Source organism: Azospirillum baldaniorum, from assembly GCF_003119195.2.
Classification (GTDB): domain Bacteria; phylum Pseudomonadota; class Alphaproteobacteria; order Azospirillales; family Azospirillaceae; genus Azospirillum; species Azospirillum baldaniorum.
In genome coordinates, this window is record NZ_CP022254.1 from 779,273 (window position 1) to 892,296 (window position 113,024).

Annotated in this window: 102 protein-coding genes, 1 tRNA gene and 1 riboswitch (2 of these 104 running past the window's edge); of the genes, 53 read left to right on the top strand and 50 right to left on the bottom strand. The window is 69.8% G+C overall.

Translation table 11 applies throughout. The features are described 5' to 3' along the window. The 7 genes from Sp245p_RS17955 to Sp245p_RS17985 form a co-directional block, all read right to left on the bottom strand. On the bottom strand, positions 1-283 hold the beginning of the coding sequence (locus Sp245p_RS17955) for a 3-hydroxybutyrate dehydrogenase (protein ID WP_014197551.1). 503 nt of this gene lie to the left of the window's left edge; the window shows 283 of its 786 coding nt (coding positions 1-283); the start codon lies at positions 281-283; its stop codon lies off the left edge, out of view. A gap of 68 nt (positions 284-351) precedes the next feature. After that, positions 352-2,331, bottom strand: a complete 1,980-nt coding sequence (locus tag Sp245p_RS17960) for an acetoacetate--CoA ligase (RefSeq protein ID WP_109138722.1) — start codon at positions 2,329-2,331, stop codon at positions 352-354. A gap of 47 nt (positions 2,332-2,378) precedes the next feature. Beyond that, positions 2,379-3,365: a branched-chain amino acid ABC transporter permease gene (locus tag Sp245p_RS17965; RefSeq protein ID WP_014197553.1), complete on the bottom strand. Its 987-nt coding sequence runs from the start codon at positions 3,363-3,365 to the stop codon at positions 2,379-2,381. 3 nt (positions 3,366-3,368) lie between these two features. Next, positions 3,369-4,256: a branched-chain amino acid ABC transporter permease gene (locus Sp245p_RS17970; protein ID WP_014197554.1), complete on the bottom strand. Its 888-nt coding sequence runs from the start codon at positions 4,254-4,256 to the stop codon at positions 3,369-3,371. A gap of 127 nt (positions 4,257-4,383) precedes the next feature. Next, positions 4,384-5,586, bottom strand: a complete 1,203-nt coding sequence (locus tag Sp245p_RS17975; RefSeq protein ID WP_014197555.1) for an ABC transporter substrate-binding protein — start codon at positions 5,584-5,586, stop codon at positions 4,384-4,386. 58 nt (positions 5,587-5,644) lie between these two features. Further along, positions 5,645-6,367, bottom strand: coding sequence for an ABC transporter ATP-binding protein (locus Sp245p_RS17980; RefSeq protein ID WP_041812306.1), 723 nt, complete (start codon positions 6,365-6,367; stop codon positions 5,645-5,647). Further along, on the bottom strand, positions 6,360-7,136 hold the full coding sequence (locus Sp245p_RS17985; protein WP_014197557.1) for an ABC transporter ATP-binding protein: 777 nt from the start codon (positions 7,134-7,136) through the stop codon (positions 6,360-6,362). Before Sp245p_RS17985 ends, Sp245p_RS17980 begins: the two co-directional genes overlap by 8 nt. A 289-nt stretch (positions 7,137-7,425) precedes the next feature. Then, positions 7,426-7,641, top strand: a riboswitch (cobalamin riboswitch). Between the two features lie 39 nt (positions 7,642-7,680). Between Sp245p_RS17985 and cobW the strand changes: the two genes are divergently transcribed. From cobW to cobJ, 6 genes are all read left to right on the top strand, one after another. Beyond that, on the top strand, positions 7,681-8,748 hold the full coding sequence (cobW, locus tag Sp245p_RS17990; RefSeq protein ID WP_014197558.1) for a cobalamin biosynthesis protein CobW: 1,068 nt from the start codon (positions 7,681-7,683) through the stop codon (positions 8,746-8,748). Positions 8,749-8,904: 156 nt separating this feature from the next. Beyond that, the gene (cobN, locus tag Sp245p_RS17995) at positions 8,905-12,318 is read left to right on the top strand and encodes a cobaltochelatase subunit CobN (RefSeq protein ID WP_014197559.1); all 3,414 of its coding nucleotides are present in this window, start codon (positions 8,905-8,907) and stop codon (positions 12,316-12,318) included. Beyond that, on the top strand, positions 12,315-13,721 hold the full coding sequence (gene cobG, locus Sp245p_RS18000) for a precorrin-3B synthase (protein ID WP_014197560.1): 1,407 nt from the start codon (positions 12,315-12,317) through the stop codon (positions 13,719-13,721). Before cobN ends, cobG begins: the two co-directional genes overlap by 4 nt. After that, the gene (locus Sp245p_RS18005) at positions 13,711-14,352 is read left to right on the top strand and encodes a precorrin-8X methylmutase (protein WP_014197561.1); all 642 of its coding nucleotides are present in this window, start codon (positions 13,711-13,713) and stop codon (positions 14,350-14,352) included. Before cobG ends, Sp245p_RS18005 begins: the two co-directional genes overlap by 11 nt. Then, the gene (locus tag Sp245p_RS18010; protein WP_109138723.1) at positions 14,352-15,092 is read left to right on the top strand and encodes a precorrin-2 C(20)-methyltransferase; all 741 of its coding nucleotides are present in this window, start codon (positions 14,352-14,354) and stop codon (positions 15,090-15,092) included. Before Sp245p_RS18005 ends, Sp245p_RS18010 begins: the two co-directional genes overlap by 1 nt. Beyond that, entirely contained in the window at positions 15,089-15,868 is a 780-nt protein-coding gene (gene cobJ, locus Sp245p_RS18015; protein ID WP_014197562.1) for a precorrin-3B C(17)-methyltransferase, read from the top strand. The genes Sp245p_RS18010 and cobJ overlap by 4 nt, the downstream gene beginning before the upstream one ends. A 107-nt stretch (positions 15,869-15,975) precedes the next feature. Here cobJ and Sp245p_RS18020 read toward each other — a convergent pair whose 3' ends face one another. Continuing rightward, positions 15,976-16,710: a cobalt-precorrin-6A reductase gene (locus tag Sp245p_RS18020; RefSeq protein ID WP_014197563.1), complete on the bottom strand. Its 735-nt coding sequence runs from the start codon at positions 16,708-16,710 to the stop codon at positions 15,976-15,978. 23 nt (positions 16,711-16,733) lie between these two features. Between Sp245p_RS18020 and Sp245p_RS18025 the strand changes: the two genes are divergently transcribed. The 3 genes from Sp245p_RS18025 to cobM are packed head-to-tail and all read left to right on the top strand — an operon-like array spanning position 16,734 to position 19,125. Further along, entirely contained in the window at positions 16,734-17,960 is a 1,227-nt protein-coding gene (locus Sp245p_RS18025) for a bifunctional cobalt-precorrin-7 (C(5))-methyltransferase/cobalt-precorrin-6B (C(15))-methyltransferase (protein ID WP_052584375.1), read from the top strand. Beyond that, positions 17,957-18,367, top strand: a complete 411-nt coding sequence (locus tag Sp245p_RS18030) for a cobalamin biosynthesis protein (protein ID WP_244439461.1) — start codon at positions 17,957-17,959, stop codon at positions 18,365-18,367. Before Sp245p_RS18025 ends, Sp245p_RS18030 begins: the two co-directional genes overlap by 4 nt. After that, complete coding sequence (cobM, locus tag Sp245p_RS18035) at positions 18,364-19,125, top strand: precorrin-4 C(11)-methyltransferase (RefSeq protein WP_109138724.1); 762 nt, start codon at positions 18,364-18,366, stop codon at positions 19,123-19,125. The genes Sp245p_RS18030 and cobM overlap by 4 nt, the downstream gene beginning before the upstream one ends. 125 nt (positions 19,126-19,250) lie before the next feature. Here cobM and Sp245p_RS18040 read toward each other — a convergent pair whose 3' ends face one another. Then, the gene (locus Sp245p_RS18040) at positions 19,251-20,390 is read right to left on the bottom strand and encodes a cobalt-precorrin-5B (C(1))-methyltransferase (RefSeq protein ID WP_082188224.1); all 1,140 of its coding nucleotides are present in this window, start codon (positions 20,388-20,390) and stop codon (positions 19,251-19,253) included. On the opposite strand from Sp245p_RS18040, the gene cobA reads away from it, so the two are divergent. From cobA to bluB, 3 genes are read left to right on the top strand one after another with little or no spacing between them, the layout of a single operon-like run. After that, the gene (gene cobA / locus Sp245p_RS18045; protein WP_014197568.1) at positions 20,389-21,195 is read left to right on the top strand and encodes a uroporphyrinogen-III C-methyltransferase; all 807 of its coding nucleotides are present in this window, start codon (positions 20,389-20,391) and stop codon (positions 21,193-21,195) included. The genes Sp245p_RS18040 and cobA overlap by 2 nt on opposite strands. Then, a complete protein-coding gene (locus Sp245p_RS18050; protein ID WP_109138725.1) occupies positions 21,188-22,534 on the top strand; it encodes a cobyrinic acid a,c-diamide synthase CobB in 1,347 nt (448 codons plus the stop codon). The genes cobA and Sp245p_RS18050 overlap by 8 nt, the downstream gene beginning before the upstream one ends. Then, complete coding sequence (bluB, locus tag Sp245p_RS18055) at positions 22,531-23,190, top strand: 5,6-dimethylbenzimidazole synthase (protein WP_014197570.1); 660 nt, start codon at positions 22,531-22,533, stop codon at positions 23,188-23,190. The genes Sp245p_RS18050 and bluB overlap by 4 nt, the downstream gene beginning before the upstream one ends. 10 nt (positions 23,191-23,200) lie before the next feature. On the opposite strand, the gene bdcA is transcribed toward bluB, so the two are convergent. Continuing rightward, a complete protein-coding gene (bdcA, locus tag Sp245p_RS18060) occupies positions 23,201-23,914 on the bottom strand; it encodes an SDR family oxidoreductase (protein ID WP_014197571.1) in 714 nt (237 codons plus the stop codon). A gap of 73 nt (positions 23,915-23,987) precedes the next feature. Here bdcA and Sp245p_RS18065 point away from each other — a divergent pair, with 73 nt between their 5' ends. Both Sp245p_RS18065 and Sp245p_RS18070 read left to right on the top strand, forming a co-directional pair. Next, complete coding sequence (locus Sp245p_RS18065; RefSeq protein ID WP_041812310.1) at positions 23,988-24,587, top strand: TetR/AcrR family transcriptional regulator; 600 nt, start codon at positions 23,988-23,990, stop codon at positions 24,585-24,587. A 126-nt stretch (positions 24,588-24,713) separates the two neighbouring features. Next, on the top strand, positions 24,714-25,163 hold the full coding sequence (locus Sp245p_RS18070; protein ID WP_014197573.1) for a carboxymuconolactone decarboxylase family protein: 450 nt from the start codon (positions 24,714-24,716) through the stop codon (positions 25,161-25,163). Positions 25,164-25,192: 29 nt separating this feature from the next. Here the strand turns inward: Sp245p_RS18070 and pdxR are convergent, their stop codons facing one another. After that, complete coding sequence (gene pdxR, locus Sp245p_RS18075; protein ID WP_014197574.1) at positions 25,193-26,638, bottom strand: MocR-like pyridoxine biosynthesis transcription factor PdxR; 1,446 nt, start codon at positions 26,636-26,638, stop codon at positions 25,193-25,195. A gap of 417 nt (positions 26,639-27,055) precedes the next feature. Here pdxR and Sp245p_RS18080 point away from each other — a divergent pair, with 417 nt between their 5' ends. Further along, complete coding sequence (locus Sp245p_RS18080; protein WP_014197575.1) at positions 27,056-28,591, top strand: bifunctional metallophosphatase/5'-nucleotidase; 1,536 nt, start codon at positions 27,056-27,058, stop codon at positions 28,589-28,591. Positions 28,592-28,598: 7 nt separating this feature from the next. Further along, complete coding sequence (locus Sp245p_RS18085; RefSeq protein WP_014197576.1) at positions 28,599-31,070, top strand: sensor histidine kinase; 2,472 nt, start codon at positions 28,599-28,601, stop codon at positions 31,068-31,070. Positions 31,071-31,095: 25 nt separating this feature from the next. Here Sp245p_RS18085 and Sp245p_RS18090 read toward each other — a convergent pair whose 3' ends face one another. Beyond that, complete coding sequence (locus Sp245p_RS18090; RefSeq protein WP_014197577.1) at positions 31,096-31,428, bottom strand: DUF1491 family protein; 333 nt, start codon at positions 31,426-31,428, stop codon at positions 31,096-31,098. A 66-nt stretch (positions 31,429-31,494) separates the two neighbouring features. On the opposite strand from Sp245p_RS18090, the gene Sp245p_RS18095 reads away from it, so the two are divergent. After that, positions 31,495-32,949 carry a tetratricopeptide repeat protein gene (locus Sp245p_RS18095; RefSeq protein WP_109138727.1) on the top strand — a complete coding sequence of 485 codons (1,455 nt, stop codon included), beginning with the start codon at positions 31,495-31,497 and terminating at the stop codon, positions 32,947-32,949. Here Sp245p_RS18095 and Sp245p_RS18100 read toward each other — a convergent pair. Continuing rightward, positions 32,922-33,152, bottom strand: coding sequence for a hypothetical protein (locus Sp245p_RS18100; protein WP_129557193.1), 231 nt, complete (start codon positions 33,150-33,152; stop codon positions 32,922-32,924). The genes Sp245p_RS18095 and Sp245p_RS18100 overlap by 28 nt on opposite strands. Before the next feature lie 326 nt (positions 33,153-33,478). Between Sp245p_RS18100 and Sp245p_RS18105 the strand changes: the two genes are divergently transcribed. The 3 genes from Sp245p_RS18105 (at position 33,479) to Sp245p_RS18115 (ending at position 40,473) form a co-directional block, all read left to right on the top strand. Further along, positions 33,479-36,913: a flagellar hook-basal body complex protein gene (locus Sp245p_RS18105; protein WP_014197581.1), complete on the top strand. Its 3,435-nt coding sequence runs from the start codon at positions 33,479-33,481 to the stop codon at positions 36,911-36,913. A gap of 78 nt (positions 36,914-36,991) precedes the next feature. Beyond that, on the top strand, positions 36,992-38,398 hold the full coding sequence (gene flgK, locus Sp245p_RS18110; RefSeq protein ID WP_014197582.1) for a flagellar hook-associated protein FlgK: 1,407 nt from the start codon (positions 36,992-36,994) through the stop codon (positions 38,396-38,398). Further along, positions 38,395-40,473, top strand: coding sequence for a flagellin N-terminal helical domain-containing protein (locus tag Sp245p_RS18115; RefSeq protein ID WP_014197583.1), 2,079 nt, complete (start codon positions 38,395-38,397; stop codon positions 40,471-40,473). The genes flgK and Sp245p_RS18115 overlap by 4 nt, the downstream gene beginning before the upstream one ends. A gap of 106 nt (positions 40,474-40,579) precedes the next feature. Here the strand turns inward: Sp245p_RS18115 and Sp245p_RS18120 are convergent, their stop codons facing one another. From Sp245p_RS18120 to Sp245p_RS18155, 8 genes are all read right to left on the bottom strand, one after another. Continuing rightward, entirely contained in the window at positions 40,580-41,053 is a 474-nt protein-coding gene (locus Sp245p_RS18120) for a flagellar biosynthesis regulator FlaF (RefSeq protein WP_014197584.1), read from the bottom strand. A 92-nt stretch (positions 41,054-41,145) separates the two neighbouring features. After that, positions 41,146-42,189, bottom strand: coding sequence for a glycosyltransferase family 9 protein (locus Sp245p_RS18125; protein ID WP_109138728.1), 1,044 nt, complete (start codon positions 42,187-42,189; stop codon positions 41,146-41,148). A 16-nt stretch (positions 42,190-42,205) separates the two neighbouring features. Continuing rightward, entirely contained in the window at positions 42,206-43,327 is a 1,122-nt protein-coding gene (gene lptF / locus Sp245p_RS18130; protein WP_109138870.1) for an LPS export ABC transporter permease LptF, read from the bottom strand. A 141-nt stretch (positions 43,328-43,468) separates the two neighbouring features. Beyond that, positions 43,469-45,181 carry a methyl-accepting chemotaxis protein gene (locus Sp245p_RS18135; protein WP_014197586.1) on the bottom strand — a complete coding sequence of 571 codons (1,713 nt, stop codon included), beginning with the start codon at positions 45,179-45,181 and terminating at the stop codon, positions 43,469-43,471. A gap of 152 nt (positions 45,182-45,333) precedes the next feature. Next, positions 45,334-46,059, bottom strand: coding sequence for an ABC transporter ATP-binding protein (locus Sp245p_RS18140; RefSeq protein WP_041812312.1), 726 nt, complete (start codon positions 46,057-46,059; stop codon positions 45,334-45,336). Continuing rightward, positions 46,059-47,048 carry a branched-chain amino acid ABC transporter permease gene (locus Sp245p_RS18145; RefSeq protein ID WP_014197588.1) on the bottom strand — a complete coding sequence of 330 codons (990 nt, stop codon included), beginning with the start codon at positions 47,046-47,048 and terminating at the stop codon, positions 46,059-46,061. The genes Sp245p_RS18140 and Sp245p_RS18145 overlap by 1 nt, the downstream gene beginning before the upstream one ends. After that, positions 47,045-47,914, bottom strand: a complete 870-nt coding sequence (locus tag Sp245p_RS18150) for a branched-chain amino acid ABC transporter permease (RefSeq protein WP_109138729.1) — start codon at positions 47,912-47,914, stop codon at positions 47,045-47,047. The genes Sp245p_RS18145 and Sp245p_RS18150 overlap by 4 nt, the downstream gene beginning before the upstream one ends. Positions 47,915-48,012: 98 nt before the next feature. Then, positions 48,013-48,966: a L,D-transpeptidase gene (locus Sp245p_RS18155; protein ID WP_109138730.1), complete on the bottom strand. Its 954-nt coding sequence runs from the start codon at positions 48,964-48,966 to the stop codon at positions 48,013-48,015. Between the two features lie 74 nt (positions 48,967-49,040). Between Sp245p_RS18155 and Sp245p_RS18160 the strand changes: the two genes are divergently transcribed. Further along, positions 49,041-50,846 (top strand): tetratricopeptide repeat protein, encoded by a 1,806-nt coding sequence (locus Sp245p_RS18160; protein WP_014197592.1) that lies wholly within the window; start codon positions 49,041-49,043, stop codon positions 50,844-50,846. A gap of 62 nt (positions 50,847-50,908) precedes the next feature. Here Sp245p_RS18160 and Sp245p_RS18165 read toward each other — a convergent pair whose 3' ends face one another. Beyond that, positions 50,909-52,183, bottom strand: coding sequence for an ABC transporter substrate-binding protein (locus Sp245p_RS18165; RefSeq protein WP_014197593.1), 1,275 nt, complete (start codon positions 52,181-52,183; stop codon positions 50,909-50,911). A gap of 114 nt (positions 52,184-52,297) precedes the next feature. Here Sp245p_RS18165 and Sp245p_RS18170 point away from each other — a divergent pair, with 114 nt between their 5' ends. From Sp245p_RS18170 to Sp245p_RS18185, 4 genes are all read left to right on the top strand, one after another. After that, entirely contained in the window at positions 52,298-53,704 is a 1,407-nt protein-coding gene (locus tag Sp245p_RS18170; RefSeq protein ID WP_014197594.1) for a tetratricopeptide repeat protein, read from the top strand. 222 nt (positions 53,705-53,926) lie between these two features. After that, positions 53,927-54,619, top strand: a complete 693-nt coding sequence (locus tag Sp245p_RS18175; RefSeq protein ID WP_014197596.1) for an endonuclease III domain-containing protein — start codon at positions 53,927-53,929, stop codon at positions 54,617-54,619. A gap of 142 nt (positions 54,620-54,761) precedes the next feature. Further along, positions 54,762-55,217 (top strand): cupin domain-containing protein, encoded by a 456-nt coding sequence (locus Sp245p_RS18180; protein ID WP_014197597.1) that lies wholly within the window; start codon positions 54,762-54,764, stop codon positions 55,215-55,217. 112 nt (positions 55,218-55,329) lie between these two features. After that, positions 55,330-55,572, top strand: a complete 243-nt coding sequence (locus Sp245p_RS18185) for a DUF1178 family protein (protein WP_014197598.1) — start codon at positions 55,330-55,332, stop codon at positions 55,570-55,572. Between the two features lie 26 nt (positions 55,573-55,598). Here Sp245p_RS18185 and Sp245p_RS18190 read toward each other — a convergent pair whose 3' ends face one another. Continuing rightward, complete coding sequence (locus Sp245p_RS18190) at positions 55,599-56,510, bottom strand: peptidoglycan-binding domain-containing protein (RefSeq protein WP_014197600.1); 912 nt, start codon at positions 56,508-56,510, stop codon at positions 55,599-55,601. A gap of 240 nt (positions 56,511-56,750) precedes the next feature. Here Sp245p_RS18190 and Sp245p_RS18195 point away from each other — a divergent pair, with 240 nt between their 5' ends. Further along, positions 56,751-57,011 carry a hypothetical protein gene (locus tag Sp245p_RS18195; protein ID WP_014197602.1) on the top strand — a complete coding sequence of 87 codons (261 nt, stop codon included), beginning with the start codon at positions 56,751-56,753 and terminating at the stop codon, positions 57,009-57,011. A 7-nt stretch (positions 57,012-57,018) separates the two neighbouring features. On the opposite strand, the gene Sp245p_RS18200 is transcribed toward Sp245p_RS18195, so the two are convergent. Then, on the bottom strand, positions 57,019-57,456 hold the full coding sequence (locus Sp245p_RS18200; protein WP_014197603.1) for a hypothetical protein: 438 nt from the start codon (positions 57,454-57,456) through the stop codon (positions 57,019-57,021). 48 nt (positions 57,457-57,504) lie between these two features. Then, on the bottom strand, positions 57,505-58,953 hold the full coding sequence (locus Sp245p_RS18205) for a GH1 family beta-glucosidase (protein ID WP_014197604.1): 1,449 nt from the start codon (positions 58,951-58,953) through the stop codon (positions 57,505-57,507). Positions 58,954-59,096: 143 nt separating this feature from the next. Here Sp245p_RS18205 and Sp245p_RS18210 point away from each other — a divergent pair, with 143 nt between their 5' ends. The 6 genes from Sp245p_RS18210 to Sp245p_RS18235 all read left to right on the top strand — a co-directional run bounded on the left by Sp245p_RS18210 (position 59,097) and on the right by Sp245p_RS18235 (position 63,420). Continuing rightward, positions 59,097-59,291 (top strand): twin transmembrane helix small protein, encoded by a 195-nt coding sequence (locus Sp245p_RS18210; protein WP_014197605.1) that lies wholly within the window; start codon positions 59,097-59,099, stop codon positions 59,289-59,291. 21 nt (positions 59,292-59,312) lie between these two features. Beyond that, complete coding sequence (locus tag Sp245p_RS18215; protein WP_014197606.1) at positions 59,313-59,882, top strand: cob(I)yrinic acid a,c-diamide adenosyltransferase; 570 nt, start codon at positions 59,313-59,315, stop codon at positions 59,880-59,882. Positions 59,883-60,027: 145 nt separating this feature from the next. Further along, a complete protein-coding gene (locus tag Sp245p_RS18220; protein ID WP_014197607.1) occupies positions 60,028-60,777 on the top strand; it encodes an electron transfer flavoprotein subunit beta/FixA family protein in 750 nt (249 codons plus the stop codon). Positions 60,778-60,812: 35 nt separating this feature from the next. Continuing rightward, positions 60,813-61,751 (top strand): electron transfer flavoprotein subunit alpha/FixB family protein, encoded by a 939-nt coding sequence (locus tag Sp245p_RS18225; protein WP_014197608.1) that lies wholly within the window; start codon positions 60,813-60,815, stop codon positions 61,749-61,751. Between the two features lie 54 nt (positions 61,752-61,805). Beyond that, positions 61,806-62,684, top strand: coding sequence for a 3-hydroxybutyryl-CoA dehydrogenase (locus Sp245p_RS18230; RefSeq protein WP_109138731.1), 879 nt, complete (start codon positions 61,806-61,808; stop codon positions 62,682-62,684). A gap of 139 nt (positions 62,685-62,823) precedes the next feature. After that, on the top strand, positions 62,824-63,420 hold the full coding sequence (locus Sp245p_RS18235) for a DUF4142 domain-containing protein (protein ID WP_014197610.1): 597 nt from the start codon (positions 62,824-62,826) through the stop codon (positions 63,418-63,420). 43 nt (positions 63,421-63,463) lie between these two features. On the opposite strand, the gene Sp245p_RS18240 is transcribed toward Sp245p_RS18235, so the two are convergent. Next, complete coding sequence (locus Sp245p_RS18240; RefSeq protein WP_014197611.1) at positions 63,464-64,111, bottom strand: TlpA family protein disulfide reductase; 648 nt, start codon at positions 64,109-64,111, stop codon at positions 63,464-63,466. Between the two features lie 39 nt (positions 64,112-64,150). Between Sp245p_RS18240 and argH the strand changes: the two genes are divergently transcribed. From argH to Sp245p_RS18260, 4 genes are all read left to right on the top strand, one after another. Beyond that, positions 64,151-65,593, top strand: coding sequence for an argininosuccinate lyase (argH, locus tag Sp245p_RS18245; RefSeq protein WP_014197612.1), 1,443 nt, complete (start codon positions 64,151-64,153; stop codon positions 65,591-65,593). Continuing rightward, positions 65,590-65,775: a hypothetical protein gene (locus tag Sp245p_RS18250; RefSeq protein WP_014197613.1), complete on the top strand. Its 186-nt coding sequence runs from the start codon at positions 65,590-65,592 to the stop codon at positions 65,773-65,775. Before argH ends, Sp245p_RS18250 begins: the two co-directional genes overlap by 4 nt. Next, on the top strand, positions 65,772-67,037 hold the full coding sequence (gene lysA / locus Sp245p_RS18255; RefSeq protein WP_014197614.1) for a diaminopimelate decarboxylase: 1,266 nt from the start codon (positions 65,772-65,774) through the stop codon (positions 67,035-67,037). The genes Sp245p_RS18250 and lysA overlap by 4 nt, the downstream gene beginning before the upstream one ends. 90 nt (positions 67,038-67,127) lie before the next feature. Then, complete coding sequence (locus Sp245p_RS18260) at positions 67,128-67,547, top strand: bacteriohemerythrin (protein WP_014197615.1); 420 nt, start codon at positions 67,128-67,130, stop codon at positions 67,545-67,547. Positions 67,548-67,597: 50 nt separating this feature from the next. Here the strand turns inward: Sp245p_RS18260 and Sp245p_RS18265 are convergent, their stop codons facing one another. After that, positions 67,598-68,080 carry a hypothetical protein gene (locus Sp245p_RS18265; RefSeq protein ID WP_014197616.1) on the bottom strand — a complete coding sequence of 161 codons (483 nt, stop codon included), beginning with the start codon at positions 68,078-68,080 and terminating at the stop codon, positions 67,598-67,600. Positions 68,081-68,428: 348 nt separating this feature from the next. Here Sp245p_RS18265 and Sp245p_RS18270 point away from each other — a divergent pair, with 348 nt between their 5' ends. Together Sp245p_RS18270 and rodA are read left to right on the top strand one after the other, a co-directional pair. Then, positions 68,429-70,948, top strand: a complete 2,520-nt coding sequence (locus Sp245p_RS18270; RefSeq protein ID WP_246119791.1) for a TIGR02302 family protein — start codon at positions 68,429-68,431, stop codon at positions 70,946-70,948. A gap of 138 nt (positions 70,949-71,086) precedes the next feature. Next, on the top strand, positions 71,087-72,259 hold the full coding sequence (gene rodA / locus Sp245p_RS18275; protein ID WP_014197618.1) for a rod shape-determining protein RodA: 1,173 nt from the start codon (positions 71,087-71,089) through the stop codon (positions 72,257-72,259). Between the two features lie 22 nt (positions 72,260-72,281). Here rodA and Sp245p_RS18280 read toward each other — a convergent pair whose 3' ends face one another. From Sp245p_RS18280 to Sp245p_RS18300, 5 genes are all read right to left on the bottom strand, one after another. Further along, positions 72,282-73,586 (bottom strand): hemolysin family protein, encoded by a 1,305-nt coding sequence (locus tag Sp245p_RS18280; RefSeq protein WP_014197619.1) that lies wholly within the window; start codon positions 73,584-73,586, stop codon positions 72,282-72,284. Positions 73,587-73,612: 26 nt separating this feature from the next. Further along, positions 73,613-74,305, bottom strand: a complete 693-nt coding sequence (locus Sp245p_RS18285; RefSeq protein ID WP_014197620.1) for an exopolysaccharide biosynthesis protein — start codon at positions 74,303-74,305, stop codon at positions 73,613-73,615. Between the two features lie 133 nt (positions 74,306-74,438). Further along, on the bottom strand, positions 74,439-75,647 hold the full coding sequence (locus Sp245p_RS18290) for a sensor histidine kinase (RefSeq protein WP_014197621.1): 1,209 nt from the start codon (positions 75,645-75,647) through the stop codon (positions 74,439-74,441). A 38-nt stretch (positions 75,648-75,685) separates the two neighbouring features. Next, positions 75,686-76,795 carry a cobalamin B12-binding domain-containing protein gene (locus tag Sp245p_RS18295; RefSeq protein ID WP_014197622.1) on the bottom strand — a complete coding sequence of 370 codons (1,110 nt, stop codon included), beginning with the start codon at positions 76,793-76,795 and terminating at the stop codon, positions 75,686-75,688. Positions 76,796-76,935: 140 nt separating this feature from the next. Continuing rightward, a complete protein-coding gene (locus Sp245p_RS18300; protein ID WP_014197623.1) occupies positions 76,936-77,370 on the bottom strand; it encodes a response regulator in 435 nt (144 codons plus the stop codon). 279 nt (positions 77,371-77,649) lie between these two features. Between Sp245p_RS18300 and Sp245p_RS18305 the strand changes: the two genes are divergently transcribed. Continuing rightward, positions 77,650-78,261 carry a hydrolases of HD superfamily gene (locus Sp245p_RS18305; protein WP_014197625.1) on the top strand — a complete coding sequence of 204 codons (612 nt, stop codon included), beginning with the start codon at positions 77,650-77,652 and terminating at the stop codon, positions 78,259-78,261. 5 nt (positions 78,262-78,266) lie between these two features. Here Sp245p_RS18305 and dxs read toward each other — a convergent pair whose 3' ends face one another. Further along, positions 78,267-80,198: a 1-deoxy-D-xylulose-5-phosphate synthase gene (gene dxs, locus Sp245p_RS18310; RefSeq protein WP_014197626.1), complete on the bottom strand. Its 1,932-nt coding sequence runs from the start codon at positions 80,196-80,198 to the stop codon at positions 78,267-78,269. A 298-nt stretch (positions 80,199-80,496) separates the two neighbouring features. Here dxs and hpnH point away from each other — a divergent pair, with 298 nt between their 5' ends. After that, positions 80,497-81,624 (top strand): adenosyl-hopene transferase HpnH, encoded by a 1,128-nt coding sequence (gene hpnH / locus Sp245p_RS18315; protein WP_014197627.1) that lies wholly within the window; start codon positions 80,497-80,499, stop codon positions 81,622-81,624. Here hpnH and Sp245p_RS18320 read toward each other — a convergent pair. The 3 genes from Sp245p_RS18320 to shc are packed head-to-tail and all read right to left on the bottom strand — an operon-like array spanning position 81,565 to position 84,627. After that, entirely contained in the window at positions 81,565-82,266 is a 702-nt protein-coding gene (locus Sp245p_RS18320) for a phosphorylase family protein (protein WP_174452195.1), read from the bottom strand. The two genes, hpnH and Sp245p_RS18320, sit on opposite strands and share 60 nt — an antisense overlap. Positions 82,267-82,275: 9 nt before the next feature. Continuing rightward, entirely contained in the window at positions 82,276-82,650 is a 375-nt protein-coding gene (locus tag Sp245p_RS18325; protein WP_014197630.1) for a DUF2141 domain-containing protein, read from the bottom strand. A gap of 45 nt (positions 82,651-82,695) precedes the next feature. Next, a complete protein-coding gene (shc, locus tag Sp245p_RS18330) occupies positions 82,696-84,627 on the bottom strand; it encodes a squalene--hopene cyclase (RefSeq protein WP_014197631.1) in 1,932 nt (643 codons plus the stop codon). A 159-nt stretch (positions 84,628-84,786) separates the two neighbouring features. Here shc and Sp245p_RS18335 point away from each other — a divergent pair, with 159 nt between their 5' ends. Then, entirely contained in the window at positions 84,787-87,474 is a 2,688-nt protein-coding gene (locus Sp245p_RS18335; protein WP_014197632.1) for an MMPL family transporter, read from the top strand. Here Sp245p_RS18335 and Sp245p_RS18340 read toward each other — a convergent pair. Both Sp245p_RS18340 and Sp245p_RS18345 read right to left on the bottom strand, forming a co-directional pair. Beyond that, a complete protein-coding gene (locus tag Sp245p_RS18340; protein ID WP_109138734.1) occupies positions 87,386-88,402 on the bottom strand; it encodes an SMP-30/gluconolactonase/LRE family protein in 1,017 nt (338 codons plus the stop codon). The two genes, Sp245p_RS18335 and Sp245p_RS18340, sit on opposite strands and share 89 nt — an antisense overlap. Positions 88,403-88,464: 62 nt before the next feature. Beyond that, positions 88,465-89,559: a sulfotransferase family protein gene (locus Sp245p_RS18345; protein ID WP_014197634.1), complete on the bottom strand. Its 1,095-nt coding sequence runs from the start codon at positions 89,557-89,559 to the stop codon at positions 88,465-88,467. 206 nt (positions 89,560-89,765) lie between these two features. On the opposite strand from Sp245p_RS18345, the gene Sp245p_RS18350 reads away from it, so the two are divergent. Together Sp245p_RS18350 and Sp245p_RS18355 are read left to right on the top strand one after the other, a co-directional pair. Next, positions 89,766-90,386, top strand: a complete 621-nt coding sequence (locus Sp245p_RS18350) for an ABC transporter substrate-binding protein (protein ID WP_014197635.1) — start codon at positions 89,766-89,768, stop codon at positions 90,384-90,386. An 18-nt stretch (positions 90,387-90,404) separates the two neighbouring features. Further along, a complete protein-coding gene (locus Sp245p_RS18355; protein ID WP_014197636.1) occupies positions 90,405-91,382 on the top strand; it encodes an NAD-dependent epimerase/dehydratase family protein in 978 nt (325 codons plus the stop codon). A 7-nt stretch (positions 91,383-91,389) separates the two neighbouring features. Here the strand turns inward: Sp245p_RS18355 and Sp245p_RS18360 are convergent, their stop codons facing one another. Continuing rightward, on the bottom strand, positions 91,390-92,028 hold the full coding sequence (locus tag Sp245p_RS18360) for a gamma-glutamylcyclotransferase (RefSeq protein WP_014197637.1): 639 nt from the start codon (positions 92,026-92,028) through the stop codon (positions 91,390-91,392). A gap of 108 nt (positions 92,029-92,136) precedes the next feature. Between Sp245p_RS18360 and Sp245p_RS18365 the strand changes: the two genes are divergently transcribed. Further along, complete coding sequence (locus Sp245p_RS18365) at positions 92,137-93,150, top strand: DUF2125 domain-containing protein (RefSeq protein ID WP_014197638.1); 1,014 nt, start codon at positions 92,137-92,139, stop codon at positions 93,148-93,150. 85 nt (positions 93,151-93,235) lie between these two features. On the opposite strand, the gene Sp245p_RS18370 is transcribed toward Sp245p_RS18365, so the two are convergent. The 5 genes from Sp245p_RS18370 to Sp245p_RS18385 form a co-directional block, all read right to left on the bottom strand. Continuing rightward, positions 93,236-94,495 carry a M16 family metallopeptidase gene (locus Sp245p_RS18370; RefSeq protein WP_014197639.1) on the bottom strand — a complete coding sequence of 420 codons (1,260 nt, stop codon included), beginning with the start codon at positions 94,493-94,495 and terminating at the stop codon, positions 93,236-93,238. Positions 94,496-94,607: 112 nt separating this feature from the next. Further along, positions 94,608-94,775 carry a hypothetical protein gene (locus Sp245p_RS34990; RefSeq protein WP_014197640.1) on the bottom strand — a complete coding sequence of 56 codons (168 nt, stop codon included), beginning with the start codon at positions 94,773-94,775 and terminating at the stop codon, positions 94,608-94,610. Between the two features lie 108 nt (positions 94,776-94,883). Then, positions 94,884-95,654: a hypothetical protein gene (locus Sp245p_RS18375; protein WP_014197641.1), complete on the bottom strand. Its 771-nt coding sequence runs from the start codon at positions 95,652-95,654 to the stop codon at positions 94,884-94,886. A gap of 45 nt (positions 95,655-95,699) precedes the next feature. Then, on the bottom strand, positions 95,700-96,125 hold the full coding sequence (locus Sp245p_RS18380; protein ID WP_014197642.1) for a DUF350 domain-containing protein: 426 nt from the start codon (positions 96,123-96,125) through the stop codon (positions 95,700-95,702). 39 nt (positions 96,126-96,164) lie between these two features. After that, positions 96,165-97,772, bottom strand: a complete 1,608-nt coding sequence (locus tag Sp245p_RS18385; protein WP_246119792.1) for a DUF2491 family protein — start codon at positions 97,770-97,772, stop codon at positions 96,165-96,167. A gap of 576 nt (positions 97,773-98,348) precedes the next feature. Between Sp245p_RS18385 and acnB the strand changes: the two genes are divergently transcribed. Beyond that, positions 98,349-100,934 carry a bifunctional aconitate hydratase 2/2-methylisocitrate dehydratase gene (gene acnB, locus Sp245p_RS18390; RefSeq protein ID WP_014197645.1) on the top strand — a complete coding sequence of 862 codons (2,586 nt, stop codon included), beginning with the start codon at positions 98,349-98,351 and terminating at the stop codon, positions 100,932-100,934. 295 nt (positions 100,935-101,229) lie between these two features. Here acnB and Sp245p_RS18395 read toward each other — a convergent pair whose 3' ends face one another. Continuing rightward, the gene (locus Sp245p_RS18395) at positions 101,230-101,553 is read right to left on the bottom strand and encodes a helix-turn-helix domain-containing protein (RefSeq protein ID WP_103041408.1); all 324 of its coding nucleotides are present in this window, start codon (positions 101,551-101,553) and stop codon (positions 101,230-101,232) included. A gap of 106 nt (positions 101,554-101,659) precedes the next feature. Between Sp245p_RS18395 and Sp245p_RS18400 the strand changes: the two genes are divergently transcribed. Beyond that, the gene (locus Sp245p_RS18400) at positions 101,660-102,079 is read left to right on the top strand and encodes a hypothetical protein (RefSeq protein ID WP_014197648.1); all 420 of its coding nucleotides are present in this window, start codon (positions 101,660-101,662) and stop codon (positions 102,077-102,079) included. Here Sp245p_RS18400 and Sp245p_RS18405 read toward each other — a convergent pair. Next, complete coding sequence (locus tag Sp245p_RS18405; protein WP_014197649.1) at positions 102,068-102,853, bottom strand: AraC family transcriptional regulator; 786 nt, start codon at positions 102,851-102,853, stop codon at positions 102,068-102,070. The two genes, Sp245p_RS18400 and Sp245p_RS18405, sit on opposite strands and share 12 nt — an antisense overlap. 140 nt (positions 102,854-102,993) lie before the next feature. On the opposite strand from Sp245p_RS18405, the gene Sp245p_RS18410 reads away from it, so the two are divergent. The 4 genes from Sp245p_RS18410 to Sp245p_RS18425 all read left to right on the top strand — a co-directional run bounded on the left by Sp245p_RS18410 (position 102,994) and on the right by Sp245p_RS18425 (position 105,731). Then, a complete protein-coding gene (locus Sp245p_RS18410; protein WP_014197650.1) occupies positions 102,994-104,199 on the top strand; it encodes an MFS transporter in 1,206 nt (401 codons plus the stop codon). Positions 104,200-104,381: 182 nt separating this feature from the next. Then, positions 104,382-104,864, top strand: coding sequence for a flavodoxin FldA (fldA, locus tag Sp245p_RS18415; RefSeq protein WP_014197651.1), 483 nt, complete (start codon positions 104,382-104,384; stop codon positions 104,862-104,864). Beyond that, complete coding sequence (locus Sp245p_RS18420; protein ID WP_109138739.1) at positions 104,843-105,319, top strand: DUF2023 family protein; 477 nt, start codon at positions 104,843-104,845, stop codon at positions 105,317-105,319. The genes fldA and Sp245p_RS18420 overlap by 22 nt, the downstream gene beginning before the upstream one ends. Before the next feature lie 121 nt (positions 105,320-105,440). Then, positions 105,441-105,731 (top strand): hypothetical protein, encoded by a 291-nt coding sequence (locus Sp245p_RS18425; RefSeq protein ID WP_014197653.1) that lies wholly within the window; start codon positions 105,441-105,443, stop codon positions 105,729-105,731. 7 nt (positions 105,732-105,738) lie between these two features. On the opposite strand, the gene Sp245p_RS18430 is transcribed toward Sp245p_RS18425, so the two are convergent. The 3 genes from Sp245p_RS18430 to Sp245p_RS18440 are packed head-to-tail and all read right to left on the bottom strand — an operon-like array spanning position 105,739 to position 107,913. Further along, positions 105,739-106,272, bottom strand: a complete 534-nt coding sequence (locus Sp245p_RS18430; protein WP_014197654.1) for a P-loop nucleotide/nucleoside kinase family protein — start codon at positions 106,270-106,272, stop codon at positions 105,739-105,741. Between the two features lie 44 nt (positions 106,273-106,316). After that, the gene (rraA, locus tag Sp245p_RS18435; RefSeq protein ID WP_014197655.1) at positions 106,317-106,814 is read right to left on the bottom strand and encodes a ribonuclease E activity regulator RraA; all 498 of its coding nucleotides are present in this window, start codon (positions 106,812-106,814) and stop codon (positions 106,317-106,319) included. 58 nt (positions 106,815-106,872) lie between these two features. Next, positions 106,873-107,913 (bottom strand): NUDIX hydrolase, encoded by a 1,041-nt coding sequence (locus Sp245p_RS18440; protein WP_109138740.1) that lies wholly within the window; start codon positions 107,911-107,913, stop codon positions 106,873-106,875. Between the two features lie 254 nt (positions 107,914-108,167). On the opposite strand from Sp245p_RS18440, the gene Sp245p_RS18445 reads away from it, so the two are divergent. Continuing rightward, positions 108,168-108,821 carry a DUF47 domain-containing protein gene (locus tag Sp245p_RS18445; RefSeq protein WP_014197657.1) on the top strand — a complete coding sequence of 218 codons (654 nt, stop codon included), beginning with the start codon at positions 108,168-108,170 and terminating at the stop codon, positions 108,819-108,821. A gap of 4 nt (positions 108,822-108,825) precedes the next feature. Then, positions 108,826-109,833 (top strand): inorganic phosphate transporter, encoded by a 1,008-nt coding sequence (locus tag Sp245p_RS18450; protein ID WP_014197658.1) that lies wholly within the window; start codon positions 108,826-108,828, stop codon positions 109,831-109,833. A gap of 245 nt (positions 109,834-110,078) precedes the next feature. Here the strand turns inward: Sp245p_RS18450 and Sp245p_RS18460 are convergent. Continuing rightward, positions 110,079-110,153 (bottom strand) — tRNA-Gly (locus Sp245p_RS18460). Positions 110,154-110,504: 351 nt separating this feature from the next. On the opposite strand from Sp245p_RS18460, the gene Sp245p_RS18465 reads away from it, so the two are divergent. After that, on the top strand, positions 110,505-113,024 hold the 5' portion of the coding sequence (locus Sp245p_RS18465; RefSeq protein ID WP_165359984.1) for a cyclic nucleotide-binding domain-containing protein. Its footprint extends 993 nt past the window's final position; 2,520 of the gene's 3,513 nt are visible here — the first part of the coding sequence; the start codon lies at positions 110,505-110,507; its stop codon lies beyond the right edge, outside the window.

Genomic DNA, 113,024 nt, shown 5'->3' on the forward strand with positions numbered 1-113,024 from the left:
GGATGCCGGCGTTGTTCACCAGCACATCGACGGAGCCGAACGTCTCCTCCGCGTGGCCGATCAGCGCGGCGATCTCCGCCGGCTTGGACAGGTCGGCGCCGTGATAGCCGACGCGCACGCCGAACTCCGCCGCCAGACCGGCGCGCAGTTCCTCGATGGCGGCCGCCTCGCCGAACCCGTTCAGCACCACGTCCGCCCCGGCTCCGGCCAGCGCCCGCGCGATGCCCAAGCCGATCCCGCTGGTCGAGCCGGTGACCACCGCGACCTTCTGAGTCAAGGTCATGGCTTATCCTCTGTTGTCTTGTTGGTTCGGGTGCCCTCCCCCCGCCCGGGGAGAGGGCTGGACGCCGGTCAGCCTTCCAGTTCCGGGCGCTCGCGGAACTCGTCGAGCGCCATGGGATTGGCCAGCGCCTCGGTGTTCTTGATCGGGCGGCCGTGCACCGCGTCGCGCACCGCCAGTTCGGTGATCTTGCCCGAGCGCGTGCGCGGGATGTCCTTGACCGCCACGATGCGCGCCGGGACGTGCCGCGGCGAGCAGTTCTCCTTGATGCGCTTGCGGATCGTGTCCTCAAGCGCCTTGTCGAGGGTCAGCCCCTCGCGCAGCACCACGAACAGGATGACGCGCACGTCGCCGTCCCATTCCTGGCCGATGCACACCGCCTCCAGGATCTCCGGAAGCTGCTCGACCTGCCGGTAGATCTCCGCCGTGCCGATGCGCACCCCGCCGGGATTCAGCACCGCGTCCGAGCGCCCGTAGATCACCCAGCCGCCGTGGACGGTGCGCTCGATGAAGTCGCCGTGCGTCCACACGTTGGGGAAACGCTCGAAATAGGCCGCGCGGTACTTCGCCCCGTCCGGGTCGGCCCAGAAGCCCACCGGCATGCAGGGGAAGGGCCGCGTGCAGACCAGCTCGCCCTTCTCGCCGCTGACCGCGTGGCCGGAGTCGTCGAAGGCCGCCACCGCCATGCCGAGCCCCGCCGTCTGCAGCTCGCCCGCCCACACCGGGGCCGTCGGGTTGCCCAGCACGAAGCAGGACACGATGTCCGTGCCGCCGCTGATCGAGGCCAGATGGATGTCCGTCTTGATCGCCCGATAAACGTACGCGAAGTTCTCCGGCATCAGCGGCGAGCCGGTCGAGGCCAGCGCCCGCAGCGTGTCGAGCCGGTGCGTGCGGATCGGTTCCAGCCCCGACTTCTCGGCCTGCTGGATGAATTTGGCCGAGGTGCCGAACAGGGTCATGCCCTCGGCGTCGGCGTAGTCGAACAGGATGTTGCCGTCCGGTGCGAAGGGCGAGCCGTCGTAAAGCAGCAGCGTCGCCCCGGCCGCAAGCCCGGAGACCAGCCAGTTCCACATCATCCAGCCGCAGGTGGTGTAGTAGAACACCCGGTCGCCCGGCTTCACGTCGCTGTGCAGCCGGTGCTCCTTGACGTGCTGGAGCAGCGTGCCGCCGGTGCCGTGGACGATGCACTTGGGCTTGCCGGTGGTTCCCGACGAATAGAGGATGAACAGCGGATGGTTGAAGGCCACCCGCTCGAAGCTCGGTTCCGCCGCCGCGAAGGGGGCGATGAAGTCGCCCCAGGTGACGCCGCCGCGGATGGCCGAGACATCCGGCGTCTCGTTGACGTAGGGGATGATGACCGCGGCCTTGACGGTGGGCAGCTCGGTCAGCACCTGGGCGATCTTCGCACGGATGTCGTGGCTCTTGCCGTTGTACCAGTAGGCATCGGGAGCAAAGAGGACGGTCGGCTCAATCTGGCCGAAACGGTCGGTGATGCCCTGGGCGCCGAAGTCGGGGGAGCAGGAGGACCAGATGGCCCCCAGGCTGGCCGTGGCGAGCATGGCGGCCAGCGTCTCGGGCATGTTGGGCACGACGGCGGCGACGCGGTCGCCCTTGCCAACGCCGGCGGCTTTGAGCGCCTGCTGGAGGCGGGACACCTCGGCCTTCAGCTCGCCGCCGGACCAGCGGCGCTTGACCTTGTCCTCGGCCCAGAAGACGACCGCCTCGCCGTCCGGCGCGTTGGCGAGCATGTTCTCGGCGTAGTTCAGGCTGGCCTCGGGAAACCAGCGGGCGCCGGGCATCTTGTCGCCGTCGGCCAGGGCCACGCCGCCGAGATCGCCCTTGAGTCCGGCCCACTCCCACAGGAAGCGCCAGAAATCCTCCTTGCCGGCGACCGACCAGTCGTAAAGCGCATCGTAATCGTCCAGCCGCAGCCCAAAGCGGGCGCTCGCGGCCTGCCGGAAAGCCGTCAGGTTGGAGGCGGCCACGCGCGCCTCCGACGGGGTCCACAACGGCTGATCAGAAAGCAATTGACCAGGGGACGGTTGATCCATCTTGCGGTTCCTGATGTTGGCTTTTTATGCCGTTCGGTTCTTGAGGTTCAGCGGCGGCCGAAGCGGGCCTGGAGCTCACCCACGATGCCACGGCGGAAGACCAGCACGCAGACCACGAAGATGGCGCCGATCACCACCGGAACCGGCATGCTGGTGGCCGCCAGATAGCTTTCCAGCGTGACGACGATGGCCGCCCCCACCACCGGGCCGAGCAGCGTGCCCATGCCGCCGAGAAGCGTCATCAGCACCACCTCGCCGGACATCTGCCACGTCACGTCGGTCAGCGAGGCGAGCTGGAAGACCAGCGCCTTGGTTCCGCCGGCCAGCCCGGCGAGGCTCGCCGACAGCACGAAGGCCAGCAGCTTGTAGCGCTCCGTCCGGTAGCCGAGCGACACGGCGCGCGGCTCGTTCTCGCGGATCGCCTTCAGCACCTGACCGAAGGGCGAATGCACGGCGCGCCAGACCACCGCGAAGCCGACCAGGAACACCGCCAGCACGAAGTAGTACATGGACAGCGAGTTGTTCAGGTCGATCACCCCGAACAGATGCCCGCGCGGCACCGCCTGGATGCCGTCCTCGCCACCGGTGAACTTGAGCTGCAGCGCCATGAAGAAGACCATCTGCGACAGCGCCAACGTGATCATGGCGAAGTAGATGCCCTGCCGGCGGATCGCCAGCGCGCCGAAGGCGAGGCCGAGCAGCGCGGAGAAGCCCATGCCGAGCAGGATGCTGACCTCCGGCCCCAGCCCCCAGACCTTGGCGGAATGGGCGGTGATGTAGGCCGCCCCGCCGAAGAAGGCGGCGTGGCCGAAGCTCAGCAGGCCGGCGAAGCCGATCAGCAGGTTGAAGGCGCAGGCGAACAGCGCGAAGCACAGCACCTTCATCACGAAGACGGGGTACAGCACGAAGGGCGCCGCCAGCGCGATCAGCAGGCCGATGCCGAGGATGATGGCGTTCCGGGCGGTGTCCTGCCCCGGACGGCGCAGCGCGATGGTCGTCGTCTGGGTGTCGGTCGTCTTGATTTGGGCGGCCATGGCTCAGCGCTCCCGTCCGAAGAGGCCCGCGGGCTTGATGAGAAGGACGATCGCCATCACGACGAACACCACGATGTTGGAGGCTTCGGGGTAGAAGACCTTGGTCAGGCCCTCCAGCAGTCCCAGCCCCAGGCCGGTGACGATGGCGCCGAGGATGGAGCCCATGCCGCCGATCACCACCACCGCGAAGACGACGATGATCAGGTTGGAGCCCATCAGCGGCGACACCTGATAAATGGGTGCCGCGAGCACGCCGGCCAGCCCGGCCAGAGCCACGCCGAAGCCGTAGGTGGCGGTGATCATCACCGGCACGTTGATGCCGAAGGCCTGGACCAGCACCGGGTTCTCGGTGGCGGCGCGCAGGTAGGCGCCGAGCCGCGTCCGCTCGATGGCGAACCACGTCCCGAAGCAGACGATCAGCGAGGCGACGACGACCCAGCCGCGGTAGTTGGGCAGGAACATGAAGCCCAGGTTCTGGCCGCCCTTGAGCGCGTCCGGGATGGGATAGGGCTGGCCCGACACGCCGTAGAAGTGGCGGAAGGCGCCTTCCATGATCAGGGCGAGGCCGAAGGTCAGCAGCAGGCCGTAGAGATGGTCGAGCTTGTAGAGCCGCGACAGCATGGTTTTTTCAAGAACCACGCCGAGCAGCCCGACGATCAGCGGCGACAGGCCCAACGCCCACCAGTAGCCGAGGCCGAGCTTCGTCAGCAGCAGCCACGCCACGAAGGCGCCAATCATGTAGAGCGCGCCGTGGGCGAAGTTGATGACGTTCAGCATGCCGAAGATGACCGCCAGCCCAAGGCTGAGCAGCGCGTAAAAGGACCCGTTGATGAGGCCGAGCAGAAGCTGGCCGAACAGGACCTGGGGCGGCACCCCCAGCAAGTCGAACATGACCGTCCCTCCCTGTGTATCGGACTTGTGTTTTTTTGATTGGGTGCTTGGGGTGGGCCCCCACCCAACCCTCCCCCTGCAAAGCGGGGGGAGGCCGGGAGGGGGGCCCGTCTCGAAACTCAGACCCTTACTTCACCAGCGCGCAGCCGCTCTTGGCCGGGTCGAGGAACGCCTGCTCGGCCGGGATCGTCTTCACGATCTTGTAGTAGTCCCAGGGGGCCTTGGACTCGCCCGGGGTCTTCACCTGGGCCAGATACATGTCGTGGAACATGCGCCCGTTCGCGGCGATCTTGCCGTTCTTGGTGAACATGTCGGCGACCGGGGTCTCGCGCATCTTGGCGGCGACCTTGTCCGGATCGTCGGAGCCGACCGCCTCGACCGCCTTCAGGTAGTGGCGGACGGCGGAGTAGACGCCGGCCTGGACCATGGTCGGCTTGCGGCCGGCCTTGGCCTCGAACTTCTTCGTCCACTCGCGGGTCTGCTCGTCGGCGTCCCAGTAGAAGCCGGTGGTCAGCAGCAGGCCCTGGGAGGCCTGGAGGCCCAGCGCGTGGATGTCGCTGATGAACAGCAACAGGCCGGCGAGGCTCTGGCCCGACTGGGTGATGCCGAATTCCGACGCCTGCTTGACGGCGTTGGTGGCGTCGCCGCCCGCGTTGGCGAGGCCGATCACGTCGGCCTTGGAGGCCTGGGCCTGGAGCAGGTAGGACGAGAAGTCGGCGTTGCCCAGCGGATGGCGGACGTTGCCCGCGACCTTGCCGTCGAGCTGCTTGACCATCTTCGAGGTCTCATCCTCCAGCGAGTGGCCGAAGGCGTAGTCCGCGGTGATGAAGTACCAGTTCTTCTTGCCCTGCTCGACCAGCGCGCGGGCGGTGCCGGCGGCCATGGCGTAGTTGTCGTAGGTCCACTGGAAGCCATAGGGGCTGCAGGACTTGCCGCTGAGGTCGGTCGAGCCCGGACCGGACATCAGGAAGATGCGCTTCTTGTCCTTGGTGATGCCCTGGACGGCCAGCGCGGCGGCGGAGTTCGGCACGTCGGCGATGACGTCCACGTTGCCGGCGTCGATCCACTCGCGCGCCGTGTTGGCGGCGATGTCGGCCTTGTTCTGGTGATCGGCGACGACGATCTCGATCGGCGCGCCGGCGATCTTGCCACCGAACTCCTCAGCCGCCAGACGGGCGGCGATGGCCGAGCCTTCGCCGGCGAGGTCGGCGTAGATGCCGGACCGGTCGTTCATCACGCCGATCTTGATCACGTTGTTGGAGACCTGGGCGTGCGCGGCCCCGGCGGTCAGCGCCAGCAATGCGGTCCCGCAAAGCAACGTCTTGAGCATTTCGAACTCCCTTCGATTGGCTTTGTTTTGAGTGTTTTCGGCAGAGGGGGTGACTTGGTCAGACACCCAGATAGGTGTGGAGCTTGTCCATGTTCTGGGCGAGCTGGTCGTTGGGGATCATGTCCACGACATGGCCTTCCTCCATCACGTAATGGCGGTCGGCGATGGTCGCGGCGAAGCGGAAATTCTGCTCCACCAAGACGATGGTGAAGCCGCGCTGCTTCAGCTTGCGCACCGCCACCCCGATCTGCTCGATGATGACGGGGGCCAGCCCCTCGGTCGGCTCATCGAGCAGGATCAGGTCGGCGCCGGTGCGCAGGATGCGGGCGATGGCCAGCATCTGCTGCTCGCCGCCCGACAGACGCGTGCCCTGGGTGGTGCCGCGGCCCTGCAGGTTCGGGAACAGCTCGTAGATCTGCGGCACCGTCATGCCGCCCGACTTCACCACCGGCGGCAGCATCAGGTTCTCGTCCACGCTGAGCGAGGAGAAGATGCCGCGCTCCTCCGGCACGTAGCCGATGCCGAGGCGGGGGATCCTGTGCTGCGCCATGCCGATCAGCTCCCGGCCCTGGAAGCGGATCGAGCCGTTGCGCTTGCCGACGATGCCCATGATCGAGCGCATGGTCGTCGTCTTGCCGGCGCCGTTGCGGCCCAGCAGGGTCACCACCTCGCCCTGGCGCACGTCGATGTTGACGCCGTGCAGCACGTGGCTCTCGCCGTAGAAGGCCTGGAGGTCGCGGATCTCCAGCATCACGGTCTTCACGGTCGCACCGTCAGGCATGGCCCACCTCACCCGTGCCGGCCCCCGTGCCCATGTAGGCTTCCATGACCTGCGGGTTGCGCGATACGACGTCGTATGCGCCCTCGGCCAGGATCTCGCCGCGGCGGAGCACCGTGATGGTGTCCGACAGGTGGGCGACGACCGACAGGTTGTGCTCGACCATCAGGATGGTGCGGTCGGCGGAGACGCGCTTGATCAGCGCGGCGGTGCCTTCGATGTCCTCGTGGCCCATGCCGGCCAGCGGCTCGTCGAGCAGCATCACCTCCGGATCGAGCGCCAGCGTGGTGGCGATCTCCAGGGCGCGCTTGCGGCCGTAGGGCAGCTCGGCGGCGGTGTGGCCGGCCCAGGGGGTGAGGTTCACCGCCTCGATCAGCTCCTCGGCGCGGTCGTGCAGGTCGTGCAGGCTGGCTTCCGGCTTCCAGAAATGGAAGCTGGTGCCGCGCGGGCGCTGCAACGCGACGCGGACATTCTCCAGCACGCTGAGGTGCGGGAAGACCGCGGAGATCTGGAAGGAGCGGACCATGCCGAGCAGCGCCACGTCGGCGGGCTTCATGGCGGTGATGTCGCGCCCCTTGTAGAGGATCTGGCCGCGCGTCGGCGTCAGGAACTTTGTCAGCAGGTTGAAGACCGTGCTCTTGCCGGCGCCGTTCGGGCCGATCAGCGCGTGGATGGTGCCGCGGCGGACCTGGAGGTTCACCTCCTTCACCGCGATGAAGCCCTTGAACTCCTTCGAGAGTCCGCGCGCTTCCAGAATGATGTCGTCGGCCATGGGTGCCGCTTTTCCCTCCCTGTTCGTCCGCGTCGTCTGCCGGTCCGCGTTTTTGGTTAGGCTGATATAAGCACAGGGCATGCCAATTGCGGGAAAATTCGTTAATTCATTGAAACTGTTGAATTCATCAAAGGCGGCGACAGCATCGCACGCGGTCCGGAGTGTCAGCTTTCCAGACAGACTGTACCGATCTTCCGACACACCAACGGCAGGATGGACGGAGCGTTCCGGGTTCGATGGCACGCTTTCCGGGCGCCAAATGGCCGCTTGCAAATCGGGGGTCCGCCTGCAATTCTGCGCCTCCGACGGTGCCCCGTCCGCCGTGAAGGCCCGGGGATAATAGGGAATGCGGTGCGGACCCGGATGGGGTCCAAGGCCGCGGCTGCCCCCGCAACTGTATGCGGCGAGTCCGCCTCCGGAAATGCCACGGGCCGTCAGGCCGGGAAGGCGGGAGGCGCGGCGACGACCCGCGAGCCAGGAAACCTGCCGCCAGACCGAAACTCATCCAATCCGCCGGGTGTGGCGGAGACAGGGAAACCAGATCATGACGCATCGTGCCGTCCTCCGTCCGTCCGCCGGGAAGACCCCGGCCACCGTCATCACCGGCTTTCTCGGCGCCGGCAAGACGACGCTGATCCGCAGCCTGCTGGAGCAGGCCGGCGGGCGCCGTCTGGCGCTGATCATCAACGAGTTCGGCGATGTCGGCATCGACGGCGAGATCCTGCGCGCCTGCGGCGATCCGACCTGCACCGAGGACGACGTGATCGAGCTGGCGAACGGCTGCCTGTGCTGCACCGTCGCCGACGACTTCGTCCCGGCCATCGAGAAGCTGCTGTCCCGCCCGCAGCCGCCGGAGCACATCATCATCGAGACGAGCGGCCTCGCCCTGCCGAAGCCGCTCGTCCAGGCCTTCCATTGGCCGGCGATCAAGACGCGGGTGACGGTGGACGGGGTGGTCGCGGTGGTCGACGCCGCCGCCGCCGCGGAGGGCCGCTTCGCCCCCGATCCGACGGCGTTGGCCGCCCAGGCCGCCGAGGCCGGGCAGCTTGACCACGAGACCCCGGTGGAGGAGGTGTTCGAGGACCAGCTCCTCTGCGCCGACCTGATCGTGGTGAACAAGACCGATCTGGTGGACGCCGCCGATCTGGCGAAGGTCGAGGACCTGATCCGCGCCGCCATGGCGGAGGGCGGGACCGGGCGCGAGGCCAAGATCCTGCGCGCCAGCAACGGCAAGGTCGATCCGGTGGTGCTTCTCGGCGTCGGCGCCGGGGCCGAGGACGACCTCGCCAACCGCCCCAGCCACCATGACGAGGAGGAGGGTCACGACCACGACGACTTCACCAGCTTCGTCGTGGAACTCGGCCCGCAACCCGACCCGGCGGCGCTGGCGAAGACGCTGGAGCGGGTCGCCGCCGCCCATGGCGTGCTGCGCCTGAAAGGTTTCATCGACGTGCCGGGCAAGCCGATGCGCCTTCTGGTGCAGGGTGTGGGGACACGCATCCAGACCCATTTCGACCGCTTCTGGAAGCCCGACGAGCCGCGCCGCAGCCGTCTGGTGGTGATCGGCGAGACGGGCCTGGACCGCGACGCCGTGACCGCGGCGCTGGGGTAATCCTTTGCCTTCATAGCCCTCTCCCCTCTGGGGAGAGGGTGGCCCGCAGGGCCGGTGAGGGGGGTGCGCTTGTGCCGGACGTTCCGCCACGCGCAACCCCCTCACCCTAACCCTCTCCCCAGAGGGGAGAGGGGATTTTCGTAAAGCACCGTCACCATGCACCTACTCGCCGCCCGCCAGGAAGACCTCGACGCCGGACCCCAGGCCGTGGATCTGGGGCAGAGCCCGGCGGACCTCGTCGTCCTGTCCTTCTCCGACAGCGACCTGACGGCGCTCGCCGCCTGCTGGAAGCGCCACCGCGACGCCCTGCCCTCCGATCCGTTGCCGACGCTGCGGCTGGCGAATCTCGCGCGGCTGGGGCACCCGCTGTCGGTGGACCTCTACGTCGAGTCCGTGATCCGCAAGGCGAAGCTGGTCATTCTGCGCCTGCTCGGCGGGGCGGGCTACTGGCGCTACGGGCTGGACCATGTCGCCGCCGCCTGCAGGGAGTCCGGGGTGGCGCTGGCCGTGCTGCCCGGCTGCGCCCAGCCGAACCCCGCCCTGGAGGGCTACGGCACCGTTCCGGCCGAGGCCGCGCAACGGCTGTGGCGTGGATTCACCGAGGGCGGGCCGGACAACATGGCCAACCTGCTGGCCTACGCCGCCACTCTGAGCGGGCAGGAGCGCCCTTGGCGCGAGCCGGCGCCGGTCCCCCGCTTCGGCGTCTATGAGGGCTGGTCCAGCCAAGTTGCCGGGCCATGCGCGCCGGCCGTCTTCTACCGCTCCCACCTGCTGGCCGGCGACCTGGAGCCGGTGCACGCGCTGTGCGACGCGCTGGCCGCGCGCGGCCTCGCCCCGCTGCCGCTGTTCGTGGCGAGCCTGAAGGAACCGGACTGCGCCGCCTGGATGCGCGCCACCCTGACCGCCCGCAACGCCGCCGTCGTGATGAACCTGACCGGCTTCTCGGCGGCGCGCGAGGACGGGTCGCCACTGGAAGCCAACGGCACGCCGGTGCTTCAGGCCGTGCTGTCCACCACGCCCGAGGAGGGCTGGCGCGGCTCCGCCCGCGGCATGGGGCCATCCGACCTCGCCATGAACGTCGTGCTGCCGGAAATGGACGGGCGCATCCTGACCCGCGCCGTCGCCTTCAAGGCCGAAGGGGCGCTCGACCCCGACCTGGAGTTCGCCCCGACGCTGATCCGCCCGGTGCCCGACCGCGTGGCCTTCGCCGCCGATCTGGCCGCCGCCTGGGTGCGGCTGGGCGCCACGCCGCGGGCCGAGCGCAAGCTGGCGCTGGTGCTGTCCGACTATCCGGGGCCGGGCGGCGGCATCGGCCATGCGGTCGGCCTCGACACCCCGGCGAGCGTCGTCGGCATCCTGGAGCGGCTGCGCGCCGAGGGCTACGCGCTGGACGGGCTTCCCGCCGGCCCCGCCGCCCTGATGGAGGCGCTGACCGGCGGCACCACCGCCCTGCTGAGCCTGGAGGACTACCGCCGCCTCGCCCCCGCCGAGGCCCGCGCCCGCATCGCGGAATGCTGGGGCGACGAGGAGGCCGACCCGCGTTCCGCCCAATTGGAAAGCGGCGCGGCCTTCCGCTTCACGGTGCTGACCTGCGGCAACGTCGCCGTCGCCGTGCAGCCGAGCCGTGGCCACGGCCCGCTGACCACCACCCAGCACCACGACCCGGAGACGCCGCCCAGCCACGGCTACTACGCCTTCCACCTCTGGCTCCGCCATGTCCTGGGCGTCCACGCGCTGGTGCAGGTGGGCGCGCACGGGACGCTGGAATGGCTGCCGGGCAAGGCCGTCGCCCTGTCCGCCGACTGCTGGCCGGAGATCGTCGCCGGCCCCCTGCCCTGCCTTTACCCCTTCATCGTCAACAACCCCGGAGAGGGGGTGCAGGCGCGCCGCCGGTTGGGCGCGGTCCTGATCGGCCACCTGACCCCACCGCCGGTCGAGGCCGGGCTGCACGGCGACCTCGCAGACCTTGAAACGGCCATCGACGAATATTCGATGGCGACCGGGCTGGACCCGCGGCGGCTGGGCACGCTGCGGCAGACCATCCTGGATCTCGCCTGGAGGTCCGGCGTCGCCGCCGACTGCAACCTGCGGCCCGACGACGACCCCGACGCCATCCTCAGCCGCCTCGACGCCCATCTCTGCGACATCAAGGAGATGCAGATCCGCGACGGGCTGCACGTCTTCGGCACCACGCCGGAACCGGAGCGCCGCGCCCGCCTGCTCGCCGCCGTCGCCCGCTTCGCCACGGCGGAGGAGGTCGCCCCGGCGCTGGACGCTTGCGGCGAGGCCGAGATAGCCGCCCTGCTGGCCGGGCTGGACGGGCGCTTCGTGAAGCCCGGCCCCGGCGGCTCCCCGGCGCGGGGGCGGGCCGACACGCTGCCCACCGGGCGGAACCTCTACGCGCTCGACCCGCGCGGCGTGCCGACGCCGACCGCCTGGACGCTGGGCTGGCAGGCGGCGGACGCGCTGATCACCCGCTACCTTCAGGACCACGGCGACTGGCCGAAGCGGCTGGTTGTGGATTGCTGGGGCACCCCGGCCATGCGCACCGGCGGCGACGAACTGGCCCAGGCCATGGCGCTGCTCGGCGTGCGCCCGCTGTGGGAGAACGGCTCCGGCCGGGTCACCGGTTTCGAGGTGATGCCGGCCTCCGTCCTCGGCCGGCCGCGGGTGGACGTGACGCTGCGCATCTCCGGCCTGTTCCGCGACGTCTTTCCGCAGCAGATCGCTCTGTTCGATCAGGCCGTCCGCGCCGTGATGGCGGAGGACGAACCGGAGGACGTGAACCCTGTCGCCGCCGCGCTCCGCACCGACCGCGCCGAACTGGAAGCCGGCGGCGCCCCGGCGGCGGAGGCCGAGCGCTGGGCCAGCGCGCGGGTCTTCGGCGCGGCCCCCGGCGCCTATGGCACGGCGCTGCCCGGCATGATCGCGCGCGGCGACTGGAGCGCGCGGGCCGATTTCGGCGCCGCCTATCTGGAGGGAAGCTGCCACGCCTACGGCAAGGGGCTGGAGGGCGTTCGGCTGCCCAGCCTGTTCCGCCGCCGCATCGGCGGGGCCGACGCGCTGGTCCACCACCAGGACCAGCGGGAGCATGACGTCCTCTCCACCGACGGCTTCATGCAGTATGAGGGCGGCTTCTCCGCCGCCGCCGCCTTGGTCGACAACGACCCGGCGCTCTACCATCTCGACAGCTCCGAGCCGGAGAGCCTGACCGTCCGTACGCTGGGGGAGGAGATCGCCCGCGTGCTGCGCGGCCGGGCGGCCAACCCGCGCTGGATCGACGGCATGATGCGCCACGGCTACCGCGGCGCCGGGGAGCTGGCGGCGAGCGTGGACACGCTGTTCGCCTTCGCCGCAACCACCACGGCGGTGCGGCCCCATCATTTCGACCAGTTGTACGACGCCTATGTGGACGACCAGCGGGTGTGGGACTTCCTGGCGCAGTCCAATCCGGCCGCCGCCCGTCATATCCTGGACCGGTTGACCGAAGCCCTGGAGCGCGGTCTCTGGCACCCACGCCGCAATTCGACGGGCGACGATCTGCGCCGCCGCAAGGAGATGTCCGCATGAGCGCGATCACCCAACTCCGCAATCCACCCCGCCGGCGCGGCATGTGCCCCGGCGTTCTCGCCCCTATGGAGGTCGGCGACGGGCTGCTGGTCCGCGTGCGCGTCCCCGCCGGGGTGCTTCCCGCCGCCTCGGCGAAGCGGATCGCGGAGCTGGGGCGACGTTACGGCAACGGTCTGGTCGACCTCAGTCACCGCGGCAACCTGCAACTGCGCGGCGTCGCCGCGGCGGACATGGCGGCGCTGATCGCGGAGCTTCGCGCGCTCGGCTACGTCTCGGAGGATGCGGAGAGCGAGGCGGTGCGCAACGTGCTGACCTCCCCCACCGCCGGGCTGGACGGGACGGCGGTGCTGGACGTGCGCCCCTACGCCCTGGCGCTCGACGCCCGGCTGGCGGCGGACCGGGATCTCCACCGGCTGCCGCCGAAGTTCGGCTGGCTGGTCGATGGCGGTGGGCAGGCCAGCCTGTTCGACAGCAGCACCGACGTGCGCTTCGACGCGGTGGCGGTAGCGGTGGCAGGGGCGGTGGACGGGCCGCTGTTCCGCGTCGGGCTGGGCGGGACGGTCGAGGGGGCGGCGGTGCTGGGCCACTGCCGCCCCGACGATCTGGTCGAGCTTGCGGCGGCGCTGGCGCGGGCTTTTCTGGAGCTTCGCCATACCCTGGCCGAGCCGCCGCGGCGCATGGCCGGGCTGGTCAAGGCGCTGGGGGTGGAGGCGCTGCGGGAGCGGGTGGCGGAGCTGCTGTCTTGCCCCCACCCTTCCCATGCTGCGCATGGGCCCCTTCCCTCCCCCGCTGGGCAGGGGAGGGAGCTTTCTCCCCCACAAACCTCATTCCCTCCCCCGCCCAGCGGGGGAGGGTCAGGGTGGGGGCAAACGCCGCCCACCCGACTCTTCCTCGGCCCCCAACCCTCTTGGCTGGGCGTCGCCTTCCCCTTCGGCCGCCTCGACTGCGACCGGCTGGAGGCGCTGGCCGCCCTCACCCACGAGATCCGCATCACCCCCTGGCGCGCCCTGCTGCTGGCCGCCCCGCAGGACGGCGCCGCGAACACAGCAAAAGCCCTTGGCGGCATCCTCGACCACGGCGACATCCGTCTGAAGCTCACCGCCTGCAGCGGGGTCACCGGCTGCGACGTCGGCACCACCGACACCCACGCGGACGGCCTCGCCATCGCGGAGCGCGCGGGGGGCTTGCTGGAGGCGGTGCGGATGGTGCATGTCTCCGGCTGCGCGAAGGGCTGCGCCCATCCCGGCGCGGCGGATGTCACGCTCACCGCGCGGGACGGCGTCTATGACGTCGCACTGAACACCACCCCCGGCGGCACGCCCTGGCGGTCCGGCCTGACGCCGGAAGCCGCCGTCACCGCCGTGGCCGATTTGTCTGTTGAGGAGTTGTCCTGTGTCCGCTGAGCCGCTTTACGACTACATCCGCGATGGAGCGGCCATCTACCGCCAGTCCTTCGCCACCATCCGGGCGGAGGCCGACCTGTCGGCCATCCCCGACGACCTGAAGGCGGTGGCGGTGCGCGTCATCCACGCCTGCGGCATGGTGGACGCGGCGCGGGACCTGATGTTCTCCCCGGACGTGGGAACGGCGGCGCGGGCGGCTCTGCGCGGCGGCGCGGCGATCCTCTGCGACAGCGAGATGGTGGCCCATGGCATCACGCGGGCGCGTCTGCCGGCGGACAACCCCGTCGTCTGCACGCTGCGCGACCCCACCGTGCCGGAACTCGCCAAACAGGTCGAAAACACCCGATCCGCCGCCGCGCTGGAGCTGTGGGTGCCCCGGCTCGCCGGTTCCGTCGTCGCCATCGGCAACGCGCCGACCGCCCTGTTCAAGCTGCTGGAGATGATCCGCGACGGCGCGCCGAAGCCGGCGGCGGTGCTGGGCTTCCCGGTGGGCTTCGTCGGTGCGGCGGAAAGCAAGGACGCGCTGGCCGAGGCGCCCTTCGGCCTGCCCTTCCTGGCGATCAAGGGCCGGCGCGGCGGCAGCGCCATGGCGGCGGCGGCGGTCAACGCCATGGCGAGCGACGTGGAATAATGAGCAACGACACCTCTCCCACCGGCACCCTCTACGGCGTCAGCGTCGGCCCCGGCGACCCGGATCTGATGACCGTCCGCGCCATGCGCACCATCGGCGCCTGCCCGGTGGTCGCCTATTTCTGCAAGCGCGGCACCTCCGGACAGGCCCGGCGCATCGCCGACGGCTGCATCACGGCGGAGCACATCGAGCTGCCGATGGTCTATCCGGTGACGGTCGAGCTGCCGCCCAGCCATCCCGACTACGGCCGCCAGATCGAGGCCTTCTTCGACGAGTCCGCCGAGCGGCTGGCCGAGCATCTCGCCGCCGGGCGCTCCATCGCCGCGCTGAACGAGGGCGACGCCTTCTTCTACGGCAGCTTCATGCATCTGTTCCTGCGGCTGGCCTCGCGCTTCCCGACGGAGGTGGTGCCGGGCGTGACGTCGATGATGTGCAGCGCCTCGCTGCTGCCGCGCCCGCTGACCCTGCGCGACGACGTGCTGTCGGTCATCCCCGGCACCCTGGGGGAGGAGGCGCTGCTGCGCGCGCTGCGCAACGCCGACGCCGCGGTCATCATGAAGCTGGGCCAGAACCTGCCGAAGGTCCGCCGCGCCGTGGAGGCCGCCGGGCTGGCCGATCGCGCCTGGTACATCGAGCGGGCGAGCATGGCGGACCAGCGCGTCATGCCCTTCCGCGAGGCGCCGGAAACGGCCCCCTATTTCTCGCAGATCGTCATCCCCGGCGAAGGGCTGCGGCGATGACCGCCGATCCTCTCGCCGGATGGTTGAAGGTGGTGGGTCTCGGCCCCGGCACCGAGGACTGGCTGACGCCGGAGGCCCGGCGCGATCTGGCGGAGGCGACGGACCTCGTCGGCTATTTCCCCTATGTGGACCGTGTGCCGCCGGGGCCGCAGGTGCGCCACGCCTCCGACAACCGGGTCGAGCTGGACCGCGCCCGCCACGCCCTACAACTGGCGGCGGAGGGCCGCCGGGTGGCGGTGGTGTCGGGCGGCGACCCCGGTGTCTTCGCCATGGCCGCCGCCGTGTTCGAGGCGCTGGACGATCCCGCCGCCCCCGCGGCGTGGCACCGCGTGCCGCTGTCGGTCGATCCCGGCATTTCCGCGATGCAGGCGGCGGCGGCGCGGGCCGGCGCGCCGCTCGGCCATGATTTCTGCGCCATCTCGCTGTCCGACAATCTGAAGCCGTGGGAGGTGGTGCTGAGGCGCCTGCGTCTGGCGGCGGAGGCGGATTTCGTCATCGCGCTCTACAACCCGATCAGCCGCGCCCGCCCCTGGCAACTCGGCGCCGCCTTCGACGCGCTGCGCGACCTCCGTTCGACGGAGACGCCGGTGATCCTCGCCCAGGCGGTCGGACGCCCCGACGAGGCGCTGACCGTTACAACGCTGGGCGCGGTGGACGCGGCGCAGGCCGACATGCGGACCTGCGTTATCATCGGCGCCTCGCACACCCGGCTGGTGCCCCGCGAGGGTGCGCAGCCGTGGGTCTACACGCCGCGCAGCTATGGGGTGCGGGGGTGAAGGCGTTGCCGAAACGGGCCCCCACCCTAACCCTCCCCCGCTTCGCAGGGGAGGGAATCATCTCCTCCCCCTGCGCAGCGGGGGGAGGTCGGGAGGGGGGCCCGACTCTACAGCTCCTCCAACCACCCGAGTGCCGCCCCAGCACCGTGCACTTCGGCCACGCCATTGCCCTGTGGGCGTTCGATCATCACCACGGGAATGCCCCGGCGACGCGCCGCCTCCAGCTTCGCTTCCGTGGCGCTCCCGCCGCTGTTCTTGCTGATGACGACATCCACCCGATGCTCCTCCAGCAGGGCGCATTCCCCCTCCAGGGTGAAGGGGCCGCGGTCGAGGATCAGGTGGTAATCGGGCAGGTTCGGCGCCGGTTCCGGCGGATCGACGGCACGGATCAGGTAGCGCTTGTCCGGCACCGCCTCGAAGGCCGCGACCTCCTGCCGGCCGATGGTCAGGAAGACGGCCTCGCCGAGCAGGCGCAGAGCCTCGGCGGCGGCGGCCATGTCCGGCACGCCGATCCAGCGGTCGCCCTCGCCCGGTTCCCACGGCTTGCGGGTCAGCACCAGCAGCGGCACGCCCACCCGCGCGCAGGCCGCCGCGGCGTTGGTGGAGATCTGGTCGGCGAAGGGATGCGTGGCGTCCACGACCGCACCGACGCCGTTCTCCACGATATGCGCCGCCAGCCCATCCACACCGCCGAAGCCGCCGATGCGGGTCGGCAGGGGCGGCAGGACCGGCTGTTTGGTGCGCCCGGCCAGCGACACCGTCGCGTCGATGCGCGGGTGGTCGCGGAGAAGGCGAGCCAGCGCCGTGGCCTCGGTGGTGCCGCCCAGAATCAGCGCCTTCATGCTTGTCCTCCTTGGGGTGCGCCATGACTAGCACAGCGCATGAGCGTTGGTTGAGTATCGTCGGCATCGGCGAGGACGGGTGGGACGGTCTGTCGCCCGCCGCCCACGCGCTGGTCGAAGGCGCGGAGCTGTTGGCCGGCGGCGCCCGCCATCTGGCGCTGGTGCCTGAGTTGAGCGGACAGGAACGGCTGCCCTGGCCCTCCCCCCTGTCGGACGCCTACCCCGCCCTGCTGGCGCGGCGCGGCCAACGAGTCTGCGTTCTGGCGAGCGGCGATCCGTCCTGGTACGGCATCGGCGCCACCCTGTCGAAACTCGTTCCGGTTGAGGAACTGTCGATCGTTCCGGCTCCGTCATCCTTCAGCCTCGCCGCCGCCCGCCTGGGCTGGCCCTTGCAGGACTGCGGCGCCCTGACCGTGCATGGGCGCCCTCTGGAGCTGGTCATTCCGCGTCTGCAACCGGGGGCGCGACTGCTCATCCTTTCCTGGGACGGAACGACCCCGGCCAAGCTGGCGGCGCTGCTGACGGCGCGCGGCTTCGGCCCGTCGCGCCTGACGGCTCTGGAATCCATGGGCGGACCGCGCGAGCGCCGCATCGTTGCGACGGCTCAAGAGTGGTCGGCGGAGCGGGTGGCCGACCTCAACACGCTGGCGGTGGAGTGCGTCGCCGCGCCCGGCGCCCGCGCCCTGCCCCGCACGCCGGGCCTGCCTGATGACTGGTTCGAGCATGACGGCCAGATCACCAAGCGGGAGATCCGCGCCGTCACCCTGTCCTGGCTGGCGCCGCGCCGCGGCGAGCTGCTGTGGGACATCGGCGCCGGCTCCGGCTCCATCGGCGTCGAATGGATGCTGAGCGATCCGACGAACCGCGCCATCGCCGTGGAGCACAAGGCCGACCGCGCCGCCCGCATCCCGGCCAACGCCGCCGCCTTCGGCGTGCCGGGGCTGGAGCTGGTGCGCGGCAAGGCGCCCGACGCGCTGGACGGATTGCCGGCTCCGGACGCCGTGTTCATTGGCGGCGGGCTGACCAACGACGGCGTGCTGGACGCCTGCTGGTCGGCGCTGAAGCCCGGCGGGCGGATTGTCGCCAACGCCGTGACGCTGGAAAGCGAGGCGCTGCTGATCGCCACCCACAAACGGCTGGGCGGGCAACTGTCGCAGATCGCCGTCAGCCGTGCCGCGCCCATCGGCGGCTTCACCGGCTGGCGCCCGCTGATGCCGGTCACGCTGTGGCTGGCGGAGAAGCCGCTGTGACGGTGGATCGAATCATCGCGGCGGGCATCGGCTGCCGGGCGGGTTGCCCCGGCGACGAGATCGCCGGGCTGCTCCGCGCCGCCTTCGCGGAGGCCGCTCTGGACGAGGCGGCGCGCCGCGCCGTGCAACTGGCGGCACCGATGCGCAAACGCAACGAAGCCGGGGTGGCCGAGGCGGCGCGTCTGCTCGCCCTGCCGCTCCGGTTCGTTGACGATTCAGCGTTGGCGGCGGTTCAGGACCGGGTGCAGACCCGCTCCGCCCGCGTCGAGGCCGCCGTGGGCATTGCCTCGGTCGCGGAGGCCGCGGCGCTGGCCGCCGCCGGGCCGGGCTCCACCCTTCTGCTGCCGCGCCGTTCCACTCCGAGCGCCACCTGCGCGCTGGCGATTTCTGGGGAAGTTTCCGCATGACCGTGCATTTCATCGGCGCCGGACCGGGCGCGCCCGACCTGTTGACCCTGCGCGGGCGCGACCTGATCGCGTCCTGCCCGGTCTGCCTCTACGCCGGATCGCTGGTGCCCAAGGAGATCATCGCCCACGCCCCGCCGGGCGCCCGGATCGTCGACACCGCCCCGCTGACGCTCGACCAGATCGTTGCCGAGTTCACGGCGGCGCACGCGGCCGGGCAGGACGTGGCGCGTCTGCATTCCGGCGACCTGTCGGTCTACAGCGCGCTCGGCGAGCAGACACGGGCGCTGCGCGAGTTGGGCATCCCCTACGACATCACGCCGGGCGTGCCGGCCTTCGCTGCGGCGTCGGCCGCGCTGGGGCGGGAGCTGACCCTGCCGGAGGTCAGCCAGACGCTGATTTTGACACGGACGGAGGGCCGGGCCTCGGCCATGCCGGCGAACGAGACTCTGGAGGTGCTGGGGCGGTCGGGCGCCACGCTGGCCATCCACCTGTCGATCCACGTCATCGACCGGGTGGTGGAGCGGCTGACCCCGCTCTACGGTGCCGATTGCCCGGCGGCCGTGGTCTACCGCGCGACCTGGCCGGACGAGCGCGTGCTGCGCGGCACGCTGGCCGACATCGCCACCCAGGTGGCGGACTCGCCGATGGAGCGCACCGCCCTGATCCTGGTCGGCCCGGCGCTGGGGGTGGAGGATTTCCGGTGCAGTGCGCTCTACGACGGGTCGCACGTGCGCCGCTATCGGGGGCTGGGGGAGTGAGGGAGGTTTTCACTCCCTCTCCCCTCTGGGGAGAGGGTCGGGGTGAGGGGGATATCGGGGGACCGGTGCGTTCGGCAACGGCCGGCCCCCCTCACCCTAACCCTCTCCCCAGAGGGGAGAGGGGACTAAAGGGCGCTCCAGCCGGAACCGCCGACGATGTTGCCCTGGCGGTCGGTGACCAGCACCTCGACCGCCACGGGGGCGCCGTCGAGCGTGTCCAGCGCCGTGCGTTGCGCCAGCGCCGCCACGCGGTCGGCGAGCGGCAGGCCGGCTTCCCTGGCGATGCTCAGGACCTGCGCGGCGGTGTTGGCGGCGCGGGCCTCGGCCACGGTGTCGGGGACGGCCCCCAGCTCGGCCATGCGGTCGGCCAGCCAGTCGAGATCGACGCTGCCGCGCTTGGAGTGCAGGTCGAGCAGGCCGCGCGCCAGCTTGCCGAACTTGGCGAAGCCGCCGCACAGGGTCAGCCGCGGGATCGGGTGGCGGCGCAGGTACTTCAGCGTGCCCCCGGCGAAGTCCCCCATGTCGAGCAGCGCGTGCTCGGGCAGGCCGTAGCGCGCGACGACCGCCTTTTCCGAGGTGTCGCCGGTGCAGGCCGCGACGTGGCCCAGCCCCGCCGCCCGCGCCACATCGACGCCACGCTGGATCGAGGCGATCCAGGCCGCGCAGGAATAGGGCACGACGATCCCCGTCGTCCCCAGGATCGACAGGCCGCCAAGGATGCCCAGACGCGGGTTCATGGTGCGGCGGGCCAGCGCCTCCCCATTCTCCACCGAGACCTCGACGACGACGTCGGGAGCCTCGCCGGCCAGCGCCGCGGCCTCCGCGACCGCTTGGCGGATCATCGCGCGGGGCACCGGGTTGATGGCCGGTTCGCCGACCGGGACCGGCAGGCCGGGGCGGGTCACCGTGCCCACCCCCTCCCCCGCGCGGAAGACCACGCCCTGGCCCGGCTCGGCGCAGCTGACGCGGGCGCGGATCAGAGCGCCGTGGGTGACGTCCGGGTCGTCGCCGGCGTCCTTGACCACCCCCGCCGCCGCCCAGCCGTCGCCGCGCGCCGTCCAGGCGAGCGCGAAGGCTGGCGTCTGACCGCCGGGCAGGGTTACCGTCACCGGATCGGGGAAGTCGCCGGAGAACAGCGCCCCGCAGGCCGCGCGCGCGGCGGCGGTGGCGCAGGCGCCCGTCGTCCAGCCCCGCCGCAGCGCCTTGCCGTTGCCGTTCCCCTCTCCGCCGTCCACACCGTTTTCCGTCGCTGAGTGCTCGTCCATGACCGCAGAGCCGTCGTCCGACTCCCTTTCTCTTCCTCTGGACCTGGCCGACTTCCGGCCCGGCAGCGTGTGGCTGGCGGGGGCCGGTCCCGGCGATCCCGGCCTGCTGACCCTGCTGGCCCTGCAAGGTCTAAGGCAAGCCGACGTGATCGTCCACGACGCGCTGGTCGGTGAACGGATCATGGCGCTGGCGACGCCCTCGGCAAGGCTGGAGTTCGCGGGCAAACGCGGCGGCAAGCCCTCCGCCCACCAGGACGACATCACCAACCGCCTGATCGAGCTGGCGCGCGAGGGGCACCGCGTGCTGCGGCTGAAGGGCGGCGACCCCTTCGTGTTCGGGCGCGGCGGCGAGGAGGCGCAGGCGCTGGCCGAGCGGGGCATCCCCTTCCGCATCATCCCCGGCATCACGGCGGGCCTCGCCGGCCCGGCCTACGCCGGCATCCCGGCCACCCACCGCACGGCCAACCAGGCGGTGATCCTGGCGACTGGCCATTCCTGCGCGGGCGGGCCGGACTGGAAGGCGCTGGCCGCGACGGGCGCGCCGCTGATCCTCTACATGGCCTGGAAGGGCCTGCCCAGCATCGCGGCGGCATTGATGGAGGGCGGACGGTCCGCCGACACGCCGGTCGGCGTGGTGACCGACGCGACGACCGAGCGGCAACGCGTGCTGGTCACCTCGCTCGGCGCCTGCGTCGCCGATCTGGAGGCCAGCGGGATGGAGCCGCCGGCCATCATCGTGATCGGCGAGGTGGTGCGGCTGCGCCCCGTGCTCAACTGGCTGCCCAAGGAGCTTCCCCATGGCTGAGCCCCCCATGTCTGAGGCTGCACCGCGCGGGCTGATCGTCGGGGCGCCGGCGTCGGGCACCGGCAAGACCACCGTCACGCTGGGGCTGTTGGTCGCCTTGAAGGCGCGCGGCCTGCGCGTCGGCGCGGTGAAGGCGGGGCCGGACTACATCGACCCGGCCTTCCATCAGGCGGCGACCGGGCGGCCCAGCGTCAACCTCGACAACTGGGCGATGGGGCCGGACCTGCTGGATTCCCTGGCCCGCCGCGCCGGGGACGGCACCGACCTGCTGGTCTGCGAGGCGCTGATGGGCCTGTTCGACGGGGTGGCGGGCGTCGGGGCGACCGGCACCGGAGCCACATCGGAACTGGCGGCGCGCACCGGCTGGCCGGTGATCCTGGTGATCAACGCCAAGGGCCAGTCTCAGTCCGCCGCCGCCCTGGTCAAGGGCTTCGCCACCTACCGCGACAATGTGCGGATCGGCGGGGTGATCCTGAACAACATCGCCAGCCCGCGCCACCTCGCCTTGGCCGGCGGCGCCATCGAGGCGCTGGGCATCCCCGTCCTCGGCTCCCTGCCCCGCACCCCCGACGTGATCCTGCCCGAACGCCACCTCGGCCTGATCCAGGCGGAGGAGACGGCGGACCTTCAGGAACGTCTGACGGCGCTCGGCCGCTTCATCGCGCAGCATGTCGATCTCGACCGGGTGGCCGCGCTCGCCACCCCTTCCCGCGCGCCGGAAGGGAGCTTCGCACCCGCCCTGCCGCCGCTGGGCCAGCGCATCGCCATCGCGCGCGACGCCGCCTTCACCTTCGTCTACCCGCATCTGCTGGAGGGCTGGCGCGCGGCGGGCGCCGAGGTGACGCATTTCTCTCCGCTGGCCGACGAGGCGCCGCCCGCCGACGCGGACGCCGTCTATCTGCCCGGCGGCTATCCGGAACTGCACGCCGGACGGCTCGCCGCCGCCGATAGCTTCCGCGCGGGCATGCACCGCGTCGCCGCGCTCGGGCGCCCGATCTACGGCGAATGCGGCGGCTACATGACGCTGGGCGAATCGCTGGAGGACGCGGCGGGCACCACCCACCCGATGCTTGGACTGCTCGGTGTGCGGACCTCCTTCGCCAAGCGCAAGCTGCATCTGGGATACCGGCGCGCCGTCCTGCTCGGCGACACGCCGCTGGGCCGGGCGGGCACCGCGCTGCGCGGGCACGAGTTCCACTACGCCTCGATCCTCGACCGCGGCGCCGACGAACCGCTGGTCACCGCCACGGCGGCGGACGGGTCCGACCTCGGGCCGCTCGGCGGGCGGCGCGGCAGCGTCTTCGCCTCGTTCTTCCACGTCATCGCGGCAGACCAATGAGCGACCATGCCTTCGCACCGGAGGAGCGGGACGCGCTCTACAAGGCGATCTTCTCGCGCCGCGACGTGCGCGGGCAGTTCGCCCCCGACCCGGTGCCGGAGGAGGTGCTGACCCGCGTGCTGACCGCTGCGCACCACGCGCCGTCGGTCGGCTTCATGCAGCCCTGGAACTTCATCGTCGTCCAGGACCCGGCGGTGAAGGCGCAGATCCACGCCGACTTCTCCCAGGCCAACGAGGAGGAGGCCGCCCTCTTCACCGGGGAGCGCAAGGCACTCTACAGCCGTCTGAAGCTGGAAGGCATCCGCGAGGCGCCGGTCAACCTGTGCATCACCTGCGACCGCGAGCGCTCCGGCCCGGTGGTGCTGGGGCGCACGCACATCCCGACCATGGACCTCTACTCCTGCGTCTGCGCGGTGCAAAATCTCTGGCTGGCCGCGCGGGCGGAGGGGCTGGGCGTCGGCTGGGTCAGCATCCTGCACGAGGACAGGCTGCGCGAGGCGCTGGGCATCCCGGAGCGGATCGTCCCGGTGGCCTATCTCTGCCTCGGCTACGTCTCCCACTTCCACGAGACGCCGGAGCTGGAGAAAGCCGGCTGGCGCAACCGGCTTCCCCTGGAGGACCTCGTCTTCCGCGACCGCTGGGGCGGGACGACGTAACCGGCGGCCGTCAGGCCCCGAAGCCGCCGTCGATGGTCTGGAACGAGCCGGTGATCATCGCGCCGTGCGGACCGGCGACGAAGGCGGTCAGTTCGGCGACCTCGCTGGCGTGGGCGTGGCGCTTGATCGCCATGAAGCCGTGCATGGCCTCGGCCATCGGGCCGTCGGCCGGGTTCATGTCGCTGTCGGTCGGCCCCGGCTGGATGGCGTTGACAGTGATCCCGCGGTCCCCGAAGTCGCGCGCCAGACCGCGCACCATGCCCTGGACCGCCGATTTGGTGAGCGCGTAGGCGGCACCGCCCGCGAAGGGCATGCGATCGCCGTTGACCGACCCGATGACAATGATGCGCCCCGGCCCGGTCATGTGGCGCGCCGCCTCGACCGCGGCGTGGTAAGGCCCGCGCACGTTGATGTCGATCATGCGGTCCACCGCGTCGGGGTCGAAGGTCAGCGGATCGCCGATCATCGCGACCCCGGCGTTGACGACCAGCACGTCCAGCGGCCCCCGCCCGGCCACCGTAGCGATCACCGCGTCGCGATCGGCGCTGTCGGTGCGGATCGCCTCGGACCCGGTCTCGGCGGCCAGCGCCGCGGCGGCTTCGGCAGAACCGGCGTAGGTGAAGGCGACCTGCCCGCCACCCGCCGCGAAACGCTGGACGATGGCCTTGCCGATGCCCCGGCTGCCGCCCAGGACCAGGATGTTCTTGCCCGCGAAGTCGCTCATGATCGGTTCCTTGAATTAATGTAGTGATCGCTATATAAAATCACCGAGGGGCATCGCGCAAGGACTTTTTATAGTGGTCGCTACAAAAAAATCGGAGCCGCGCGGACGGCGGCGTTCCTTCGACGTGGACGAGGCGGTGGAGACGGCGATGCGGCTGTTCCACGCCCGCGGTTACGACGCGGTCGGCGTGGCCGAGCTGGGAGCCGAGCTGGGCATCAAGCCGCCGAGCTTCTACGCCGCCTTCGGCAGCAAGGCCGGGCTGTTCGAGCGGGCGCTGCGGCGCTACGCGGCGGGCGAGGCGAACATCTTTGCGCGGGCTCTGGCAGAGGGCGGCGACGTGGCGACGGTGATCGGGCGGACGCTGGCGCTCGCCGCCGAGCTTTATCCCAGCCAAGGCGGAACGGCTGGCTGCCTCGTGCTCGACGGCGCGCGCAACAGCGCCGACCCCGAGGCTCAGGCCCTGGCCGACGCGGCCAAACGGGAAGGCCGCGCCGCGGTTCGCGACTTCATCGCCACCGAAGCGCCGGACCGCGCCGACGCGCTGGCCGACCTGGTGGTGGTCGCGATGATGGGGATGTCGGCCGCCGCCCGCGACGGCGCGGACCGGGACAGGCTGGAGCGGGTGGCCGCCATGATGGACCGCGCCTTCCGCCGCGAGTTGGCGGGCGCCTGACCAGTCCCCCCTGCGGAGGATGGTACAGGATTTCCGTCACGTCTTGGTCCTTACGGCTGACCGGCGGGCGATGCAGGATCAGCGGCAGCCGGGAACTTCCCGCATCCCCATTGAGGACCAACCGCCATGTCCCCGCGTCTCGACTACCACGCCACCACCCCCGCCGGCATGAAGGCCCTCGCCGGCGCGCATGGCTACATCGGCCAGTGCGGGCTTCCGGTCACGCTGATCGACCTCGTGTATTTGCGCGTTTCGCAAATCAACGGCTGCGCCTATTGCATCGACCTGCACAGCCGCGATCTGCTGAAGAACGGCGTCACCATCGACAAGCTGGTGCTGGTGCCGGTCTGGCACGAGGCCGAAGCGCTGTTCACCGACCGCGAGCGCGCCGCGCTGCGCTGGGCGGAGACGGTGACGCGGGTGGCCGAGACCGCCGTCCCGGATGCGGAGTTCCAGGCGGTGTCGGCCCAGTTCTCCGAGAAGGAGGTGGCCGACCTGACGATCGCCATCGGCCTGATGAACCTCTACAACCGCCTCGCCATCAGCTTCCGCACGGTTCCCGCCGCGGCCCGTTGAGCCTGGCCCCGCAGGTCAGCCGTGCCGGGTCAGCCGTGCCGCTTCACCAAGTCGATCAACCGGCGGCAGTCGTCGGACAGGCGCCGCTCCTGCAGATTGGTGATGCCCAGCAGCAGACCGCGGGGGCGAGCGGCCTCCGGGCCATCGGCGTACCAGGGCGACAGCGGCACCGGAGCGAGGCCGTCCGCCTGCGCCGCCGCGGCGATGGCGATGTCGCGGCTGCCCGGTGGCAGGACCAGCCGGACCGACAGGCTTCCCGACGCCTCCACCGCCATCGGCGACTCCGCTCCCGCGGCGTCGCGCATGGCCGCCAGAAGCGCCTGCTGGCGGACGGCGTAGAGCCGCTTCATCCGGCGCAGGTGTCGGAAATAATGCCCGCCCGCCATGAAGTCGGCGACCGCCCGCTGCATCGCCGCCGCCGGGGCCGGGGACAGGCAGGTGGCGACCTCGCCGAACAGGCCGGCCAGCCCCGGCGGCACCATCAGGAAGCCGAGTCGCAGCGCCGGGGTGATCGTCTTGCTGAAGGTGCCGGCGTGCAGCACCCGCCCATCCCGGTCGAGGGAGGCCAGCGCCGGAGCGGCCCGGCCCTTCAACTGCAGTTCGCTGAGATAGTCGTCCTCGATGATCCATGCCCCGGCCCGCGACGCCCAGTCCAGCAGGGCGAGGCGGCGCTGCAACGTCATGGTCACGCCGAGCGGCGCCTGCTGGCCGGGCGTCACCACGGCCAAGCCCGCCGACGGCGCCCGTGCGAGTCCCGCATCCACGTCGATCCCGGCGGCGTCCGCCGGCACGGGCACCACGGTCAGGCCGGCGAGGTGAAGGGCGCGGCGGGTCAGGGGAAATCCGGGCTCCTCCATCCAGGCGGTGGCGCCGTCCAGCCGCAAGGCCCGGATCACCAGACCGAGCGCGCCGGAATAGCCCGCCGTGATGACAATCTGCTCCGGCGTGCAGCGGATGCCGCGGGCGATGGCCAGCACGGCAGCAATCTCGCGCCGCAGATCCGGATGGCCGCGAGGATCGGGATAGCCGACCGGGGCCGCCGCCGCGGCCCGCGCCGCCCGCCCGACGATCCGGGACCACAGCGTGAAGGGAAAGGCGTCCTGCGCCGGCACGCCCATCTGGAAGGGCAGCGGCGCGCGCTCGACACTGGAGAACAGCTCCAGCACCGAGGGGGCCTTGACCGGCCCGTCGGGGGACGGCCCCGCTATGGCCCCCTCGGCCACCCGCGTCCCCGCGGCGCCCAGGCCGACCGCAAGCTGTTCGTCAATCAGCCGCTCATAGGCGTCGCGCACCGTGCCGCGGGACACCCCGAGCTGCACGGCCAGATCGCGCCAGGACGGCAACCGCGCCCCTCCTGCCAGCCGGCCATCGCGGATGGCGTCGCGCAAGGCGGCGTGGATCTGTGCGGACAGCGGAACCTTCGCGGTCCGGCTGAGGGCGATGTCCAGAGTTTCCGGAGGCGGCAGGGCGGGCATGGGCCGCAGAATAGCGCACCCTCGTCCGTCCGCAATCCATGGGACGCCCTCACGATCGCGAGGCGTCGCGGACGAAAAAAAGGCCGGAGCAATCGCTCCGGCCTTGAGTCTAGGGAGGAAACGCCCCGAGAATGGGCTGGCGGAGAATAGGGGCACCCCTTTCGAACTGGTATTACCAATCCGGAATGGGTGCGGTGCAGCACCCGCATAGGCCGGCAATTCCCTGTAAATACTATGGCCTTTTGGCATTTCCATCCCACCGCGGCGTCCAGGTGCCGTCCCGTCGTGGAACGGGGCGATTTGTCATCCTCGGTACAGCTTCACCACCGACGCGCGAACGCGCATAATCCGGCGCGGAACTGGGGGTGCGGCCCGCAGCGGAAACGGCCGTGCGGGCGCTGGATGGGGAACGACGGCATGGGATTCGGCAGGGGCGTCTGGCTACGCCCGGTGGTCGCGCTGGTTCTCGGAATTCTAACCAGCGGGATTTCGGCCGGCGGACCCGCGTGGGCGGACCCCACCCGCTTCACCATCCTCTACGCCCACAGCACGACCGAGTTGGAGGACGTGCAGGGACGCGGCGGCATCGCCCGGCTCGCCACGCTGGTCCGCCAGGAACGGGCGGCGGGCGGCACCGTGCTGGTCCTGCACGGCGGGCAGGCGCTCGCCCCCTCCGTCCTGTCCTTCTACGACCAGGGCGCGCACGTCATCGACCTGCTGAACGGGGTCGGCATCGACGCCATGGCGGCGCTGAACCGGGAATTCCATCACGGTGACGACGTGCTGATGACCCGCGCCTTCGAAGCGAACTTCCCCATGGTCGTCTCCAACGCGGTGGACCGCCAGACGGGCAAGCCGCTGGACGGGCTGGAGGACCGGGCGATGCTCAACGCCGGGCCGGTGCGCGTCGGGGTGCTGGCCGCGACGCCGGCGCGGACGGGGGAAATCACCCGCTCGCCGCGCACCGACTTCCTGCCGCCGGGTCCGGTGCTGGCCCAGAAGGCGAAGGACCTCCGCAACGCCGGCGCCGATCTGGTGGTGGCGCTGACCGGCGATTCCGGCGGCACCCACCGCGAGGTGATCGCCTCCGGCGCCGCTGACATCGTGCTCTACCAGGACCGCGGGCGGGTGGTCGCCGTGGAATACGACGGCAAGACCCTGAACGCGACGGTCGAGCCGCAGGCCGCCTGGGTGCTGGCCCTGGACATCAGCGCCGAGAAGGTGACCAAGGGCGACGCCACGCACACGGTGTGGAGCACTGGCGTGCGCGCCATCGACACCGCCACCGTGGCGCCGGACCCGGCACTGGACACCCAGGCCAAAGCCTATCGCGCGCGGCTGGACAGCATGCTGGGCATGCAGGTGGGCCGGCTGGACGCCGCCATCGACACGCGGCGCGAGGCGGTGCGCGCCAGCGAGAACGCCTTCGCCAACACCGTCGCCGATTCGCTGCGCGAGGCGATGGAGGCCGATGTGGCGCTGGTCAACGGCGGCTCCTTCCGCGGCGACCGCGCCTATGCGGCGGGCACGGTGTGGACGCGCCGGGATATCCAGAGCGAATTCCCCTTTCACGACACCGCCGTGCTGATCGAGGTCACCGGGCAGCAGCTCCGCGACGCGCTGGAGTTCGGCTTCTCCGGAATCGAGCAGTTGCAGGGCCGCTTCCCGCACCTGTCCAACGCCCGCGTCACCGTCGACGCCTCGCGCCCGCCCGGCCAGCGGGTGGTGGCCCTGGCGGTGGGCGGCAAGCCGGTGGAACCGATGGCCCGCTTCCGGCTCGCCACCGGAAGCTACCTCGCCAACGGCGGCGACGGTTATGCGATGCTGTCCACCGCCCCGCGGCTGGTGGACGACCGGGACGCCGATTTCGTCTCGACCATCCTGGCCAGCCGGATCGCCCGCACGGGCAGCTTCGCGCCGCGGCTCGACGGCCGCCTGACGGTCCAGCGGTAGCCGCGGAATGGACGCCGCGCCGCCCTCCACCAACCGCGCCGATGCCGCCGTGCCCCTGCGCCGGCGCCGTGGGGCGCGCGCCGGCATCGTGCTGCGCATCTCCATCGGCCTGAGCATCATGACGATGCTGGTCCTGCTGGTCGGCGTCGTGTCGCTGTCCTCCTTCCAGCTGTTCCGGGGGGAGGTGTCGGTGCTGTCCACCACCACTCTGCCGAAGGTCATCACCAGCGCGGAGCTGCGCGGCTCGCTCCAGAAGCTGGTCGCCCGCCTGCCCGTCCTGGCCGGCGCGGCCACCACCCCGCAGCGCCGGGCCATCTACGACGAACTCATCAGCGAACTGGAATTCCTGAGGAAGCTGGTGGAGCGCATGCGCGACCTCCACCAGCAGGGGGAGCCGGGCGGAGACGGCGAAAGCGACGAGCTTCGGCTTCTGGAACAGGCCCAATCCACCCTGCTGATCCTGGCGGCGACGGTGGCCGACCTGAACGCCGAAGTCGGGCGGCAGATCGAGGCCGGCGCCCGTCAGGCGGAGTCAATCCGCGCCCTGGCCCAGCTCGCCGACGCGCTGGAGCGGTTGCCGGGCGCGGAACCCGGAACCGGCCCGGCCACGGCGGCGCCCGGCGGGGGCGGGACGCTGGGGGCCTGGGCGGTGCGGGCGGGCGCGCTGATGGCGCGGGCTGCCGGAGCGATGCAGACCGACCACCTCAACCGGCTGCGGGTGGAGCGCCGCAACGCGGAGCACACGCTGGCCGAGCTGGGCCGGCTGGCCGCCGCCACGCCCGAGCCGGAGGGGTCCGCCATGGAGCGCATCCGGGCCGACCTCGCCGCGATCCTCGTGGCGCCGGAGGGACTGTTCGACAGCTCCGCCGAACGGCTGCAGGCGCGCAACCGCGCCCAGGCGCTGTCCGGCCAGTCGCGCGTCCTGGTGGAGACGGTCGACCGCTTCACGCTGGCCCTGTTCGATGCCATCCACGACCAGTCCACCGACCGCACCGGCGATCTGGCGGCGATGATCCAGGAGCGCTCGCGCACGGTGATGGTGCTGGGCGGCGCCTCCATCCTGCTGGCCATCCTCGTCCATCTCTTCTTCCGGCGCTTCCTGACCTCGCGGCTGGTCGCGCTGAACGGCGCGGTGCTGGCCCGCCTGTCCGGCAGCGACGCGACGGTGCCGGTCGAAGGCAACGACGAGATCACCGACATCGCCGCCTCCGTCCGCTACTTCATCGACGAGATCGACCGGCGCCAGATGGACTTGGCCGACAACGAGCGGCGCTTCCGCGACCTCGTCGAAGGCTCCATCCAGGGCATCATCATCCACCGCGATTTCCGTCCGCTCTACGCCAACGAGGCCTTCCTGCAGATGCTGGGCAGCAGTCTGGACCGGGCGCTGCGCGTGCGGTCGGTGCTCGACTTCATCGCGGAGGACAGCCGGCCGCTGGTCGAGGACAACTACCGGCACATCGTCGCCACCGGCCTGCCCAGCGAGCGGCGGCGGCTGCGCGCCCGCCGGCTCGACGGGGCGGAGCGCTGGATCGAGCTGACCAGCCGCCGCATCGACTGGAAGGGGGAGACCGCCGTCCAGTCCATCGTCGTGGACGTGACCCGCGAGGTCGAGGCGGAAGCGGCGCTCCGCCGGTCCCGCGATTCGGCGGAACAGGCGCTGCGTGAGCTGAAGGAGACCCAGGCCAGCCTGATCCAGGCGGAGAAGATGGCGTCGCTCGGCCAGCTCGTCGCCGGGGTGGCGCACGAGGTGAACACGCCCATCGGCATCACCATCACCGGCGCCTCGCAGCTTGCCCTGCAGTTCGAGGATCTGACCCGCCAGCTCGCCGCCGGGGCCATCAAGAAGTCGGAGTTCCAGCGCTTCCTGGCCGACGGCGGAGAGATGGCCCGCCTGATCCTGTCCAACAGCACGCGCGCCGCCGATCTGGTGCAGAGCTTCAAGATGGTCGCGGTGGACCAGTCCAGCGATGAGCGGCGGCGCTTCGAGCTGAAGACCTACATCGGCGAGTTGCTGCGCAGCCTGCGTCCGACCTACAAGGATGTCGGCGGGCTGGACATCGTCGTGGACAGCCCCGACGAGCTGGAACTGGACGGCTATCCTGGCGCCCTGTCGCAGATCCTGACCAACCTCGTCCTCAACGCGCTGGCTCACGCCTTCACGCCGCACCATCCGGGCCGGCTGACCATTGCCGCCCGCCTGCTGCCGCAGGATCAGGTGGAGCTGACGGTGGCCGACGACGGGCTGGGCATCCCGTCGGACATCCTGCCGAAGGTCTTCGACCCCTTCTTCACCACCCGCCGCGGCAACGGGGGCAGCGGGCTGGGGCTGCACATCGTCTACAACCTCGTCACCGGCACCTTGCGCGGCACCATCACCGTGCACAGCATCCCCGGCGAGGGGGCCCGCTTCACCCTGCGCTTCCCGCGTGTCACCCCGACGGCGGGGACAAGCGTGGGAAAGGCGGAACTGGTGTGATCCGGCGCCGCTCCGCAGAGGGGGATCAGCGCACCTCGCCCTCGAACCAATGACGGCCCTTGCGGTCCTCGACCTCGATCACCCAGACGTCGGGGTCGTAGCGGGTCTGGCGGGCGATGTAGGCGTCGGCGGTGGCCTCGTCCACCGGCTCGGCGCCGGTGCCGCGCGACCAGCGCAGCCGTTCCTCGTCGCGCACCTGGACCAGCACGCTGAAGGTCCGGTCCAGCCGGTTCAGTTTCAGGATGACCGTGCCGCGGCTGGGGTCCCCCTTGCGCAGAACCATCATCGTGACGCCCTCGGCATCGGCGGCGCGGATGTGCGCCATCACCCAGAGGTGCGTCGGCAGACGGTCGTCCATGGAAATCCTCGTTCCGGGAAGGTCCGGGGGCTCGCCTTCGGCATGGCCCCGGTGTAGACAACGGGCATGGCGACACTCCTGGACGTTCTCGACGCCGCCGTCAACCACCACATGGCCGGGCGCCTCGCCGAGGCGGCGCAGGACTATCGCGTCGTGCTGGCGGTGGAGCCGGCGCAGCCGGACGCCCTGCATCTGCTTGGCGTGGCGGAGGCCCAGCGCGGCGTCCACGCCGCCGCTGCGGCGCTGATCACCCGCTCGTTGCGGCTCCGCCCCGATACGGCGTCGCCCTGGGCCAACCTCGGCGGCGCCCTGCGTGCGCTCGGCGCGGCGGAGCGGGCCGACGCCGCGCTGACCCGCGCCCTGACCCTCGACCCGGCTTTGGCCGATGCCTTGACGAACGTGGGTTCGGTACGCCACGCCCTGGCCGATTATCCCGCCGCGCTGACGTGGCTGGAGCGTGCCGAACGGCTGCGCCCCGGCCATCCGGACACCGCGCTCAACCGCGGCGTCGTGCTGCGCGACGCGCGACGCTTCGCGGAGTCCGACGCCTGCCTGGATGCCCTGCTGGCCTCCCGGCCCGACCACGCCGACGCGCATCTGGCGCGCGCGGTCAGCCGGCTGGTCCGGGGCGACCTGCGCGCCGGATGGGAGGAATTCGAGTGGCGCCCGCGCCGCCTGCCCGCCCCGCCCTGGGCCGGGGAGCCGCTGGACGGCCGGCGCATCCTGCTGCACGCCGAGCAGGGATTCGGCGACACCATCCAGTTCGCCCGCTACGCCCCGCTGGTGACGCGCGCCGGCGGCCGGGTGATCCTGGACATGCATCCGTTGCAGTTCCGTCTGCTGCGCTCGTTGGGTCCGGAGATCCAGGTGCTGGTGCGCGGCCCCGCCCCGGCGCCGCACGATCTCCATTGCCCGCTGATGAGCCTGCCGCGCGCCTTCGGCACCGATCTGACGAGCATCCCGGCTCCACCCGCCTACCTCGCCGCCGAGGCGGACGAGGTGGCGCGCTGGGGCCGCCGGATCGCTGAGATTGAAACGGGGAAAGGTTCGGGACCGCGCGTCGGCCTCGTCTGGGCGGGCAACCCGAACCACCGCAACGACCGCAACCGCTCCATCCCCGTCGAGCGGCTGGCCCCGCTGCTCGACACGCCGGGGCTCCGTCTGTTCAGCCTGCAGACCGGCGATGCCAAAGCGGCCCGCCCGGCCGCCCTGCCCGACCTGACCGCGGGCATCCGCGACTTCGCCGACAGCGCGGCCATCCTGGCGAATCTGGACCTCGTCATCGCGGTCGACACGGCGACCATCCATCTGGCGGGGGCGCTCGGCATGCCGGCGTGGCTGCTGCTGCCCTACGCGCCGGATTGGCGCTGGCTGCTCGACCGCGCGGACAGCCCCTGGTACCCGTCGTTGCGCCTGTTCCGCCAGCCCCACCCCGGCGACTGGGACAGTGTCCTGCGCGCAGTCGCCACGGACCTGGAACGGTTCGCCGCCGCTCAGTTCGCGCCGCAGAAGCAGTCGTAGGGATCGTCCCCGCTCCAAGCCGGGCGGGTGGACGAGAGAGAGCGTGCAGCAGGGAGCGCTGGCATCTCCGCCGCCAGCAGGGTGGCGTTGAAGGCGGCCACGTCGAAGGACTGCGGGTCCGGACGATCGAAGCGGAGCGGCGCGTTGCTCAGCGCATGCCCCAGAAGGGCAGCCCCCAGCAACGGTATCAGAAGTTGCTCCACACGGTCCAAGCCGCCCTCCCCTGGCGGCCTCACCGCCGGCGTGTGTCCCCGTTTCCTCTCCCCCTTCTACCGCAGCCCCGGTCCGGCCACGCCCTGTCCTTAGGTCATATCGGTCTGACGGACCAATCGGACGGGAGCTTTCTTCCCTCCCCCGCACAGGCTGCTAGGCCAATTTTTCCCAGCGCGCGGCAAAAAGGGGGCCGGCGCGACCGCTCCAGAGGCTTGTTCATACAAATCAGTGCGTTAGGGAAGAGCCGGAAGTTGGCATCGTCCTTGCTTACCCGAATGGCAACGATTTTTGCCCTTCCGTTTGGAGATCCCTGGCCATGAGCATCTTCGGTTCGATGACCACCGCCGTCCTCGGCCTGAGCGCGCAGTCGAAGGCCCTCGGTCACATCTCTGACAACATCGCCAACGCCTCGACGGTCGGCTACAAGCGGGTCAACACGGCGTTCGAGACGCTGGTGCTGCAATCCAACGAGCGGTTGCACGCGCCGGGCGGCGTGACGGCGGCACCGGTCTTCATGAACAACATCCAGGGCAACCTGACCCAGGTGCAAAGCCCGACCAACGCCGCCATCCAGGGCCAGGGCTTCTTCAGCGTGTCCAAGCTCAGCCGCGGCCTGACCGGCCCCGGCCAGCAGGGCGAGACGGTGCAGACCCAGACCGGCACGCTGAACGCCGACAACGTCTATTACACCCGCGTCGGCGACTTCGAGCTGGACAAGAACCGCTATCTGGTGAACAGCGCCGGCTTCGCGCTGAACGGCTGGATCGTTGACGACGTGACCGGCCAGTTGAAGAAGGACGTGGTGCAGCCGCTCCAGGTCAACACCCTGACCGACAAGCCGCAGTCGACCAACAGCATCACGCTGGGTGCCAACCTGCCGGCCACCCCGACGCCGGGCGTGCCGATCCCGTCCTCCAGCATCCAGGTCTACGACACCCAGGGCAACGCCCGGACCATCCAGTTCAACTGGCGCCAGGACGCCGCCAACGCGTGGCGCCTGGGCATCGACGCGCCGGGAAGCTCGATGCAGCCGGTCGCCGGCTCCTTCGCCGGCGGCGCCGCCAACATGGCGGCGGGCAGCCCAGTCACCGGAGTGACCCCGGTGGCCCAGGTCAGCCAAGTGCGGGTCGACGGAACGACTTCCGTCCCCCCCTCGTCGGTCACCATCGGTGGCCGCACCAATTACTATCCGGACGGCACGTCGCAGGACAACATCAGGGTCGGCGACACGTACACCCTGAACATCAACGGCAGCGCCCCAATCACGGTCGCGGTGACCGCCGCGAACATCGGAAACTTTTCGAGCTACCAAGATGTCGCAGCCGCCTTGATGAACCAGATCAATGCGATGTCTCCGGCCCTTTACCAAGCCAAGCTGGACGAAAAAGACAACCGTAAAATCATCGTCGAAACGTCGGGAGCCAACCCCACGCAGGTTGAGATTTCCGGAACCTTCAGCAACACCACGCCACAAACCAGCACGATCAGCGGCCCCTCGACCAACTCGACCGGTTCGGCTAGCGGCGACCAGCGCAGCACCTTCACCTTCTCCACCGCTGCCATCGATGTGGGCGACGAGTTCCGCATCACCGTGGCGGGGACGGAGTTCAAGACGCGAGTCACTTCGGCCAACATTGGCACGCTACAAGCGGCGGGCGGTATTAACGGCGTGGTCGCCGATCTGGCCAGCCAGATCAACGCCGCCGTGCCGCCGCTGGGCATCAATGCCCTGATCGGCACGGCTACGGTTCCCCCCGGCACGGCTAACCAGCTCGTGCTGGATGGTACGGCTGTAACGCAGAGCTTCACGACCACTTACGGCGTGACCAACGCCGACAGCCGCAAGAACAGCATCACCGCCTCCACCCCCGTAGACTACTCGGTAATGGTGGCGACCCCCACCCAGCCCGCCACCGCCGCCCTGCCCGAGATTACCCAGGTCACCATCCCGACGACAGCAACCTTGAAGGTGCCGGACCAATATGTCGTCAACGTGCTGGGCCAGGAGTTCAAGACCACCATCTCCTACGCGAACATCAATACGCTGAAGGATATGGATGGCGTCGTGGATGATCTGGTTGCGAAGATCAACCTCGCCGGATTGGCGGTAAACGCTTCGAAAAACGCTGCGGGTCATCTGGTGCTGACCGGCACCATGAACGGCACGGCGCTGAACGTCAGCGCCAGCAGTCTGGACATCACCGGCACCGACAACGTGCGGGTGGGCGACAGCTACACCGTGCGGGTGGACGGCGTGCCCTACGCAGTCTCGGTCACCGCCGACAACATCCTGACCATGGGGACCTACGGTGGCATCGCCAACGCGCTGGCGGCCCAGATCAACTCGGCCCGGCCGCAGGCGCCGGTCATCGCGTCGGTTGTGAATTCCGAATTGAAGGTCACCGCCCGCAATCCCGGCACGGCCTTCAAGATCGACCAGGAATTCAGTTCCGGCACAGCCACTAACAACCAAGTGAACGGCCCCACGATCAGCGCCCCGACGGACTCCCGCGGCCAGCGCCAGGAATTCTCCTATCCGCAGACGCAGATCGACATCGGCGACGTCTATTCGGTGTCGATCGACGGTACGCCGATCTCGGTGAAAGTGGACAAATCGAACTACGGGAACTTCGAGGACATCAACGGCGTCCTGCAGGAACTGGCGAACCGCGTCAACGCCGCCAACCTGAACGTCGTGGCCACGGCGACCGGCGGCCGGCTGACCCTCACCCACAACACCTCCACCACCGGCAAGTTCGAGGCGAAGGCCAGCATCCAGAACGCCACCGGCAGCCCCGGCACGCTGACCGCCTCTACGACCACCTCCAACGTGGGGGGAGTGCCGCAGTCGGAATCGGTGACGCTGACCGGCACGCCCGGCGACAAAGGCGCCGAATACACGGTGACCATCAACGATACACCCATCACTTACAAGACGACGGGTGAGGAGACCTCGATGGAGACCATCGCGGCCAGCCTCGCCAATATGGTGAACAAGAACACCTCCCTGCCGGTGACGGCCAGCGCCGAGGGCAGCGTGCTGAAGCTCGTCGCCAAAACCGCGACCAGCGACCCGGACAAGCAGTTTAGGCTGGACCCCTCCGCCCAGGCCGGCACCACCCCGGCGCACGTCCTGCTGAATTTCGGCACCGATCCCGACAATGTCGGCACCATCACCAGCGTCAGCACGGCCAAGGTCGGCACGGGGACGGCGGTGACCTCCGCCAACCAGGGGCTGGGGGCGGACGCCAACGTGACCTTCACCGTCGACTACGGCTTCGGCCCGCAGCAGATCACGCTGAACCTCGGCCAGATCGGCAAGTCGGGCGGCGTCACCCAGTTCGCCGGCAACGAGATCAACGTGCGCGAGCTGGTGCAGGACGGCGCCTCGCGCGGCCAGTACAAGGAGGTGGTCTACGGCGACAACGGCGACGTGATCGTGAACTACGACAACGGCCGCAGCCGCGTCATCGGGCGCATTCCGGTGGTCACCTTCAACAACCCCAACGCCCTGCAGCGCGAGGCGGGCGGCGTTTACATCGAGACGGACGACGGTGGCCGGCCGAACTTCAACGATCCCGACACCAACGGGGCCGGCGCGGTGGTCGCGAACAGCGTGGAATCCTCCAACGTGGACATCGCGGACGAGTTCACCAAGCTGATCGTCACCCAGCGCACCTACTCCGCCAACACCAAGATCGTCACGACCTCCGACGAGATGCTCCAGGAAGTCCTCGGCCTGAAGCGCTAAGCGCGGTCCTGACCACGCGGGCGGGCGCCCGATCCGCGCCCAGCCCGGCCTATCCCGCAGACGAAAGGTCCAACGACCATGTCCCTCTTCGGCGCCCTCGGCAGCGCGACGGCCAGCCTCCGTGCGGTCCAGGCCCAGGTGAAGCTGGTCTCGGACAACGTCGCCCGCGCCGACGACCCCACCCGCACCCGGCACACCGTGTCGAACGTGCTGGATTCCAACGGGTTCGTCCTCACCTCCCAATACCGCCGCGAGGTCGATTCCGCCCTGCTCAGCCAGGTGCAGGACCTGACCGCGCGCGAGGGCTCGTCGGCCACCAAATCGTCCTACATGCAGCAGCTGGGCGACCTGCTGCGCACGACCAGCGGCAAGCCGCAGCTGAACCAGTACGCCGAGGCCTTCCAGACCGCCTGGAAGGCGGTGGAGACCTCCCCGGAAAGCGAGGTCGCGCAGTACCAGCTGGTCCAGGCCGCCGACACCTTCGCGCGCGAGATCAATCGCGTGTCCCAGGGCGTCGAGGACATGGACCGCGAGATCCAGGGCGACCTCAGCCAGTCGGTCGGCGAGGTGAACCGGCTGCTGAAGGAAATCGAGAGCATCAACAACAACATCGTTTCGCTGCAGGGCTACGGCTCGGCCGGCAACGAGGTGGCCGACAAGCGCGACGGGCTGATCCGCGAGCTGAGCACCTATGTCGGCGTGCGCACGATGGCCCGCCCGGACGGCCGCATTGCCGTCTTCACCCCCACGGGGCTGGCGCTGGTCGACAGCCAGGCGGCAAATCTTTCCTACGAGGGCGGCAATATCAACCTGACGGTGGGCAATCAAGTCACCAACGTCAACCAGCACCTGAAGGAAGGCAAGGTCGCCGCCCTGATGAACCTGCGCGCCGACGGCTCGACCGCCAACCCGCCGCAGGCGGCCAGCGCCGACCCGACCACCGAGGTGATCCGCAAGCTGCGCTCGCAGCTCGACGCCTACGCGCAGATGTTCACCGGCTCCACCAAGCCCGGCGAGCCCACCAGCTTCCGCGACGCCTACGATCAGGCCAAGACGGTGCCGGGCGAGGAAGGCACGCAGTTCTTCATGGGCAACGACCGCTTCACCATCCACGTGAACGAGAACCTGCTGAACAACACCAAGAAGCTGAAGAGCGCGGCCGTCAAGGACGTGGTCACGGCGCTCAGCGCCACTGGCCGCAGCTTCCAGTCCGACGGGCTGAAGCTGGAGGGCGCGTCCTTCAGCTCCATCACCAGCAACATCACCGGCGGCTGGATGTCCGCGGCCAAGACCGCGATGGACAAATCCTCGCTGGACAAGGACTCCCGCCAGATCCTGGAGGAGCGCTACCACGCGACGACCGGCGTCAACATCGACGAGGAAATCGCGAATCTGCAGCAGCTCCAGACCTCCTACGCCGCGTCGGCACGGGTCATGCAAGTGGCCAACACGATGTTTGACGCGCTGGAGGCGATCGTCCGATGAGCTCCGTCACTCAAGTCAGCAGCTACGCCAAGTATCTTGGCCTGGTTCGCAACCTGACCAACGGCCAGAACAAGGTGGACACGCTCTCGGAGCAGTTGACCACCGGCAAGAAGTCCACCGATCTGAACGCCTACGGGGCCGAGACGCAGAAGCTGCTTGCCCTGCGCGCCGAGCTGACCCAGCGCGAGTCCTATGTCCAGAACATCAACACCGCGTCGCCGCGCGTGAAGGCGACCGACACGGTGCTGAACAGCCTGGAAAAGCTGGCCACGGACTGGCAGAGCAGCAACCTGATGCCGTTCCAGCCGGGACCGGCCACCGTCACCTCCCCCTTCAACAGCAATCCCGACGCGCTGAAGCTGACGGTCAACGGCGACAAGTCCACCTTCACCCAGAACGCCCGCTACACCGTGACCTCCACCCCCTCGAAGGATGGCGTCAACGGATCGTTCGACGTGACGGTGACCGACGGGCTGGGCGGCAAGACCACCCGCACCATCAATCTGAAGACCGTGCCCCCCAGCGACGGCGGCGGCTACAACTTCAAGATCGACGGCGGGCCCGGCGGGGGCGCGGTGCTGAACCTCAGCTTCGACCAGCTCACCGCGGCGTCGAGCAGCACCTTCAACGTGAGCTGGCCCCAGGCCAACGACATGCGCGACCGGGTCGAGGGCGCGCTGCGCGACATCCAGCAGCTTCTGAACGAGCAGTTCGGCGACCGCTACCTGTTCGCCGGATCGCGCTACGGCACCGAGCCGGTCGGCGACCTGCTGGCCCAGCCGCAATCCACCCGCGTGACGCTGAACGGGTCGATGGTCAACGCCGACGATTACTTCGAGGTGTCGATCGACGGCAAGCCCTTCGGCTATCAGGTCCAGCCGGGCGATCCGAAGACCGTCACCTTCGTCGCCAGCACGCTGAACAGCCTGATCCAGTCGGCCAATCCGAAGCTGCCGATCATCGCATCCGCCGCCAACGGGGTCATCTCGTTGATCAGCGAGGACCCGAGCCAGAAGTTCGACGTGCAGGCGCGCGTCCAGAACTCGATGAGCATCGACAATTCGATGACGGCGCCGACCACCACCCAGGCGGCCACCCTGCCGGCGCCCGCCGGCACCGGGCTGAAGCAGATCGACAGCTTCGCGCTGACCGGCGACGGCGTGGACATCGGCGACACCTACGAGATCAACGTCACCGTCGGCGACCCGGACGACCCCTTCAACCGGAAATACTATTCGGAACACCCGGACGAGCCGGAGGATCTGCCGCCCTACCAGCAATACACGGTCCGCTACACGGTCACGGAGAAGGACTACAACAACGGCGTCACCGACGTGTCGAAGGTGGCCGACATGCTGCGCACCGAGCTCACGAAGACCAGCCCCGTGCCGCCGCTGGACATGAGCGCGGTCCTCGGCGACCTCGGCAAAGGGCCGACCATCACGTTGACCGGCAACAGCACGATGGACCCGAACCATCCGTCGCGCGTGCAGCAGTTCACCACCTCGGTGCGGGCGGTCAACGGCCAGATCGACAACACCATCTCGGTCGCGACCTTGCCGTCGCAGGCCGACGCGCTGACCGACCTGCCCTATGTGGACCCGCCGGACCTGCCCTTCTACGATTCGGAATACATGTCGAACCGGAAGAACAGCAAGGCGTGGGACAAGGCCGCGGTCACCATCGACGACGGCCAGACGCTGACCTACGGCGTCACCAGCGACGACCGCGCCTTCCAGAAGCTGGTCGCCGCCTTCCGCATGGCCCACGTCGCCGCGTCCAACCCCGGCAAGTACGAGGAGTACATCACCAAGTCGCGGGAGCTGATGGCCCAGGCCAAGGACGAGGTGCGCTCGGTCCACTCCAAGGTGGCGTCCGACCTCGCGACGCTGGAGGAGAAGAAGACCGCCCACACCACCGCCTCGGCCACGGTGGTCGAGCGCATCGCCGGCATCGAAGGCATCGACGAGACCGAGGTGGCGGCCCGCCTGCGCACTTCCATGAACGCCCTGGAGGCCGCCTACACGGTCGCCGGGCAGCGCCAGAAGCTGTCGCTGCTGAATTACATCGCCTGAAGCGGCGATGGTTCCCTCCCCTTCGACGAGGGGAGGGAACAGCCACCACATAAAAAAACCGGCGCCCCGAAGGGCGCCGGTTTTTTTCATTTGAAGCGCGTGGATCTCAGATCGAGATCCGCAGCGACTGGCGCGGCGGCTGGCCGTCCGGAGCGGAAACCGGCGGAGCCATCGGGGCGCGCGCCGCCTGCGGAGCCGGTGCCGGCTGGCCCTGGACGGGCGCATCGGGGCGGGCGGTCAGGCCGCTGGCCACCGAGCGGTTGATGCTGATGAGAGTCTCCAGCTTCGACACGTCAAGGTCGATCAGCCGGGCCATGGTCTCGCGGTCGACCAGCAGCGACAGGGCGGCGATGTTGGTCCGCACCTCCGGCGGGTGGCCGCAATCGTCCTCGGTCATCGCGGCCTGGAAGATCGTCCACAGGCGCTGGTTCAATTGCAGGGCGCCGCGGAGCGTCTCTTCGTTCACGGGGCTGCGCCCGGCATCGATCAGGCGCCGCGACGCCTCCGCCAAAGCCCAGGCCTCGACATCACGGGGATTGTCGGAGGTCGGCTTGTTCGCGTATGTCGGTGTCGGCTTCATTCCAAACCCTCGGGACAGGCCGCCGGACAGAGCAATGCTGAATCAGGTCCGGACGAAATGGATTGTCAGCGATCCTTCAATCCTTGTCAACTTTAGGGACCTGTCTCCGGTGATTTGCAAGGATTTGTCACGACTTCACGGCAGTCCGGCATTAGAGGGGCCGGCATTAGAGGGGCCGGCATTGTCGAGTCCGGCGTCGCCGCCTCCAGCAGTTCTCCCGCCGCCTGTTCGACCGCTTCCACGGAAATGCCGTCCATCAGGCCGGCGGCCTGCGGATCGGCCTTCTGACGGGCCAGAAGCTCGGACCGCTGAACCCGGCTGATCACCGTGCGCGCCGCCACGCCCCAAGGGCCGTAGGTCTCGGGAAAACCCGGCCCGAACAGCCCGACGGTCGGCGTGCCGGCGGCGGCGGCGATGTGCATCAGGCCGGAATCGTTGCCGACGTAGAGCGCCGCCCGGCGCACGCAGGCCGCCGCGGCCATCGGGTCGGTGCGCCCGGTCAGGTCGATGGCCCGTTCGCCCAGCGCATCCAGAACCGGCCGGGCGCGTTCGCGTTCCGGCCCGGCGGCGAGGACGGCGACGCGCCGGCCGGACAGCCGCCCGCCGGGACCGGTCAGCCGCGCGGCAAGCTCGGCGAAGCGGTCCGCCGGCCACTCCTTGCCGGTCCAGTTCGCGGTCGGACCGATCGCCAGGAACGGCTCCCCGCCGCCCGGCAGCAGCCGGTCGGCCTCCGCCTCCGCCGCCGCGTCGATCCACAGGCGGGGCGACGGCGGCGGCGACAGGCCAAGCACCCGTCCGATCTCCTCCACCTTGTGGAGATGCGGGGCGCGGGCGTGGAAGAAACGGCGCTTCGCCAGCACCAGACGGCCGACCGCGGAGTTGCGCAGATCGACCACCAGATCCCAGCGCGTGCCGACGCAGGCCCGCCACAGGTCGACCCAATGCCGCGCCCAGGCCCGCTTCGGCATGGGAATCAGCCGCTCCAGCCCCGGAACGGAACGGAACAACGGCGCCGGCAGGGGGCCGCAGGCGATGGTGAGCGCGGCGTCGGGGTGAAGCGCCGTCAGATGGGCCAGCAGGCCGGTGGACAGGACCCCGTCGCCCAGACGGTTGGAGGTGATGAACAGGATGCGCAAGAGCCGGCCCGCCTCCTCAGCCCGCCGCCGCTTCGCCGCCGGGCGGCACGCGCCGCCGCAGGTTGCGCGACAGTATCCAGGCCGCCGGCGCCAGAGCGGCCACCGGCAGCACATACATCAGCGGCACCAGCACGGTCACCTTGGCGGCGAGGCTGGACAGGCCGAGGACGGCGGACTGGATCGCCATCACGACCAGCACCGCGGTGGTCACGCGCACCGACTGGCCGCGCCGGTTGAACTCGCCCGACAGCAGGCAGGCCAGCGCCACCATGGTGTAGGCCAGCGCCAGCAACGGCGAGGACAGGCGGTGATGCAGCTCCGCCAGAAGATCGCGCATCATCTTCGTATCGCTGGCCAACTCGGGCGACGGGTGCAGCAACTCGTCGGTGGAGCGCTCGCGGGCGTCCGGATAGCGCTCGCCGCTGGCGCTGCTCAGCACCTTCAGGTCCACCGCGTAGCGTTCGAAGAAGAGTTGGGACAGGCGGTTGGTCTTGCGGTCCAGCTCCTGCCGGTTGCCGTTGTAGACGACGAAGCGCGCACCCTCCGACCCGGTCAGCATCACCGCCCGCTCACCCATGATGGTCACCGGCTTCTCCGGAACGCGCCCGTCATGGATGATCACGTTGTGCAGGTTGGCGTCGCTGTCGCGCTCGCGCACGAAGACGCTGAAGCGGTCGCCGACCTCGTTGAACACGCCTTCGCGCAGGAACAGCTGCGAATAGTCGCTGCGCACGGCGTATTCCATGCGCACCAGTTCCTGATGGGCGGCGGGCGTCAGCCAGAGGTTCAGCACATAGACCACCACCGTCACGCCGAAGGCCAGCAGCATCGCCGGCGCGGCCAGCGCGAAGGGGCCGACGCCGGCGGCGCGCATCACCACCAGCTCGCTGTCGGTCGCCAACCGGTTGTAGGTGAACAGCACCGCCCCGACCAGCGCCAGCGGCAGCACGATGCCGAGGAAGGTCGGCACCGTCAGGATGAGAAGCCACAGGAACACCCGCATCGGCGCCCCGGCCTCCACCACCATCTCGATCAGCCGCAGAGACTGGCTCAGCCAGATCGTCAAGGTCAGGCCGGCCGTGGAATACAGGAGGGCGATCAGAAGATTGCGGAAGAGATAGCGTTGCAGTCGGTTCATGTGCATGCGTCACGGGGGAGTCCGGCGAGAAGCTGACGGGCTCGGGCGTCCGGGTCAAGTGCTGATCTGGAAAGAGACCCGGCGCACCGAACTTTTGCGTCGCCCCGTTGCGTCGCCCCTCTGCTCACCCGGACCACCGCATCAGGCGGTGCGCACCGCCGACAGGAACACCTCCACCTTGCTGCGCAGGCCGTCCGCCTGATCGGACAGCGATCCCGCGGCCTCCAGCACGTTGCGGGCGGCGCTGCCGGTCTCGCTGGCCGCCCGGTTCACGTCGGCGATGTTGGAGGTCACGTCCTGCGTGCCGACGGCCGCCTGCTGGATGTTGCGGGCGATCTCCCGCGTCGCTGCCTGCTGCTGCTCCACCGCCGCGGCGATGGTCGAAGCGACCTCGCTGATTCGCCCGATGGTGCCCATCACGTCGCCGATCGAGGCCACCGCCCCCTCGGTCTCGCTGCGGACGGAGACGATCTTCGCGGCGATCTCGTCGGTGGCGCGGGTGGTCTGGTCGGCCAGCGCCTTCACCTCCGCCGCCACGACGGCGAAGCCCTTGCCCATCTCGCCGGCCCGCGCCGCCTCGATGGTGGCGTTCAGCGCCAGCAGCCGGGTCTGGGAGGCCACCTGGGTGATCAGGTCGATCACCGCGACGATCTCCGCCGAGGCGGTGGCAAGGCTGCGCATCGCCTGGTCGGCCCGCTCGGCCTTGTGCACCGCCTCGTCGGCGATGGCCGTGCTGCTGGCGACCTGCCGGCCGATTTCCTGGACCGAGGCGGCCAGCTCCTCGGTCGCGGTGGCGACGGTCTGCACGTTGGCGCTGGCCTGCTCCGACGCGCCGGCCACGGTCACCGACTGGCGGGTGGTCTGCTCCGCCGTCGCGGCGAGCTGGCTGGCCGTCGCCTTCATCTGCACCGCGGCGGCGGACACCGAGCCGAGCACGGCCGCCGCCTCGCGGTCGAAGCGGCCGGTCAGTTCCTCGATGGCGCGGGCGCGGCGAGCGCGGACATCCTGCTCCGCGTGCTCGCGCTCCGCGGCCTGTCGCGCGGCGATCATGTTGTCCTTGAAGACCAGCACGGCCTTGGCCATCTGCCCGATCTCGTCGCCCCGCCCTGTGGCCGGAACAGGAGTCGCGGAGTCGCCGTCGGCCAGCCGCCGCATCGCCTCGGTCATGGCGCCCAGCGGCCGCACGATGGAGCGCGAGGTCAGCAGGATCGCCGCCGCCGCGGTCAGCAGCCCCAGGGTCAGCAGAACCGCCTGGATCATCACCAGACGGTCGGCCCCCTGGATCATTCCCGCCGTGTCGGCCTGCAGCAGGGCGCGCTGGCGCGGGATCAGGCCGCTGGCGTCGTTGGAGCGGGCGTCGCCGACCAGCAGGCTCATCACCTGGTTGGCGCGCGGGATCGCGTCATCGTTCAGGGAGTTCAGCGCCCCCATCTGGTCGCCGATGGTGCCCAGCGATTCCGCCATGTCCTGATCGCGGCGCAGATGGTCGAGCAGCGGCTTCACCGCTTCCCAGGTGGCCCGCACCTGCGGATCGGTCCAGCGCGGCGACAGGCCGTCCATCTCCTGGCGGAGGGCGTCGATGCGGTCCCAGGCGACGTTGCGCTCCTGCTTCAGGTCCTCGCGGTTGGTCAGCAGATAGCCCTGCATGGCCGCGTTGGTGGCGGTGACGGACGCGACGATGCCCTGCCCGGCCAGCGCCGTCGGCATGCGGACATCGGCCACCAGACGGCTGAGCGTCTTCCCGTTGTCGGTCAGCAGCAGGCCGGTGCCGACCGTCACCACCAGCACCGCGATCACCGCCGCGAAGCCGATGGACAGCCGCTGGCCAATCCGCAGATTGCCGAGTGCCTTCATTCGTTCCTCCCATGCAGCACCCTTATCGGACGCTTGTTTTCTCGACCGGACGTTGCTGTGTCGGTCGTTGCCCTTATCTGGGAACGAATGATGGGCCAACAAACATTAAAGGAGTGTTTCCAGCACCAAGGCCGCCTGATGCGAACGGCCGGTCAGATATCCTCGGCGCCCAGGTAGGACTCGATCACCTTGGGGTTCGCCACAACTTCCGAGGGCAACCCGTCGGCAATTTTCTCTCCGTGGTCCAGAACGACCACTTGGTCGGACAGGGCCATCACGGCGCGCATCACGTGCTCGATCATCAGGATCGTCATGCCCTCGCGCCGGTTCAGGTCGCGCAGCACCTCGACCATGCGGTCGACCTCGGTCGGGCGCAGGCCGGCCAGCACCTCGTCCAGCAGCAGCAGGATCGGACGGGTGGCGAGCGCGCGGGCGACCTCCAGCCGCTTGCGGTCCGGCAGGGTCAGGCTGCGCGCCGGGCGGTTGGCCTGATCGGCCAGCCCCAGCCGGTCCAGCACCCGCCGGGCCTGATCGCGCGCCGCCGCGACCGACCGTTCGCGGGCCAGCGCGCCGACGATCACGTTCTCCTCGACCGACAGCTGCCCGAAGGGCTTGACGATCTGGAAGGTCCGGCCGATGCCCGCCGTGCAGATGTGGTTGGGCTTCAGCCCGGTGATCGGTGCGCCCTTCAGATGCACCCGCCCCTCGTCGGGCGGGAAGACCCCGGCGATCAGGTTGAAGGTGGTCGTCTTGCCGGCGCCGTTCGGCCCGATCAGCGCGACGATCCGGCCTTCCGGCACGGAGAAGCTGACGTTGGAAACGGCCTTCAGCCCGCGGAACCGCTTGGACAGGCCCTCGACCTCCAGAAGCCCCGCCATCACGCGTCCTCCCCGGGACGGCGGACGAGACCCAGCCGGGCGGCCAGCCACGGCCACACCCCGTCCGGGCGGTAGACGACGATCACCACCAGCGCAACCCCGTAGAACAGCTGCTTCAGGCCCGGCAGGTCGAAGCCGGTCACCTCGATCAGGAAGGTCAGCAGCTCGCCCAGCGGGGTCAGGATGAAGGCCCCGAGGATCGGCCCGATCAGCGTGCCGATGCCGCCGACGATGGCCGGCAAGATGATCTCGATGGAGCGGCCCATGGAGAAGACCTGCTCGGGGAACAGGTTGTTGAAGTAGAAGGCCTGGAACACCCCGCCCAGCGCCGTCAGGGCGGAGGACACGGCGACCGCCGCGATGCGGGCGCGGAACAGGTCGACGCCCACCGCCTCCGCCGCTTCCGGCTCCTCGCGCACGGCCAGCCACTGGTAGCCGAGGCGGCTGTGCAGCAGGACCCGCGACAGGGCCAGAGCGGCCAGCACCAGCGCCAGGATCACGTAGTAGAACAGCTCCGGCGAGCCGCGCAGGTTCAGCACGTCGTTGCCGGCGTCGCCCGCCACCGGGATGAAGAAGCCGCCCGAGCCGCCGAACCATTGCAGATGGTCGAAGCCGATGCGCGCGACCTCGGCGAAGGCGATGGTCAGCAGCGCGAAATGCACGCCGCGCACGCCGAAGCGGAAACCCAGGAAGCCGATGAAGCAGCCCGCCGCCGTCGCCGCCAGCATGGCCACCCACATGCCCGCCCAGGGGCCGATCCCGAAATGCACGAACAGCGCCGCGCTGGCGTAGGCCCCCAGCCCGACATAGAGCGCGTGGCCCAGCGACAGCAGGCCGGAAAAGCCCATCATCACGTTCCACGCCTGCCCGACATAGGCGAACCACAGCACCGTCGTCAGCACCGACAGGACGTAGCGGTCGGCGATCATCGGCGCGGCCAGCAGCAGCGCGCCGGCCAGCACCAGCAGGACGATCCCGCGCCCCGTCACGACCGTTTCCCCAGCAGGCCCTGCGGGCGCAGCAGCAACACCACGATCAGCACACCATAGCTGAAGAGGGATTTGAGCGAGGGGTCCAGCAGGAAGCCGGCCATCGCCTCCGAAAAGCCGATCAGCATGCCGCCGAGCAAAGCGCCCGGCAGGCTGCCCAGCCCACCGACGATGACGATGATGAAGCTCAGCAGCGTGTATTCCGGCGCGAGCTGGGGCCGGGAGTCGACCAGCAGCGTCATCAGCGCCCCGGCGATGCCCACCACCCCGGCGCCGATGCCGAAGGTCAGCGCGTAGAGCCCGTCGATGTTCAGCCCGACGACGCGGGCGCCCAGCGGGTTGTCGGCGCAGGCGCGGATGGCCTTGCCGGTGCGGCTGAAGCGGAAGAAGGCGAACAGCGCCACCGTCACCACGATCGCCCCGGCCCCGGCGCGCAGCCGCACCGCGTCGAGCAGCAGCGGCCCGATCTCCACCGTGTCGAAGCTGTAGGGCACCATGACGTTGCGCGAATCCGGCCCGAACAGCATCAGCATGGCGTTCAGGATGATCGTCGCGATGCCCAGCAGCAGGATGAACTGCATGTGCTCGGGCCGCTCCACGAAGCGGTTGACCAGCCCGCGCTGCAGCACCCAGCCGAAGGCGAACAGGACCGCCGCCACGACCGGCGCCGCCAGGATCGGGTCGAGCCCGAGAACGCCGGCCAGCAGCACGGCGCCGTACATGCCGGCGACCATCATCTCGCCATGCGCGAAATTGACCACGCGCACGACGCCGAAGATGACCGACAGGCCGAGCGCCGCCAGCCCGTAGACCAGTCCGGTCAACAGGCCCGACGCGGCGATGTTCAGGTAATAGTCAAACGGCATGCACGATTCGCCCTTGGGAGAGCCCCGGATGGCCAAGCCTGAGCGGCGTAGCAGTCCTTCGTAGTCGTGACAAGTTTCCTGTGCGGATCGGGCGGCGATCAGCGGCGCTTTGCCTCCTCCAGCCGCACGGCCAGGGCGTCGCGCAGGCAGGCCTCCGCCGCGGCGGCGACCGCCGGGTCCTCCTCCATGCCGCGGCGGACCCAGCAGCGGGCGGTGATGCGGTCGTCGAAGCGGCGCTCCTCCTGAAGCAGCGCGTAGGCCGCGGCGTCGCGGCGCTCCGCCGGCAGGGCGGCGAGGTGACGCTGGTGCAGCCCGCGCGCCCTCCCGTCCAGCGCGGCAAGGTCCGGCACCGTGCAGATCATCCGGCGGAGCGGCGCGCCGGCCGTGGCGCAGCGCGGGTCGGGCAGGATGGGAAGCGGCGGAGGAGCAACCGTTGGAAGCGGGGACGGCGGCGGGGTGGGAGTTGGGAGAGCCGCCGGAACGGCGACCGCAATGGCGGGTTGCGGTGCCGGGACGATGGCTGACCCTGAGACGACTCGGACGGGGGTACCGACCGGCACCATCTCGAACAGGGCGGCGATGTCGGCGGGCAACATGCGGAAGCAGCCGCCGCTGGCCCGGCGGCCCACCGAATCCGGCTCGTTGGTGCCGTGGATGGCGATGGCCGTCCAGCCGAGGTCGAGCGCGAACTTGCCCAGCGGGTTGGACGGCCCCGGCGGCACCGACGCCGGCAACGCCGGATTCTCCCGGCGCTGGTTGGCGGTGGGGCGCCAGGTCGGGTTGCGCCGCTTGCGCAGGACTTGGCTGTCCCCCAGCGGAATCGCCACGCCGGGCCGCCCGATGGCGACCGGGAAGGAGCGCGGCGGGCGCCCCTCCTCCAGCAGATGAAGCCGGCGCTCCGTCAGGCTGATGACGATTTGCCGCGCCGAAGTGGTTCCGGCGGTGGCGTTGGCATCCTGCGCGCGGACGCCGCCGGGCGAAACGAGCGCGAGGGCAATCGCCAGGGTTGCCGTCGGGACAAGATGCCACAAGAATGTCGCGGTGCGCTGCATGGGAAAAGTTCAGCGCATCCGCCCTAAAAGCGCGTAAACATGCCGTCAGGGACCAAGCAGCAGGAACGCCGACCATGGACACCATCGAACAGACGCTGGCCGTTGCGACCGAACACCACCGCGCCGGCCGCACCACGGAGGCGGAACGCCTGTACCGGGAGGTGCTGGCGGCGTCGCCCGGCCATCCGGACGCGCTGCACCTGCTCGGCGTCGTGGCTCTGCAAGGCGGTCGTCCGGCGGAGGCGGTGGACCTGATCGGACAGGCGGTGGCCGGCGACCCGACCTCGCCCCTGCTGCACGCCAACCTGGGCCACGCCCTGCACGCCACTGGCCAGACCCGCGACGCGGCGTTGAGCTTCGCCCGCGCCCTGACCCTGCTGACCAACGAGGGCGAAGGCTGGGGCAACGTCAGCGCGCTGGCCGGGCTGATCCGCCGCTACGACGACGAGACCCGCCGCGCCGCGGCCGCCGAGGTCGACGCGGCCTACGCCATGGGCGACGTGATGCGCCGCCATTCGCTGCTGTTCCTGCTCGACGGCGATGTCGCCCATTACGAGGCGCTGACGGACGCCGTCCTGGAAGACCCGATGCGCTTCACCGTGCCGTCGATCCATTACGCCTTCTGGGGCATGGCGATGCAGCTGTTCCAGGGCGCGGCGCGGTCCGGCGATGCCGGCGCCTTCCACACCGGAAACCTGACCGACTACTACCGCCTGATGGTGGACGAGACGGCGCTGCGTTTCCATCTGCGCCGCCGCATGAAGCGCGCCACGCCGCGCGGAGAGGTCAGGCGGATCGCCCTGATCACCAACCAGATGCTCGGCGCCGGGCACCAGCCCACCGCGGACGCCTTCGACTTCGCCCGCCGCCTGCAGGACGAGTTCGGGCGCGAGGTGGTCATCATCAACCCCAACGCCATGGCGATCACCGGCGAAAACGGCTTCGTCCCCGAATATTCCTACAACATCACCGAGGAGTATGAGGGGGAGCAGGTCATCGCCGCCTTCGGCGCGCGGGTCCGCATGATGTCCTTCCCGCAGAAGCGCTTCGACGAGGAGAAGGTGAACGCCATCGTCGACTATGTGGACGGCTTCGATCCCGACGTCATCGTCGCCTTCGGCGGGTCCAACGTGGTGGCCGATCTGTTCTCCGGCGCGCGCCCGGTGATCTGCCTGCCGACCTCCTCCGGCCTGCCGCTGTCGATGGCCCGGCTGGTGCTGGGCTATGGCGAGGCGGACACCACCCAGGGCTGGCCGGCGGACATGGCGGAGCGTTTCCGCCCCTTCTCCTTCGGCTGGACCCTGCCGCCCACGGGGCCGGAGCGCAGCCGCGCCGATTTCGGCCTTCCCGAAGCCGGGCCGGATGGTGGACCGCTGTTCCTCGTGGTCGGCAACCGCCTGGACCAGGAAGCCGGGCCGGAGTTCCTGGCGCTGGCCGATTCGCTGCTCGACCGCCTGCCGGACGCCCGCATCGCCATCGCCGGCGGCGTGGAGTCGCTGCCGCAGCGGATCGCCGCCCTGCGCAACGCCGACCGCGTCCACACGCTGGGCGACGTCGAGGATGTGCGGGCGCTGCACCGCCTCGCCACCGCCTATCTGAACCCGCGCCGCCAGGGCGGCGGCGGCAGCGCCGCCTTCGCGCTGGCCGACGGGGTTCCGGTGGTGACCGTCGCGGCGGGCGACGTGGCGGCCGTGGCCGGACCGGCCTTCACGGTGGCCGACGACGCGGCGTTCCTGGAGCGCGCCGCCGCCCTGGCGAACGATGTGGCCTTCCGCGACCGGCAGTCCGCCGAAGCCCGCGCCCGCTTCGCCGCGGCCGGCGACCGCCGCGCGTCGGTGGAACGGCTGCTGGCCTACGGGCTCGAAGCCCAGACGGCATAAAGGAAAAGGGAGGAGACGCGGCCCCTTGTGACCGCGCCCCCTCCCGCCTCACGCTCTCTCGATCAGGCGCGCTTGCCCCAGCCCGGCATCGGGAACACCGGGTCCATCTCCGCCGAGCCCTTGGGCAGGACCACGGTCGGGCGCAGGTTGCGGTTCTGCAGGCAGGCGGAGATGAGCTGCGTGTTCTGCCCCTTCTCGTCGAAGGTGATGGCCGGACCGACCATCATCTTGTCCTTCAGGTTGGTCTGGCGCAGCGCCTCCAGCAAGGTGGCCGGCTCCGCGGTGCCGGCGCGCTTGAAGGCGTCGGCGGCGACCAGGATCGCCTCCAGCGTGAAGGCGACGTTGAAGGCGTAGCCCTCGAAGCGGTCGTTCGGATACTGCTTCTTGAAGGCCGCCTCGACGCGCTTGGTCAGCTCCGCCTTGGGGTCGTACCAGGGCAGGTTGGTGATGGCGTAGTCGGCGTACTTGCCCAGCACCTTGTAGAACTGCTCGTCATACAGGCCGGGCGAGCCGGGGGAAACGATGCCCTTGGGCTCCCAGCGCTGCTTGACCATCTCGCGCACCAGCATGATGGCGTCGTTGGCGCGGGTGGTGACGATGGCGAGTTCGGCGCCGGTCGCCTTGGCCTTGGCCACCTCGACCGCGAGGTCCTGGGCCTTGGGGTCGTAGGAGATGCTGTCGACGATGCCGAAGGGCATGTCCAGCTTCGGGAACAGGGCGTCCATCGCCTGCTTGTTCGCCATGCCGAAGGTGTCGTTGGCGTGCAGGAACACCGCCGTCTTCGGGGTGACGCCGCTGACCGCAAACAGGTCCTTCATCAGCGCCAGCCCGTTGGTGACGAGCATGGTGGAGGTCGGGAAGTTGCGGAAGACGGTCTTGTAGCCCTGCTCGGTCAGGCGGTCGGCGGCGGCGATGTTCATCACCAGGGGCACGCCGCGCTGTTCGCAGACCTGGGCGGCGGCGGCGGTCTGGCCGCTGTCGAAGGCGCCGACGATGACGTTCGCGCCGTCGTTGATCAGCTTCTCGGCGCGCGAGCGGGCGACGTCCACGTTCGATTCGGTGTCGGCGGACAGGATCTCGACCTTGTAGCCGAGTTCGCCGAGGATGGCCGGCGCGATCTCGGCGCCGCGCTGGCAGGCCTGACCCGCCTGGGCGAGCAGGCCGGAGCGGGGCAGCAGCACGCCCACCTTCAGCGCGGCGCCCTGCGCGAAGGCCGGCGCCCGGCCGAAGGCGGCGAGCGCGCCGGCCGAGAGGGCGACCGAGGCCGCGGCGGTGCCGAACTGACGGCGGGTGAGTCCTCCCGTGGACCCATTCTTGCTGATGCGATGATCGTTCATTATCGGGTGTTTCCCTGAGGCGTGGTCCCGGAGCGGATGATTTCCCCGCAATTGCCTTTGTGTCAAAGTGGAATCCACCGGAAGGCGACACACGGACGAAACGGACCCCACCGAATGGCGACCATCGAGGAGGCGCTCGGCATCGCGCTCGACCATCTGAAGGCCGGGCGGCAGGCCGAGGCGATGGACCTGTACGGGCGAATCCTGGACGCCGATCCCGACAACCCGGACGCGCTGCACCGGCTGGGCCTGCTCGCCGCGCTGGACGGCGACCGGGAGCGCGGCATGGCGATGATCGCGCGTTCGGTGGAGCGGGATGGCGGGGACGCCGACGCGCACTTCAACCTCGGCGCCCTGCTCCACGTCGCCTGGCGGACGGAGGAGGCGATCGCCGCCTACCGCCGCGCCCTGGCGTTGCGCCCCGATTTTCCCGACGCCGAATATCACCTGAGCGAGGCCCTGCAGGCCATCGGCCGCATCGGAGAGGCGCTGGAGGTGCTGGACGCTCTGCTGGCCCGCCACCCGCATTTCGTCCCCGGCTGGCGGCAGAAGGGCGACATCGAGGCCGATCTCGGCCGCCCCGGCGCCGCCGTGTCCTTCTACGAGATGGCCCTCGCCATCGACCCGCGGGACGAAGGGTCGCGGGAGCGTTTGGCGGCGCAAGCCGCGGTCTATCGCGCCCGCCGTGCGATCCTCGACGGGGCCGGGCCGGACGGGCGGCTGGACCTGCGCGACGTCACCGTCCTGGTCCCCTTCCGCGCCGACAGCGCGGACCGCAAACGCAACCTGCGCTGGATCGTCTCCTTCCTCCTCAAGCACGCCGACACCACCGTCCTGATCGGCGAGGACAAGGCGGGGCCGAGCGACGTCGCCGACGCGCTGGGGCCGGAGCTGGCAGCCCGCTGCCGGCACCTGCATCTGACCGGCAACGACACGCCCTTCACCCACAAGGCCCACCTGCTCAACCGCATGGTCGAGGCGGCGGAGACCCCCATCGTCGCCCTGCACGACACCGACGTCGTGGTCGACCCCGTGCAATACGCGCTCGCCCGCGACGCGGTGCGCGGCGGGGCGGCCATGGCCTTTCCCTACAACGGGCTGTTCTTCTGGATTCTGGGACGGGAGGTCCACCGCTTCGGCCACACCCTGTCGGCAGCGCCGCTGAACGCGGTCTGCCCGCGCTTCCCGCTGATGCACCGCGATTCGCCGGGCGGCGGCGCCTTCTTCGACCGGGCGGCGCTGCTGGCGGCCGGTGGCTACAACGAGCGCTTCGTCTCCTGGGGCTATGAGGACGACGAGATCGTCGAGCGGCTGCGCCGTCTGGGCCTGCGGGTCGAGCGGGTGCCCGGGCCGCTCTACCATTTGGAGCACGCGCGGCCCGAGAACTCCACCCACCGGAACCCCTTCATCGACGCCAACAAGGCGGAGCTGGAGCGCATCCAGGCCATGGACGCCGACGCGCTGCGCGCCGAGATTGCCGCCGGACGCCTGCGCCGCCCGCTGTTCTCCAGCGCGGGGTAGGAAGGGGGGCCGGTCAGCCGGCCTTGTGCAAGGCGAACTGGTCCGCTGCGAACTGGCCCGTGGCGAACGGGTCGAACACCTCCGTCGCCATGGTCACGGCCTCCTCTAATTTAAGACTTTCTAATTCATTGAAATTGCACGGCCTAGCAAAGGGAAATGGGGAGCAACCCTGCCCTACCCGCTGTTTCGGTGTGGCTCCCTTCACCATGCCAGCGACCGATCATGCCTCTGCGCTCCGCGCCCCCTCTCGCCGACAAGGACCCCTTCGACATCGACGAGGCGTTTCGGCGCCTGCGCCAAGCTGTGGCCGGACGCCCGAAGGCCGCCATGTTCGCCCTGCGCGACCGCGGCTACGCCAGCCCCTTCGAGCAGCTGGTCGGCAGCCTGATCTCCGCGCGGACCCGCGACGAGACGACCATCGTGGTGTGCGAGCGGCTGTTCGCGGTGGCGCGCACGCCGCAACAGATGGTCGCCCTGACGCCGGCGGAGCTGACGCGTCTGCTCGACGGCGCGACTTTTCCCGAGCCGAAGGCCCGGGACATCCGGGCGCTGTCCCGCCGCATCATCACGGAGCACGACGGCGAGGTTCCCGACACGCCGGACGCCCTGATGGCCTTCCACGGAGTCGGTCCGAAGATCGCGGCGCTGACCCTGGCGGTCGGCTTCGGCATTCCGGCGGTGGCGGTGGACGTGCATGTGCACCGGATCGTCAACCGCTGGGGCTTCGTCGCCGCCCCGACGCCGGAGCGCACCATGGTCGCGCTGATGGAGCTGCTGCCCCGCCATTACTGGGTGGAGATCAACGAGCGGCTGGTGCCCTTCGGCAAATGGATCTGCACCGGCGACCGCCCGCGCTGCTCGACCTGCGCCATGCTGTCCATGTGCCGGCAGGTGGGGGTGACGACCCACCGCTGAGGCGGCACGACATCGGGATGCCGCACTTCGCCGCAGGCCGCGACAATCGGTTGCGTTTCTGAGAATTTTTTCGCCATTTTTAGCGTGCCCTCGCAGATAGGCAGCCGCCTTATCTTCAAGACCACGGTATGGAGCGCATGCAATGATTGTGAGAATCCGTTTACGGACGGCGGCCATCCATCGCGCCGCCCTCGCCACCGCAACGCTGATCGCCCTGGCCGGCGGGGCCTCGGCGCAGGACAAGCCGGCCGCACCGGGGCCGATCGTCAAGACGCTGCTTCAGGCGACCACCACCGCGGACGGCAAGGCCTTCGCCTATCCGGACGGCAAGCCGCTGGTGACGGCGCGGCTGGTCGAGCTGCCGCCCGGCGGCGAGATCATCCGTCATCGGCACGCCGTCTCGCCCTTCATCTACATCCTGGATGGCGAACTGACCATCGCCAGCGACAGCATGCCGACGCAGGTCTACAAGGCCGGAGACTCCTACATTGAACAGGCGGCGTGGCACAGCGGTCGCAACCTCAGCGACAAGCCGGTACGGCTGCTGTCGGTCTATCCCGGCGCGGAGGGCGTCGCCCTGTCGGAGCGCCCGCAATAAAACCGCTCGCCGGAGCGGAGCGCGGCGGTTTGATTCACGTCATCGCGGGCGGCGGTGAAGCTCGGCCATGGTCACTGCCCGTCCGTTGCCCAATCCATCCAGGGACCCCGCGATGATCCTTTACGCCCTGCGCTGCGCCTGCGGCCATGAATTCGAACAGTGGTTCAGGAATATGGCCGATTACGACACTCAAAAGGCCGAGGGTCTGTCCTGCCCGTCCTGCGGCGGGACCGAGGTGTCGAAGGCGATCATGGCGCCGCGCGTCGGCGCGTCGAAGCCGTCGCCCGCGCCGATGCCCGCCTGCAACCCGTCCGGCTGCGGCAACGCCATGTGCCCGATGTCGCAGATGGCCTGAAAAGGGGTGCCTGAGAAGGCCGCGGCCTACCGCCGTCCGCGTCCGCCGCTGCTGAGCGGCGGCAGGGCGCCGGTGGTCAGCTCCTCCCGGCGGCGGCCGCTGCCGAAGCTCGGCTCGCGGCGCTGATCGCGTGGGCCGTCGTTGCGCGGCGCCGGCCGCGCGGCGTTGGCCCGCCCGCTGCGCCACCACGCGAAGCCGATGCCGAGCACCGTCGCCCCGATCACCCCCATCACCCCGTAGCGGGCGCCGTTGGCGGCCCAGCCCGGCAGCATCGATCCGCTGTCCGCCGCCGCCTCGACCGCCGGCACCGGCTGACCGGACGGCGTGGTCGCGGTGACGCTGGCCCGCGGCGCGGCTTGCGGCACAGGCCCCTGTCCATGCCCCTGTGAAGACGCCGTGGCGGAGGTGGCGGGGGCCGACGAAGCGGGCGCGCCGGATGGGCCGCCCGACGAGGAACTGTTGCTGGTCACGGGCGGGCCGGCGCTGAACTGCGCGCCGCCGCCGATGCTGCCCGTTCCGCTGTCGATCCGCTGGGTGGGCGCGGCGCGGGGCACCACCTCGCGCTGCGGCTCGCGCGGCGCTTGGCCGGGACCGCCGCCGCCGACCTTCTGCTGGGTGAGGTTCCCGACCGTCGCGGGGGCCTTGCCCTCCCGCTCGCCCATCATCTTGGCGATGGTCGCCTTGTCGAGCTGGTTGGTCACCGGCAGTCCGTGGGCGGCCTGATACTTGCCGAGCGCCGCCTTCGTCTCGGCGTGCATCTGGCCGTTGGCCCGCCCGCCGATGTTGTAGCCCTTCTCCTTCAGGATGGTCTGGGCCCATTGGATGTCCGCCGTCGATTGCGCCCGGATCGGAGCGCTTGCCAGCAGACCCGCCGCCAGAACCGGCACCACCACAGCCAACGCGACCGCGCGGCGCGCGCGGTGCGAACCACCCGTCATGACCATCCTCCGTCCGAAACGCCAACCGACCATCGCCTGTCCACTATCGTGGATGCGCGATCGTGTTACCAGATTGCGGCGGATTTCCGGGCGCGATTTTTGTGCGCCTGCGTTGCGGCGGCATCAGGTCCCCTCCCCCTTGGCGCCCCCGGAAGGCCCGGCCGTTTCCCCATCCGTTAACCGATGCGCGCGCAAAAACGTGGTATAGACTTCGTCAGGCGTTATGTGGGAGGCCGTGGCATGGCGACTCTGAGACACGCGATCCTGGCGGGCGCAACGCTGCTGCTGGCGGCCTGCGGCAGCACCCCGGCCTACCGGGAGTGGACGGCCACGGAAACCACGGCGACCGCCGCCTACGATGAGTGCATCGAGCAGGTGGACAACACCATGCGCCTGCGCGGCTATCCCTACCGCCCGCTGCCGGAAACGCCGCAATTCCGCTACCGCAAGGAAATCTTCGCCCTGTGCATGCGGCGCAAGGGCTACACGGCGGACGATTGAGCGCTCGTCACGGCCCCGGCAGGCCGTAGCGCAGATACAGCACCCCGCCGATCAGCAGCCCGGCCAGCACCACCGCGGCGTAAAATTTCAGGGGCAGCGGGACCTTCTCCCGCCGTCGCGGCCCCTTGGCCGCGGTCCTGGCCTTGGCGGAACGGGGCGCGCCCCTCGCCGGAACGGCTTGCCGTCCCGCCCCGACCGCTCCCCCCTGGTTGGGGTCGTGCAGCTCGATGAGCTTCCAGTTGAACTCGATCCCGTCGCCGCCGGCCCCGGCGTTGTGGTCGAGCTGGATCAGGCGGAAATAGGCGCGCGGATTCACCCGCACCATCAGGTTGAAGCGGGCGCGGGCGTGGTCGAGATCCTCCCCGACCTCCAGCGTCTTCCAGCCCTTGCCACGCGCCTTCTGGATGGCGAAGCGCGTCGGCTGGCCGGCGGCAACAGGCGCCATGATCGCAACCCCATACCCTTGAGCCGGGCCCCCCTTGAACCGAGCCTCTCAAGCCGAGGTCGGAACGCCCTTCTTGCGGATCACGTCGGCGTACCAGTGGTAGCTGGCCTTGGGACGGCGCTCCAGGGTCTGGCGGTCCACCTCGATCAGGCCGAAGCGGCGCTGGTAACCCTCGGCCCACTCGAAGTTGTCCAGCAGGCTCCACACGAACCAGCCCCGCAGGTCGACCCCCTCCTCCAACGCCTGATGACCGGCCAGGATGTGGCGGCGCAGGTAGCTGATGCGGTCGTTGTCCTGGACGAAGCCCTTCGGCCCGGTCTGCTCGGGATAGGCGGCACCGTTCTCCATCACGTAGACCGGGGGGTTGCCGTACTCCTGCTTCAGCTCGATCAGGATCTCGGCGATGCCGTCGGGCTCCACCGGCCAGCCCATCCCGGTCGTCGGCGTGCCTTCCGGCGGGGAGCCGTAGCCGGTGCCGAACAGGCCCGCCGGGTCCGGCTGCTGGTGCATCCGGCTGTAGTAGTTGATGCCCAGGAAGTCGATGGGCTGGCGGATCGCCTCCAGGTCGCCGGCCTTGACCAGGGGGGCGAAGCCATCGCGCAGCAGTTCCGGATACTCCCCACGCAGCAGCGGGTCGAGGCAGGCGCGGTTCCACACCGCGTCCCACATCAGCGAGGCCGCGTAATTGGCGTCCAGCCCGCCGACCGGCCAGACCGGCTGGAGCGACAGCACGGTGCCGAGCTGCCAGCCCTTGGCCCCGCCCGCGGCGCGCAGAGCCTTCAGCGCCATGCCCTGGGCGAGGTTCTGGTGGTGGATCGCCTTGAAATAGTTGCCCTTGCCGGTCATCCCCGGCGCGTGCCCGCCCAGCCCGTGGCCGAAGATGGCGTGGACGGACGGCTCGTTCAGCATGGTCCAGTGCTTGGCTCGGTCGCCGATCCGCGCGGCGACAAGCTGGGCGTAGTCGGTGAACCAGCCGGCGATGTCCCGATTGGTCCAGCCGCCGCGGTCCTGGAGCGCCTGGGGCAGGTCCCAATGGTACAGGCAGGGCCAGGGCGCGATGCCCTTGGCCAGCAGCGCGTCGGTCAGCCGGTCGTAGAAGTCCAGCCCCTCGGCGTTGGCCGGGCCGGTGCCGGTCGGCTGGACGCGCGGCCAGGCGACGGAGAAGCGATAGGCGTTCATCCCCGCCTTCGCCATCAGGTCCACATCCTCGGCGTAGCGGTTGTAATGGTCGCAGGCCACGTCGCCGGTGTCGCCGTTCGCCACCTTGCCGAAGGAATGGCTGAAGGTGTCCCACACGCTGGGGCCGCGCCCGCCGGCGGTGACCGCCCCCTCGATCTGGTAGGAGGAGGTCGAGGCACCCCAGACGAACTTGTCGGGAAAGGCGGCCAGCACTTCCGACGGCTGGGCCACCGCGGCACGGCGCGTGGTCAGAAAGGCCCCGGCCGAGGCCGCCAGCCCGGTGGCCGCCGCCGCCTTCAGGAAACTCCGCCGCCGCATACCGAATTCCTCTCGCCGTCCGGGTCGTCCGCGACAATGTAAGAAGACCGGGCGTCAGCGCAACAGGCGCCTCGCATCGGAATGCCCGTGCCACCGGATTGGCCGGTGTAGGCGTAACCTGGACCGTGGGGTATTATGACGCCATGAACGGACTCGTCATGTTTCTGCTGATCGTGGCGCTCGGCCTCGTCGTGGCGTCGCTGTTCTCCGGGCTGTTCTTCATGGCGCGCGGCGGACAGGGCGATTCGCGCAAATCGAACCGGGCGATGCGGATGCGCGTGGCGCTCCAGGGGGTGGCGCTGGTGCTGTTCCTGCTCGCCATCCTGACCCACGGCTGATTGAGGATACCCGCAGAAATCATGGTCAAGCTGACCCGCATCTACACCCGCGGCGGGGACCGCGGCCAGACTTCGCTCGGCGACGGGCGCCGCGTGCCCAAGCATGACCCGCGCGTCACCGCCTACGGCACGGTGGACGAGGCGAACGCCGTCATCGGGCTGGTCCGGCTGCACACCGCGGACCAGCCGGAGACCGACGCCATGCTGGCGCGAATCCAGAACGACCTGTTCGATCTGGGTGCCGACCTTTGCACGCCGGAGTCGGAAGACCCGCCCTACCCACCGCTGCGCATCCTGGAGTCGCAGGTGGACCGGCTGGAGGCGGAGATCGACGCGATGAACGCCGACCTCGCCCCGCTCAACTCCTTCATCCTGCCCGGCGGCGCGCCGGCGGCGGCGCACCTGCATCTGGCCCGCACCGTGGTGCGCCGCGCCGAACGGCTGATGACCGAGCTGGCGGAGGTGGAGCCGGTCAATCCGGCGGCGGTGAAGTACGCCAACCGCCTGTCCGACCACCTGTTCGTGCTCAGCCGGAAACTGAACGCCAACGGAACGGCCGACGTGCTGTGGGTTCCGGGCGCAAACCGTTGATGCAATTCCGCCTCCTTCGCGCTTGCGGCGTAGGCGGCGTTGACAGCCAAAACGTCAACTCCTATGGTCGCAGCGCTGTCACAAGCTGCCCGATTCGGCGCCAGCGGCGAAGGTGCGCCTGCATAATTCAAGAAAAGGGTGGGATATGAAGGTCCTCGTCCCGGTCAAGCGGGTGGTCGATTACAACGTCAAGATCCGCGTCAAGGCGGACGGTTCCGGCGTTGAGACCGCCAACGTGAAGATGAGCATGAACCCCTTCGACGAGATCGCCGTCGAAGAGGCCGTCCGCCTCAAGGAAGCCGGCACGGCGACCGAGGTCATCGTGGTCACCGTCGGCCCGACGGCCGCGCAGGAGACGCTGCGCACCGGCCTCGCCATGGGCGCCGACCGCGGCATCCTGGTCCAGACCGACGCCGAGACGCAGCCGCTGGCCGTCGCCAAGGTGCTCAAGGCGCTGGTCGACAAGGAAGGCCCGACGCTGGTCATCCTCGGCAAGCAGGCGATCGACGACGACTGCAACCAGACCGGCCAGATGCTCGCCGCCCTGCTGGGCTGGCCGCAGGGCACCTTCGCCTCCAAGGTCGTGCCGGGCGAGGGCTCGGTCACCGTGACCCGCGAGATCGACGGCGGCCTGGAGACGGTGCAGCTGACGCTGCCAGCGGTCGTCACCGCCGACCTGCGCCTCAACGAGCCGCGCTACGCCTCGCTGCCCAACATCATGAAGGCCAAGAAGAAGCCCATCGAGACGCTGGCCCCCGACGCGCTGGGGGTCGACGTGGCGCCGCGCCTGACCACGCTCAAGGTCGCCGAGCCGGCCAAGCGCAAGGCCGGCGTCAAGGTCGCCGACGTCGCCGCCCTGGTCGACAAGCTGAAGAACGAAGCCCGCGCGATCTGAGGGGCCAGTGCGCCTTGAAGGGAAAGTGATCTGACATGTCCATTCTCGTCATTGCCGAACACGACAACGCCGCGCTGAAGGCGGCCACGCTGAACGCGGTCAGCGCCGCCGCCAAGATCGGCGGAGAGATCCACGTGCTGGTCGCCGGCCAGGGGGCCCAGGCCGTCGCCGAGGCCGCCGCCACGGTGGCCGGCGTGGCCAAGGTGCTGCTGGCCGACGACGCGGCCTACGCCCACCCGCTGCCGGAGAACGTCGCGCCGCTGGTCGTCAATCTCGCCAAGGGCTACGGCCATGTGCTGGCCGCCGCCTCGTCGGAGGGCAAGAACCTGCTGCCGCGCGTCGCCGCGCTGCTCGACGTCGCGGCGATCTCCGACATCACCGGGGTGGTCTCCGCCGACACCTTCGAGCGGCCGATCTACGCCGGCAACGCCATCGCCACGGTGAAGTCCGCCGACCCGATCAAGGTCGTCACGGTGCGCACCACCGCCTTCGAGGCGGCCGCCGCCACGGGCGGCTCGGCGACGGTCGAGAGCATCGCCGGGACGGGCGACGCCGGTTCGGCCAGGTTCGTCGGCCAGGAGCTGACCAAGTCGGAGCGTCCGGAGCTGACCCAGGCCAAGATCGTCGTGTCGGGCGGCCGCGGCATGCAGTCGGGCGAGAACTTCAAGCTGCTGGAGGCGCTGGCCGACAAGCTGGGGGCCGCGGTCGGCGCCAGCCGCGCGGCGGTGGACGCCGGCTTCGTGCCCAACGACTACCAGGTCGGCCAGACCGGCAAGATCGTGGCGCCCGAGCTGTACATCGCCGTCGGCATCTCCGGTGCCATCCAGCACCTCGCCGGCATGAAGGACAGCAAGGTCATCGTCGCGATCAACAAGGACGAGGAGGCCCCGATCTTCCAGGTCGCCGACTACGGCCTCGTCGCCGACCTGTTCAAGGCGGTGCCGGAGCTGACGGCCGCGCTGGACAAGGCGTAACCGGCCAGTCCTCCTCGGAAGACCAGCGGCCCAAAGACAAGCGGGAAAGCTCATATGTCCACGATCAAGAAGATTGGCATCATCGGTGCCGGCCAGATGGGCAGCGGCATCGCCCACGTCTGCGCGCAGGCGGGGTACGAGGTCGTCATCTCCGACATCAGCCCGGAGATTCTGCAGAAGTCGGTGGCCGCCATCTCCAAGAACATGGACCGTCAGGTTCAGAAGGGGAAGCTGACGGAGGCCGACAAGACGGCGGCGATCGCCCGCATCGCCACCGGGTCCGACCTGTCCGTGTTCCATGACGCCGATCTCGTGGTCGAGGCCGCGACGGAGAACGAAGCGCTCAAGCGCGAGATCTTCAAGAAGCTGGTCCCCAACCTGAAGCCCGAGGCGCTGATCGCGACGAACACCTCGTCGATCTCGATCACCCGGCTCGCCGCCTCGACGGACCGCCCGTCCAAGTTCATGGGCATGCATTTCATGAACCCGGTGCCGGTGATGCAGCTCGTCGAGCTGATCCGCGGCATCGCGACCGACGAGGCGACCTTCAGCGCGATCGCCGAGCTGACGGCGAACATCGGCAAGACCGCGGCGGTGGCCGAGGACTTCCCGGCCTTCATCGTCAACCGCATCCTGCTGCCGATGATCAACGAGGCGGTCTACACCCTCTATGAGGGGGTGGGCGGCGTCCAGGCCATCGACACGGCGCTGAAGCTGGGGGCCAACCACCCGATGGGCCCGCTGGAGCTGGCGGACTTCATCGGCCTGGACACCTGTCTGGCGGTCATGCAGGTCCTCTACGAGGGTCTGGCCGACAGCAAGTACCGCCCCTGCCCGCTGCTGGTGAAGTATGTCGAGGCCGGCTGGGTCGGACGCAAGGTCGGACGCGGCTTCTACGACTACTCCAAGAACCCGCCGGTCCCGACCCGCTGACGCGGCGGGTCCGAACGGACGCTTTTTGCAAAGCCCGCCGCGGGAAACCGCGGCGGGCTTCGTGCTTTTGCGGAACCGCTGCGCTCGCGCTCTGTTCGTCCCGCAGGGGAAGGGGCGAACAGCGGAAAGGATGGGGGCGATGCGGCGCGGCTTCCTGACGGTGATCCTCGTGGCCGGACTGTCCGCCCCGGCCCTGGCGCAGGCGCCGGGTTCCGTCCCGGCCTCCCCGTCCTCCTTGTCCCGGCAGGAGCGCAACTTCATCGCCGAGGCGCTGGCCGACGGCATGGCGGAGCAGGCGCTGGGCAAGCTGGCCCAGGACCGGGCGGAAACCGAGCCGGTCCGCCGCTTCGCCCGCCGTATGGCCGATGATCACGGGTTGAAGACCGACCGCTTGGCCGGCATGGCGCTGCGCCACGGAATCCCCATCCCCCGCGACCCGAGCCTGTCCGCCCGTTCCCACATGTCCAGCCTGCGCGACACGCCCGAGGGCGCCTTCGATCGCCGCTACATGGCCGCGGAGGAGGAAACCCACGCCCGCGCCATCAAGCTGTACGAGGCGCAGGCCGAACGCGGCGGCGAGACGGGCGACTTCGCCCGCGACGCCCTGCCCATGCTGCACAGCCATTTCGAGGAGGCGCGGGGCATCATGGCCGAGTTGGCGCGCGGCCCGGCCCCGCCGCAGACCCAGGCGCCGCCGGGAGATGCCCCGCCGGGAACCTCAGGATCGTCGGAGTGACATAAGTTCCCTCGCCCCTCTGGGGAGAAGGGACTTGGACGCATCACCCGCCCGTCTTCACCACGCCGCCGCGGCTGTCGCGGTTGGGGCCGCCGCCGTGGCCCATGTGCTTGCGCAGGAAGGCGATGACCTCGGGCGAGTCCCATTCCACCGCGCCCTCGATGCGGCCAAGCTCGCGGCCCTCCTGGTCGACCAGCAGGGTGGTCGGCAGGCCGCGCAGCTTCAGAGTCTGCATGGAGACGCTCGACGGGTCGAGGTAGAGGGCGAGGTTCTTCACGCCGGTCCGCTGGTAGAAGGGCTGCACCTGATCCTTGCCGCCGCGGTCCACCGACAGCGCCACCACTTGGAAGCCCGGCCCGCCCAGCTGCGCCTGGAGGCGGTCGAGCGCCGGCATCTCCTTCACGCAGGGCGCGCACCATGTGGCCCACAGGTTCAGCAGGACGAGGCGGTCCTTGAACTCCGACAGGTCGACCCGGCGCCCCTCCCCGTCCAGGAAGGGCAGCTCCGGCACCGGCGTCAGCGGTTCCATGTAGCGGAACTTGTCGAGACCCACCGCCGTCGCGCCGGGAGAGGGCTGGTCCAGCGTCAGCACGGCGGGCGGCGGTGGGGCCGACGGGCCGGCCAGCGCCATCCACAGCCCGGCACCGCCCAGCGTCACACAAAAGATTGCGGTGGCCGCCAAAGTCCGCATACTCACGCTTCCCGTCCTCCCATCCGTATTGTGTCCGCCATGAGCGCCGAACAGCCCAAGCCGAACTCACAAGACCGCGCCGCCCAAAACGTCTCGGCCCCGGCCGCCAGCCAGATGTGGGGAGGCCGCTTCGCCCGCGGTCCCGCCGCCATCATGGAGAGGATCAACGCCTCCATCGGCTTCGACAAGCGGCTGGCCGACCAAGACATCGCCGGGTCGAAGGCCCACGCCGCCATGCTGGCGCGCCAGGGCATCATAACCCAGGCCGACGCCGATGCCATCCGCGAAGGGCTGGACCGGGTCAAGGAAGAGATCGACTCCGGAGCCTTCACCTTCAAGGTGGAACTGGAGGACATCCACATGAACGTGGAGGCCCGGCTGGCCGAGCTGATCGGCGAGCCGGCCAAGCGCCTGCACACCGGGCGGTCGCGCAACGACCAGGTCGCGACCGACTTCAAGCTGTGGGTGCGCGACGCGCTCGACCGCGCCGACCAGGGGCTGAAGGCGCTCCAGGCCGCGCTGATCGATCTGGCGGAGAAGCACACCGACACGGTGATGCCGGGCTTTACCCACCTCCAGGCTGCCCAGCCGGTCAGCTTCGGTCACCATCTGCTGGCCTATGTGGAGATGTTCGGGCGAGACCGCGGCCGGCTGCGCGACGCCCGCGCCCGGCTGAACGAGTGCCCGCTCGGCTCCGCCGCGCTGGCCGGCACGCCCTACCCCATCGACCGCTTCATGACGGCGGAGGCGCTGGGCTTTGACCGGCCGACGGCGAACTCGCTGGACGCCGTGTCCGACCGCGACTTCGCACTGGAGTATCTGGCCGCCGCCAGCATCTGCGGCATGCACCTCTCGCGCTTCGCGGAGGAGATCGTGCTGTGGTGCTCGGCCCAGTTCCGCTTCATCAAGCTGACGGACGCCTTCACCACCGGCTCCTCGATCATGCCGCAGAAGAAGAACCCGGACGCGGCAGAGCTGGTGCGCGCCAAGGCCGGGCGGGTCATCGGCAGCCTGAACAGCCTGCTGGTCGCCATGAAGGGCCTGCCGCTGGCCTATTCCAAGGACATGCAGGAGGACAAGGAGCCGGTTTTCGAGGCCGACGACACGCTGGCGCTTTGCATCGCCGCCATGGAAGGCATGGTGCGCGACATGCAGCCGAACGTGCCGGCGCTGCGCGAAGCTACCGACCGCGGCTTCCTCAACGCCACCGACCTCGCCGACTGGCTGGTGCGGGAGCTGAACATCCCCTTCCGCGAGGCGCACCACATCACCGGGCGCGCCGTGAAGGCGGCGGAGGACAAGCGCGTCGGCCTGACCGCCCTGACGCTGGAGGAGTTGCAGGCCATCGAGCCGCGCATCACCGAGTCCGTCTTCCCGGCGCTGAGCATCGAGGCGTCGCTGGACAGCCGGCGCAGCTTCGGCGGCGCGTCCCCCGTCCGCGTGCGCGAGGCCGTCGCGGCGGCGCGGGAGCGCTTCCTGTGAGGCGCCCGCTGCTGATCCTGGCGACCGCCGCCGTCGCGCTGACGCTGGCCGGCTGCGGCAAGAAGCCGAGCTTCGTCGATCCCCCGCAGGGCAAGGAAGCCGACACGTTCCCCGGCACCTACCCGAACCCGAAGACCGACCCCAAGCCCGGTCAGCCGTCCTCCGGAGCCCGCTTCCCATGAGCGCCTTCGCCTACCGCAACGGCGTGATGCACGCCGAATCCGTGCCGCTGTCCACCATCGCGGCCGAAGTCGGCACGCCCTTCTACTGCTACTCCACGGCGGCGCTGGAGGCGCATTACAGCGCCTACGCCGGGGCCTTCGCGGGGCAGGACGCCGACGTCTGCTACGCGGTGAAGGCCAACTCCAACCTCGCCGTCATCCGCGCCTTCGCGCGGCTGGGCGCCGGCGCCGACGTGGTGTCGGGCGGCGAGATGCGCCGCGCGCTGGCCGGTGGCATCCCGGCGGGCAAGATCATCTTCTCCGGCGTCGGCAAGACGCGCGAGGAGATGCGCGCCGCCCTGGAGGCCGGAATCCACCAGATCAACGTGGAATCCATCCCCGAGGTGGAGGCCCTGTCGGAGGTGGCGGTCAGCCTGGGCGTCACCGCGCCCATCGCCTTCCGCGTGAATCCGGACGTGGACGCCAAGACCCACGCCAAGATCGCGACGGGCAAGAAGGAGAACAAGTTCGGCGTCGACTACGACCACGCGCGGGAGGTCTACGCCCAGGCCGCCAAGCTGCCGGGGATCAAGCCGGTGGCCATCGCCGTGCACATCGGGTCGCAGCTGACCGACCTCGCCCCCTTCCGCGCCGCCTACGAGCGGGTGGCGGCGCTGCTCCACGTCCTGCGTGAGGACGGGCACGACATCACCCGCCTCGACCTCGGCGGCGGGCTGGGCATCGTCTACAAGCACGAGGCGCCGCCGGACATCGCCGACTACGCCGCCATGGTGAAGTCGATCACCGGCAACCTCGGCTGCCGCATCTCGCTGGAGCCCGGCCGCTCGCTGGTCGGCAACGCCGGCATCCTGGTGTCGCGGGTGATCTACCTGAAGCAGGGGCTGCACCGCCGCTTCGTCATCATCGACGCGGCGATGAACGACCTGATCCGCCCCACCCTCTACGAGGCCTACCACGGCATCGTCCCGGTGACCGAGCCGGCCAAGGGCGCCGCCACCGAGCCCTACGACGTCGTCGGTCCGGTCTGCGAGAGCGGCGACACCTTCGCGCTCCAGCGCGCCCTGCCGGCGATGGCGCCGGACGAGCTGGTGGCGATCCTGTCGGCGGGGGCCTACGGCGCGGTCATGTCGTCCACCTACAACACCCGCCCGCTGATCCCGGAGGTGCTGGTGAACGGCGACCAGTTCTCGGTCATCCGCCCGCGCGTGTCGGTGGAGGAACTGCTGGCGCTGGACCGCGTGCCGGACTGGTTGAAGGACTGATCCGCGACGGTTGCCGGCCTGCAATAACCGCTGCACAGAACCACCCATAAGGCGTATGATTCCCCGTTCGCGAAACGGGCGGGGAACATCATGCAGTGGGACGCGGCCTATGCCATCGGACAGAGCGCTGTGGACGGCGACCACCAGCGCCTGTTCCAGCTGTTCAACCAGTTCGGCGCGGCCATCGCCGCCGGGGAAACGCGGGAGTCCGCGAACCGCTTCCTGCGCGAGCTGGCCGATTATTCGGCCTATCATTTCCGCCGCGAGGAAGGGCTGATGCGCGCGGTCGGCTACCCCGACTACACCAAGCACAAGACGATGCACGACACCTTCGCCGACTTCGTCCGCCGGCAGTCCGACTCCGGGACGCGCGATCCGGAGGAGGTGCAGTTCCTCCAGAGCTACGTCGAGATGTGGCTGTGCGGCCATATTCTGGTCATGGACAAATGGTTCGGCGAATGGCTGGACGGGCGGGGCGGGAGTTCCGGCACGGCGGCCCCGACGGCCTGAGGGCCGGGCCGCGGAAGCCCGGCGCTCAGAGCCTCCGGACCGGGCGCCGTCTAGTTCTTGTAGGGATTGGCCGCCCACGTCTTCAGGTAGGACACGAGTTCGGCGTCCCCGTCATAGTACAGCCACTCGGTTTCCTCCTTCGACAACGACTTGGTCGGCGACGGCCGATAGAGCTTGTCGTAAGGCACCGAGAAAACCCCCAGATCGGGCGCCGTATCGAGGATCTTCTTCACCCAGCCCTCGGCCCGGCCATAGAGGGCCTCGTAATCCGTGGCGACGGACAGGAAGGGGTTGTCGTTCGTGTTCTCCGACTGGCTGCCGTACGAGCTTTGCTTGAGCGCCCAGTCGTTCAACACCGAATCGCTGGGTTTGACGAAGCCGCCGCCGACGGTGTTGCGGCGGCGGGACCTCCAGTCGGTCGCTTTGGCCTTGTCGGCGAACCGATAGACAAGGACATGTCCAGGCTTGGCGGGGTCGAGCGTGTATCGTTCCCCGGTGGCGTTCGCGGTCGAGAATGTTTTGGGGCTTGGCATGGGGCCGCTCCTGATCGGATGCTGTTGGACGGGCGCGATGCGCCTCGCCTTCTGGAGAACGCCCCACCGTCCACGGCCGTGAAATGGGTGGGCACCGCGCCCTGAGTCATCCATTGGCCCGCCATATTTTGGACATGCCCCGATGTTTCGGTAAGGAACCGGCATGCCGGACCGCGACAGACGGCGCAGCCGAGCCTATATCCTGACGATGTTCCGGCGGCGGCTTCTCCTCCCGCCCGGTGCCTGACCTGACGGGAGAGCGGCATGAGCGACAGCAAGGACGGGTTCCGGTTCCCCCTGCGAAAGGAGGCACCACCCGCGCCCGCGCCACGGGAACCCCGCCTCCGCATGGGGCAGGCCCGCGCCGCCCTGCTCTGGGAACGGCTGTGGCCGGCGCTCTGGGCGCCCATCACCATCGCCGGGGCCTTCCTCGCTTTGGCCCTGCTGAACGTCTTCCTGCTGTTGCCGGGCTGGCTGCACGCCCTGGTCCTGCTGCTCTTCGTCGCCGCCATCGGCTGGACGGGGTGGCGTGGGCTGCGCGCCTTCCGTCTGCCCGACGAGGACGCCGCCCGCCGCCGGCTGGAGCGCGACAGCGGCCTGCCCCACCGCCCCCTCCACGCGCTACGCGACACGCCCGCCGGCAACGACCCCGTCGCGGCGGAGCTGTGGCGCCTGCACCAGGAGCGGGTGCGCGCCGCCATGCGGCGGCTGCGCGTCGCCATGCCGCTGTCCGACGGCCTTGCCGCCCAGGACCGCTACGCCCTGCGCGCGCTGGTGGCGCTGGTGCTGATCGCCGCGGGCGGCGCGACCTGGGGCGACTGGAAGCCGCGTCTTGCCGCCGCCATCACCCCGCATTTCGGCGGACCGGCGACGGCGTCGGTCGCGACGCTCGACCTCTGGGTGACGCCGCCGGAATACACCGGCCTGCCACCGGTCTTCCTGAAGTCGGCCAACCCCGCCCACACGCCGAGCCTCGCCGATCCTGTGCCGGTTCCCAAGGGCAGCCTCGTGCTGGCCCGCGTCACCGGCGGCAGCGGCACGCCGTCGCTGGAGGCCGGAAGCAGGACCGCCGCTTTCGAGGCCGTGGACTCCGCGACCTTCCAGATCCAGCAGCCCATCGAGGACGGCGCCCGCATCGCCGTGACCCAGGGGTCCAACCTGCTGGGCGGCTGGAACGTGCGGATCATCCCGGACAACCCGCCGACCATCGCCTACGCCAGCCCCCCGACCAAGGGGGAACGCGGCGCGCTGCGGCTGGACTACACCGCGCAGGACGACTACGGGCTGGCCGAGGCCAAGGCCGTCGTCCGGCTGGACCTGCCGGAGGGCGAGGCCCCGGCGCTCGACCGCAGCCCGCTGGAGCTGCCGCTGGCCCTGCCCGGCGTCCGCCCGCGCGAGGCGCGCAACGCCGCCTTCCACGACCTGACCGCCCATCCCTGGGCCGGGCTGAACGTCACGATCCGCCTGAGCGCGCTCGACGGCGCCGGCCAGACCGGCAGCACGGAGGACGTGGCGATGGTCCTGCCGGAGCGCGTCTTCAACCACCCGGTCGCCCGCGCCATCGTAGAGGAGCGCAAGAAGCTGACCCTGCGGCCCCAGCAGCTCCGCATCGAAGTGGCCCGCGCGCTGGCCGAAATCTCGTCCAGACCCAGCCAGTTCGGCGGCGATCTGGTGGCTTTCCTGGCCATGCGCACCGCGGTGAACCGCCTGCTGCTCGACGAGGAGGGGGCATCGGTCCCGGCCGTCCAGCAACTCTTGTGGGAAACCGCGCTGCGCATCGAGGACGGCGGGCTGTCGCTGGCCGAGCGCGACCTGCGCGACGCCGAGAGCCGTCTCGCCGAGGCGTTGGAGCGCGGCGCCGACGACCAGGAACTGAAGAAGCTGATGGACGAGCTTCAGGCGGCGCTCGACAAGTTCCTCGACGCCATGGAGCAGCAGATGCGCGAGGCGCTGGAGCGCGGCGAGCAAATCCCCATGGTGCCGCCGGAAATGGCCGACCAGATGATGGACCGCCAGGACCTTCAGCGCATGATGGAGCAGATGCGGCAGATGGCCGAGACCGGCGCCCGCGACGCGGCGCGGCAGATGCTGTCCCAGCTCCAGCAGATGATGGAGCAGATGCGCAACGGCGCCATGGCCCAGATGCAGCAGCAGGGCCAGAACGAGGCGGCGCAGATGATGCGCGAGCTTCAGGAACTGACGCAGCGGCAGCAGCAGTTGCTCGACCAGACCTTCCGCCAGTCGCAGGAGCAGATGGGCCGGCAGGACGGGCAGCAGGGCCAGCAGCAAGGGCCGCGCAACCGCCAGGGCCGTCCGCAGCAGGGGCAGCAAGGGCAGCAGGGTCAGTCGGGCAGCCCGCTGATGCAGCAGCAGGCCGAACAGCAGGAGGCGCTGCGCCGCCAGCTCGGCGAGCTGATGCGCCGCATGGGCGAACAGCAGGGCGGCGAGATTCCCCGCCCGCTGGGCCGCGCCGAACGGGCGATGCGCGACGCGGGTCAGGCGCTCCAGCAGGGGCAGCCCGGCTCCGCCGTTCCGCCGCAGACCCAGGCGATGGACGAGCTGCAGCAGGGCATGCAGGCGATGGCCGAGCAGATGATGCAGCAGATGATGGGCCAGCAGGGTCCGGCGATGAGCGGGCAGCAGCCCGGACAGGCGCAGCAGCGCCAGGGCCAGGGCCGCAACCGCGACCCGCTGGGCCGCCGCCCCTCCGGCTTCGGCAACTACAACAATGAGGACGTGAAGATCCCCGAGGAGGCCGAACTCCAGCGCGCCCGTGAAATCCTCGACGAGCTGCGCCGCCGCTCCGGCCAGTATGGCCGCCCGCAGATGGAGCGCGAGTACATCGACCGGCTGCTGAAGCAGTTCTGAGCGGCCGCTGAAGCAGTTTTAAGGCCGGGGGGCCGGGCGGCTTTACCGGAGGGCGGCGCTGGTGCAGTATCCGCCGCGCAAGGCGCCGCCGCTTGCCCTTCCGGCACGGACGCCCCCGGACACAACGAACGTTTCCTCATGGTCGCGGTCCTTTCGAACCACGGGTCGGGTGGGCTTGCCCCGCAGCGCCCGGAACTGACGCTCGGCAGCAAGTTCCGCATGATCAACTGGGGGCTGGTGCTCCTGGTCTGCATCATCACGTCGGTCGGGGTGGCCCTGCTCTACTCGGCCGCCGGCGGCAACTGGAAGCCCTGGGCGCAGCCGCAGCTGGTGCGCGCCGTCCCCGGCCTCGTCCTGATGCTGATGATCGCGCTGATCGACGTGCGGCATCTGATGAAGTCGGCCTACGCCATCTTCCTGATCGTGCTCTGCCTGCTGGTCGCGGTGGAGCTGATGGGGCGCATCGGCATGGGCGCCCAGCGCTGGATCGACCTGGGATTCTTCCAGCTCCAGCCGTCCGAGCTGATGAAGCCGGCCCTGACCCTGGCGCTGGCCCGTTACTTCCACGGCATCTCGCTGGACCAGATCGGCCGCCCGCTGCTGCTGATCCCACCCCTGCTGCTGGTCTTCATCCCGGTGGCGCTGGTGCTGATGCAGCCGAACCTGGGCACCTCGCTGCTGCTCATTATGGGCAGCGGCGCCGTCTTCTTCGCGGCGGGCGTGAGGATCTGGAAGTTCCTGGTGGTCATCGGCGGCGGCCTCTCGGCGATCCCCATCGCCTGGGAATTCCTGCACGATTACCAGAAGCAGCGCGTCTACACCTTCCTTGACCCGGAAACCGACCCGCTGGGCGCCGGCTACAACATCCTCCAGTCGAAGATCGCGCTGGGATCGGGGGGGCTGTTCGGCAAGGGCTTCATGTCCGGTTCGCAGAGCCAGCTGATGTTCCTGCCGGAGAAGCACACCGACTTCATCTTCGTGGTGCTGGCGGAGGAGTTCGGGATGGTCGGCGCGCTGATCCTGCTGGCGCTGTACCTGATGCTGTTCATCTACGGCGTCGTCATCGCGCTGAGCTGCCGCAGCCAGTTCGCCCGGCTGGTGGCGGTCGGCATGACCGCGCAGTTCTTCCTCTACGTGATGGTCAACGTGTCGATGGTGACCGGCCTGATCCCGGTGGTGGGCATCCCGCTGCCGCTGGTGTCCTACGGCGGGTCGGCGATGATGACGCTGATGATCGGAGTGGGGCTTCTGCTCAGCATGTCGGTCCATCGCGAGGTCCGCATTCCGAAGAGCGGCGTCACCGAGCTGTGACGCCGCCCTTGAGAGCGCTTCCTCAGCCCTCCGAGACCTCGCCGTTCTCCTGGATCAGCACCTTGTCGATGCGGCGGCCGTCCATGTCGATGACCTCGAAGCGCAGGCCGTTCCAGTGGAAATGCTCCGCAGCGGTGGGCACATGGCCCAGCCGGTCCAGCATGAAGCCGGCGATGGTGTGGTAATCGCCCTCGCCCTTCAGTCCCTTCACGCCGACCAGCGACTCCACCTCCTCCACCGGGGTCATGCCGTCGACCAGCCAGGAGCCGTCCTCGCGCTGGACCGCGAAGCCGTCGCCCTCCTGCCCCTGTTCGGGCATTTCGCCGGCGATGGCCTCCATGATGTCGGTCACGGTGGCGATGCCCTCGACGCTGCCATACTCGTCCACCACCACGGCCATGTGGATGCTGGCCTGCTTGAACAGCTCCAGCAGCCGCAGGACGGGGGTGCCGTCATGGACGATCAGCGGCTCCACCATGGCCTCGCGCAGGTCGAAGCTGCGGCCCTGGAGCGCCTGGTTGAGCAGCGCCTTGCTGGACACGATGCCCTGCACCTCGTCCACGTCGCCGCGGCAGACCAGGAAGCGGGAATAGCCGCTGGCCTGGATCTCCTTGGCGATGGCATCGGGCGGATCGTCGAGGTCGATCCACACGAGGTCCGGGCGCGGCGTCATGATCGACCGCGCGGTGCGGTCGGACAGGCGGAACACGCCCTCGATCATCTGCCGCTCGGCGGGTTCGAAGACGCCGGTCTGCGTGCCCTCCTTGATGAGGCTCTTGACCTCCTCCTCGGTGACGGTCTGCTCGCGCGCGGTGGGCAGGCGCAGCAGCTTCATCACGCCCTCGGTCGAGACGCCGAGCAGCCAGACCAGCGGCATGGCGACCCGCGACAGGACGCTCATCGGGCCGGCCACGCTGGCGGCGATGCGCTCCGCGTTCACCAGGGCCATGCGCTTGGGCACCAACTCGCCGACGATCAGCGACAGGTAGGTGATCGCGGCGACCACCAGCGCGAAGCCGACCTGCTGCCCGTAGGGGGCGATCCAGGAAACGTTGGCGTCCAGGACCGTGCCCAGCCGGTCGGCCAGGGTCGCACCGCCGTAGGCGCCGGCGATGATGCCGATGAGCGTGATGCCGACCTGCACGGTGGAGAGGAAGTTGCCGGGGTCCTCCGACAGTTTCAGCGCGGCGCGGGCGCCCTTGCTGCGTGTCTCCTCGGCCATCTGCTGAAGCCGCGCGCGTCGCGACGACACCAGCGCCATTTCCGACATCGCGAAAAAGGCGTTCAGCAGGATCAGCAAAATGATGACCAGTACTTCCCAAATCATGGCGTCGAGCCCGCGGGCGCTCCCTTTTATGAAAACAGTTTGTCGAAGATCAGCATGCCGGCCTGCCCGAAACCGAACAGGACGGCGGCGACGATGACGATGGCGATCAGCCCGGCCACGAGGCCGGCGATGACGAAGGCCCCATCCTTCTCGATCAGCCCCAGCGCGATCAGCGCAATGGCGAAGGCCGGCGGCTGGTTGCCGAAGACGATGGGGAGGGCCAGGATTCCGGCGAGGATCATCACGGCCACGCCAAGCAGACGCTCCGCCGTCGGGGCGGTCATCGCCGGCAGACGCGGGCGCAGATGCCGCTCCAGCCGGTCGACATGCGGCTTCGCCTTCGCGATCACCCGCAAAAAAGCGTCCCGGTCGAGCGTAAGGGCGGCCAGCCGGCGCGGCAGCCAGGGGCGGTCACGCCCGGCGGCGATCTGGGCGCCGATCAGCAGCATCGGCAGGCCCGTCGCCGTGGACAGACCCGGCACCGGCAGGATGTTCGGAATGGACAGGATCAGCAGCAGGGCACCGAAAGCGCGGTCGCCCAGAATGCCCACGAGGTCGCCGAGCGCGATCCGCGCGCCGTGGTCGTGGTTCAGGAAATCGTCCAGCACCGCCGAAGCGGGGTTCACCGGCGGGAAACCGGTGGTCGCGGCATCGCCGCGGTCGACGCCCTCCGGAGCCTGAGGGTCCGGGGGCGTGTCGGGAGGTCGGCCGTCGCTCACGGCGCTCCCCACGGAGGCCGCCCGAAACGGCGGAAGGGTAAACCCATGGACCTTTCGCGTCGCAACATCGTACCGGCTCCTTTTACAGCATCGCCGGTCGGTGCGCCAGCCCATCTGTGGAATGTGCCGTTTCTCAAGGGGATGATGCCACCAACGGCAGCTCGACGGTGAAGGTCGAGCCGCGTCCCGGCGCCGAATCGGCGGTGATGCGCCCGCAATGCCCCTCGACGATGGACCGGCAGATGTAGAGGCCGAGGCCGACCGTTCCCTCCCCCTCCGTGCCCAGCCGGCCGGTGCGGGCGAAGGGCTGGAAGAGCTGAGCCAGCTCCGCCGGCGGAATGCCGCGGCCGTCGTCGGACACACGCAGGCGCGCCCAGCCGCCACCTTTGCCCGGGCCCTCGCCCGGGGCCTCGCTCAGGGCGACACGGACGCTCCCGCCGCGGTCGGAGTATTTGATGGCGTTCGACAGAAGGTTGTTGAGAAGCTGATCCAGCTTGGCCGGGTCGATGTCGGCCATGGGCATGGGTGGTTCGGGCACGGACAGCTCGATGGTTATGGACTTGCCCTCGGCCAACACGCGGTTCATCGAGACGTTCCGCCGGACCAGCGTCATCAGATCGGATGGCCGCCGTGCCAACCGCATCCGCCCCGCCTGGAGCGCCGCCAGGGACAGCGCGTCCTCCACCATGTGGCGCATGGACAGGCTGGATTCGCGGATGCGCTCCAGGCAGGCACGCTCCGCCGCCTCCAGGCGCCCGTCCAGCCTCTGCTCCAGCAGCTCCGCGAAGCCGACGACGACCTGGAGCGGCGTGCGCAGATCGTGGGCCAGCATGCCCATCAGCCGATTCTTCTGCTCGTTGCTGGCGGCCAGTTCGGCGTTGGCCTTGGCAAGCGCCCGCTGGGCGTTGGCCAACTCGTTGTTGAGAAGGGTCATTTCGCCGAACAGCGCGTCCAGGGTGGGAACCTCCGGCGCCGGCGCCGCCGTCCGAAGCGGAGCAAGCCGCTGGGCCAGCCGCGGATTCAGCGTCTCCAACCCCTCCAACACGGCGGGCAGCCCGCCGGGCGCCCGCGCCACGGCCAGCACCAACCCCTCCGCGTCGCTGAGCCCGCTGACATGGAATCCTCCCATGGGGTCGAGCCGGCTGGACAGGGGCTGGTCGACCACCCGGCCGGACTTCCGCAGGCCGCTGAACAGATCCAGCGCGCCGGCCACCGCGTCCGGGCCGAACAGAACCGGGAAAGGGGTGCCCGGCTTTCCGGCCAATCCCGGCAAACCGGCGCCCAGCCGGTGCAGGGCGCGCAGCCGCCCATCGTGGTCGCAGGTCAGGACCAGCCCGTCCATGCCTCCTCCTTCAAGCCGTGTGGGTCACGGAACACGCCTCACGCCACACCGACGGCGCGGTCCCGAGCCGCCGGGCCGATCAGCCGCTCCGCGATGGCGACCGCCTCCTCCGCGCCGGGGGCGAAGGCGTCGGCGCCGACCGTCTTCCACAAGTCCGGAACGAGGTTGAAGGGGTAACCGCCGACCAGCACATGCGGCTGCTCTCCGGGTTCGGCGCGCACCGCGGCGATGAGGGCCGCAACCCGCCCGACATGGGCGGTGATGGTGGCCGACACCGCCAGGACGCGGGCGCCCCGCTCCCGCACCGACCGGACGACGCTGTCCGCGGGTGTGTTGGCGCCGAGATAATGGCTGTCCCACCCGGCCATCTCGAAGAAGTCGGCGACCATGCGGATGCCGATCTCGTGCTGCTCCCCGCCGACGCAGGTGGCGACCATGGACAGGCCGCGCCGCTCGGCGGCGAAGATTGCCGGATAGAGCTGGCCCATGATCGCCTGGGTGGCGGCGGTGGCGAAATGCTCGTGCGCCACGGTGATCGCACGCGTCTGCCACAGGCGTCCGATCTCGCGCAGGGCCGGCTGGAACACATGCAGATAAAGCTCGGGCACCGTCGCCCCGCCGGCCGCCGAGTCCGTCACCAGCTGCGCCGCCCGGCGCCGGTCACCGGACAACAGCGCATCCAGATAGGCGCGGGCGAGCGCGCCGAGCGGCGCGTCCGACCGCACGAAGGGCGGCACCTCCCGCGGCAGGGCGGGCAAAGCGGCCAGCCCCTCCCCCACGCAGGCCTGCACGCGCGTCGCCGTGGCGGGATCGATCCGGGCGGCCACCACGTCGCGGAGGATTTCCAGGCTTTCGCCCAGTTCCTCGTCGGGGATGCCGATCCCGGCGAAGAGAACCTTGACCCAGGCCACATACTCGCGGAACAGCGCCGGGCTGTCGGCGGCCACGGCCTCCGCAAGATAAAGAAGATGAAAACCGACATCCTCGACGCACCGCTCCCGCCCGGCCTCGCCGTAACGGGCGTAGAGCGCGGGCCAGCGCTCGAACTGGATCGCTACCACGGCGCGCGCCAATTCGGCGCGGCGGTCCGCAATGGGGTTGGAGGCGATCCGTATCGGGTCCTGAGAAGGCCGGGCGGTCTCCGGCATGGCGCGGCGTCTCCGGTCGAGGGGGCGTTCGGATGAAAGGTGCGCCCTCGCACCTGTTCCTGCAACGCCTGACTGCGCCGACCGGGTCAGATTTCGGCAACCACATCCTATGGTTGCCAATCCCCTGCTCAACGGTTTTTCTAACGGCCTTTCTGAAGGACGAAGGTCAGCCGCTTCACGAGGTCGGCCTTCGACACCGGTTTCACCAGATAGCCGGAAATGCCGTAGGCGATGGCCCGCTTGACCGTGTCGGCCTCGCGATGCGCCGTCAGCACGATCACCGGAAGGTCGGCGAGCGGGTTGCCCGTGGCGGTGCGCAGGGCGTGCAGCAGGTCCAGCCCGCTCATCCGCGGCATTTCCAGATCACAGATGGCGAGGTCCACCTCCTCCGCATGGTCGCGCAGAATGCCCAGCGCGGCCATGCCGTCCGACGCCTCCCACACATGGCGGACCTTCAGGTCCTGAAGCAGGCGGCTCATCAGCCGGCGGGTGAAGTCGTCGTCTTCGATCAGCAGGACGCGCAGGTCGTTGATGCTGCGGCTCGGCAGCCCATCCTTCGCATTGTCAGTCAGCATCGGCGCGGCCACCCATATCCGTGTCGTTGCATTGGGCAAATGCAGAAGCACGTTACATCGTCGGGCCATGCCGGAAAAGCCGGTAAATGATGCTAATTCTGTAATTTATTCAACCGCAGGGACAGGAAGGCGACGCGTTGTTGCGGCCGATGGCGGCGATGCGCCGGGGCCCGTTGTCCGCGGTGTCGGCCATCTGTTAAACCCAGACCGATTGGCGGTCGGGTCCGGCCCTTGAAAACGGCACCGCACCCGGCCCGCGGTTTGGAACAGCAGCGATCCATGCAACTCGACCTTCTCAAGCGACCGGACGGGCGCACGGCCATCCTGATGCCGTCCGGCTTCGTTCTCGATCTGCTGACGCCGGACGCCACGGGCATGCCGATCGAGGACATAGCCCAGTGCCTGTCGTCCCAGCCGCGCTGGGGCGGCGCGGCGCGGCCCTGGTATTCGGTCGCCGAACATTCGGTGATGGTCTCGCGTCTGGTGCCGCCGCCCCTGGCCTACTCGGCCCTGATGCACGACTGCGAGGAATTCCTCGGCGACTGGCCATCGCCGGTGAAGGTCATGCTGGACCGCGACTACGTCAAACAGCGCCTTCACCCCGTCAAGGACGCGCTGCGCCGCTGGTTCGGCTTCGATGACGAGGCGCCGGCCATCAAGCAGGCCGACCTCGTCTGCATGGCGACGGAGCTGCGCGACCTCCTGCCCCCGGCTTGGCTGGATTGGGGGCATCTGCCGGCCGCCCACCCGGACAGGATCGTTCCGGTCGGCCCCGACCAAGCTTATGCCCTCTTTCTGAGCCGGTACGAGGAGTTGAAGCACCTCGCCAAGCCCGTGAAGGCGAAACCTGCAAAAGCAACGCGGAGCAGGCGCAAGCCGGAAGCGCGGTAAGGCTCCTATCCCAGCGTCGCGATCCGCCCGCTGTGATTGCCCAGCGCCTGCAGCGCCGTGGCGACGATGTGACGGGCGGCGAGACCGGCCTCCTCATACTGCCTGGCCGGGCTGTCATGGTCGAGGAAGCGGTCGGGCAGGACCATCGGGCGGATCTTCAGCCCGCCATCCAGAAGGCCGGCCATCGCCAGATGCTGCAGCACGAAGCTGCCGAAGCCGCCGACCGAGCCCTCCTCGATGGTGATCAGCACCTCGTGCTCCAGCGCCAGACGGCGCACCAGATCCTCGTCCAGCGGCTTGGCGAAGCGCGCGTCGGCCACCGTCGTCGACAGCCCGCGCGCGCCCAGTTCCGCCGCCGCCTTGCGCGCCTCGGCCAGGCGCGTGCCGTAGCTGAGGATCGCCACCTTGGTGCCTTCCTGGAGGATGCGGCCCTTGCCGATGGGCAGCACCTCGCCGCGCTCCGGCAGTTCCAGCCCCACCCCCTCGCCGCGCGGGTAGCGCAGCGCCGAGACGCGGTCGTCGATGGCGGCGCTGGTCGCCACCATGTGCATCAGCTCCAGCTCGTCCGCCGCCGCCATCAGCACGATGTCGGGCAGGCAGCCCAGATAGGCCACGTCGAAGGCCCCGGCGTGGGTCGCCCCGTCCGCCCCGACCAGACCGGCGCGGTCGAGCGCGAAGCGCACCGGCAGGCGCTGCAGCACCACGTCGTGCACGACCTGGTCGTAGGCGCGCTGCAGGAAGGTCGAGTAGATCGCGCAGAAGGGCTTGAACCCCTCGGTCGCCAGCCCGGCGGCGAAGGTCACGGCGTGCTGCTCGGCGATGCCGACGTCGAAGCAGCGGTCGGGGAAGCGCTGGCCGAACAGGTCGAGCCCGGTGCCCGAGGGCATGGCCGCGGTGATGGCGAGGACCCCGGGGTCGCGCTCGGCCTCGGCGATCAGGGCGTTGGCGAAGACGCGGGTGTAGGTCGGGGCGTTGGACTTGGGCTTGGACTGGGCGCCGGTGACGACGTCGAACTTGGCGACCGCGTGCAGCTTGTCGGCTGAGGCCTCGGCGGGGCCGTAGCCCTTGCCCTTCTTGGTGACGACATGGATCAGGACCGGCTTGTCGTCGCCGGCATCGCGCACGTTCTGCAGGACGGGCAGCAGATGGTCCAGATTGTGCCCGTCGATCGGGCCGATGTAGTAGAAGCCCATCTCCTCGAACAGCGTGCCGCCGGTGACCATGCCGCGGGCGTACTCCTCCGCCCGCCGCGCCGCCGTGCGCAGAGGACGCGGCATGTGGCCGGCCAGATCCTCCGCGAAGTGCCGCAGGGTGAGGAAGGGTTTGGAGGAGATCAGCCGCGAGAGATAGGCCGACAGGGCGCCGACCGGCGGAGCGATCGACATGTTGTTGTCGTTCAACACAACGATCACCCGGCTGTCGCCGGAACCGATGTTGTTCATCGCCTCATAGGCCATGCCGGCGCTCATGGCGCCGTCCCCGACCACGGCCACCACATGGTTGCGACGGCCCAGCCGGTCGCGTGCCACCGCCATGCCCAGCCCCGCCGACATGGCGGTGGAACTGTGCGCCGCTCCGAAGGGGTCGTACACGCTCTCCGTACGTCTCGTGAAGCCGCTCAATCCCCCACCGGTACGGAGCGTACGGATGCGGTCGCGGCGCCCGGTCAGGATCTTGTGGGGATAGCACTGGTGCCCGACGTCCCAGATCAGCCGGTCGGCTGGCGTGTCGAAGACATAGTGCAGCGCCACGGTCAGCTCGACCACCCCCAGCCCGGCGCCGAGATGACCACCGGTCACCGACACCGCGCTGATCGTCTCGGTTCGCAGTTCGTCGGCCAGTTGCCGCAGTTGGCGTGGTTTCAGGCGGCGCAGATCGACGGGGGTGCGCACCCGGTCGAGCAGAGGCGTCCTGCTGCTCGGGGTCTTGGACTTCATGGCCGGTGCCTCCCCCATTATGGGCCCCATTATGGGCCGTCAACCAATGCAGCGGCCGGCGCGGTGGTCCCGCGCGCTGTGGTTTTGCGGCTTGCCAAGGATGAAAGGCGGAGCCGGACCGCACCAGAGTCCGGCAAGTATCATACAGTAATCTACCTGCCGCGCGTCCCGGGACGCTCCAAACTGGAGCGCGACGCAATTTCAGGGATAGGCGCATGACGGCGAACCACCAGACGGCGATCCACGATGGAAAGGGCAAGCAGACGGCGATCCACGATGGAAAGGGCAAGGCGTAACCATGGCCGTTCCCGTGATCCAGGCGGCGCTGGTCGGCGCCTATGTCCTGCGCCAGCGCATCAGAGGCAACCGGCGCTTCCCGCTGGTGCTGATGATGGAGCCGCTGTTCCGCTGCAACCTCGCCTGCGCCGGCTGCGGCAAGATCGACTATCCCGACCCGATCCTGCGCCGCCGCCTGTCGGTGGAGGAAGCCCTGGGCGCGGTGGACGAGTGCGGCGCCCCGGTGGTTTCCATCGCCGGAGGGGAGCCGCTGCTGCATCCCGAGATCCACACCATCGCCGCCGGCATCGTGGCGCGCCGCAAGTTCGTCTATCTCTGCACCAACGCCCTGCTGATGGAGAAGCGACTCGACCGCTTCACTCCCAGCCCCTTCTTCACCTGGTCGGTCCATCTGGACGGCGGGCGCGAGGAGCATGACAAGGCGGTCTGCCAGCCGGGCGTCTACGACCGCGCCGTCGCGGCGATCCGCGCCGCCAAGGCGCGCGGCTTCCGCGTCAACATCAATTGCACCCTGTTCGACGGGGCGGAGCCGGAGAAGGTCGCCGCCTTCTTCGACGAGGCGATGGCCGCCGGCATCGACGCCGTCACCGTGTCGCCCGGCTACGCCTACGAGCGCGCGCCGGACCAGGAGCATTTCCTGAACCGCCGCAAGACCAAGGAGCTGTTCCGCGACGTCTTCGCGCGGGGGCGGGGCAAGAAGTGGCGCTTCTCGCAATCGTCCCTGTTCCTCGATTTCCTGGCCGGCAACCGCACCTACCGTTGCTCACCCTGGGGCAACCCGACGCGCAACGTCTTCGGCTGGCAGCGCCCCTGCTACCTGTTGGGCGAGGGCTACGCCCCGACCTTCAAGGCGCTGATGGAGGAAACGGACTGGGACGCCTACGGAACCGGCAACTACGAGAAATGCGCCGACTGCATGGTCCACAGCGGCTATGAGCCGACCGCGGTGGAGGACACGTTGCGCAATCCCTTGTCGGCGCTGGCGGTCAGCCTGCGCGGGCCGCGCACGGACGGGCCGATGGCGCCGGAGATTCCGCTGGACCGCCAGCGCCCGGCGGAGGAGGTCTTCTCACGCCACGTCGCGGACACGCTGCGCCGGATCGAGGCCGAGCGGACCGCCGCCGAGTAAATCCGCCGGAAGGGTTTGGGCGGCCCCGCGCAGTGCCGCGAGGGCGCGGCCCAGGTCCCAGGCCAGCCGGCCCAGCGCGACGAGTTCGCGGGGGTCGGCGGCCAGCCGCGCCAGCACGGCGCCGGGGGACATGCGCCCCGCCCCGTCCAGCCCGGCCAACGCCGCCGCGGGCAGTGCCCGCCACGCCGGGTCGGCGACCGCGCGCAGCACGGCGAAGGGCCTCCCCCATGCCTGGCAGGCCCGCGCGACGGCAAGGCTCTCCAGATCGACCGCCGCGGCGCCGGTCAGCGCCTTCAGCCTCGTCTTGTCACCGACCGTCGCCGCGGGCATGCGGGCGCCGGCCAGCAACGCGGAGTGTGCCTGCGGCAAGGCGTTGTGCAGGCGGTCCCGCCAGGGTTGCCAAGCCTCGTAGACGGGTCCGTCCTCATCGACGACAGCCGTCGCCACAACCAGCGAGCCGGGCCGCAGGTCGGGCGCCAAGCCGCCCGCGATGCCGAAGCTGATGAGTCCGCAGGCTCCGCCTTCCAACAGCCGATGCGCGGCCACCGCGGCGGCGCCCCCCGTGGCGCAAACGACGGGCAGCCCGCTGCGCCGGGCGATACGGGCCTCCAACGCCATGCCGGTGAGGATCGCGGCGGCCATCACGCCTCCCTAAGGCGAAATCCAGTAACGCAGCGTCAACGCCGTTTCCACGCCATCCTCCCCCACCGTCACGGCGGCATCGCGGAAACTCGGCGCCGCCAGGAGCACGGGAGCATCGTTGCCGAAGCCGAAGCCTTCCCGTGGCACGCCGAGAAGGTTGCGGTCCAATTGACCGTTGCCGTTCTCGTCGTGATAGACGCGCAACGCGTAGATCCCCGGCGGCACGTCGGGCACGGCGACGCGCACCGAACCCTCCGCCGCCGGGGCGGTGACCCGGAAGGCGCAGCGCCCCGCCGGGTAGGCCGCCTCCTCGCAGACGGCGAGGACGATCTGCCCGTCGCCGTTGCGCACGCCCTGGACGGTCACGGTCAGCGCCGCGGCCAAGACCGCCGCCGTTCCTCTCACACCCGCCCCATCACACCCGCCCCATCACACCCTCAGGGCCCGGTATCGGGCCAGCGCCCACAGCGGGAAGCTCGCCGCGTAGCCGTGGTACTTCAGGTAGAAGACGCGCGGGAAGCCCACGGCGGTGAAAGGTTCCTCGCTCCACAGCCCTTCGGCGTCGCGGGCGGACAGCAGATAGTCCACGCCGCGGTCGACCGCCGGGTGGTTGCCCTTGCCGGCGGCCATCAGCCCGAGCAGCGCCCAGGCGGTCTGCGAGGCGGTGGAGACCGCCCCCTCGCCGCGCGGGTTGCCGGCCCAGTAGCTGGCCCCGTCCTCCCCCCAGCCGCCGTCCGGGCGCTGGTGCGCCAGCAGCCACTGGGCGGCGCGCTGCACGGCCACCGCGGAGTGTGGCACCCCGGCTGCGTTCAGCGCCTCCAGCGCCGACCAGGTGCCGTAGACGTAGTTGGTGCCCCAGCGCCCGAACCAGGAGCCATCGCTCTCCTGCTCGCGCTCCAGGAAGGTCAGGCCGCGGCGGGTCGGCACGGTGTCGCGCCCCTCGCCCAGCCGGGCCAGCATCATGACGCAGCGGGCCGTCACGTCGGAGGTCGGCGGGTCGAGCAAGGCGCCATGGTCGGCGAAGGGGATGTGGTTGAGAAAATCGTGCTGGTTCTCGGCGTCGAAGGCGCCCCAGCCGCCGTTGCGGCTCTGCATGCCGACGATCCAGTCCCGCGCGCGGCGGATCGGTTCGCCATAGCGCTCGGTGTCCAGCCGTTGCAGGGCCATCACCACCATGGCGGTGTCGTCGGTGTCCGGGTAATGGGCGTTGTTGTACTGGAAGGCCCAGCCGCCCGAGGCCAGCCCCGGCCGCTGCCACGCCCAGTCGCCCTCGACGTCCAGGATCTGCCGGTCGACCAGCCAGTCCGCCCCGCGCCGGGCCGCGGCGCGGGCCTGCGGGTTTCCGGTTTCCAACAAGGCGTTGCAGATGATCGCGGTGTCCCACACCGGCGACAGGCAGGGCTGGCAATAGACCCGCCCCGGCTGCCGCACCACCAACCCGCGCAGCGCGCGGCGCGCCGTCGCCGCGTCGGGATGGTCGGGCGGCATGCCCAGGCAATGGAACATCAGCACGGCGTTGACCATCGCCGGGAAGATGGCGCCCAGCCCGTCCTCCCCGTTCAGGCGCTCGGTCACGAAACGCACCGCGCGGTCGATGGCCGTCTGGCGTCCGTTGGCCGGGAGGCGCGGCTCCACCGCGTGCAGAGCGGCGTCGAGCGCGCGGAACAGCGTGGCCCAGCCGCCGCGGCTGTTGTTGCTGTGCCAATTGCGCACGCGTTCGGGCGGCTCGGTGAACAGCTCCGCGATGCCGATGCCGCGCGGGTTGCGGGCGCGCAGCCGGTGCGCCATGACGACCAGCAGCGGGACCACCACCGTCCGCGACCAGTAGGAGATGCGGGAGATGTGGAAGGGCGACCAGGGCGGCAGGTTCATCACCTCCACCGGCATCGCCGGCACCGCCCGCCAGGGAATCTGCCCGAACTGGGCCAGCAGGATGCGGGTGAAGACGTTGCAGCGCGCCGCGCCGCCGCGCGCCAGGATCGCCTCGCGGGCGCGGCGCATGTGCGGCGCGTCGGGGCTGTCCCCGGCGGCCTTCAGCGCGAAATAGGCCTTCACGCTGCAGCTGATGTCCATGGCGCCGCCGAAGAACAGCGGCCAGCCGCCGTCCTTGCCCTGCCGCCCGCGGATGAAGGCGGCCAGACCGGCTTCCAGCTCCGGATCGATCTCGTCGAGGATGTGGTGCAGCAGCAGATATTCGGACGGGATGGTGGCGTCGGCCTCCAACTCGAACACCCAATGGCCGTCGGCCTGCTGGCGGCGGATCAGGGCGTCCGTGGCCTCGGCCACGGCGTCGCTCACGGTCTTGGCCGACGGCTCGGCCCGTTGGACCCGCAAGGTTGTGCTTGCGTTGTGGTCTTGCATCGGCGCTCCCGCTTTGCCCCGGTGTTCCCCATGATGGAGGTATCAGGGTAACGAGGTGCCGCGCTTCGCCCATTGGTTGGAAGTAAGATACGGTAGCGTACGTTGGGTGCTGGAGGTTGTCCTGGCAGACTGCGTACGCTTCAAGGGGAGACGTACAGCGTGACAGAACGGCAAGGTGTCCTGGGCCGGATGGCGGACCTCGGCCGCAGCATGATCGGGGGCCTGGGCGCCCTGTCCTGCCGAAGGCCGCGGGTGACGCTGGCGGTCGGGGTCCTGTTGTCCGTCCTGGCCGGCTGGTATTCCGCCGACAATCTGACGATGAGCACCAGCACGGCGGATATGATCTCGCCGGACACAGCCTTCCGCCAGCACACGGAGGAATACCGTCAGGCCTTTCCCTTCGCCGACGATCAGATCGTCGTCGTGGTGGACAGCCCGTCCCCCGACCAGTCGGACGCCGCCGCCGTACGTCTGGCCGAGCGCATGTCGGCCCGCAGCGACGTGCTGTCGGCGGTGGAGGTGCCGTCCGCCGATCCGTACTTCCGCCAGTACGGCCTGCTCTTTCTCGACACGGAAAAATTGCAGGATCTGGCCACCCGGCTGGCCGGAGCACAGGCGGCGCTGGGCGCGCTGAACGCCGCCCCCAACCTTCAGGGTCTGGCCGACCTGCTGGACCTGATCCTGACCCATACGGACGAAGGATCGCCGGCCACCCCCGCCAATCTTCTCGACCGGCTGGCGGTCAGCACAGCGACGGTAGCGGACGGCCGCCCCGTGCCGCTGTCCTGGACCGGGCTGGTGCAGGCCGCGGAGGAGGAGGACCGGGCGGCCAACCGCCGTTTCGTCCTGGCCCGGCCCATTCTGGACAACAGCTCCTTCGGGCGCGGTCGCCCCGCGGTCACCGCGGTGCACGAGGCCATCGGCGCGGTGATGGCGGAGCCGGTCGGGCAAGGGGTCGAGATGCGGGTCACCGGCGCCGTGCCGCTGCGCCAGACGGAGCTGGACACGGTGGCCAACAGCGCCGGTCTCGCCACCATCCTGTCCTTCATCCTGGTTTCGGCCGTGCTGATCGCCGGAATGCGGTCGGGGCGGCTGATCGCCTGCATCATGGTCGTCCTGCTGCTGGGCCTGACGCTGAGCGCCGGGGCGGCGGCGCTGACCGTGGGGCGGTTGAACCTGATCTCCGTCACCTGCGCGGTGATGTTCTTCGGGCTGGGCGACGATTACGGCGGGCATCTCGGCCTGCGCTACCAGGAGGAGCTGCGCCGCGGTCTGCCGCCGCTGGCCGCCGCCATCGAAGCGGTGCGGGCGGTCGGGCCGGCGCTGGTCCTCAGCACCCTGTGCGCCATCATCGGCTTCCTGTCCTTCGTCCCGACCGCCTATCTGGGGCTGGCGGAATTCGGCATCATCTCCGCCGTCGGCATGGTGGTGGCCCTGCTCATCAGCCTGACCCTCCTGCCCGCGCTGATCGTCCTGCTGCGCCCCGGCCCCGGCGTCCCAGCGCCGGAGCGCGAGGACCGCGGCTTCGCCGGCTGGGTCACCCGCCACCACCGCGCCATCCTCGCCCTGGCCGGGGCCAGCGCCGTTTTGTCCATGGCGGCGCTGCCGCTGGTGCGGTTGGACGTCAACCCGCTGAACCTGCAGGACGAGCGGACGGAGGCCGTCGCCACCTACCGCGATCTCGCCACCACCCCGCGGACGTCCCCCTATTCCGTCAACGTCCTGACTCCGGATCTCGCGGCGGCGCAGGCGCTGGCCGACCGGCTGCGCCCCCTGCCGGAGTCGGGCGGCGTGCGCACCTTCGCCAGCTTCATCCCCAAGGACCAGGAGGCCAAGCTGCCCATCCTGGCGGACATGTCGCTGCTGCTCGGCCCCAGCCTCGCCGCACCCGCCACCTCGGCGGCGCTGGACCAGGGCGGGCTGGAGCGCGCCTTCGCCATGCTGAAGACGGTGCTGGGGGGCTATCGGACGGACAAGCGCGACGGACCGCCCGAGTTGCGCGCCGCCGTGCAGCGCTTCGACGGCGCGCTGGCCCGCATCCGGCCGGGGCAGCTCGCCACGCTCGACGCTGCGCTGACCGGGGGCGTGCCGCCGCTGCTCAACCGGCTGCGCGAGGGCATGGCGGTGGAGCAGCCGGTGACGGCCGCCGACGTGCCGGACAGCCTGAGGGTGCGCTGGATCGCCGAGGACGGGCGCGCCCGCGTCGAGGTGCTGCCCACGCACGACATTTCCGACAGCCGCGAAATGGCGGATTTCGCCGACGCGGTGCTGGCCGTGGCGCCCAACGCCACCGGCGCCCCGGTCACGGTGACGGAGGCGGCCCGGGTCGTCGGCTCCGCCTTCCTGGAGGCGACGGCGCTGACGCTGGTGCTGATGGTCCTGCTGCTGGTCGCCGTTCAGCGCTCGGTGACCGGGATGGTGCTGATTCTGGCGCCGCTGGTCCTGGCCGCCCTGTGGACGATGGCAACCGCCGGGCTGCTGGACATCCCCTTCAACTTCGCCAACGTCATCGTCATCCCGCTGCTCTTCGCGCTCGGCGTGTCGAGCAGCATCCACATGGTCTCGCGCGGGCAGGATCTGGTGCGGGAAGGCGCGTCGGACAGCGCCTTCGGCATCGAGCTTCTGGTGACCAGCACGCCGCGCGCCGTCCTGGTCAGCACACTGACCACCAGCACCGCCTTCGCCACGCTGGCGCTGTCCAACCACCGCGGGCTGTCCAGCATGGGTGTGCTGCTGGCGGTGTCGATCACCTACACGGTCATCTCGTCGCTGGTGGTTCTGCCGGCGCTGATGATCCTGTGGCACCGCTGGCGGCTTCGTCGCAGACCAGCAGTCCCGGCGCGGTGACCGAGCCGACGATCAGCCGCCCGTTCCAGGAGAGGGCGACCGTGGCGGCCGAAAAGCGCCGCCCGTCCTGGTCCAGCAGGATCTCCGTCCCGGCGGGGCTCAGCGCCGCGACGCGGGTCGGTGCCGCCGCTCCGCCCGGCCAGCCGTAGCGGTGCAGCGCCAACCGGAACGGCGACGGGTGCAGCGCCACCAGCAGGCGCCCGTCCGGACCCATCGTCAGATTGTCCGGTCCTCCGGGCACGGCGAGGCGTTGCGGTGGCGCCTGTGGGTCGGACAGGCGATAGACGAGCAGCGCGTCCTCCCGCGTGGCGGCGACTGTCAGCCGGTCCCTGGCTTCGTCGGGAAGCAGGCCGTTGGCGAAGCCGATCCCGCCGATCAGGACGCGGGCCGTTCCGTTGTCCACCACACCGACGAAACCATGACGCCCGCCGAGGACGTTGTCCTCGATCACGGCGCCCCAACCGCAGCCGCCGTGGCTACTGGTGAACAGGAAACGCTCCCCGTCGAGGAAGGCCACGTCGTTGGCCCGGCAGAGCAACGGACTGGTGATGGTGCCTTGGTGGGTCAGGGTGGCGCCGTCCAGGCGGTAACGCTCGACCGTCGCCGACCCGTCCTCGTGGCGGCTGATTGCGAGCAGGGAGCGCGCGCCGTCCGGTTCCGCGCGGAGGTCGATGCCCGCCGGGCGCAAGCCGGTGGCGAGGGGGACGGCGGCGACGGCCGGTGCGTCGAGGGATCGCAGGTTCAGCAGATAGAGCCCGCCCATGGTTCCGGCCCGGCGGTCGTAGGCGGACAGCACCGCCTGACCGCGCCCGGCGTCGAGCGCCATGTCCTCGATACCGATGACGGGAGTGCCGTTGGCGGTGACGGACACGGTGCGGCAGGCGGATTGGGCGGGGGGGGTGAGGAGAGTGAGGAGAAGCAAGGTCATTGCCCCCACCCTCCCCGCTTCGCGGGTCCCCTCCCTCCCCCGCTTCGCAGGGGAGGTCCAAATCACGCCACACCGGCCCCCCAGCGCGCGACGAAGGGCGCCCATTCGCGGTCCACACGCTTCCGCCCCTCGTCGGACAGGCGGTGGCGGTTCTTCGCGTAATCGCTCACCGCCCCCAGATACACCGCGAAATTCGGCCGCGCCGCCGCGTAACCCGGCAACTCCAGCCTTTGGTACAGCCGCTCCACCTCCTCCAGCGGCGCGCGCTCAAAGCGTTCGAACGGCACCTCGGCGAAGCAGTTCGTCGGCAGGTCGGCCGTGTCGTCGATCAGCGCCTGCATGATGCGCGGGTAATGGTCCAGCACCACCCGTTCCACGTCGATGTGTTCATGCGGCTGGAGCGCCAGCCGCGCCAGCAGCGTCCGGTAGAAGCCCACCGTCGACACGAACACCGCCCGCGGGTCGCGGTGGATGTGGATGAAGCGCGCGTCGGGCCAGATCTCCCGCATCATGGCGACCCGCGCGCTGTAGACCGGGTTCTTCAGCAGGATGCAGCGCCCGCCCTGGGCGATCGACACCTTCTCCAGGAAATAGAGGAAGCGGCGCTTCCAGGCGTCCCGCTCCGCCGCCGTGCAGCCGTCGAAGTAGAGGCCGCGGCGCAGGTTCTCGTCGAACCGCTCCGGGAAATAGAGGCCATGGTAGAAGGAGATCGGCGACATGTTCGCCAGCGCGATCTCGTCCTCCTGCGGGCTGTCGGCCTTGACCGGCACGTTGTCGATGTAGCGCCGCTCCGGCAGGGCGCGGGCGAGCAGCGGCCGCAGGACCGAGCCCAGCCCCAGCATGTCCCAGGGCAGGCCGACCGCGAAGGGGTCGATGATGCCGAACTGCGGGTCGCGGCTCAGCACGTTGTAAAGATGCGTGGTGCCGCTGCGCCAATGGCCGAGGATGAAGACCGGCGGCGGCAAACCGGCTGACTTCCGGCGCCGCGCCGCCACCCACCCGGCCTCGGCCAGGGAGAAGGGCGCGCGCCCGAAGGCCGAGGCCAGCGCCGCCAGGGCCGTCGGCCAGCCATGCCCCCGCGGCCCGCCGTTGCGCGCCAGCACGGTCAGCAGGGTGACGGCGTCGCAGCCATACAGCGGATGGTCCGGGATCGGCATCCATCCGCTTTCCCTCTTCGCCGATCCACCCATCCGGACACCTCCCTTCGACAGCGCCGCGCAGGAGGATAGACCGGCCCGGACGCTGTTACATCCCATACGGACGGTTGAATCCATCTGCCCCGAACGGGCAGATTCCCATCGACTCTTGCCGGAACAGGACGGGGCGCACCGCGATGACTGGGTCTTTCTCACGCCGAACATGGATGCGCGCCGCGCTCGCGCTGGCCGTTCTGGCGGCTGGCCTGCTGCCGGTCCCCGCCGTGGCTCAGCAAGCCGGCACCACGCCGGGCGCCCGCGCCACGGTGGCGCGGCTGAACGACGCCATCCTGTCCCTGATGCGGGAGGCCGCGGGACGGGAGCCGGCGCGGGTGCGGCTCCAGCGCTTCCTGCCGGTGATGCTCGACACCTTCGACCTGGAAGCGGCGCTCCGCGTCGCCGCCGCCCCCTATTTCGACCAGTCGGCGGAGCCGGAGAAGCGGCAGGCGCTGGACGCCTTCGCCCGGCGCAGCGCGGCGCAGTATGTCGACCGTTTCGACAGCTACGACGGCCAGCGGCTCGAGATCGTCGGCGAGCGGCCCGCCCCGCGCGGGATGCTGCTGGTCGACACCGATCTGGTGCGCGCGGGCAAGACGCCGGTGCGGCTGAGCTACCTGCTGCGTCCGGAGGGCGACCGCTGGCGCATCCTCGACGTGCTGGCGAAGGGCACGGTCAGCCAGCTCGCCACCCAGCGCTCGGAGTTCCAGAACACGCTGCGCGGCGGCGGGCTGGCCGCCCTGACCCGCGATCTCAACAGCAACGCCGACCGCATCCTCGGCGGGGCCTAGAGGCGGAGGCGGAGGCGCATGGGCATCACCCTCGTCACCGGGGGCAGCGGCTTCATCGGCGGGCATCTGGTGGCGGCGCTGGCGGCGCGGGGCGAGCGGGTGCGCATCCTCGACCGGCAGGAGCCGCCGCATGATCGGCCGACCGGTGTGGAGTTTCACCGCGGCTCCATCCTCGATGCGGCGGCCGTCGCCCGCGCGCTGGAGGGGGTGGAGCGGGTTTATCACCTCGCCGCCGTGGCAACCCTGTGGGACCGCGACCCGACCGTCTTCGACCGGGTGAACCGGCAAGGGACGAAGGCGGTTCTGAACGCGGCGGCGCGGACGCCGGGCTTGAGGCGCTTTCTCCATTGCTCGACGGAAGCCGTGATGATCGGCCACCCGCCGCCCCGCCGGTTGCCCCAACGGCTGGACGAGAGCGCCGATCCGGGGCCGGAGGCGCTGGCCGGTGCCTACTGCCGGTCCAAGTATCTCGCGGAAAAGGACGCGCTGGCCGCCGCGGCGCAGGGGTTGCCGGTGGTGGTGGTCAACCCCACGGCGCCCATCGGCCCCGGCGACCGGCTGCCCACCCCGCCGAACGCCATGCTGCGCCTGTTCCGGCGCGGCGGGCCGCGGCTGATCCTCGATTGCGTGCTGAACCTCGTGGACGTGCGCGACGTGGCGCAGGGGATGATCCTGGCCGTGGAAGGAGGGCGGATCGGGGAGCGCTACATTCTGGGCGGCATGGACATCCGGCTGGGCGATCTGGTGCGGCGGATCGACCGGCTTTGCGGGCGCCCGCCGCTCCGTCGCTGTTCCGTGCCGCCCGCCCTGGCGCTGGGGGCCGCGCGGGTGGAGGAATGGCTGTCCGACCATGTGACCCGCCGCCCACCGACCGCGCCGGTCACCGGAGTCCGGCTGGCGCTGGGCGGTGGCGGGTTCGACAGCGGCAAGGCGATGCGGGAACTGGGCTACACGGTCCGGCCGCTGGACGCGAGCCTGAGGGCGGCGTTGGCGTGACTGTTCGTCAGCCGATCCGCGCGCGCACCGCGGTCAGCAGGCTGCACAGCCCGCGGTCGTGGATGCCGATGGCCTCCAGATGGGCGACCGTGTTGGCGAGATAGTCCAGGTTCGGGCCGCGCTCGCCCCGGCAGCAGGCGATGCGCTCGGCCATCGCCATCTCGTCCATGCAGCCGCAATATTGCCGGTGACGGCGGTCCACGACGAAGGTGCAGGCGGTGACCGGCTCCCCGCCGTCGCGTGGGCGCACCGGCAGCAGCTTCGGCCGATAAACGCGGTTCAGCATCTCCCGGTCCCACAGACAGTCCAGCGTCTCCGGCACCCGCTCCGCCGCCACGCGGAAGACGATGCCCCGGCAGGAGCCGCCGCGGTCCAGCCCGAGCACCAGACCGGGCCGCTCGGGCGTGCCGCGGTAGCGGTGGGAGGACACGCAGAAGCGGCGATGGTAGCCGCCCAGCACCGCCGGATGGCGCTCCAGAAAGGGGAACTCCGGGTTCCACATCAGCGAGCCGTAAGCGAAGACCCAGAGGTCGGCGCCGGGCGTCACGACGATGTCGGCGGACCAGGAAGAGGCGGATGATGCCGTGCGCTGCGTCGGTTCGGTGACCGGAAGCTCGGCAACAGGCGATTGCGTATCGAGCAGCATGACCCTTAAGTAATGCAGCGTGCGCCGACTGGTGGCGACACGGTGAATGCTAGCACGGCCCCTGGCCGCCCGCTATAAGGTGGGTGCCACAAAACGGAAATGCCACAGATGCGCGTTCGGAAGATCCTGGGCTTCGCCGTTCTCGCCCTGGCCCTGCTGGCCGGCGCCTATTCGGTGTGGTGGTGGCAAGCCGCGGCGGCGGTGGAGCGCGGCGTGCTCGCCTGGATGGACGAGCAGCGGGCGGCGGGCGCCGTGGTGGCCCATGGCGGGCTGAGCGTCGGCGGCTATCCCTTCACCATCCGCGCCGCGCTGGAGGCGCCGCACCTCGCCACCCGCGACGTGGAATGGCGGGGCGCCCAGCTGGTGGCGGAGGCGCCACCGTGGAACCACACGCGCATCGCCCTGTCGCTGCCCGGCGAGCAGCGGGTGACGGTGGTGCAGCCCAGCCAGCCTCCCTTCACGCTGGTCGCCCGCGACGGCGGCCAGGGGCATGTCGGCCTCACCCTGACCGGCCAGCCGGTCGAGGCGCGGCTGGCCTTCACCAACCTCGTGGCGCAGCCCGACGCCCTGCCCGTCCCCATCGCTGCCCTGGACCTGACCGCCACCCAGCCCGCCGCGCCACCGGCCAGCCACAGCGACACCGGCCTGTCGGTCACGCTGGAGGCGCGCGGCGCCACCCTGCCCGACGGCGCACCGGACTCGCTGGGCCGCGAGGTGCAGCGGCTCCTGCTGACCGCGCGCATCCTCGGCCAGCCACCGAAGCCGGAGCCGGTCAGCCTGTCAGCCTGGAGCCGCGACGGCGGCACGCTCCAGATCGACGGGCTGAATGTGGATTGGGGACCGCTGAAGCTGGCGATGAACGGCACGCTGGCGCTGGATTCCGCCTTGCAGCCGCAGGCCGCGCTGACCGCGGAGGTGCGCGGGTATCAGGCGGTTCTGGACGCGCTCCAGGGGATGTTCCGGCCCAAGGAACTGGCGATGGCCCGCACGATGCTGGGCCTGCTGGCCCGCCCTACCGGTCCGAACGGCGAGCCGGTGCTGACCGCCCCGGTCACCGTGCAGAACCGCGGGCTGTTCCTGGGGCCGCTGAAGGTCGCGGCGCTGCCGGCGGTGGTCTGGTAGGGCGACGCCCTGCCCCCACCCCGGCCCTCCCCCGCTTTCGCAGGAGAGGGTTAGGGAGGGGGCAAGACGTCGCGACGCAACACCCTCACGCCGCCTTCAGCATCCCCTGCATGTCCTCGTAGGACGGCAGATGGTCCAGCTTGCCGACCGCGGACACCGCCATCGGGCCGGCGAACACACGGTTGGCCGCCGCCGCCACATCCTCCGGCGTCACGGCGTCGATGCGCTCGAAGATCTGCTCGATGGTCCGCACCTCGCCGGTGCGCAGCAGCGTGCGGGCGAAGCGGTCGGCGCGGCGCATCGTCGATTCCAGCGACTTGCCGACCGAGAAGCGCATCTGCTCCTTCGACCGCTCCAGTTCCACCGCGGTCACGCCGTCGCGGGCCTTGCGCAGTTCCTCGAAGAAGACCGGCACCAGCTCCGCCACCTCCTCCGGCCCGGTGCCGGCGTAGAAGCTGAGGGCGCCGCCGTCCGAGTATTGGATGGGTGCCGCGTAGACCGAATAGACCAGCCCGCGCTTCTCGCGGATCTCCTGGAACAGGCGCGAGGTCATGCCGCCGCCCAGGATGTTGGCGAGGTGGCGCAGGGCGTAGCTCGCCGAATCCTCGGTGCCGACGCCGGGGAAGGCCGCCATGAAATGCACCTGCTCGGCGTCGCGCTTCAGCAGCGCCGCCCCGCCCTTGTTGACGACCGTCTCCTGGAAGGGGTCATCCTTGGCGGTCAGATGGCCGAACAGCGCCTCCGCCCGGCGCACCACGGTGCCGTGATCGACGTTGCCGGACACCACATAGACCATGCGGCGCGGGTCGTAATGGGACACGTAATCGAACAGATGCTCCCGCCCGAAACCCGCGACGTTCTCCTTGGGGCCGAGGATCGGGCGGCCCAGCGCCTGCCCGTCGAAGGCGGTGCGGCGCAACGCCTCGTAGACCACGTCCTCCGGCTCGTCGGCGTAGCGGCCGATCTCCTGGATGACCACGCCGCGCTCCTTCTCCACCTCCTCTTCCGGGAAGACGGAGTTGAGGACGATGTCGCCGATGATCTCGCAGGAGACGTCGACGTGCTTGGCCGCCATCTGCGTGTAATAGGCGGTGACGTCGTAGTCGGTGTAGGCGTTGAACTCGCCGCCGCGGTTCTCGATCTCCAGCGCGATGCCCAGCGCGTCGCGGCTTTCCGTTCCCTTGAAGATCATATGCTCCAGGAAATGGGCGATGCCGTTCACCGCCGGCCGTTCGTTGCGCGCCCCGACGCCGACCCAGACGCCGCTGGTCACCGTGCCGAGATGCGGCAGGTGGTCCGTCAGCACGCGAAATCCGTTGGCGAGGGTGGTCAGTTGGATCGTCACACAGGGTCTCCTGGTATGGCACGGGATCGCCCGGAACATCGGGGGCGTTGCATTGACGTGGGGCGCCGTCCGCGCAGGAACAACGCCCCGCGGTTTGGGGTCAAGTGCGTCGTCAACCGCGCGGCGGCGCCAAAGCGGCGCTGAGGGCGCGGCGGTTGCGGTGGGCGCGCATCAGCAGCGGTGCCGGAACGTCGCCCGGCACCAGCAGACGCCCGCCCGGCAGCAGCCGCACGCCGTGCCGTTCCAGTTCGTTCAACAGCTCCGCCATGGACCTGCGCATGGTCGTCCTCCACCGAGCAGACTTTCACTGCTCGCATCATGGCGGAGACGTTCGATAGGATCGATACGGATCATCCTATCTCACCGATAGGATGATCCTATTCATTCCTCAATGCCGGCTTTTCAGGGAGGCCAGACGGTCGGACAGGCTGCTGGGCGCCGGCTTCGCTCCGGTGGCGGCATCGAGCGCCGCCTTGATGTTGGGATCGTCCTCTTCCGGCTTGGACGGCTTCAACAGGCGGGCCTTGGCGCTGGACGCCTCCGCCTGGGCAAGATCGCGGGCCGCCGCGTCCTGCATCGCCTTCAGCGCCGTGCCGAGGCTGGAGGTGGCGCCGCTCAGCCCCGCCGCCTGCCGGGCCGCCTCCGCCCGCTGCTCGGCCATGTCGCGCTGCTGGGCGGCGCGGCCCATGTCCCGTTCGGCCCGCTGCAACGCGCTGCGGGCGGCCTTCAGCTTGCCGCCAGCCTCGGCGTAGGTCGTCTCCAGCATGGTCAGGAACTCGCGCGCGTCCACGGCGTCCTGCTCTTCACGGTCGATGTCCGGAGCCATCTGTTCCAGCATCCCCACCAGCGTTTCCAGGCTCTTTTCGAGCTGGGCCTTGCGACCGGCGTCGGCTTCCGACTCCATCTGGCGCTGCAGATGCTCGGCGGCGGCCATGCGCTGGCGCGACAGCTGGAGGATGGCGTCGGCCTCCTTCTGCTCCTTCTCATAGGCGGCGCGGGCCTGCGCGACCTGAAGGCCGAGGCTGTCCAGATGCTCTTCCATCGTGCGCAGTTCGGCCTCCGTCGCGGCCTTGGGGTCCCAGCGCACCAGGGCCTCCACCGCCGACTGGACGGCCTGATCGGTCTTCACCCCGACGAGGTTGCGGATGAACGAGATCATGGTTGCGGTTCCTCTCTGTTTGGGCGGGCCTGTTTGAGCGGGTCTTCAGCCCGCCATGGCTCCGGCGTTCAGCAGCGCGACGGCGATCTGGAGTCCGGCCAGCGCCGTGCCCGCGGCGACATTGCCGGATTCGATCATCGTGCGCAGGTCGCGGAACAGCCAGATGGCGATCAGGAAGGTAATCAATTGCAGCACCAGCGCAACGGCTCCCCAGATCAGGATGTCCGCCAGGACGAGGCTGGTCGCCAGCGTTGCCGCCAGCGGGATCGCCAGCGCCACCATCGTGCCGCCCAGCACCACGCCGGCGGCCTGGTTGCCGCTGGCCAGCAGCTCGCGCTCGTGCAGCGGCGTGACCGCGACGTAGACGGCCACCCCGATCAGGAACAGGGCCAGGGTCGCTCCGAAATGCAGAAGCAGCAGCGGCAGGCCGGATTCAAGGCCCTGCAGGATTTGCGCGACGCTGGTGTCCATGGTGTCTTCCATACGGGCTGGCGGGATCGGGCGGGAAAATCAGGCGAGAGAAAGGGAGGCGGGGTTGACGTCGATGCCGGCGCGGACCTCCACCCACGCCTCGCCGCCGTCCTCCACCGCCGTGACCAGCACATACTCGGTCCGCGGCGCCGGGTCCGCGGCGCCGGTGGGAGCCGCGTAGAGCATGGCGGTCAGGCGGCGGGTGCGGCTGCCGCGGTGGTCGGTCAGCGTCTCGTCGAAGGTGACGGGGGCGATGCGGGACGCGCCGGGCGACCACTGCCGCCCGTACAGCTTGCCGTCCTTGGTCTGGAACTGCGGATAGCCGATCATCCCGTCGCCGGGGTCCAGCCAAAAGCCCCATTCGTCGTTGTCGGTGGGGTGCACCTCGTCCAACACGGAAAACCAGCGGCATTCGTCCGGCGCTCCGCCGGCTCCCAGATGAAGCTGGTAGAAGCCGCTCCCGCCCGGAAGATACAGCCGGTGCAGGGTCACGCCGCCGCCCGTCAGCGTGCCGACGGCCGCCACGCTGACCATCGAGCCGGCCCCCTCCGGCGCTGCGGCCTTGATCGCGCCGCCGCCCAGCAGGAAGGGCGTGGGATCGGGCGTCAGCGTCATGCCCACGCGGAACAGCGACGGTTCGTAGGACGCGCCGGTGGCCTTGGCCTTCACGATGCCGGCGGCGGTGCTGGCGGCGGTGCCCCAGGGCGAACGGGTCATGGCGGAACCTCCGGATCGGGAGCCCGACGAGCGGCGGCGCAGGATGGTCACCCCCGCCACCATCCCCCCGACGAGCACAATCAGAAGAAGCAGGGTGCCCAAACCACCCCCCGAGCCCTCGGTGGAACTCTCGGGAGCGGACGGCGTCTCCGGCGCGGCCTGCGCGACGTCGCGCGGGATGTCCGGCGGCAGATAGCCGGGATCACGCGGCCGGTCCTCCTGCGCGCGCAGGCGGGTGTCGAGATCGTCCAGGCGCTGGCGCAGGTCGGGGTCGCCCTGCGCGCGCCGCTCCGCCTCAGCGCGCCATTCCGCGTAGCCAGGGTCGCCCTGGTGGTTGTGGAACCAGTCGGCGTAGCCGGGGCGCGTCAGGTTGTCGAGCAGGAACCAAAGGAACAGCCCGTTCCACAGCCCGAAGCTGGGACGGCTGCCATAGGCCCAGCCCGGCGGACGCCAGCCGCCGTACCAGCCGCCCGGCCCATAGCCGCCGGTGCGCCGCTGCCCCCAGCCCGAGCCGGAACTCGACCCCCAGCCGCCGCCCTGCCATCCTCCTCCGCCCCAGCCGGACCCGGAAGCGGACCCTGACCCCGAACGGGGAGCCGGCGCGGCGACCGGCGGGGTGCGTTCCCGCTGTTGCTGTTGCTGTTGCTGCTGCGCCCGGTAGCGGTCCAACGCCTCTCCGCTCGACCGCCGCGACACGCCCAGATCGCCGCCGCCGGACGGCGACCCGCCGGGCAAGCCGTAGGACGGCCCGCTCTGGGGACGGCTGTAGCCGCCGCTGCCGGTGGACGGCGTGCGCGAGGGGGCGGAGCGGGTGGAGAAGGACGGGGTGCGCACGGCCGGGCGGCTGTATCCCCCGCTGGAGCTTCGGCCCCCTCCGGCCCGCGCCTCCGCCTCCTGCGGCCAGAGCAGCGCGGCGGTGGCCGCTGCCATTCCGGCGGGCACCGCCGCGGGAGCGGCGGCGGGCAGCGGCTGGAGCGGCGCCAGCGCCAGAAGAACGCCCAGAAACCGGGCAGCGGCCCGGTTCCGAAGAGGCTTTGTGGCAGAGGGCTTGGGGCCAGGAGACATGGGGCCTGAGGGCATGGGGCCTGCACGGTGCCGTGGATGCCGGCCAGAACACCCTACATGCCCAATTGTTCACCATCAACCTCTTCTCCGGCGGTTTAGACATGGTGATGCGGCGGCCCGCGCAGAAACCCCGGCGGGGCGTTCATTGCAAAGACCATGAGAAATTCAGGAAATCGCCACCCCTCCACAGGCCCGGCGGGAGCAAGTTGTAATACCACTTCTATGGCCGGCACCTGAAAACGTGTCGCAGGCGGAGCGTTGACTTGACGACTCCCAAGGTGGCGACGTAAGACATCTCCGTTCCGCGGAAGTTCCTTCCGGAATGGTAGGACCAGCGGCGTGGCAAGACGCCGCAAGGGCAAAAAAGCCGGGTCCGCGAGCGCGCCCCCGGGTCGGGGAATCGGACGACTGTTGAGCAACCTTGGATGAGAGGACCGCACCGTGCTTGAAGCTTACCGCCAGCATGTCGCTGAGCGTGCCGCGCTCGGAATTCCCGCCCTGCCGCTTTCGGCCAAGCAGACCGAGGAGCTGGTCGACCTTCTCCTGAACCCGCCGCAGGGTGAGGAAGCCTTCCTGGTCGATCTCATCACGCACCGCGTCCCGGCGGGCGTCGACGACGCCGCCAAGGTCAAGGCCGCCTTCCTGGCCTCGCTCGCCAAGGGCAACGAGACCTCGCCGCTGATCTCCAAGGTCAAGGCGACGGAACTGCTGGGCACGATGCTCGGCGGCTTCAACATCAAGCCGCTGATCGACCTGCTGGGCGACGCCGAGTGCGGCGAGGCCGCCGCCGCCGGTCTGAAGACCACGCTGCTGATGTTCGACTACTTCCACGACGTCAAGGAACTGGCCGACAAGGGCAACGCCAACGCCAAGGCGGTGATCCAGTCCTGGGCCGACGCCGAGTGGTTCACTTCGCGTCCCGAGGTTCCGGCCAGCCTGACGCTGACCATCTTCAAGGTGTCGGGCGAGACCAACACCGACGACCTGTCCCCGGCCCCGGACGCCTGGTCGCGCCCGGACATCCCGCTGCACGCCCTGGCCATGCTGAAGAACCCGCGCCCCGGCATCGTGCCGGAGGACGCCGGCGTCCGCGGCCCGATCAAGCAGCTTGAGGATCTGAAGGCCAAGGGCAACCTCGTCGCCTATGTCGGCGACGTGGTCGGCACCGGCTCCTCGCGCAAGTCGGCCACCAACTCCGTGCTGTGGTGGACGGGCGAGGACATCCCCTACGTCCCGAACAAGCGCTTCGGCGGCGTCTGCCTGGGCTCCAAGATCGCCCCGATCTTCTACAACACGATGGAAGACGCCGGCGCCCTGCCGATCGAACTCGACGTCTCGCAGATGGAGACGGGCGACACGGTCGAGCTGCGCCCCTACGAGGGCAAGGCGCTGAAGAACGGCGCGGTGATCGCCGAGTTCACCGTCAAGTCCGACGTGATCTTCGACGAAGTGCGCGCCGGCGGCCGCATTCCGCTGATCATCGGCCGCGGCCTGACCGCCCGCGCCCGTGAGGCTCTGGGCCTCGCCCCGTCGACCCTGTTCCGCCTGCCGTCCTCCCCGGTCGACAGCGGCAAGGGCTTCACGCTCGCCCAGAAGATGGTCGGCCGCGCGGTCGGCCTGCCGGAAGGCCAGGGCGTGCGTCCGGGCACCTATTGCGAGCCGAAGATGACCACGGTCGGCTCGCAGGACACCACCGGCCCGATGACCCGCGACGAGTTGAAGGATCTGGCCTGCCTCGGTTTCTCCGCCGATCTGGTCATGCAGTCCTTCTGCCACACCGCGGCCTATCCGAAGCTGGTGGACGTCAAGACCCACCGCGAGCTGCCGACCTTCATCTCGACCCGCGGCGGCGTCGCGCTGCGTCCGGGCGACGGCGTGATCCACTCCTGGCTGAACCGCCTGCTGATGCCCGACACCGTCGGCACCGGCGGCGACAGCCACACCCGCTTCCCCATCGGCATCAGCTTCCCCGCCGGCTCGGGCCTCGTCGCCTTCGCCGCGGCCACCGGCGTCATGCCGCTGGACATGCCGGAATCGGTGCTGGTCCGCTTCAAGGGCGCGCTGCAGCCGGGCGTCACGCTGCGTGACCTCGTCAACGCGATCCCGCTCTACGCCATCCGCCAGGGCCTGCTGACGGTGGAGAAGAAGGGCAAGAAGAACATCTTCTCCGGCCGCATCCTGGAGATCGAGGGTCTGCCCGAGTTGAAGGTGGAGCAGGCGTTCGAACTGTCCGACGCCTCGGCCGAGCGTTCCGCCGCCGCCTGCACCGTCCGGCTCAACAAGGAGCCGATCATCGAGTACATGCGCTCCAACATCACCCTGATGAAGTGGATGATCGCCAACGGCTACGAGGACGCCCGGACGCTCGGCCGCCGCATCAAGGCGATGGAGGACTGGATCGCCAACCCGTCGCTGCTGGAGCCGGACGCCGACGCCGAGTACGCCGCGGTGATCGACATCGATCTGGCCGACATCAAGGAGCCGATCGTCGCCTGCCCGAACGACCCGGACGACGTGAAGCTGCTGTCGGAGGTTGCCGGCGACAAGATCGACGAGGTCTTCATCGGCTCCTGCATGACCAACATCGGCCACTTCCGTGCCGCCGGAAAGATCCTGGACGGGAAGACCGACATCCCGACCCGCCTGTGGATCGCCCCGCCGACCAAGATGGACGCCCAGATCCTGACCGAGGAAGGCTATTACGGCGTTCTCGGCAAGTCGGGCGCCCGCATGGAGATGCCCGGCTGTTCGCTGTGCATGGGCAACCAGGCGCAGATCCGCAAGGGCTCGACGGCCATCTCGACCTCGACCCGCAACTTCCCGAACCGCCTGGGCATCGACACCCGCGTCTATCTCGGCTCCGCCGAGCTGTCGGCCGTGGCCGCCCTGCTGGGCAAGCTGCCGACCCCGGCCGAGTATCTGGAGCAGGTGAGCGTCGTCAACCAGAAGGCCGGCGACATCTACCGCTACATGAACTTCGACCAGATCAAGGAGTTCCAGGACGTGGCCGACACGGTCGCCGCCTGATCCACTCTTCCCCTCCCCCCGCCCAGCGGGGGGAGGCCGGGAGGGGGGCCAAGCACGAGGACTTCTGCGCTAATGAAAAGCCCCGCCGGGATCGCTCCGGCGGGGCTTTTCTTCTTCATTGCCGTGGGTTAACCACAGAGACGCTGAGACACAGAGGATTTGGAGGCGATGCGCCATCCATTGATTCTCTGTGTCTTTGCGCCTCTGTGGCTGATCTTCCTTGCGATGCCACTTCTCGCAACTGACCAGCCGATGAGCCGGCCCCTTCACCGATGTCGGGCTGGCAGGATTCTATTCAACTTTCACGCAACACCTGATGCTCGACCATGGCTCGAATGAGCTTGAGCGCCAATGTTCGCCCATCCGCATCAAGTGCAGCAAAAGCAGCCAGCACTTCATCCTGTTCCGTTTTCAGCGGTTCTTCCACGCCCAGAATCGCATTCGGCGTGGTCAGAAGCACCCGACAAATCCGCAAGAACGTCTGGAAATCGGGCTCGCGCGCTCCACGCACGTAGTTGCCGTAGCGGCCCACATCCAGCCCGGAACGCCGGGCGACTTCCGTGTCCGAAAGCCCGAGTTCTTCGGCGCGTGCCCGCAATGCTCGTCCAACCTCAATCATCGCTGCCAATTTGTTCTGGACGAAAGGGCTTGGGCGACTTACGTTTGGACGAAAATTTTTAAACGTACCGTTTAAACGATTTCTGACGATCCGTTGGGAGGTCGCTATGAGCGTGTCCCGATCAGCCCTGCTCGCACCGTTCCTCATCGCGCAGTTCGCAACCATCTCCACCTACGCCAGCGACCATATATCCGGATATGTCGCCCATCAGCGCTGGCTGCAAGCCGCCGATGTGGCCGCCAACGAGCAGGTTACCCACGAAATCTGTGGTTGGGGCTTCATCGATCTGCGCACACCGTTCCTACAATCCGCGGTCCGCCAAGGTATCGATGCGCTTCTATGGGACGAGTTGGCCCAGCGATTCGACGGCGCCATTCACGAGCGGCGGCAGACTGAGGCTGTCCTGACCGCTCATGGGGCAAACGCGCCAGTTCAGCGCATCACCGGCCTGCATGCCACCGGCGGATGCTCCGAGGCGGTGCGGAAGCGCATCCAGCGCTTGGCCTCGGCTCCGTCACCCGGCTGACGCCGTCCGGGCGAGATACATGCGCGGCGACGCCCCCAGCGTCCGCTTGAACATCGTCGTGAAGGCCGCCGGGTTGTCATAGCCGAGATCCAGCGCGACCGTCGTCACCGGAACCCCGGCGACCAGCCGCGGCAGGGCGGACACCAAGCACGCCTGCTGGCGCCATTCCACAAAGCTCAGCCCCGTCTCGCGCCGGAACAGCCGCGTGAAGTTGCGGCGGCTCATGCCCAGACCGTCGCTCCACGCCTCGATCGTCGCCTGGATCGTCGGCTCCTGGAGGAACCGCCGGCAGCGCTCCGCCAGGGCGGCGTGGGCGGGAAAGGGCAGCGACAGCGGCTCCACCGGAAGCCGCCGCATCTCGTGCAGAAGCAACGCCATCACCGCGCCGTCGTGGCTGTCCGGGTCGTAGTCCACCGGCACGTCGATCGCCCGCCCGATCAGACTGCGGAAGAAGGGCGACAGCGCCACCACCTCGCAGCGGCCCGGCATGGTGTCGGCCAGCGCTGGGGCCAGATAGAGGCTCTGCGTCATCACCATCCCGATCATCCGGACCTCGTGCGGGACACCCGGCGGAATCCACAACCCGCAATGGGGCGGCATCACCCAGCGTCCCTGGGCGGTGGACAGCAGCAGCGTCCCCGTCGCCCCGGACAGCAGCTGGCCGCGCCGGTGCGTGTGGGCGGCCAGCACGGTGCCGTCCGCGTGATCCTGTCCCAGGGTGATCAGCGGGCGGGGCGACTCCTCGACCGTCTCAATGCGCAGGTTCCGGACCATGGCCCAGTCTCGTAAGAAATCGGCCTGCCCGCGGTGGCAGGCCGTCACGGCTCACCATAAGCTGCTGCTCCACACCAAGCAACGCGCCGCCCGCCGGCCAAGCGCCAAACCCGGCCAAGCGCCAAAAAAGGCTTCCTTCCGTGACCGACACCACCCTGTCCCGGCCCAAGGCCGGGGGGACGGCCCTGCCCGTCCTGGGGACGATCAGCGTCTGCCATCTGCTGAACGACCTGATCCAGTCCCTGCTGCCCGCGATCTACCCGATCCTGAAGGGCGGATTCGACCTCAGCTTCGCGCAGATCGGCCTGCTCACCCTGACCTACCAGATCACCGCCTCGCTGCTTCAGCCGATCATCGGGCTCGCCACCGACCGGCGGCCGGCGCCCTATTCCCTGACCATCGGCATGGGGGCGTCGCTGGTCGGGTTGGTCACGTTGGCCTTCGCGCCGAACTACGCGGCGCTGCTGATCGGGGCGACCCTGCTGGGCTTCGGCTCCTCGGTCTTCCACCCCGAGGCGTCGCGGATCGCCCGTCTGGCCTCCGGCGGTGCGCATGGGCTGGCGCAGTCGCTGTTCCAGGTGGGCGGCAACGCCGGCTCGGCGCTGGGGCCGCTGCTGGCCGCCTACATCATCCTGCCGCGCGGGCAGGAGAGCCTGTCCTGGTTCGCGCTCGCCGCCCTGGGCGGTATGGCGCTGCTGACCGGCATCGGACGCTGGTACGCGCGCAGCGACCACGCCCGCCCGGTCCGCCGCGGCGCCGGGGTCCGTCACCCCGGCCTGACCCGCGGGCAGGTGAACCGGGCGCTGGCCGTGCTGATGGTGCTGATCCTGTCCAAATACGTCTATCTGGCCTGCCTCACCAGCTACTACACCTTCTTCCTGATGGAGCGGTTCGCCATGGCGCCGGACTCCGCGCAGCTCTGCCTGTTCGTCTTCCTGGCGGCGGTGGCGGCAGGGACGATCATCGGCGGGCCGGTCGGCGACCGGATCGGGCGCAAGACGGTCATCTGGATCTCGATCCTCGGCATCCTGCCCTTCACGCTGCTGCTGCCCCATGTCGGGCTGACGGCGACGGTCGCGCTCAGCGCGGTGATCGGGCTGGCCCTGGCCTCGGCCTTCCCCGCCATCATCGTCTACGCGCAGGAACTGATGCCCGGCCGCGTCGGCATGGTCTCCGGGCTGTTCTTCGGTCTGGCCTTCGGCATCGGGGGCATGGCCGCCGCCGGGCTCGGCGTCCTGGCCGACTGGAAGGGCATCAGCTTCGTCTTCCAGGCCTGCTCGGCCGTTCCCCTGCTCGGCCTGTTCGCCGCGCTGTTGCCCAACGTTTCCCCGCACAAGGACTCCTGAAGCGCCCGAGAGCCGCGCCGCCCCCACGGCGCGGCCTCCCCTTCGCGGAATTCCCACAAATCCGTCATGGTCATATTGCAAATGCGACTCATTCTTATTATCATTCGATGCAGGCCGGACGTTCTCGCCTTTGCTTGCCGGCCCTGATCCGATTGGCCCACAGGATTGCCCAGAGAGAGACCATGAACGTCACGATCATCTATGGCTCCGACGGCGGCGCGACCAAGTCGGTCGCCTCGCGCATCGCGAAGAAGATTCAGGGAAAGACCGTCGACATCGCCCGCGCCTCCGCTGCGGATTTCGAGGATTGCGACCTGCTGATCCTCGGCGCGCCGACCTATGGCGTGGGCGACCTGCAATGCGACTGGGAGGCCAATTTCGGCACGCTGACGGCGGCCAACCTGAACGGCAAGAAGGTCGCCCTGTTCGGCACCGGCGATCAGGTGACCTACCCGGAGTCCTTCGTGGACGCCATGGGCACGCTCTACGATCAGGTGGTGGCGCAGGGCGGGGTCGTCGTCGGCTTCACCGACACCACCGGCTACGAGCATTCGGGCTCCACCGCCGAGCGCGACGGGCGGTTCGTCGGGCTGGCGCTCGACCAGGACAACCAGTCCTCCCAAACCGACAAACGGATCACCGCATGGATCAGCCAGCTGGCGTGACGCCTCATGACGGGTTGTCCATGCCCGTCCACCTGCTCGGACACCATCTTTACGAGTACAGCAAGGGCGTCCGGCCCATGGTCATGATGACGCTCAGCACGCGCGACGCCGACACGGTGACCCGCAAGCTGGCGGAGCGGTTCGTCGACTACCACGTCCAGACGGTGACCGAGGCCAAGGTCAACGTCTTCTTCGGCAACCCGGCCTGCGTCGCGATGGTGCGCAGCGTGGTGCGCAAGCCTTTGAACCAATTGACCCCGGAGGAGGATTTCATCCTCGGCACGCTGCTCGGCTACGACCGCGAGCAGCAGTGCCGGCGCTTCCTGGCCATGGCCCATGCCGGAAGGGAGGGGGCCGGAAGGGAGGGGGCCGGAAGGGAGGGGGCCGGAAGGGACGGGGCCGGAAGGGACGGGGCCGGGCGGGACGGGGCCGGGCGGGACGGGGCGGTGTCCTGACCCATCCGTCGGAACACCGTCTCCACCATCCGGAAAAAGGCCGTTTCGGCCTCGACAGGCCGGGCCGCCGTCGTCCAGACTGCCTCCCCAAATAGAACTAAACAACCAAAGGGAGGCAGGGATGGCGGCGGCTCCGTCCGGGATGATGTTCGAGAATCCGGAGAACGGCCAGCGGGAGGCGGTGACCAACCGCGAGATCCTCTGGGCTTTCCTGCTCGGCCCGGTCTACTTCGCGAAAAAGGCCGAGTGGCTGCACGCCGCGATCCACGCGGCGCTCATCCTCATCTCCATCCCGCTGTGGCCGGTCGGTGCCCTGATGACGCTGGGCGTCTGGGTCGGCTACGCCTGCGCGGCGCCGACGATCCTGGAATACCGGTACCAGAAGATGGGCTGGGAGAAGGTCGCGGGCTGATCCCGCCTCATCGATGGCGCCCGGTGCCGTCGGGCGAGCGGATCGGCAGAGCTGCCAGAATCGCCGCGACGCAGGCGTCGACCGCGCGGCCCGCCGTGTCGACGACGACGGCCGGCCCGTCCCACGGCTCGTAGTCGCGCTCCATCACCGCCGCCCAGGAGGGCGGATGGTGCCCGGCGATGTCGCCGTGGCGGGTTTCCACCCGATGCCGGTGCTCCACCGGGTCCGAGCACACGACCTCCACCTCGACCAGCGGCACCCCGGCGTGAAGCGCCGTGGCGCGCCACGCCTCGCGCGTGATCCGGACAGGGTTGACGCAATCCGCGATCACGGTGGCACCCAGCCGTAGATTATCGCCGGCCAGGGCGTAGGCGACCACATAGCCTTGCGGACCGACAGCCTCACCGTCGGCGCCGCCGGCCATGCGAATCGCCTGCTCGATCGTATCGATCCGCAGATGAAACGCGCCGAGCCGGCGCGCCAACACACGGGCGATGGTCGTTTTGCCGGCTCCAGGCAGCCCGCCGAGGACGATCAACATGCGCCACTCATTTCAGGGCCGGAGCCTGCCTCGTTCCACACCCGTCACGCGGCCGCCCCGAACTCCTCCGGAGTCAGAACCAGCACGCCGTCCTCGTCGGCGAAGACGAGATCGCCGGGATTGATGCGGATGCCGGCCAGCGTCACCGGCAGATCCTTCTGCCCCTCGCCGTTGCGGACGGTCTTGCGCGGGATCGCCGCCAGCGCCTTGATGCCCAGGTCCAGCGTGGCGAGCACCGCGGCGTCGCGGACGCAGCCGTGGATGACCACGCCCTCCCAGCCGTTCTTCACCGCGTCCTTGGCGATCAGGTCGCCCATCAGGGCGGCGCGCAGGCCGCCGCCGCCGTCCACCACCAGCACTTTGCCCCGCCCCGGCGTGCCCAGCAGCTCCTTGACGCGGGAATTGTCCTCGAAGCACTTCACGGTCACCGCGGCGCCGCTGAATTTGCAACGCCGGCCGAAATCGCGGAAGACGGGGTCGGCGACGCGGGCGGTCTTCTCGAACCGGTCGTAGAGGTCGCAGGTGCTGTCGAAGTCGGTCATGCGCTTTCGCTCCCCTTCTTTAGGCATTGGCGGGAGAATACCCCCAGATCGGCGATGGTCAATCCTCCGGGGCGGCGATAGCCCCCGTGCTGGTGCGCTCCAGGATGGCGCTTCGGCGGAAGCGGTAGAGTTCGGCGGGGCGCCCGCCGGTCTGGCTCTCATACTGGCCGGTCGGCTCCACCAGCCCGCCGGAGATCATCAGGCGGCGGAAATTCTGCTTGTGCAGCCGCTCGCCGGACAGCGCCTCGACCACCTGCTGAAGCCGGTGCAGGGTGAAGGTCGGGGGCAGCAGCTCGAACACGATGGGGCGGTATTTCAGCTTGCCGCGCAGCCGCTCCAGCGCCGTCGCCAGGACGCGGCGGCCGTCGCGGGCCATCGGGCGGCCCAACGCGCGGGGCATCTCCAGCCGCACCGTCCGTTCCTCCACCCCCGCCCGGCGGGCCAGGTCGTGGTCGCGGAACGCCTCCACCACCAGCCCGGCCTCGTAGAGAAGTTCGTAGCGTTCCAGCACCCGTTCGGAATCCCATTCCCCGCCGTCCAGGGCGAAGGCCATGCGGGCGCGCTCGCCGCGGCGGGCGCGGGCGGGCTCGTCCGGCGCCGCGGCGACCCAACGGGCCAGCGCCGGGCGGATCACCGAATCGAGCAGCGCAGGCGGCGAATCGCGCCAGTCCTCCCAGGGGAAGAACTCGTACAGGCCGCGCCATTCCGCGCCGTCGATGCGCAGCGGCGCCTCGCGCAGCAAGGCCAGATAGCCGACCACCAGCGAGCGCGGGCCGCCGAACAGCTCGTGCGGGTCGCGGTAGCGGTCGCCGAAGCTGTAAAGCTGCTCGACATAGCGCAGGGTCAGCCCGGCCGCGTCCTCCGCCACCGCGCGCAGGCCGTCCTGAAGCGTGCGGAAGCGCTCGGGATCGAAGGGGGCGCCCGGCAGGGCGTCGCGGTGGGGCGGCGGCTCGTCGCCGCGGCGGTGCGATTCGGGGATCTCGAAGCCGCTGCGCACGGTCACCACACGCGGCTCGGCGCCGTTCGCCGGGGACACGCCCACCGAAACGATGGCCGCCGTCAGGCCGATTTGTGTTTCCGAGCCGTTCCGTGTTTCCAAGCCGTTCCGTGTTTCCCCTGCCACGCGCCACCCCGTTGCCGATCCGTCGGCGGCAGGATAAGCGGCCCGCCGCGGCAAATCACCGGTCTTTCCGCCGGGTACCCCCGTGAAATCTCGCCGCAAGCCGGCCCGGCATGACACTTTTGTGACTCCCCACGGGCGCCGGGGATGTTACACCAGCCGCGACGCTGAGGCTCGCACGCGTCCGTGCGGGTTCCCAGCCCTGCAGGCCGGCGTAAGTTGGAGAACCACGCATGCTGAATTTGTTCCGGGCCCTGATGCCGCGCGAAGAACGGTTTTTCGACCTGTTCGCCGAGCATGCCCGGACCGTCGCCACGGGCGCCGAGGCGCTGCGGGCGATGATGGCCAGCGGCCAGGACCTGGAGGAGCGGTTCCAGACCATCCGCCGGGTCGAGAGCGAGGCCGACGCCATCGAGAAGGAGATCCAGCTCGCCGTCCACCGCACCTTCATCGTGCCCTTCGACCGTTCGGACATCCAGGAACTCGGCAAGCGGATGGACGACGTGCTCAACCTCATCGAGGAGACCGCGCGTCACCTCGTGGAGGCGGGCTTCACCGACTACACACCGGAAATGCACGCCCAGGCCGATGCCATCGTGCGCTGCACCGCCCGGCTGAGCGCGGGCATCCCCCTGCTCCGCGACATCCCCAAACACGTCGAGCAACTCCACGCGATGACCGCCGAGGTCTCGCGGATCGAGAGCGAAGGCGACCGGCTCCTGCGCGAGGCCAATCACCGGCTGCGCGACGAGAGCGGCGGGCTCGACTCCCCCATCACCCACCGACACGCCCTTCAACGCGAGATCATCGAGCTGCTGGAACGCGTGCTCGATGCGTGCGAGGACGTGGCCGACACCATCGACGGCATCATCGTCGAACAGGTCTGATCCCATGGAAGCCGCTACCCTCGCCCTGCCCATCCTCATCGGGCTGATCGGCGTCGCCCTCCTCTTCGATTTCCTCAACGGGCTGCACGACGCGGCCAACTCCATCGCGACGGTCGTCTCCACCCGCGTGCTGTCGCCGCGGACCGCCGTCGCGATGGCCGCCTTCTTCAATTTCATCGCCTTCCTGTTCTTCGGGCTGCATGTGGCGACCACCATCGGCACCGGCATCGTCGGGGCGGGGGTGGTTGACCCGCACGTCATTTTCGGCGCGCTGATGGGCGCCATCGTCTGGAACGTCTTCACCTGGTGGCTGGGCATCCCGTCCAGCTCCTCCCACGCGCTGATCGGCGGCCTCGTCGGGGCCGGCGTGGCGAAGGCCGGGCTGGACGCCGTGGTGGTGTCCGGTCTGGCGAAGACCGCCGCGGCCATCGTCGTCTCGCCGGTGGTCGGCTTCCTGCTGGCCAGCGTGATGATCGTGGCGGTGTCCTGGATCTTCCGGCGCAGCACGCCCTTCGCGGTCGACCGGCTGTTCCGCCACATCCAGATCGGCTCCGCCGCGCTCTACAGCCTGGGACACGGCGGCAACGACGCCCAGAAGACCATGGGCATCATCGCCGTCCTGCTCTATTCCCAGGGCCTGTTGGGGGAAACCTTCCACGTGCCCTTCTGGGTGGTCATCACCTGTCAGGCCGCGATGGGGCTGGGCACGCTGTTCGGCGGCTGGCGCATCGTCAAGACCATGGGGTCCAAGCTGACCGACCTGAAGCCGGTCCAGGGCTCCTGCGCGGAGACCGGCGGGGCCATCACCCTGTTCGTCGCGACGTGGCTCGGCGTGCCGGTCAGCACGACCCACACCATCACCGGGGCCATCATCGGCGTCGGCGCCGCCCGCCGCACCAGCGCGGTGCGCTGGGGGCTGGCGCAGGGCATCGTCATGGCCTGGGTCATCACTCTGCCGGCGACCGCCGTCGTCGGCGCGCTCTTCTACGAGCTGTCGCTGGCGCTGTGGTGACAGACCTAAAGCGAACTTCCGTTCGCTTTAGACACATATCGCCTCATTCGCCGGCGGGCTCCGGTCGCATGTGCGACCGGGACCGCCGTCGCGGTCCAAAGCGGATTGCAATCCGCTTTAGCGGGGCCGGCGGGCCGAAAGGCCCGCCACCGGCTTCCACCCCGGCGACCCAGCGCAGCGACACGGCGCAGAACGCGAAAAGGGCGGCCCGAGGCCGCCCTTTTTCGTACCATCCGCGCTGAAAATGGAGCGGGCGAAGGGATTCGAACCCTCGACCCCAACCTTGGCAAGGTTGTGCTCTACCCCTGAGCTACGCCCGCGCCGCTCCAGCGGAGGAGCGCCCGTATACGCCCCGGCGGCGGCCAAGGCAAGCCTATTTTTTCACGCGACACCAATCCGTGCGTCGAAGGAGCCGCGGCACGGCAGGAATGCAGGCGGGCGGGGCCCGCCGCTTGCGGATTGCGCGATAAAACATACCAACATATGTTACGCTGCCTCGTTCACAACGGAATTACCCAACCGTTGTTTTGAATGTCTGCGCATTCGGGTTTGTTTCCTCTAACATGCCGATGACGCTCCGCAGGGGGGCTTCGATGGCCGGAACGGATATGGATCTGGGCGAATCGCAACCGATGCCCACGGCGGCGCCTCGGAAGGCGTCCTGCCGGCCCATGCCCGCACCCGACGCCACGCGCGCCCCGGAATTGGCGGATAGCGGGGCGACCCGGCGCAACAGCGCGGAACGCAAGGTCGTCACCGTCCTGTTCGCCGACATCGTCGAATCCTCCAGCATGGTGTCGGGCCGCGACCCGGAGGAGGCCGACCAGACCCTTCTCACCATTCTGCAAGTCCTCACCGACTCGGTAGAGCGCTACGGCGGCACGGTGGCCCAGGTGCTGGGCGACGGCATCATGGCGGTGTTCGGCGCGCCCTCCGCGCAGGAGGACCACGCGTTGCGCGCCTGCCTCGCCGCGCAGGACATCGCCCGCTCGGCCATCGATTCGGACGAGTTCAAGATGCGGGTCGGCATCAGCTCCGGCGAGGTGGTGGCCCAGATCATCGAGACGGGCGTCTGGACCGATTACCGCACGGTGGGCGAGACGGTGCATGTCGCCGCCAAGCTGCAGCAGCGGGCGCACCCCAACAGCGTGCTGCTGAGCCGCGAGACGCTGGACCTCGTGCCCAAGGGCCTGAGCGTCCGTCCGGCGGGGACGCTGCGCCTGTCCGCCACGGCGGAGCCGGTGACCGCCTTCGCCCTGGAAGCGGCGCGGGCGATGCGGCGCACGGCGATGGACCTGCTGTCCGCCGAAGGCACCCTGTTCGTGGGGCGCCAACCGGAACTGGCCATGCTGACCGGCGCGCTGCGGCGGGCCGAGCGGGGCCACGGCGCCTGCGCCATCCTGATCGGAGAGGCCGGCATCGGCAAGTCCCGGCTGACCGGCGAGCTGATGCGCAGCCCGGAGGCCGCGGCCTTCACCATCGCCATCTGGCCGCAATTCCCGATCCGCCGCCTGGGCGACCCCGACGACCTGGAGGCGGCGGCCCGCTGCCTCGCCCTGGCGGTCTGCGGAGCGGCGGACGGCCCTGCGATGGATGGCCCCACACCGGATGGCCGCACACGGGATGACCCGACACTGAATGGTCCGGCGGTGGCCCGCCTGACCGCCGCCGCGGCGCGCAACGGCGGCGAACTGGCCGGCGAAGCGATGCGGGAACTGCTCGGCCAGCCCTCCGTCCATCCGCTGTGGCAGGGGCTCGACCCGGCCCAGAAGGCCGATTTCAGCATCGAAGGGCTGGTCGCGGCGATCCGCGAGCTGTCGGTGGAGCGCCCGCTGCTGATCCTCGTCGAGGACGCGCACTGGACGCGCGGGCTGACCAACCGCCTGCTGGACGCCCTTGCCGAAGGGGTGGAGGACGCCCGCGTCTTCGTCCTGGCCACCTCGCGCCCGGATTCGCCGGGCGGCTGGACTGCGCCGGACTCCGTCCATGCCCTCGCGCTCGAACCGCTGGAGCCCTTGCAGGCCGACGAGTTCCTCGACCACTGGCTGGGCCACAGCCCCTCGCTGGCCGACCTGAAGGCGCGCGTCGCGGCGCAAAGCCAGGGCGTGCCGCTCTATCTGGAGGAGTCGCTGCGCACGTTGGAGACGACCGGGGCCATCGTCGGCAGTCCGGGCCGCTACAGCCTGGGCAAGGCCGACGCCCGGATGTCTCTGCCGGCCACGGTGCACGGCCTGCTCGCTTCGCGGATCGACGCGCTGGAGCCCGGACCGCGGCGGGTGCTGATGCATGCGGCGGTGATCGGCACGTCGGTCGATCTGGGCCTGCTGCGCGCGGTGTCTCCGATCCCCGCCACCGAACTGCCGTCGGCTCTGGCCCGGCTGGAGCAGAGTGGTTTCTTCGCACGCTCCCGCCTGCTGCCCAACCTGGAACTGACCTTCCGCCACGCGCTGGTCCAGGAGGTCGCCTACGCCACCCTGACCAAGCGGGAGCGCCAACCGCTGCACGGGCGCGTTCTGCACGCCCTGCGGCGGCGGTCCGACCGCAACCTGCCGAACCGGGCGGAGCTGATCGCCCATCACGCCTTCTACGCCGAGGATTGGCCACTCGCCTGCGCCTACGGCCGCCGGGCCGGCCGCCGGGCGGAGATGCGCTGCAAGCATTTCGACGCCGGACGCTTCTACGAGCAGGCTCTGAAGGCCCTGGACCATCTGCCGGACACCCGCCGCAACACCCAGCGGCGGATCGACCTGTGGATCGGCATTCCCCTCGTCCTGCTGCCCCAGGGGCGCCAGTTGGCCGGCGACCCTCTGGAGGAGGCACGGGACATGGCGCTGGGCATCGGCGACCGCATCCGCTACGCCCGCGCGACGTCGCTCAAGGCGTCCTTCCAGTGGGTCTACGGCGTGCTGGACGGAGCCATCGCGCTCAGCCGCAGCGCCCTCGACCATCTGGGCAACCAGGGGACGATGGAGCTGCGCATCCAGGGGCTGATGCGGCTGGGCGGCATGCTGGTGGACAAGGGGCATTTTCCGGAAGCGCAGGAGAAGCTGGAGCAGGCGCGCAGCCTGGCGCTGGCCAATGCCCCGCGAGGGCGTCGTCCCCGCGGCCACGGCACGGCGGCTGGAGGCCATCGCCAAGGCCCTGCCCTATCGCGAGCGCGGCTTTGGCCGGGTGTTCCGCCTCGCCGCCGC

Coding starts and splice junctions, on each gene's coding strand:
- Sp245p_RS17960 (WP_109138722.1), bottom strand. CDS start 2,331: ATGGATCAACCGTCCCCTGGTCAATTGCTTTCTGATCAGCCGTTGTGG.
- Sp245p_RS17965 (WP_014197553.1), bottom strand. CDS start 3,365: ATGGCCGCCCAAATCAAGACGACCGACACCCAGACGACGACCATCGCG.
- Sp245p_RS17970 (WP_014197554.1), bottom strand. CDS start 4,256: ATGTTCGACTTGCTGGGGGTGCCGCCCCAGGTCCTGTTCGGCCAGCTT.
- Sp245p_RS17975 (WP_014197555.1), bottom strand. CDS start 5,586: ATGCTCAAGACGTTGCTTTGCGGGACCGCATTGCTGGCGCTGACCGCC.
- Sp245p_RS17980 (WP_041812306.1), bottom strand. CDS start 6,367: ATGCCTGACGGTGCGACCGTGAAGACCGTGATGCTGGAGATCCGCGAC.
- Sp245p_RS17985 (WP_014197557.1), bottom strand. CDS start 7,136: ATGGCCGACGACATCATTCTGGAAGCGCGCGGACTCTCGAAGGAGTTC.
- cobW (WP_014197558.1), top strand. CDS start 7,681: ATGACGCATCGTGCCGTCCTCCGTCCGTCCGCCGGGAAGACCCCGGCC.
- cobN (WP_014197559.1), top strand. CDS start 8,905: ATGCACCTACTCGCCGCCCGCCAGGAAGACCTCGACGCCGGACCCCAG.
- cobG (WP_014197560.1), top strand. CDS start 12,315: ATGAGCGCGATCACCCAACTCCGCAATCCACCCCGCCGGCGCGGCATG.
- Sp245p_RS18010 (WP_109138723.1), top strand. CDS start 14,352: ATGAGCAACGACACCTCTCCCACCGGCACCCTCTACGGCGTCAGCGTC.
- cobJ (WP_014197562.1), top strand. CDS start 15,089: ATGACCGCCGATCCTCTCGCCGGATGGTTGAAGGTGGTGGGTCTCGGC.
- Sp245p_RS18020 (WP_014197563.1), bottom strand. CDS start 16,710: ATGAAGGCGCTGATTCTGGGCGGCACCACCGAGGCCACGGCGCTGGCT.
- Sp245p_RS18025 (WP_052584375.1), top strand. CDS start 16,734: ATGACTAGCACAGCGCATGAGCGTTGGTTGAGTATCGTCGGCATCGGC.
- cobM (WP_109138724.1), top strand. CDS start 18,364: ATGACCGTGCATTTCATCGGCGCCGGACCGGGCGCGCCCGACCTGTTG.
- cobA (WP_014197568.1), top strand. CDS start 20,389: ATGACCGCAGAGCCGTCGTCCGACTCCCTTTCTCTTCCTCTGGACCTG.
- Sp245p_RS18040 (WP_082188224.1), bottom strand. CDS start 20,390: ATGGACGAGCACTCAGCGACGGAAAACGGTGTGGACGGCGGAGAGGGG.
- Sp245p_RS18050 (WP_109138725.1), top strand. CDS start 21,188: ATGGCTGAGCCCCCCATGTCTGAGGCTGCACCGCGCGGGCTGATCGTC.
- bluB (WP_014197570.1), top strand. CDS start 22,531: ATGAGCGACCATGCCTTCGCACCGGAGGAGCGGGACGCGCTCTACAAG.
- bdcA (WP_014197571.1), bottom strand. CDS start 23,914: ATGAGCGACTTCGCGGGCAAGAACATCCTGGTCCTGGGCGGCAGCCGG.
- Sp245p_RS18070 (WP_014197573.1), top strand. CDS start 24,714: ATGTCCCCGCGTCTCGACTACCACGCCACCACCCCCGCCGGCATGAAG.
- pdxR (WP_014197574.1), bottom strand. CDS start 26,638: ATGCCCGCCCTGCCGCCTCCGGAAACTCTGGACATCGCCCTCAGCCGG.
- Sp245p_RS18080 (WP_014197575.1), top strand. CDS start 27,056: ATGGGATTCGGCAGGGGCGTCTGGCTACGCCCGGTGGTCGCGCTGGTT.
- Sp245p_RS18085 (WP_014197576.1), top strand. CDS start 28,599: ATGGACGCCGCGCCGCCCTCCACCAACCGCGCCGATGCCGCCGTGCCC.
- Sp245p_RS18090 (WP_014197577.1), bottom strand. CDS start 31,428: ATGGACGACCGTCTGCCGACGCACCTCTGGGTGATGGCGCACATCCGC.
- Sp245p_RS18095 (WP_109138727.1), top strand. CDS start 31,495: ATGGCGACACTCCTGGACGTTCTCGACGCCGCCGTCAACCACCACATG.
- Sp245p_RS18105 (WP_014197581.1), top strand. CDS start 33,479: ATGAGCATCTTCGGTTCGATGACCACCGCCGTCCTCGGCCTGAGCGCG.
- flgK (WP_014197582.1), top strand. CDS start 36,992: ATGTCCCTCTTCGGCGCCCTCGGCAGCGCGACGGCCAGCCTCCGTGCG.
- Sp245p_RS18115 (WP_014197583.1), top strand. CDS start 38,395: ATGAGCTCCGTCACTCAAGTCAGCAGCTACGCCAAGTATCTTGGCCTG.
- Sp245p_RS18120 (WP_014197584.1), bottom strand. CDS start 41,053: ATGAAGCCGACACCGACATACGCGAACAAGCCGACCTCCGACAATCCC.
- lptF (WP_109138870.1), bottom strand. CDS start 43,327: ATGAACCGACTGCAACGCTATCTCTTCCGCAATCTTCTGATCGCCCTC.
- Sp245p_RS18135 (WP_014197586.1), bottom strand. CDS start 45,181: ATGAAGGCACTCGGCAATCTGCGGATTGGCCAGCGGCTGTCCATCGGC.
- Sp245p_RS18140 (WP_041812312.1), bottom strand. CDS start 46,059: ATGGCGGGGCTTCTGGAGGTCGAGGGCCTGTCCAAGCGGTTCCGCGGG.
- Sp245p_RS18150 (WP_109138729.1), bottom strand. CDS start 47,914: ATGCCGTTTGACTATTACCTGAACATCGCCGCGTCGGGCCTGTTGACC.
- Sp245p_RS18155 (WP_109138730.1), bottom strand. CDS start 48,966: ATGCAGCGCACCGCGACATTCTTGTGGCATCTTGTCCCGACGGCAACC.
- Sp245p_RS18160 (WP_014197592.1), top strand. CDS start 49,041: ATGGACACCATCGAACAGACGCTGGCCGTTGCGACCGAACACCACCGC.
- Sp245p_RS18165 (WP_014197593.1), bottom strand. CDS start 52,183: ATGAACGATCATCGCATCAGCAAGAATGGGTCCACGGGAGGACTCACC.
- Sp245p_RS18170 (WP_014197594.1), top strand. CDS start 52,298: ATGGCGACCATCGAGGAGGCGCTCGGCATCGCGCTCGACCATCTGAAG.
- Sp245p_RS18175 (WP_014197596.1), top strand. CDS start 53,927: ATGCCTCTGCGCTCCGCGCCCCCTCTCGCCGACAAGGACCCCTTCGAC.
- Sp245p_RS18180 (WP_014197597.1), top strand. CDS start 54,762: ATGATTGTGAGAATCCGTTTACGGACGGCGGCCATCCATCGCGCCGCC.
- Sp245p_RS18185 (WP_014197598.1), top strand. CDS start 55,330: ATGATCCTTTACGCCCTGCGCTGCGCCTGCGGCCATGAATTCGAACAG.
- Sp245p_RS18190 (WP_014197600.1), bottom strand. CDS start 56,510: ATGACGGGTGGTTCGCACCGCGCGCGCCGCGCGGTCGCGTTGGCTGTG.
- Sp245p_RS18195 (WP_014197602.1), top strand. CDS start 56,751: ATGGCGACTCTGAGACACGCGATCCTGGCGGGCGCAACGCTGCTGCTG.
- Sp245p_RS18200 (WP_014197603.1), bottom strand. CDS start 57,456: ATGGCGCCTGTTGCCGCCGGCCAGCCGACGCGCTTCGCCATCCAGAAG.
- Sp245p_RS18205 (WP_014197604.1), bottom strand. CDS start 58,953: ATGCGGCGGCGGAGTTTCCTGAAGGCGGCGGCGGCCACCGGGCTGGCG.
- Sp245p_RS18210 (WP_014197605.1), top strand. CDS start 59,097: ATGAACGGACTCGTCATGTTTCTGCTGATCGTGGCGCTCGGCCTCGTC.
- Sp245p_RS18215 (WP_014197606.1), top strand. CDS start 59,313: ATGGTCAAGCTGACCCGCATCTACACCCGCGGCGGGGACCGCGGCCAG.
- Sp245p_RS18220 (WP_014197607.1), top strand. CDS start 60,028: ATGAAGGTCCTCGTCCCGGTCAAGCGGGTGGTCGATTACAACGTCAAG.
- Sp245p_RS18225 (WP_014197608.1), top strand. CDS start 60,813: ATGTCCATTCTCGTCATTGCCGAACACGACAACGCCGCGCTGAAGGCG.
- Sp245p_RS18230 (WP_109138731.1), top strand. CDS start 61,806: ATGTCCACGATCAAGAAGATTGGCATCATCGGTGCCGGCCAGATGGGC.
- Sp245p_RS18235 (WP_014197610.1), top strand. CDS start 62,824: ATGCGGCGCGGCTTCCTGACGGTGATCCTCGTGGCCGGACTGTCCGCC.
- Sp245p_RS18240 (WP_014197611.1), bottom strand. CDS start 64,111: ATGCGGACTTTGGCGGCCACCGCAATCTTTTGTGTGACGCTGGGCGGT.
- argH (WP_014197612.1), top strand. CDS start 64,151: ATGAGCGCCGAACAGCCCAAGCCGAACTCACAAGACCGCGCCGCCCAA.
- lysA (WP_014197614.1), top strand. CDS start 65,772: ATGAGCGCCTTCGCCTACCGCAACGGCGTGATGCACGCCGAATCCGTG.
- Sp245p_RS18260 (WP_014197615.1), top strand. CDS start 67,128: ATGCAGTGGGACGCGGCCTATGCCATCGGACAGAGCGCTGTGGACGGC.
- Sp245p_RS18265 (WP_014197616.1), bottom strand. CDS start 68,080: ATGCCAAGCCCCAAAACATTCTCGACCGCGAACGCCACCGGGGAACGA.
- Sp245p_RS18270 (WP_246119791.1), top strand. CDS start 68,429: ATGGGGCAGGCCCGCGCCGCCCTGCTCTGGGAACGGCTGTGGCCGGCG.
- rodA (WP_014197618.1), top strand. CDS start 71,087: ATGGTCGCGGTCCTTTCGAACCACGGGTCGGGTGGGCTTGCCCCGCAG.
- Sp245p_RS18280 (WP_014197619.1), bottom strand. CDS start 73,586: ATGATTTGGGAAGTACTGGTCATCATTTTGCTGATCCTGCTGAACGCC.
- Sp245p_RS18290 (WP_014197621.1), bottom strand. CDS start 75,647: ATGGACGGGCTGGTCCTGACCTGCGACCACGATGGGCGGCTGCGCGCC.
- Sp245p_RS18295 (WP_014197622.1), bottom strand. CDS start 76,795: ATGCCGGAGACCGCCCGGCCTTCTCAGGACCCGATACGGATCGCCTCC.
- Sp245p_RS18300 (WP_014197623.1), bottom strand. CDS start 77,370: ATGCTGACTGACAATGCGAAGGATGGGCTGCCGAGCCGCAGCATCAAC.
- Sp245p_RS18305 (WP_014197625.1), top strand. CDS start 77,650: ATGCAACTCGACCTTCTCAAGCGACCGGACGGGCGCACGGCCATCCTG.
- dxs (WP_014197626.1), bottom strand. CDS start 80,198: ATGAAGTCCAAGACCCCGAGCAGCAGGACGCCTCTGCTCGACCGGGTG.
- hpnH (WP_014197627.1), top strand. CDS start 80,497: ATGGCCGTTCCCGTGATCCAGGCGGCGCTGGTCGGCGCCTATGTCCTG.
- Sp245p_RS18320 (WP_174452195.1), bottom strand. CDS start 82,266: ATGGCCGCCGCGATCCTCACCGGCATGGCGTTGGAGGCCCGTATCGCC.
- shc (WP_014197631.1), bottom strand. CDS start 84,627: ATGCAAGACCACAACGCAAGCACAACCTTGCGGGTCCAACGGGCCGAG.
- Sp245p_RS18340 (WP_109138734.1), bottom strand. CDS start 88,402: ATGACCTTGCTTCTCCTCACTCTCCTCACCCCCCCCGCCCAATCCGCC.
- Sp245p_RS18345 (WP_014197634.1), bottom strand. CDS start 89,559: ATGCCGATCCCGGACCATCCGCTGTATGGCTGCGACGCCGTCACCCTG.
- Sp245p_RS18350 (WP_014197635.1), top strand. CDS start 89,766: ATGCGCGCCGCGCTCGCGCTGGCCGTTCTGGCGGCTGGCCTGCTGCCG.
- Sp245p_RS18355 (WP_014197636.1), top strand. CDS start 90,405: ATGGGCATCACCCTCGTCACCGGGGGCAGCGGCTTCATCGGCGGGCAT.
- Sp245p_RS18360 (WP_014197637.1), bottom strand. CDS start 92,028: ATGCTGCTCGATACGCAATCGCCTGTTGCCGAGCTTCCGGTCACCGAA.
- Sp245p_RS18365 (WP_014197638.1), top strand. CDS start 92,137: ATGCGCGTTCGGAAGATCCTGGGCTTCGCCGTTCTCGCCCTGGCCCTG.
- Sp245p_RS34990 (WP_014197640.1), bottom strand. CDS start 94,775: ATGCGCAGGTCCATGGCGGAGCTGTTGAACGAACTGGAACGGCACGGC.
- Sp245p_RS18375 (WP_014197641.1), bottom strand. CDS start 95,654: ATGATCTCGTTCATCCGCAACCTCGTCGGGGTGAAGACCGATCAGGCC.
- Sp245p_RS18380 (WP_014197642.1), bottom strand. CDS start 96,125: ATGGACACCAGCGTCGCGCAAATCCTGCAGGGCCTTGAATCCGGCCTG.
- Sp245p_RS18385 (WP_246119792.1), bottom strand. CDS start 97,772: ATGGCAGCGGCCACCGCCGCGCTGCTCTGGCCGCAGGAGGCGGAGGCG.
- Sp245p_RS18395 (WP_103041408.1), bottom strand. CDS start 101,553: ATGATTGAGGTTGGACGAGCATTGCGGGCACGCGCCGAAGAACTCGGG.
- Sp245p_RS18400 (WP_014197648.1), top strand. CDS start 101,660: ATGAGCGTGTCCCGATCAGCCCTGCTCGCACCGTTCCTCATCGCGCAG.
- Sp245p_RS18405 (WP_014197649.1), bottom strand. CDS start 102,853: ATGGTCCGGAACCTGCGCATTGAGACGGTCGAGGAGTCGCCCCGCCCG.
- fldA (WP_014197651.1), top strand. CDS start 104,382: ATGAACGTCACGATCATCTATGGCTCCGACGGCGGCGCGACCAAGTCG.
- Sp245p_RS18420 (WP_109138739.1), top strand. CDS start 104,843: ATGGATCAGCCAGCTGGCGTGACGCCTCATGACGGGTTGTCCATGCCC.
- Sp245p_RS18425 (WP_014197653.1), top strand. CDS start 105,441: ATGGCGGCGGCTCCGTCCGGGATGATGTTCGAGAATCCGGAGAACGGC.
- Sp245p_RS18430 (WP_014197654.1), bottom strand. CDS start 106,272: ATGTTGATCGTCCTCGGCGGGCTGCCTGGAGCCGGCAAAACGACCATC.
- rraA (WP_014197655.1), bottom strand. CDS start 106,814: ATGACCGACTTCGACAGCACCTGCGACCTCTACGACCGGTTCGAGAAG.
- Sp245p_RS18445 (WP_014197657.1), top strand. CDS start 108,168: ATGCTGAATTTGTTCCGGGCCCTGATGCCGCGCGAAGAACGGTTTTTC.
- Sp245p_RS18450 (WP_014197658.1), top strand. CDS start 108,826: ATGGAAGCCGCTACCCTCGCCCTGCCCATCCTCATCGGGCTGATCGGC.